Annotated in this window: 74 protein-coding genes, 5 tRNA genes and 2 pseudogenes; 43 read left to right on the plus strand and 38 right to left on the minus strand. The window is 74.1% G+C overall.

Annotated elements, in window-relative coordinates; translation table 11 throughout:
- Nucleotides 1–41: 41 nt before the first annotated feature.
- The 3 genes from ABT093_RS02060 to ABT093_RS02070 all read left to right on the plus strand — a co-directional run bounded on the left by ABT093_RS02060 (nt 42) and on the right by ABT093_RS02070 (nt 2,534).
- Nucleotides 42–335, plus strand: coding sequence for a Dabb family protein (locus ABT093_RS02060; protein ID WP_350558948.1), 294 nt, complete (start codon nt 42–44; stop codon nt 333–335).
- Nucleotides 336–634: 299 nt separating this feature from the next.
- Complete coding sequence (locus ABT093_RS02065; protein ID WP_350558951.1) at nt 635–1,504, plus strand: RNA polymerase sigma factor SigF; 870 nt, start codon at nt 635–637, stop codon at nt 1,502–1,504.
- Between the two features lie 175 nt (nt 1,505–1,679).
- Entirely contained in the window at nt 1,680–2,534 is an 855-nt protein-coding gene (locus ABT093_RS02070) for an RNA polymerase sigma factor SigF (protein WP_350558954.1), read from the plus strand.
- Between the two features lie 46 nt (nt 2,535–2,580).
- Here the strand turns inward: ABT093_RS02070 and ABT093_RS02075 are convergent, their stop codons facing one another.
- On the minus strand, nt 2,581–3,417 hold the full coding sequence (locus ABT093_RS02075; protein ID WP_350558957.1) for a tyrosine-protein phosphatase: 837 nt from the start codon (nt 3,415–3,417) through the stop codon (nt 2,581–2,583).
- A 412-nt stretch (nt 3,418–3,829) separates the two neighbouring features.
- Here ABT093_RS02075 and ABT093_RS02080 point away from each other — a divergent pair, with 412 nt between their 5' ends.
- From ABT093_RS02080 to ABT093_RS02115, 8 genes and pseudogenes are all read left to right on the plus strand, one after another.
- The gene (locus tag ABT093_RS02080) at nt 3,830–6,217 is read left to right on the plus strand and encodes a hypothetical protein (protein ID WP_350558960.1); all 2,388 of its coding nucleotides are present in this window, start codon (nt 3,830–3,832) and stop codon (nt 6,215–6,217) included.
- Nucleotides 6,218–6,321: 104 nt separating this feature from the next.
- Nucleotides 6,322–7,830: a GT4 family glycosyltransferase PelF gene (gene pelF / locus ABT093_RS02085; protein WP_350558963.1), complete on the plus strand. Its 1,509-nt coding sequence runs from the start codon at nt 6,322–6,324 to the stop codon at nt 7,828–7,830.
- Entirely contained in the window at nt 7,827–9,341 is a 1,515-nt protein-coding gene (locus ABT093_RS02090; protein WP_350558966.1) for a hypothetical protein, read from the plus strand. The genes pelF and ABT093_RS02090 overlap by 4 nt, the downstream gene beginning before the upstream one ends.
- A 175-nt stretch (nt 9,342–9,516) precedes the next feature.
- Entirely contained in the window at nt 9,517–10,509 is a 993-nt protein-coding gene (locus tag ABT093_RS02095) for an SDR family NAD(P)-dependent oxidoreductase (protein ID WP_350558969.1), read from the plus strand.
- A gap of 71 nt (nt 10,510–10,580) precedes the next feature.
- Nucleotides 10,581–11,288, plus strand: a pseudogene (locus tag ABT093_RS02100) (nucleotidyltransferase family protein); the annotation flags it as partial.
- 158 nt (nt 11,289–11,446) lie between these two features.
- Nucleotides 11,447–12,352, plus strand: coding sequence for an NAD-dependent epimerase/dehydratase family protein (locus ABT093_RS02105; RefSeq protein WP_350558972.1), 906 nt, complete (start codon nt 11,447–11,449; stop codon nt 12,350–12,352).
- Nucleotides 12,349–13,053 carry a spherulation-specific family 4 protein gene (locus ABT093_RS02110; protein ID WP_350558975.1) on the plus strand — a complete coding sequence of 235 codons (705 nt, stop codon included), beginning with the start codon at nt 12,349–12,351 and terminating at the stop codon, nt 13,051–13,053. The genes ABT093_RS02105 and ABT093_RS02110 overlap by 4 nt, the downstream gene beginning before the upstream one ends.
- Before the next feature lie 82 nt (nt 13,054–13,135).
- Nucleotides 13,136–14,185, plus strand: a complete 1,050-nt coding sequence (locus ABT093_RS02115; RefSeq protein WP_502884106.1) for an endo alpha-1,4 polygalactosaminidase — start codon at nt 13,136–13,138, stop codon at nt 14,183–14,185.
- A gap of 57 nt (nt 14,186–14,242) precedes the next feature.
- Here ABT093_RS02115 and ABT093_RS02120 read toward each other — a convergent pair whose 3' ends face one another.
- The gene (locus tag ABT093_RS02120) at nt 14,243–14,443 is read right to left on the minus strand and encodes a hypothetical protein (protein WP_350558981.1); all 201 of its coding nucleotides are present in this window, start codon (nt 14,441–14,443) and stop codon (nt 14,243–14,245) included.
- A 127-nt stretch (nt 14,444–14,570) separates the two neighbouring features.
- Here ABT093_RS02120 and ABT093_RS02125 point away from each other — a divergent pair, with 127 nt between their 5' ends.
- Nucleotides 14,571–15,536 carry an aldo/keto reductase gene (locus ABT093_RS02125; RefSeq protein WP_350558984.1) on the plus strand — a complete coding sequence of 322 codons (966 nt, stop codon included), beginning with the start codon at nt 14,571–14,573 and terminating at the stop codon, nt 15,534–15,536.
- Between the two features lie 94 nt (nt 15,537–15,630).
- Here the strand turns inward: ABT093_RS02125 and ABT093_RS02130 are convergent, their stop codons facing one another.
- The 6 genes from ABT093_RS02130 to ABT093_RS02155 all read right to left on the minus strand — a co-directional run bounded on the left by ABT093_RS02130 (nt 15,631) and on the right by ABT093_RS02155 (nt 21,708).
- Nucleotides 15,631–16,641 (minus strand): C40 family peptidase, encoded by a 1,011-nt coding sequence (locus ABT093_RS02130; protein ID WP_350558987.1) that lies wholly within the window; start codon nt 16,639–16,641, stop codon nt 15,631–15,633.
- Entirely contained in the window at nt 16,638–17,957 is a 1,320-nt protein-coding gene (locus tag ABT093_RS02135) for an SPFH domain-containing protein (RefSeq protein WP_350558990.1), read from the minus strand. The genes ABT093_RS02130 and ABT093_RS02135 overlap by 4 nt, the downstream gene beginning before the upstream one ends.
- Nucleotides 17,958–18,142: 185 nt before the next feature.
- A complete protein-coding gene (locus ABT093_RS02140; RefSeq protein ID WP_350558993.1) occupies nt 18,143–20,752 on the minus strand; it encodes an Ig-like domain-containing protein in 2,610 nt (869 codons plus the stop codon).
- 431 nt (nt 20,753–21,183) lie between these two features.
- Nucleotides 21,184–21,259: transfer RNA gene (locus tag ABT093_RS02145), tRNA-Arg, on the minus strand.
- 31 nt (nt 21,260–21,290) lie between these two features.
- Nucleotides 21,291–21,366, minus strand: a tRNA-Arg gene (locus ABT093_RS02150).
- A gap of 248 nt (nt 21,367–21,614) precedes the next feature.
- Nucleotides 21,615–21,708, minus strand: a tRNA-Ser gene (locus ABT093_RS02155).
- 179 nt (nt 21,709–21,887) lie between these two features.
- Here ABT093_RS02155 and ABT093_RS02160 point away from each other — a divergent pair.
- On the plus strand, nt 21,888–25,691 hold the full coding sequence (locus ABT093_RS02160; protein WP_350558995.1) for a PAS domain-containing protein: 3,804 nt from the start codon (nt 21,888–21,890) through the stop codon (nt 25,689–25,691).
- Between the two features lie 65 nt (nt 25,692–25,756).
- On the opposite strand, the gene ABT093_RS02165 is transcribed toward ABT093_RS02160, so the two are convergent.
- The gene (locus ABT093_RS02165) at nt 25,757–27,418 is read right to left on the minus strand and encodes a long-chain fatty acid--CoA ligase (protein ID WP_350558998.1); all 1,662 of its coding nucleotides are present in this window, start codon (nt 27,416–27,418) and stop codon (nt 25,757–25,759) included.
- A 584-nt stretch (nt 27,419–28,002) separates the two neighbouring features.
- On the minus strand, nt 28,003–28,881 hold the full coding sequence (locus ABT093_RS02170; RefSeq protein WP_350559001.1) for a DUF1906 domain-containing protein: 879 nt from the start codon (nt 28,879–28,881) through the stop codon (nt 28,003–28,005).
- A 152-nt stretch (nt 28,882–29,033) separates the two neighbouring features.
- Between ABT093_RS02170 and ABT093_RS02175 the strand changes: the two genes are divergently transcribed.
- Nucleotides 29,034–30,101: an EamA family transporter gene (locus ABT093_RS02175; protein WP_350559004.1), complete on the plus strand. Its 1,068-nt coding sequence runs from the start codon at nt 29,034–29,036 to the stop codon at nt 30,099–30,101.
- 117 nt (nt 30,102–30,218) lie between these two features.
- Here the strand turns inward: ABT093_RS02175 and ABT093_RS02180 are convergent, their stop codons facing one another.
- The 8 genes from ABT093_RS02180 to ABT093_RS02215 form a co-directional block, all read right to left on the minus strand.
- Nucleotides 30,219–30,980 carry a pyridoxine/pyridoxamine 5'-phosphate oxidase gene (locus ABT093_RS02180; RefSeq protein ID WP_350559007.1) on the minus strand — a complete coding sequence of 254 codons (762 nt, stop codon included), beginning with the start codon at nt 30,978–30,980 and terminating at the stop codon, nt 30,219–30,221.
- A gap of 424 nt (nt 30,981–31,404) precedes the next feature.
- Nucleotides 31,405–31,734 carry a hypothetical protein gene (locus ABT093_RS02185; RefSeq protein ID WP_350559010.1) on the minus strand — a complete coding sequence of 110 codons (330 nt, stop codon included), beginning with the start codon at nt 31,732–31,734 and terminating at the stop codon, nt 31,405–31,407.
- A 420-nt stretch (nt 31,735–32,154) separates the two neighbouring features.
- The gene (locus ABT093_RS02190; RefSeq protein ID WP_350559013.1) at nt 32,155–33,519 is read right to left on the minus strand and encodes an FAD-binding oxidoreductase; all 1,365 of its coding nucleotides are present in this window, start codon (nt 33,517–33,519) and stop codon (nt 32,155–32,157) included.
- The gene (locus ABT093_RS02195; protein WP_350559016.1) at nt 33,512–34,963 is read right to left on the minus strand and encodes an MFS transporter; all 1,452 of its coding nucleotides are present in this window, start codon (nt 34,961–34,963) and stop codon (nt 33,512–33,514) included. The genes ABT093_RS02190 and ABT093_RS02195 overlap by 8 nt, the downstream gene beginning before the upstream one ends.
- A 69-nt stretch (nt 34,964–35,032) precedes the next feature.
- Nucleotides 35,033–35,860 carry a MerR family transcriptional regulator gene (locus tag ABT093_RS02200; RefSeq protein ID WP_350559019.1) on the minus strand — a complete coding sequence of 276 codons (828 nt, stop codon included), beginning with the start codon at nt 35,858–35,860 and terminating at the stop codon, nt 35,033–35,035.
- A gap of 81 nt (nt 35,861–35,941) precedes the next feature.
- Nucleotides 35,942–37,051, minus strand: coding sequence for a peptidoglycan-binding protein (locus tag ABT093_RS02205; RefSeq protein WP_350559022.1), 1,110 nt, complete (start codon nt 37,049–37,051; stop codon nt 35,942–35,944).
- A 211-nt stretch (nt 37,052–37,262) separates the two neighbouring features.
- Nucleotides 37,263–37,350 (minus strand) — tRNA-Ser (locus tag ABT093_RS02210).
- 66 nt (nt 37,351–37,416) lie between these two features.
- Nucleotides 37,417–39,156 (minus strand): trypsin-like peptidase domain-containing protein, encoded by a 1,740-nt coding sequence (locus ABT093_RS02215; protein ID WP_350559025.1) that lies wholly within the window; start codon nt 39,154–39,156, stop codon nt 37,417–37,419.
- 324 nt (nt 39,157–39,480) lie between these two features.
- Between ABT093_RS02215 and ABT093_RS02220 the strand changes: the two genes are divergently transcribed.
- The 4 genes from ABT093_RS02220 (at nt 39,481) to ABT093_RS02235 (ending at nt 43,995) form a co-directional block, all read left to right on the plus strand.
- On the plus strand, nt 39,481–40,932 hold the full coding sequence (locus ABT093_RS02220; RefSeq protein WP_350559028.1) for a purine-cytosine permease family protein: 1,452 nt from the start codon (nt 39,481–39,483) through the stop codon (nt 40,930–40,932).
- A 93-nt stretch (nt 40,933–41,025) separates the two neighbouring features.
- Nucleotides 41,026–41,895: a glycerophosphodiester phosphodiesterase gene (locus ABT093_RS02225; protein WP_350559031.1), complete on the plus strand. Its 870-nt coding sequence runs from the start codon at nt 41,026–41,028 to the stop codon at nt 41,893–41,895.
- A gap of 462 nt (nt 41,896–42,357) precedes the next feature.
- Nucleotides 42,358–42,840: an ATP-binding protein gene (locus tag ABT093_RS02230; protein WP_502884103.1), complete on the plus strand. Its 483-nt coding sequence runs from the start codon at nt 42,358–42,360 to the stop codon at nt 42,838–42,840.
- Between the two features lie 168 nt (nt 42,841–43,008).
- On the plus strand, nt 43,009–43,995 hold the full coding sequence (locus tag ABT093_RS02235) for a DUF5926 family protein (RefSeq protein ID WP_350559034.1): 987 nt from the start codon (nt 43,009–43,011) through the stop codon (nt 43,993–43,995).
- A gap of 249 nt (nt 43,996–44,244) precedes the next feature.
- Here ABT093_RS02235 and ABT093_RS02240 read toward each other — a convergent pair whose 3' ends face one another.
- Nucleotides 44,245–44,910: a bifunctional DNA primase/polymerase gene (locus ABT093_RS02240; RefSeq protein ID WP_350559037.1), complete on the minus strand. Its 666-nt coding sequence runs from the start codon at nt 44,908–44,910 to the stop codon at nt 44,245–44,247.
- A gap of 732 nt (nt 44,911–45,642) precedes the next feature.
- Here ABT093_RS02240 and ABT093_RS02245 point away from each other — a divergent pair.
- A complete protein-coding gene (locus ABT093_RS02245) occupies nt 45,643–47,202 on the plus strand; it encodes a PP2C family protein-serine/threonine phosphatase (RefSeq protein ID WP_350559041.1) in 1,560 nt (519 codons plus the stop codon).
- Nucleotides 47,203–47,367: 165 nt separating this feature from the next.
- Entirely contained in the window at nt 47,368–48,867 is a 1,500-nt protein-coding gene (locus ABT093_RS02250) for an aminopeptidase P family protein (protein WP_502884104.1), read from the plus strand.
- A 99-nt stretch (nt 48,868–48,966) separates the two neighbouring features.
- Here ABT093_RS02250 and ABT093_RS02255 read toward each other — a convergent pair whose 3' ends face one another.
- The 9 genes from ABT093_RS02255 to ABT093_RS02295 all read right to left on the minus strand — a co-directional run bounded on the left by ABT093_RS02255 (nt 48,967) and on the right by ABT093_RS02295 (nt 58,921).
- On the minus strand, nt 48,967–50,424 hold the full coding sequence (locus ABT093_RS02255; protein ID WP_350559044.1) for a hypothetical protein: 1,458 nt from the start codon (nt 50,422–50,424) through the stop codon (nt 48,967–48,969).
- Complete coding sequence (locus ABT093_RS02260) at nt 50,421–51,110, minus strand: RNA polymerase sigma factor (RefSeq protein ID WP_350559047.1); 690 nt, start codon at nt 51,108–51,110, stop codon at nt 50,421–50,423. Before ABT093_RS02260 ends, ABT093_RS02255 begins: the two co-directional genes overlap by 4 nt.
- A 121-nt stretch (nt 51,111–51,231) precedes the next feature.
- Entirely contained in the window at nt 51,232–52,500 is a 1,269-nt protein-coding gene (locus ABT093_RS02265; RefSeq protein WP_350559050.1) for a hypothetical protein, read from the minus strand.
- Between the two features lie 208 nt (nt 52,501–52,708).
- Nucleotides 52,709–53,491, minus strand: coding sequence for a MerR family transcriptional regulator (locus ABT093_RS02270; RefSeq protein WP_350559053.1), 783 nt, complete (start codon nt 53,489–53,491; stop codon nt 52,709–52,711).
- A 54-nt stretch (nt 53,492–53,545) separates the two neighbouring features.
- On the minus strand, nt 53,546–54,706 hold the full coding sequence (locus ABT093_RS02275; protein WP_350559056.1) for a hypothetical protein: 1,161 nt from the start codon (nt 54,704–54,706) through the stop codon (nt 53,546–53,548).
- A 267-nt stretch (nt 54,707–54,973) separates the two neighbouring features.
- Nucleotides 54,974–56,296 carry an LPXTG cell wall anchor domain-containing protein gene (locus tag ABT093_RS02280; RefSeq protein ID WP_350559059.1) on the minus strand — a complete coding sequence of 441 codons (1,323 nt, stop codon included), beginning with the start codon at nt 56,294–56,296 and terminating at the stop codon, nt 54,974–54,976.
- Nucleotides 56,297–56,620: 324 nt separating this feature from the next.
- Nucleotides 56,621–57,505, minus strand: coding sequence for an NAD(P)-dependent oxidoreductase (locus ABT093_RS02285; protein ID WP_350797879.1), 885 nt, complete (start codon nt 57,503–57,505; stop codon nt 56,621–56,623).
- 168 nt (nt 57,506–57,673) lie between these two features.
- Nucleotides 57,674–58,087, minus strand: coding sequence for a YunG family protein (locus ABT093_RS02290; RefSeq protein WP_350559062.1), 414 nt, complete (start codon nt 58,085–58,087; stop codon nt 57,674–57,676).
- A 270-nt stretch (nt 58,088–58,357) separates the two neighbouring features.
- A complete protein-coding gene (locus ABT093_RS02295) occupies nt 58,358–58,921 on the minus strand; it encodes a GlcG/HbpS family heme-binding protein (protein WP_350559065.1) in 564 nt (187 codons plus the stop codon).
- A gap of 245 nt (nt 58,922–59,166) precedes the next feature.
- Here ABT093_RS02295 and ABT093_RS02300 point away from each other — a divergent pair, with 245 nt between their 5' ends.
- From ABT093_RS02300 to ABT093_RS02315, 4 genes are all read left to right on the plus strand, one after another.
- Nucleotides 59,167–60,450: a sensor histidine kinase gene (locus ABT093_RS02300; RefSeq protein WP_350559068.1), complete on the plus strand. Its 1,284-nt coding sequence runs from the start codon at nt 59,167–59,169 to the stop codon at nt 60,448–60,450.
- The gene (locus ABT093_RS02305; RefSeq protein ID WP_350559071.1) at nt 60,447–61,091 is read left to right on the plus strand and encodes a response regulator; all 645 of its coding nucleotides are present in this window, start codon (nt 60,447–60,449) and stop codon (nt 61,089–61,091) included. Before ABT093_RS02300 ends, ABT093_RS02305 begins: the two co-directional genes overlap by 4 nt.
- A 491-nt stretch (nt 61,092–61,582) precedes the next feature.
- Nucleotides 61,583–62,233, plus strand: a complete 651-nt coding sequence (locus ABT093_RS02310) for a TetR/AcrR family transcriptional regulator (RefSeq protein WP_350559074.1) — start codon at nt 61,583–61,585, stop codon at nt 62,231–62,233.
- 153 nt (nt 62,234–62,386) lie between these two features.
- Nucleotides 62,387–62,689 carry a hypothetical protein gene (locus ABT093_RS02315; RefSeq protein ID WP_350559077.1) on the plus strand — a complete coding sequence of 101 codons (303 nt, stop codon included), beginning with the start codon at nt 62,387–62,389 and terminating at the stop codon, nt 62,687–62,689.
- A gap of 64 nt (nt 62,690–62,753) precedes the next feature.
- Here the strand turns inward: ABT093_RS02315 and ABT093_RS02320 are convergent.
- Nucleotides 62,754–62,824 (minus strand) — tRNA-Gly (locus ABT093_RS02320).
- A gap of 261 nt (nt 62,825–63,085) precedes the next feature.
- Between ABT093_RS02320 and ABT093_RS02325 the strand changes: the two genes are divergently transcribed.
- Nucleotides 63,086–63,322, plus strand: a complete 237-nt coding sequence (locus ABT093_RS02325; RefSeq protein ID WP_045938839.1) for a hypothetical protein — start codon at nt 63,086–63,088, stop codon at nt 63,320–63,322.
- An 82-nt stretch (nt 63,323–63,404) separates the two neighbouring features.
- Nucleotides 63,405–63,980 carry a dCTP deaminase gene (gene dcd, locus ABT093_RS02330; RefSeq protein WP_350559081.1) on the plus strand — a complete coding sequence of 192 codons (576 nt, stop codon included), beginning with the start codon at nt 63,405–63,407 and terminating at the stop codon, nt 63,978–63,980.
- A gap of 73 nt (nt 63,981–64,053) precedes the next feature.
- On the opposite strand, the gene ABT093_RS02335 is transcribed toward dcd, so the two are convergent.
- The 4 genes and pseudogenes from ABT093_RS02335 to ABT093_RS02350 all read right to left on the minus strand — a co-directional run bounded on the left by ABT093_RS02335 (nt 64,054) and on the right by ABT093_RS02350 (nt 69,787).
- Complete coding sequence (locus tag ABT093_RS02335; RefSeq protein ID WP_350559084.1) at nt 64,054–64,944, minus strand: alanyl-tRNA editing protein; 891 nt, start codon at nt 64,942–64,944, stop codon at nt 64,054–64,056.
- Nucleotides 64,945–65,064: 120 nt separating this feature from the next.
- Nucleotides 65,065–66,021: a Yip1 family protein gene (locus tag ABT093_RS02340; RefSeq protein WP_350559087.1), complete on the minus strand. Its 957-nt coding sequence runs from the start codon at nt 66,019–66,021 to the stop codon at nt 65,065–65,067.
- A gap of 148 nt (nt 66,022–66,169) precedes the next feature.
- Nucleotides 66,170–67,243, minus strand: a pseudogene (gene manB, locus ABT093_RS02345) (mannose-1-phosphate guanylyltransferase); the annotation flags it as partial.
- Nucleotides 67,244–67,564: 321 nt separating this feature from the next.
- Nucleotides 67,565–69,787, minus strand: coding sequence for a (Fe-S)-binding protein (locus tag ABT093_RS02350; RefSeq protein WP_350559090.1), 2,223 nt, complete (start codon nt 69,785–69,787; stop codon nt 67,565–67,567).
- A 300-nt stretch (nt 69,788–70,087) separates the two neighbouring features.
- Here ABT093_RS02350 and dnaK point away from each other — a divergent pair, with 300 nt between their 5' ends.
- The 5 genes from dnaK (at nt 70,088) to ABT093_RS02375 (ending at nt 75,668) form a co-directional block, all read left to right on the plus strand.
- On the plus strand, nt 70,088–71,938 hold the full coding sequence (gene dnaK, locus ABT093_RS02355) for a molecular chaperone DnaK (RefSeq protein WP_350559093.1): 1,851 nt from the start codon (nt 70,088–70,090) through the stop codon (nt 71,936–71,938).
- On the plus strand, nt 71,935–72,573 hold the full coding sequence (gene grpE / locus ABT093_RS02360) for a nucleotide exchange factor GrpE (protein ID WP_350559096.1): 639 nt from the start codon (nt 71,935–71,937) through the stop codon (nt 72,571–72,573). Before dnaK ends, grpE begins: the two co-directional genes overlap by 4 nt.
- A 158-nt stretch (nt 72,574–72,731) precedes the next feature.
- Nucleotides 72,732–73,883, plus strand: coding sequence for a molecular chaperone DnaJ (gene dnaJ, locus ABT093_RS02365; protein WP_350559099.1), 1,152 nt, complete (start codon nt 72,732–72,734; stop codon nt 73,881–73,883).
- Between the two features lie 7 nt (nt 73,884–73,890).
- On the plus strand, nt 73,891–74,406 hold the full coding sequence (locus ABT093_RS02370; protein ID WP_350559102.1) for a heat shock protein transcriptional repressor HspR: 516 nt from the start codon (nt 73,891–73,893) through the stop codon (nt 74,404–74,406).
- A 203-nt stretch (nt 74,407–74,609) separates the two neighbouring features.
- On the plus strand, nt 74,610–75,668 hold the full coding sequence (locus ABT093_RS02375; RefSeq protein WP_350559105.1) for a helix-turn-helix domain-containing protein: 1,059 nt from the start codon (nt 74,610–74,612) through the stop codon (nt 75,666–75,668).
- Here ABT093_RS02375 and ABT093_RS02380 read toward each other — a convergent pair.
- On the minus strand, nt 75,659–75,805 hold the full coding sequence (locus ABT093_RS02380) for a hypothetical protein (RefSeq protein ID WP_350559108.1): 147 nt from the start codon (nt 75,803–75,805) through the stop codon (nt 75,659–75,661). The two genes, ABT093_RS02375 and ABT093_RS02380, sit on opposite strands and share 10 nt — an antisense overlap.
- A gap of 411 nt (nt 75,806–76,216) precedes the next feature.
- On the opposite strand from ABT093_RS02380, the gene ABT093_RS02385 reads away from it, so the two are divergent.
- Complete coding sequence (locus tag ABT093_RS02385) at nt 76,217–76,843, plus strand: hypothetical protein (RefSeq protein ID WP_350559111.1); 627 nt, start codon at nt 76,217–76,219, stop codon at nt 76,841–76,843.
- Between the two features lie 113 nt (nt 76,844–76,956).
- On the opposite strand, the gene ABT093_RS02390 is transcribed toward ABT093_RS02385, so the two are convergent.
- Both ABT093_RS02390 and ABT093_RS02395 read right to left on the minus strand, forming a co-directional pair.
- The gene (locus tag ABT093_RS02390; protein ID WP_350559114.1) at nt 76,957–77,979 is read right to left on the minus strand and encodes a LuxR C-terminal-related transcriptional regulator; all 1,023 of its coding nucleotides are present in this window, start codon (nt 77,977–77,979) and stop codon (nt 76,957–76,959) included.
- Between the two features lie 590 nt (nt 77,980–78,569).
- Complete coding sequence (locus ABT093_RS02395; protein ID WP_350559117.1) at nt 78,570–79,682, minus strand: TDT family transporter; 1,113 nt, start codon at nt 79,680–79,682, stop codon at nt 78,570–78,572.
- Nucleotides 79,683–79,753: 71 nt separating this feature from the next.
- On the opposite strand from ABT093_RS02395, the gene ABT093_RS02400 reads away from it, so the two are divergent.
- The 8 genes from ABT093_RS02400 to pyrE all read left to right on the plus strand — a co-directional run bounded on the left by ABT093_RS02400 (nt 79,754) and on the right by pyrE (nt 90,036).
- Nucleotides 79,754–80,782, plus strand: a complete 1,029-nt coding sequence (locus ABT093_RS02400; protein ID WP_350559120.1) for a LysR family transcriptional regulator — start codon at nt 79,754–79,756, stop codon at nt 80,780–80,782.
- Nucleotides 80,783–80,854: 72 nt separating this feature from the next.
- Nucleotides 80,855–83,461 (plus strand): ATP-dependent chaperone ClpB, encoded by a 2,607-nt coding sequence (clpB, locus tag ABT093_RS02405; protein ID WP_350559123.1) that lies wholly within the window; start codon nt 80,855–80,857, stop codon nt 83,459–83,461.
- A gap of 182 nt (nt 83,462–83,643) precedes the next feature.
- Entirely contained in the window at nt 83,644–84,207 is a 564-nt protein-coding gene (locus ABT093_RS02410) for a type III secretion system chaperone family protein (protein WP_350559126.1), read from the plus strand.
- Nucleotides 84,208–84,346: 139 nt separating this feature from the next.
- Nucleotides 84,347–85,516 (plus strand): pyridoxal phosphate-dependent aminotransferase, encoded by a 1,170-nt coding sequence (locus ABT093_RS02415; RefSeq protein ID WP_350559129.1) that lies wholly within the window; start codon nt 84,347–84,349, stop codon nt 85,514–85,516.
- Between the two features lie 466 nt (nt 85,517–85,982).
- Nucleotides 85,983–86,510 carry a DUF2617 family protein gene (locus tag ABT093_RS02420; protein ID WP_350559132.1) on the plus strand — a complete coding sequence of 176 codons (528 nt, stop codon included), beginning with the start codon at nt 85,983–85,985 and terminating at the stop codon, nt 86,508–86,510.
- 136 nt (nt 86,511–86,646) lie between these two features.
- Nucleotides 86,647–88,296, plus strand: a complete 1,650-nt coding sequence (locus ABT093_RS02425; RefSeq protein ID WP_350559135.1) for a polyamine aminopropyltransferase — start codon at nt 86,647–86,649, stop codon at nt 88,294–88,296.
- 105 nt (nt 88,297–88,401) lie between these two features.
- Nucleotides 88,402–89,469: an SRPBCC family protein gene (locus ABT093_RS02430; protein WP_350559138.1), complete on the plus strand. Its 1,068-nt coding sequence runs from the start codon at nt 88,402–88,404 to the stop codon at nt 89,467–89,469.
- A gap of 30 nt (nt 89,470–89,499) precedes the next feature.
- A complete protein-coding gene (gene pyrE / locus ABT093_RS02435) occupies nt 89,500–90,036 on the plus strand; it encodes an orotate phosphoribosyltransferase (RefSeq protein WP_030304482.1) in 537 nt (178 codons plus the stop codon).
- 98 nt (nt 90,037–90,134) lie between these two features.
- Here the strand turns inward: pyrE and ABT093_RS02440 are convergent, their stop codons facing one another.
- Nucleotides 90,135–90,857: a DedA family protein gene (locus ABT093_RS02440; protein WP_350559141.1), complete on the minus strand. Its 723-nt coding sequence runs from the start codon at nt 90,855–90,857 to the stop codon at nt 90,135–90,137.
- A 413-nt stretch (nt 90,858–91,270) separates the two neighbouring features.
- On the opposite strand from ABT093_RS02440, the gene fbaA reads away from it, so the two are divergent.
- The 3 genes from fbaA to ABT093_RS02455 all read left to right on the plus strand — a co-directional run bounded on the left by fbaA (nt 91,271) and on the right by ABT093_RS02455 (nt 93,909).
- A complete protein-coding gene (gene fbaA / locus ABT093_RS02445) occupies nt 91,271–92,293 on the plus strand; it encodes a class II fructose-bisphosphate aldolase (RefSeq protein ID WP_350559144.1) in 1,023 nt (340 codons plus the stop codon).
- Nucleotides 92,294–92,350: 57 nt separating this feature from the next.
- Entirely contained in the window at nt 92,351–92,764 is a 414-nt protein-coding gene (locus tag ABT093_RS02450; RefSeq protein WP_350559147.1) for a DUF3151 domain-containing protein, read from the plus strand.
- Between the two features lie 329 nt (nt 92,765–93,093).
- Complete coding sequence (locus ABT093_RS02455; protein ID WP_350559150.1) at nt 93,094–93,909, plus strand: DUF3152 domain-containing protein; 816 nt, start codon at nt 93,094–93,096, stop codon at nt 93,907–93,909.
- A gap of 114 nt (nt 93,910–94,023) precedes the next feature.
- Here the strand turns inward: ABT093_RS02455 and ABT093_RS02460 are convergent, their stop codons facing one another.
- Nucleotides 94,024–94,836, minus strand: coding sequence for a maleylpyruvate isomerase family mycothiol-dependent enzyme (locus ABT093_RS02460; RefSeq protein WP_350559153.1), 813 nt, complete (start codon nt 94,834–94,836; stop codon nt 94,024–94,026).
- Between the last annotated feature and the right edge of the window lie 125 nt (nt 94,837–94,961).

A 94,961-nucleotide genomic window follows, 5' to 3' on the forward strand; every position in this document is an offset into this window, starting at 1 on the left:
GGTGGGCCCGACATCCGACCCCGTCCGCGAGGAGCGGCACCGTGATCCGCCACCTGATCCTGTTCAAGCTCAACGAAGGCGTCAGCAAGGACGACGAGCGCGCGCTCGCCGGCGCCAAGGCCTTCGCCGAGCTCGGCCCGGTCATCCCCGAACTGCGCGAGTGGGAGTGCGGCTGGAACACCACCGACCGCGACATCGCCCACGACTACGCCATCAACAGCCTGGTCGAGGACCGCGAGGCCCTCCAGGCGTACCTCACCCACCCGGCCCACCAGGCCGCGGCGGCGCAGTGGCGCGCATTCGCCACCTGGGTGATCGCCGACATCGAGGTCTGAGCCCGGCGGCCCGTCCGCGCGGCGCGACCGGCCGGCCCGGCGCGTCCCCCGGACGGCCCGCGGCGCCCCGTCCGACTTCCGGGCGGGGCGCCTCGCTCTGTCCCGGAACGGCCTGCGCGCCGCACCGCCGCCCCGGCCCCCGGCCCGGACGGCGCACCAACACACCTCCGCTCGGTACTTGCCCGACACATGCCCGCCTTGTGATGCTATGACCGGTTTTGCCGGACATGGTGAGGTGGTGAACGAGACGCGACACCCGGTCCGCAGGTCCCACCGTTGTCGGCTTTGGGAGGGGTGACGTGTCCGTGCGGACACCAGGGAGCGCACCGGACGACGAGGTGCTGGCCGCCGTGATCAGCCCGGCCGGCGAGCTGCGCCCGGACCGCCTGCGCGGTCCCGGCGGCCGCCCCGCCGTCGACGTCCGCACCCTCACCCGGGTGCTCTTCGAGCGGCTCACCGAGCTGCCCCCCGACGCCCCCGAGCGCGAGCGGGTCCGGGCCGCGCTGATCGAGGTGAACATCCCCCTCGTGCGGTACGCCGCCACCCGCTTCCGCAGCCGCAGCGAGCCGATGGAGGACGTCGTCCAGGTCGGCACCATCGGTCTGATCAACGCCATCGACCGGTTCGACCCCGGCCGCGGCGTGCAGTTCCCCACCTACGCGCTGCCGACCATCCTCGGCGAGATCAAGCGCTACTTCCGGGACAACGTCCGCACCATGCACGTCCCGCGAAGGCTCCAGGAGCTCTGGGTGCAGGTCAGCGGCGCGATGGAGGAGCTGACCGTGGTGCACGGCCGGGCCCCCAAGGTGCCGGAGATCGCGGCCAGCCTGCGCATCCCCGAGGAGGACGTCCGGGCCTGCCTGGACGCCGGGCGGGCGTACAACGCGGCCTCGCTGGAGGCGGCCCAGGAGCACGAGGGCGGGCTGGCGCTGCTCGACCGGCTCGGCTACGAGGACTCCGCGCTGGCCGAGGTCGAGCACCGGGACATGGTCCGCCACCTGCTGGTGCAGCTGCCCGAGCGGGAGCGACGGATCGTCATGCTGCGGTTCTTCGCCAACCTGACGCAGTCGCAGATCAGCACCGAGCTGGGGATGTCCCAGATGCACGTCTCGCGGCTGCTGTCGCGGATCCTGACCAGGCTGCGGACCGGGAACTCCTGGGAGGAGTGAGCGCCGGCACCGTTACGGCCCGACAGCGCCGCGTCACCGGCGCGTGACATCTTGCGACCCTCGGGTTTGCCGGGGAGCGTGAGCCGGTATGGAGGGTGGGAGGGGGCCGGACGCGAGCGCGGGAACGTTCCGACGACGGCGCCCGTTGGATCGTCAGTCACGAGGGGGTGGGTGCATGTCCTCAGATGTGGGCACTGCGGAGATCCACGCTGCACCGGTCGGCGCCGCGGAGATCCCGCTCCAGCGTGCCGCGACCGCGCCGGACGCCGGGCTCGACACCCGGACGCTCTCCCGCTCCCTGTTCGGGCGGCTGGCCGCCCTCGAACCGGGCGGCGCCGAGCACACCTACGTCCGCGACACCCTCATCGAGCTCAACCTGCCGCTGGTCCGCTACGCCTCGGCGCGCTTCCGCAGCCGCAACGAGCCGATGGAGGACATCGTCCAGGTCGGCACCATCGGGCTGATCAAGGCGATCGACCGGTTCGACCCGGAGCGCGGGGTCGAGTTCCCGACCTTCGCGATGCCGACGGTGGTCGGCGAGATCAAGCGCTTCTTCCGGGACACCAGCTGGTCGGTGCGGGTGCCCCGGCGGCTCCAGGAGCTGCGGCTGGCGCTGACCAAGGCCGGCGACGAGCTCTCCCAGCGCCTCGACCGCTCCCCCACCGTGGCCGAGCTGGCCGCCTGCCTCGGCGTCAGCGAGGAGGACGTGGTGGAGGGCCTGGCGGTCGGCAACGCCTACACCGCCAGCTCGCTGGACTCCAGCCCGAGCGAGGAGGACGGCGAGGGCCCGCTGGCCGAGCGGCTCGGTTACGAGGACCTCGCGCTGGAGGGCGTGGAGTACCGGGAGTCGCTCAAGCCGCTGCTGGCCAAGCTGCCGCCGCGCGAGCGCCGGATCATCATGCTGCGGTTCTTCGGCAACCTGACCCAGTCGCAGATCGGCGAGGAGATCGGCATCTCGCAGATGCACGTCTCGCGGCTGCTGACCAGGACCCTCACCCAGCTGCGCGAGGGCCTGACCGCCGAGGGCTGAGCACGGCCGGCCCCGGGCCCGCCCCGGAACCGCTCCGGGGGCTGCCTCAGGGTGCCAGCAGATTGGCCCGCAGCCCGGCCAGCACGGCCTCGTCCAGCCCGAGGCCGTCGGCCCAGAACGCCCCGAAGTCCGGCCAGCCGGCCTCGACCTCCGCGAAGGCCGCTTCCAGGTAACGGCGTTCGGCCCGGAACACCGGAAGCAGCAGCTCCGGCTCGTGCATCAGACCACCGGCCCGGAAGCCCTCCAGGACCGCCTCGACGACGGCGGCGGAGCGCTCGTTGGTGAGCAGGTAGTCCGCGACCACCGTCTCCCGCTCCACCCCGAGGGCGGTCAGCAGCACGGCCGCCGTCCAGCCGGTGCGGTCCTTTCCGGCCGAGCAGTGGAACAGCAGCGGCGCGCCGCCCGGATCGGCCAGCAGGCGCAGCACGCCGGCGAACCGTTCGCGCGCGACCCGGTCGGTGACGAACCAACGGTAGAGGCCGGTCATCATCGCGTCCGCGCGGCCACCCCCGAGCAGGGCGCGCTGCTTGCGCGGATCACGGTCGGCCATCGCCTCGCGCAGCGTCGCGAAGATGTCGAAGTCGGCGGCGAACACCGGGAGCTGATGGAGCACCACACCGTCGGCGATGCGGTCCGCACCCGCCTCGCGGACCTCTTCCGGGCTGCGCAGGTCGACGATCCGCCGCAGACCCAGACCGGTCAGCCGTCCGAGATCCTCGTCGGTGAGCCGGCTGAGGCCGTCGCTGCGCAGGGCGACGCCGGCCCGGAGCGCCAGCCCGTCCGCCGTGCGATAGCCACCCAGGTCACGGGCGTTGACGGCACCGAGCAGACCCAGGCTGCGGGCGGCCGGAATTGCGGCGGTTTCGGTCTGCTGCTCGGTCACTCGACGGCCTCCATTGGATATTCGGACGGTGACGTTGCACAACCCTGAGCGATATTGCATGAACCTGCCCACCAAAACGGCAGGATGTGCAAGAGTGTCACGGGCAACGCCGCCAGTGTAGGGTCCGGTTCATCCATCGGATCGCACGATGGGTGAGCAGCGGTAACGCTAGGTTCCGGGTTTTAATTTTTAATTCATTATTTGCGCAGTCGACGCGGTTTCGGCCACAATCAGCGCCCTCATGGCCCGACCATGAACGTTGGTAACAGATTCGCTGCACTCCTGCCCATTCGGCCCCTCCTGCCACGGGAGTTCCATCAGGATGGGCGCCGGGCAGCCTGCTGCCCGCGAACAGCTACGGGGCAGGTGAACGCCGGCAGCGGAGCGCCCTGCCCAGGGGAGGAAAGACATCATGGGTCGAGCGACCCGGAGAGTTGCCGCGTGCGCGGCAGCCGTTCTGCTGGCCGGAGGCCTGCAGTCGTCCCTCGCACACGCCGACACCGCCACGCCCCGGATCGATCTCACCGTCCTGGTGATCAGCGACGGCGGGCCGGCCACGGCCGCGATCGCCGCCGAGCTCAAGAGCCAGGGCACGCCGTACAAGCTCGTCGACCTCAACGACGCCAACCGCCCGGTGATCGACGCCGCCTTCCTCAGCGACACGCTGAACGGGCAGCCGCGCGGCAAGTACCAGGGCATCGTGCTGCCGAACGACAACCCGTTCGCCGCAGGCTCCGCGGAGATGACCGCGATCGCCGCGTACGAGGCCGCGTTCGGCGTCCGCCAGGTCGACGCCTACACCTACGCCCGTCCCGACGTCGGCCTGAACTGGGCGGTCAACCCGGGCTACATGGGGACCCTGGACGGCTTCCAGGGCCAGGTCACCACGGCCGGCCTGAGCGGACCGTTCGACTACCTCAAGGGCAGCGTCCCGTTCGAGGACAACGACCCGACCGTCTCGGAGAGCTACGGCTACCTGGCCACCCCGCTGGCCACCCTGCCGGCCGGCTCCAGCTTCACCCCGCTGGTCGAGGTGCCGATCCCGAACAGCACCGCCAAGGGCTCGCTGGTCGGCGAGTACCAGCACGCCGGCCGCAAGGAACTGGTCGTCACCTTCGTCTACAACCAGTACCAGCAGCAGTACCGCCTGCTGGCCCGCGGCATAGTCGACTGGATAACCCAGGGCGTCCACCTGGGCTACGACCGCAACTACTTCGCGGCCCACGTCGACGACGTCTTCCTCGCCGACGACCGCTGGGACACGGTGCTCAAGTGCACCCCCGGCGACGTCACCTGCCCGCCCGGCACCCCGGAGACCGCCAACCCGATCCGGATGACGGTCGCCGACGCCGAGTACGCCAAGCAGTGGCAGCTCGACCACGACTTCACCATGGACATGGTGTTCAACGGCGGCGGCAGCGAGGACTGGAAGTCCGACCACGAGACCACCACCGACCCGGTGGTCGACCGGATGGTCGCCGACCAGACCAGCTACCGGTGGATCAACCACACCTACACCCACCCGTACCTGGGCTGCCTCCAGGACGTCTCGGTGGTCCCGTGGAAGTGCACCAAGACCACCTCGGGCAGCACGGTCTGGATCGACCAGGCCACCATCAACTCCCAGATCAAGACCAACCTGGACTGGGCGGCCGCCCGCGGCCTGCAGCTCGACAAGACCGAGCTGGTCACCGGCGAGCACTCCGGCCTGCTGACCGCCCCGCAGGAGACCAGCGACAACCCGTACCTGGCTCCCGCGCTGGCCGCCAACGGGGTCAAGTGGACCGCCAGCGACGCCTCCCGCGAGCCCGCCCAGCGGGCCGTCGGTTCCGCGCTGACCGTGCCGCGCTACCCGATGAACATCTTCTACAACGCCGCCACGGCGAAGGAGGAGACCGACGAGTACAACTGGATCTACACCAGCGTCGCCAACGGCGGCAGCGGCGTCTGCGAGGTCAACGCCAACTCCACCTGCCTGCCGGCCCCGCTGGACGTCAACACCGGCTACCAGTCGTACATCGTTCCGCTGGAGGCCAGGATCGACCTCGGCCACGTGCTGAGCAACGACCCCCGGCCGCACTTCATCCACCAGTCGAACCTGTCCGAGGACCGGATCGTCTACCCGGTGCTGGAGAAGATCCTCTCGACCTACCGGTCGCTGCACGCCGACAACACCCCGGTCGTGAACCTCGCGCAGAAGGAGATCGGCCAGGAGTTCCAGCGGCGGGCAGCCTGGAGCACGGCCGTCGCCTCCGGCCAGGTGACCGCCTACCGGATCGGCGACACCGTCCGGGTGAACGCCCCGGCCGGCGTCCAGGTCCAGGCCACCATGCCGACCGGCACCGTCCAGCAGCTCGCGATCGGCACCACCGCCTTCGGCACCGCCTACGCGGGCTCGCTCTCCGGCTGGGTCAAGCCCGGCCAGCTGCAGAGCGGCGTCCAGCTGACGCTGCCCGCCGCGGGCACCCCGGCCGCGCCGGCCGGCACCAGCCCGAGCGCCGCGGCCAAGTCCGTCCCGGCCCCGGCCCCGGCCGACACCAAGGTCGTCCCGCAGGGCACCGCGGACGCCGTCCCGGCCGGCCCGGGCGACACCGACCGCACCGACGCGCCGACCCTGGTCCCCGGCAGCGGGGCCCCGGTTGCGGGCAAGGACGCCGCTCCTGGTACGACTGCGGGTACGGCGAGCGGCACCGGCGGGAAGGCCGCCGGCCACGGCGGCACCCCGCAGCAGCACGGCAAGGCCTCCGGGGGGAAGGCCGAACCCGCCAGGAAGACCGCCGGCTCGCCCGGCAACCGCTAGACAGGTGAACCCGGTGGCGGACCGCTGCGGCGGCCGCCACCGGCACCACCCGAACCGGCCCGCCCGGCCGGGAGCTTGAGGCAAGAACAGGAGGGGGGACACAGATGCGCGTCACCCTGCTCACCGAGGGGACGTACCCGCACCAGCACGGTGGTGTCAGTGTCTGGTGCGACCAGCTCGTCCAAGGCATGCCGGACGTCGACTTCGACATCATCGCCGTCACCGGCACCGGCCACGAACCACTGGCCTGGGAACTGCCCGCCAACGTGCGGTCGGTCACCACCGCCCCGCTGTGGGGCCCGGCCTCGGAGGCGAAGGCACCGCGCGGCAAGGAGATGCGCCGCTTCCTCAACGCCTACGAACGGTTCCTGCACTCCCTCCTGGACCCGGTCTACACCACCCACTTCGGGACCGAGCTGTACGGCTTCGCCGACCTCGCCCGGCGCGGACTGCTCAGCCCGGCGCTGCGCAGCGAGCGCGCGCTGCGCACCCTCCAGCACGTCTGGACCCGCGACTACCTCTCCACGGCCGTCTCCCGGCCGACCATGCACGACGCGCTGAACGCCACCGACCTGCTGGAGCACGCGCTGCGCCCGCTCTCGGTCGAGCCGCCGCGCGACGGCGTGGCGCACGCCGCGAGCGGCGGTCTGGCCACCCTGCCGGGGCTGATATCCGCTCAGCAGTTCGGCGTACCGTTTCTCCTCACCGAGCACGGCATCTACCTGCGCGAGCGCTACCTCGGCTACCGCACCGGCCCCTACCGCTGGCCGGTCAAGGCGCTGCTGCTGGGCTTCTACCGGATGCTCGCCGAGGAGAGCTACCGGCGGGCCGCGCTGGTCACCCCCGGCAACCGGTACAACCGGCGCTGGGAGGAGCGCGGCGGCACCCCCTCCACGCACATCCGCACCGTCTACAACGGCGTCGACCCGGCGGCCTTCCCGCCCGCCGGCCCGGAGCCCGAGACCCCGACGCTCAGCTGGGCCGGCCGGGTCGACCCGATCAAGGACCTCGAAACGCTGATCCGCGCGTTCGCGATCGTGCGGCGCGAGATACCCGAGGCCCGGCTGCGGCTGTTCGGCGGCACCCCCAAGGGCGGCGAGGCCTACCGCGAGCGGTGCGAGGCCCTCGCCGCCGAACTCGGCACCGCCGACGCGGTGGTCTTCGAGGGCCGGGTCGCGGACATCACCGACGCCTACGCGGCCGGGAACGTGGTGATGCTCTCCTCGATCAGCGAGGGCTTCCCGTTCACCCTGATCGAGGCGATGTCCTGCGGCCGCGCCACCGTCTCGACCGACGTCGGCGGCGTGCGCGAGGCGGTCGGCGACACCGGCCTGGTCGTCCCGCCGCGCGAGCCCGAGCCGATGGCCGCGGCGGCGATCGAGCTGCTGCGCGACCCCGAGCGCCGGGCCCGGCTCGGCGAGCAGGCCCGGCTGCGGGTGATCGAGCAGTTCACGCTCCGCCAGAACATCGACGGCTTCCGCGGCATCTACACCGAGCTGCTGGGCACCTCCCGCTGGCTGCCCGAGGGCGTGGTCGCCGTCACCGACGGCCCGCCGGACCCGGACTGGCAGCAGGATCCCGGCTTCTCCGAGCGCAGCGAGGTGACGGCATGAGTGGGCCTCTGCGTCTCGTGCCCAACGAGGCCGACGAGACCGTCCAGCTGCGGGTGCTGCCGCTGAAGCGGCGCCGCCCGACGCTGCCCGCGCAGCGCTCCGGGCCGCAGACGGACCAGCTCGACCTCTCCCCCGACCCGCTGGACGAACTCGCCGAGCGGCTGCAGGACATCTGCGCCGACGCCGTCCACCCCTACGAGATCGCGGCCTTCCTGGAGTCCGACGGCCTCTCCGACGAACAGGCGGGCCTGCTCTACGGCCGCCCCGACGCCTTCACCGTCGCCGAGGAGCTGTTCGAACGGGTCGAGCGCCGCTACCCCGGGCCGAGCGCCGAGTTCGCCAACCCCTGGCGGGCCGACCCCTGGCGGTGCGTCGTCCGCGGCCTGGTGTTCGCCCTGCCCGGCCTCGGCTACCTGCTCGGCGCCAACCTGTTCGCCGCCGACCGGATGCGCTTCGGCCTGCCCTCGGGCATGCTCGCGCTGTCCGTCGCGACCCTGGTCAGCTGGTCGTGGAACCAGGCGCTGGCGCACCGCGCGTACGCCTGGCTCGGCCGCGGCCGGCGCCGCTCGGCCGGGACCTGCCTGGCGATCGGGGCACCGCTCGGCGCGCTGACCGCGGCCGCCGCCGGGTACGCGGTCGGCGGACCGCTGGGCGCGCTCTGCTTCGCCGCCGGTCAGTCCGCCTACCTGGCGGCGGCCACCGTGCTGCTGGTGCTCGGCCGGGAGAAGTTCCTGCTGCTGGCGCTGGCACCGTCGGCGCTCGGCGCGGGCGTGGTGCTCGCCGTCGACGTGCCGCAGGCCGTCCGCACCGGGGTGCTGCTGGCCTCGCTCGGCCTGGCCGTCGGGCTCGCCGCCCGGGAACTGCTGAGCTGCCGGCGCGCCGAGGCGGAGCCCGTCCCGCTGCGGCTGCCGCTGCACAAGGAGGTCCCGCACCTGCTGTTCGGACTCTCGGTCGGCACCCTGACCCTGATCGCCGGACTCGGGGTCACCGTCCACCAGGCGGTGCGCACCGGCAGCGCCGAGGGCGCCTCGGCCAGCCCGACCGGGCCGGCCATGATCGCCCTGACGCTGAGCCTCGGCCTCGCCGAGTGGCTGCTCTTCCGCTACCGGGCGATGGCCGTGGCCGCGCTGCGCACCAGCCACACCCCGGTCGAGTTCGCCCGCCGCACCGGCGGCGTGCTGCTCGGCTGCCTGTTCATCTACCTCACCACCGTGGCCGCCCTCGACGCCGCCGCCACCGTGCTCTGGCCCGGCGCACCCGCGCTGGGCGTCCCGGAGCTCGGCGCGCTGCTGCTGCTCGGCGGCTCGCTCTGGCTGGCGCTGCTGCTGAACGCCTTCGGGCTCAGCTGGAGCACCGCCCTCATCTGTCTGGCAGCCGCGGGCGCCGAGTGCGCCGGACTGCTGACCGGTGCGGACCCGACCGTCCTGCAGCTGTTCGGCTGCGGGGCCGCGGCCGCCGTCCTCACCGCCACCGCCGGGCCCGTGCTCGGCCGCACCACCAAGCACCGCTGAACCGGCACCGCCGTACAGCCCGACCGCTGAACAGCGCACCACCGAACCAGCGCACCACCGAATCAGCACCGACGGACAGCACCACCCGTACCGACCCGACCGGGTCACCACACCGTCGATCCACCCGGTCGGGCCCGTACGACCCGTCCCCCGAAAACACAGGAAGCGAATCACCATGAGCAGCGTCGCCGTCACCGGAGCCGAGGGGTTCATCGGCTCCCACCTCGTCGAGACCCTGGTGGCCGACGGCCACCAGGTCCGGGCGATGGTCCAGTACAACTCGTTCTCGTCGTTCGGCTGGCTGGAGACCCTCCCGAAGGAGGTGCTGGACTCGGTCGAGATCGTCCTCGGCGACGTCCGCGACCCCGGCTCCGTCAACGGCCTGGTCAAGGGCACCGAGGCGGTGTACCACCTGGCCGCCCTGATCGCGATCCCGTACTCCTACCGGGCCCCGCACTCGTACGTGGACACCAACGTCACCGGCACCCTGAACGTCCTGGAGGCCGTGCGCCACCTGGAGATCCCCCGCCTGGTGCACACCTCGACCAGTGAGACCTACGGCACCGCGCAGACCGTGCCGATCACCGAGGACCACCCGATCAACACCCAGTCCCCGTACGCCGCCTCCAAGGCCGGCGGGGACCGGCTGGCCGACAGCTACCACGCCAGCTTCGGGACCCCGGTCGTCACCCTGCGCCCGTTCAACACCTTCGGCCCGCGCCAGTCGATGCGCGCCGTCATCCCGACCGTGATCGCCCAGCTCGCCGCCGGCGAGACCGGGATCACCCTCGGCGACCTGCGCCCGACCCGCGACTTCATGTTCGTCAAGGACACCGCGCTGGCCTTCCGCACGGTCGGTACCGCCCCCGCCGAGACCGTGGTCGGCAGGACCTTCAACGCCGGCACCGGCGGCGAGATCTCGGTCGGCGACCTGGTCTCCCTGGTCGGCAAGCTGATGGGCGTCGACGTCACCGTCAAGGAGGACGAGCAGCGCATCCGCCCGGCCAACTCCGAGGTCATGCGCCTGGTCGCGGACGCCACCCGGCTGCGCACCGCCACCGGCTGGGCCCCGGCGTACTCGCTGGAGGAGGGCCTGGAGCAGACCATCGAGTTCTTCCGCGACCCGGCCAACCTGGCCCGCTACAAGACCGACATCTACAACGTCTGACCCGGCTCCGCCTTCCGTCCGCTCCCGGCACCGAAGGCCCCTGTCGTTCCGACTTTCGTGGGGGAACCACCATGCACGCAGTGATCCTCGCCGGCGGTAAGGGCGTACGCCTCCGCCCGTACACCACCGCGCTTCCCAAGCCACTCGTCCCGATCGGCGACCAGCACGCGATCCTGGAGATCGTGATGCGCCAGCTCGCCGCCGCGGGCTTCCAGACCGTCACCCTGGCCATCGGCCACCTCGGCCACATCATCCGCGCCTACGTCGGCAACGGCTCCCAGTGGGGGCTGCGGGTCGGCTACGCGGTCGAGGACAGCCCGCTCGGCACCCTCGGTCCGCTGCTCACCCTGCAGGACCGGCTGCCGGACAACTTCCTGGTGATGAACGGCGACGTCCTCACCGACCTGGACTTCGCCGGGGTGCTCAAGCACCACGAGGCGTCCGGGGCCCCGCTCACCATCGCGACCTACGCCCGCCAGGTGAAGATCGACTTCGGTGTGCTGACCACCGAGTCCGGCTCCATCACCGGCTTCCAGGAGAAGCCGAGCATCGACTACCGGGTCTCGATGGGCGTCTACGGCGTCTCCCGCGCCGCGCTCGCCAAGTACACCCCCGGTCTGCCGCTCGGCTTCGACGAGCTGGTGCTGGACCTGCTGGCGGCCCAGACCCCGCCGTCCGCCTACGAGTTCGACGGCTACTGGCTGGACATCGGCCGCCCGGACGACTACGACCGGGCCAACGCCGAGTTCGCGCTCAACCGTTCGCTGCTGCTCCCGGGCGAGCCGGCCGGCACCGTCCCCGCCGCCGCGGAGGGCCTGTACGCGGTTCCGAACGGCCAGGGGCTGCCGATCCCCGCCGCCAGGACCGCGCCCGAGGCCTCCGACGGGCAGCCGGCGGCCACGGTCCCCGCCGGCCCCGAGAACGACGGACGGGCCGCGTGAGAATCCTGCTGCTCGGCGCCGACGGCTTCCTCGGCCGGCACGCCGCCACCGCCCTGCGGGCCCTGCCCGGCACCACCGTGCTGACCGCCGGGCGGCGGCCCGACCACGACCTGCGGCTCGACCTGGCCACCGCCCAGGCCGGCCCGTTGGGCGAGGACCTGGCCGCGCTCGCCCCGCACGCGGTGGTCAACCTCGCCGGCGCCGTCTCCGGCAGCGCCGTCACGCTCGCCGAGGTCAACGCCCGCGGCCCGGCCGTGCTCTGCGAGGCGCTCGGCCAGGGCGCCCCGGCGGCCCGGCTGGTGCACGTCGGCTCGGCCGGCGAGTACGGCGTCTGCGCCCCCGGCAGCTCGCTCACCGAGGACGCCGACGCCCGCCCGGTCGGCGTCTACGGCGCCACCAAGCTGGCCGGCTCCCTCGCGGTGGCCGGCTCGCCGCTGGACGCCGTGGTGCTGCGGGTGTTCAACCCGGTCGGGCCCGGCGCCCCGGCCGGCTCGCTGCCCGGCCGGCTCGCCGCCGAGCTGCGCCGGGCCGCGCCCGAGGGCGCCGACGGAGTGGTGCGGGTCGGGGACCTCTCGGCCCACCGCGACTTCGTCGACGCCCGGGATGTCGCCCGCGCCGCCGCGCTCGCCGTCACCGCCCGGGGCCCGCTGCCCCGGGTGCTCAACCTGGCCTCCGGGCTGGCCCGGCCGGTCCGGGCGATCGCCGACGGCCTCGTCGCGGCGGCCGGCTTCGCCGGGCGGATCGACGAGAGCGGCGCCGGCTCCGAGCGCTCCGCGGCCGTCTCCTGGCAGCAGGCCGACGTGTCGGCCGCCGCCCGGGCGCTCGGCTGGCACCCGGAGACCGGACTCGACGAGACGCTGCGCGACCTGTGGCTCTCCACCGAACCGCTGGTCACCGCATGACCGGGGGCACCCACCCCGACGGCCGCCTGCTGGTGCCGCTGTACGTCCACCCCGCGGTGGACCCGGCGGCCTGGCAGGCGGTCGCCGCCGCCGACCCCAAGCGCGTCGCCGCCGTCGTCCTCAACCTCGCCGACGGCCCGGGCGAGCCCGACCAGGTCTTCACCGACGCCGCCGAGAAGCTCCGCAAGGCCGGTCTTCCGCTGCTCGGCTACGCCGACACGGACTACGGCCGGCGGCCGCACGCCGCCGTGGTGAACGACATCCTGACCTACCGTCAGCGCCACGGCATCTCCGGCGTCTACCTCGACCAGGTGTCGGCCGCGCCCGGCGCACTGCCGCACTACCGGCGCCTGGCCACCGCGGCCCGGGCCGCCGGCTGCGCCACCGTGGCGTTCGGCCACGGCGACCACCCGGACCCCGGGTACGCCGAGGTCGGCCTGGCCGACCTGCTGGTCACCTTCGAGGGCGACTGGGCGGCCTACCAGGCGCTCGCCCTGCCGCTGTGGACCGGCCGGCACGCCGCCGCCCGGTTCTGCCACCTGGTCTACGACGTACCGGCCGAACTGGCGGGAGAGGCGGCCGCGTTGATCGCCGCCCGCCGGGCCGGGGTCGGCTGCGCGGTGCCCGGTGCCGGGGAGAACCCCTGGAGCACCCTGCCGCACCAGCTCACCGGCGCCCCGCCGTTCACCGAATCCCCCTGACCCGATCCGGAGTCCGCGTACCGTGACCCGCCGTACCCGGCCCGCGTGGGCCGCCCTCGCCCTCGCCACCGCCACCGCGCTGCTGGCGACGTCGTGCAGCAGCTCAGGCCCGGACGACGAGGACGACCCCTCGGCCGACGCCACCGCGGCCCCGCCCCCGGCGGCCACCGCCGCGCCCGTCCCGGGTACCGCCACCGCACCGGCCTCCCCGGGGACACCGAGCACACCGGACTCGCCGGGCACCCCCGGCACACCGGACGCGCCGTCCGCTCCCACCGTCCCGGGCTCGCCGACCGCGTCCGGCCGCCCCCCGGCCCCGCCCGGCACCCCTGGCACCCCCGGCACACCCGCCGTCCCGGCCACCCCGGGCACGCCCAACACCCCCGGCGCGCCCGGCACTCCGGGCACCCCCGGTACGCCCGGCGCCACCGGCGCCCGCTGGCAGCCCACCCCCGGCCTCGCCTGGCAGTGGCAACTCGGCGGCGGCGTCGACCAGTCGGTCGACGTCCCGGTCTACGACATCGACGGCTTCGAGACCGACGCCTCCGTGGTCGCCGCCCTGCACGCCAAGGGCCGCAAGGTGATCTGCTACATCAACGCCGGTTCCTGGGAGGACTTCCGCCCCGACGCCGCCGCCTTCGCCCAGGCCCTCCAGGGCTCGGGCAACGGCTGGAAGGGCGAGAAGTGGTTCGACATCCGCAAGATCGACCAGCTGCGGCCCCTCATGGCGGCCCGCTTCGACATGTGCCGGCAGAAGGGCTTCGACGCGGTCGAACCCGACACCATCGAGGCCTACAACCAGAACAGCGGCTTCCCGCTGACCGCGGACGACCAGCTCCGCTACAACCGGATGCTCGCCGGGCTCGCCCACGAACGCGGCCTGGCGATCGGTCTGAAGAACGACCTGGAGCAGGTCCCGGCACTGCTGGACGACTTCGACTTCGCCGTGAACGAGGAGTGCGCGCAGTTCGACGAGTGCGCCCGCCTCTCCCCCTTCATCCAGGCGGGCAAGGCGGTCTTCCACGTCGAGTACAAGCTGGGCACCGAGAAGTTCTGCGCCCGCACCAAGGCACTGGGCTTCAGCTCGATGCAGAAGAAGCTGGAACTGGACGCCTGGCGCAAGCCCTGCTGAGGAGGCCGGGTCCGGCGCCCACGGGCCGCCGGACCGCCGGTCGTTCGGACGCGGAGGTTACTTGACGGCCAGCCAGACGACGGCACCCAGCACCGCGAGGGCGACCACGGCGATCACCGCGATCAGACCGGTGCGGCTGCTGCCGTTGTTGCCGCCGTAGGTGTTCACGGAGCCCGGGGCCTGGGGTGCCGGGGTCTCCTCGACGAAGGCCCGGAACATCTGGGTGCTGCCTGCGGGGTCGTACTCGTTGTCAGCCATGGCAGGGACTCTAACGAATCCGCGGACCACCCCGACACCCGGTCTCCGCACTACGGACGTGCGACGGGCGTGTGAAGTCCGCCTCGTTCACGGAATGCCCACCCGGTTGATCGGGTTGACTCGGACCATGACCGATTCCCGCAGCGACGCCCCCCGTTACGTGCAGCTCGGCAGCTCCGAGCTCTCGGTGTTCCCGCTCTCCCTCGGCGGCAACGTCTTCGGCTGGACCGCCGACGAGGCCGAGTCCTTCGCCGTCCTCGACGCCTACGCCGCGGCCGGCGGCAACTTCGTCGACACCGCCGACACCTACTCCTCCTGGGTGCCGGGCAACACCGGCGGCGAGTCCGAGGCCATCATCGGGAAGTGGCTGCGCGCCCGCGGCAACCGCGACTCCGTCGTCGTCGCGACCAAGGTCGGCCTGCACCCCGAGGCGCGCGGACTGAGCGCGGCCAACATCAAGGCCTCGGCCGAGGGCTCGCTGCGCCGCCTCGGCGTCGACCACATCGACCTCTACTACACCCACCAGGACGACGACACCCCGGTCGAGGAGTTCGTCACCGCCCTGGACGCACTGGTGCGCGAGGGCAAGGTGCGCGCCGTCGCCGCCTCCAACATCGGCGCCGACCGGCTCGCCGAGGCGCTCGCCTTCGCCGAGCGCGAGGGCCTGGCCGCGTACACCGCCGTCCAGCCGCACTACAACCTGGTCTCCCGCGGCACCTTCGAGGGACCACTGGCCGACGTGGTCGCCGCGCACGGCCTCGCCACCGTGCCGTACTACGCGCTGGCCTCCGGCTTCCTCACCGGCAAGTACCGCCCGGGCGGCGCCGCGGTGACCAGCGCCCGCGCCGAGGGCGCCGGCCGCTACCTGGACGACCCGCGCGGCCCCAAGGTGCTGGAGGCGCTCGACACCGTGGCCGCCGAGCACGACGTCGAACTCGCCACCGTCGCCCTGGCCTGGCTCGCCGCCCGGCCGACGGTCGCCGCCCCGATCGCCAGCGCCCGCACCGTCGACCAGCTCCCGCCGCTGCTGGCCGCCGCCGCGCTGGAGCTCACCCCGGCGCAGACCGCCCTGCTGGACGACGCCTCGGCCTGACCCCCGTCCGCGCGGAAGGGGTGCGCCGTCCACGGGCCGTGGACGGCGCACCCCTTCGTGTTCTCCCGCTGCGGCCTTCCGCTACGGCCCTCCGCTAGGGCCGGCCGAAGTGGGTCGGGTAGAAGCCGCTGCTGATCGTCGACACCCGGACCGTCTTGCCCGGCCGTGGTGCCTCGACGAACTTGCCGCCGCCCAGGTAGATCCCCACGTGGTGGATGCCCGAGGCCCGGCCGCTGTCCGACCAGAACAGCAGGTCGCCGCGGCGCAGCTGACCCGCGGTGATCGGCGTGGTCGCCGCGTACTGGTCGTCGGCCACCCGCGGCAGGTCGATGCCCGCCCGCCGGTAGGCCTGCTGCACCAGCCCCGAGCAGTCGTAGCCGGAGGGGCCGTTGCCGCCCCACACGTACGGCTTGCCCTGCTGGGCGAGCGCGTACTCGATCGCCGACTCCAGCCGGCCGGCCGAACGCGTCTCGGTCGGCGCGGGCGCGGGGCTCCCGGCCGACGGCGCCGAGCCGCCGCCGGACTGGCCGGACTGGCCGGACTGGCCGGACTGGCCGGACTGGCCGGTGCGGCTCAGGTAGACGTCGTAGTGGCTGGTGTAGCGCCACTCACCGCTGCCGTTCTTGAACCAGTACTTCGAACCGTCCCAGCCCTGCCGCATCCCGCCGGAGGAGGCCGAGCCGTTGGAGACGGCCGTCCGCGGGGCGGTGGAGCCGGAAGCGCCGCCCCCGACCGCGCTGGTGTACACGCTGTAGTGGCTGGTGTAGCGCCACTCACCGCTGCCGTTCTTGAACCAGTACTTGGAGCCGTCCCAGCCCTGCTTGCCCGGCGCGGCGTGCGCGGACCCGGCACCGGCGGTCAGTCCGACCACCCCGGCGCCGGCCAGCACCGTGGTGGCCAGGCAGGTATTTCGCACCGCCCGGTGTATTCGGCCCCCGCCGTGCGGCTCCGCCGGGCGGGCGGTGCGCGGCCGGGCCGCGCAGTTCGGGCAGGCGCAGCCCGTGATCGCCGGGATGCTGCCGAGGCTCTCCTCGAAACCGATCAGCGCCGTGTCGTCCGCGTCCGCGAACGCCGGGCCGGCGTCCGTGCCGGTGGCTATCCTCATGCCGGTCGTCCTTCCTTCCGCCCGGCCCGGGCGGCCGGGGGCGGTACCGAGGCGGCCACTCCGGCCGGGGCGACGAAGGCGACCAGCAACTGCTCCATCAGCGCGCTCCGGGCCGCTTCGTCCAGCTCGTGCGCGGTGGCGCGCTCCAGTCGGCGCACGGCGAGCGCCGCCGCCTCCACCGCGTCGTCCACCAGCACCGTGCGCAGTCCCGCGTCGAGGTCGGCCAGCCGGCGCCGGCGCATCGACTCGGCCACCTCCGGCGCGTAGTCCAGGGCCAGCGGCTGCACCGAGTAGACCTCCAGGCCGGCCGGCGCGACCTCGGCGGCCAGCGCCCGGGTCAGCTCGTCGGCGAACCACTGGCCGTCGCGCAGCGCGGGCCCGGGCGCCGCGTTGCTGTCGCAGGGCAGGGTGGAGGCGGTCCGGGTGAGCACCGCCTGGACCTGCTCCCGCAGGTAGCTCTCGTGGTCCTCGATCGCCAGCATCGCGCGGGCGGTGTCCTTGACCCGCCAGACGATCAGCAGCCGGACGACGATCGGCGTCCCGGTGCGGTCGACCACCTTGACCGGCTCGCTGCGCCAGTGCCGCAGCCGGACGTCCACCCGGCGGCGGCGCAGCAGCGGGTTGACCCAGACCAGGCCGGTGCGGCGGACGGTGCCCCGGTAACGGCCCCAGCGGGTGAGCACCCGGGTCTCGCCGCCCGCGTTGGCCAGCAGGCCGGCGAGCGAGAGGACGAGGAGCAGCCCGGCGGCACCGACCGCGGCCACCGAACGGGCGGTCACCTCGGCCTGGCCGCTGGCCCGGGCGGCGTCCGTGCGAAGGTCGGGCAGCGCGTCCCAGTACGGGATGACGCCGTCGCGCACCAGCACGAGCAGGACGGCGACCGTGCCGAGCAGCAGCCCGAACAGGGCGACCCAGCCGGGCAGCGCGGCTGCGGTGTGCTCGCGCAGCGTCTGGTCGGCGCGCGGGGGGCGGCGCGAGGTGCCGGCGGCCGCGCCGGCGGTCGCGGTGTCCGGCTCCTCGTCCGCCGTCGGGACCGTCGGGGCCAGCGACGGCAGCGGGGCGGTCGTGGTGGTGCGGTCCGCGGGGTCCGCCGTCTCCAGGGGATCGCGCAGGTCGACGGGCGTGCCGACGGACGGACCCGGGACCACCGCGATCGGGGTGGTGGCCGGGCTGTGGTCGGCCGGCATGGCGGGCCTGGGCGGCCGCGCCGCCCTGGCCAGCGGGCTGGAGCCGGAGGCGGAACGTTCCGGCAGCGCCGGCGGGAACGCCTTGGGCAGGTGGTCGGGTCGCTGCGAAGAATCGCGGGTGACGTCCATGCACGGATCCTCAGGTTCAGTGTGTCGCGCAACGGGCGGCCCGGATCTGACGGGCAGTGCCAGAGTCAGGCTAAGTTCATACGTCATCAAATGCGACATTTGAGCCAGTGCGTGTCGACATTTCCTGACGAATCATCCGAAGCCCGACCTGACGCGCAGGCACATGAGTGGACAAAGGGAACGGTTCAGCGCCGCCGGGGGCCGGATCCCCGGGTGACCACCCGGCGGGTGATCAGTCCGATCCCGGTGAGCATCAGCAGGACCCCGGCGAGCGCGCCGCGCCAGCCGTTCGACCGGTGCCGGTCGGTGGCCGTCGCCGCCGACGACGGCTGCTCCGCGTCGGCGGTGTCGGCTGCCTGGGCCGCCGGCGGCGGCGCGGCCGGCGTCCGGTCGGCCTGCTCCCGGTCCGGGGTGCCGGTGGGAAGGACGGCCGGGGTCGTGGTCGGGGTCGGTGACGCGGTCGGGATCGCGGTCGGACCCGGACTCGGGGACGTCGGGGCCGGGGACGTCGGGGCTGCGGAGGTGGGAGGCGGGGACGCGCTCCGGGTCGCGGTCGGGGTCGGGGACGAGGAGGGAGTCGGGCGCGCCGTCGTCGGACCGGCCCCCGCCGCCGTGGGCGTCGGCGCCGCCGGCCTGGCCACCACCACGGTGACCGGTGGCACGACGATCGGCAGCAGCCCCGGCGGAACGGGATCCGGCCCGGCATCCGGCACGGGGACGGACGGGGTGGGAACGGACGGAACGGGAACGGACGGGGTCGGGACGGCGGCGGTCGGGGACGGGACCGCCGGGACGGACGCAACGGGCGCCGGCGCGGGCGCGGCCCCGGTCACGGTCATGGTCGGGACGGCGGCGGTCGGGGACGGGGCCGCCGGGGCGGCGACCGCCGGGGACGGGACGGCGGCCGAGGCAGCGGGCGCCGAGGGGGTGGGCACGGCCGTGGGCCTGGCCGAGGGGACGGCCGAGGGGACGGCCGAGGTCGGCACCGCCGCCGAGGGCGCGGACATCGCCGGCCCCGTGGGCGTCGCGGCCGGGGGCGGCGTGACCACCGCCGACGGCGTCGCGGCGGACGATCCGGACGGCGCGGCCGACGCGGACGGCGCCGCCGATACGGACGGTGCCGCCGACGCGGACGGTGCCGCCGATACGGAGGGCACGGGAGCCGGGCCGACCGGCGCCGGCGTGGGGGCCGTCGCCGGTGCCGCCGCCTGACCGTCCGCCTCGACCCGGACCGCCACCGCCTCCGCCGCCGTCCCGTTCCCCGCCCGGTCGGTCGCCGTGACGGTCAGCCACTGCTCCCCGTCCGTCAGGTCCCGGTTGGCCGCGCACGTCCAGCTGCCGTCGATGGCCGCCGTCGCGCCGCAGGCGACGATCCGCGCGTCCTCGGCGCCGTGGGCCGGACCGGCGGTGACCAGGACCAGCGCCCCCGGTTCGGCCTTCCCGGCCAGCCGGGGCCGGGCGGCCCTGACGGTCTCCCCGGCGGCCGGCACGGTGAGCACCGGGCGGTCCGGCGCCACGGTGTCGACGACCAGCTCGGCCGACTGCCCGGCGGTCCGGTTCCCGGCGAGGTCGGCGGCGGCCGCGGTGAGCCGGTGCCGCCCGTCCGCCAGGTTCTCCACCGGCAGGCAGGACCAGCCGCCGTCGGCCCGGGCGGCCGTGCTGCACAGGTCGGTCTCCTGACCGTCGGTCGGCCGGTCGACGACGACCACGGTGCCGCCCGGCTCACCGGTGCCGGTCAGCCGGAGGGCGGGGTCGTTGGTGAACTCCGGCAGGGTGAGCGCGGGCGCGCCCGGCGCCGCGGTCCGCACGGTGATCCGGACCGGCTCGCCGGGCAGCGCCGCGCCGGCGCCGCCGGTCAGCACCGGGGTGAGGGTGTGCGGGCCCTCGGCCAGCGCGGCGTCCGGGCGGCAGGACCAGTCGCCGCTCCGGGCGACCCGGGAGCGGCAGAGCGCGGTCGCGCCCTCGCGGACCTCGACGGTGGCGCCGGCCGTCGCCCGCGCGCCGGAGATCCGGGGGCGGGTGTCGGCGAGGGTGGCGCCGTCGGCCGGCCGGGAGATCTCCGGGCGGGCGGCCCCGACGGTCAGCCGGATCCGCTGGTCCAGGACCTGCCCGGAGTCGGCGGAACCCTCGGCCGGCACCAGCCGGGCGGCGTCCCGGCCGATCCGCAGCCGGACCGAGGTCTCGCCGGAGGAGGCGTTGGCGGGGACGGTCCACTCCAGGGTGGCGCTGCGCCCGCCGGGGGCGATCTCGGTCTGCACCCGCTCGGGCGGGTCGAAACGGCCGTTGCGGTCGAAGTCGACCCAGCCGGCCAGGGTGGCGGGCGCGTCGCCGACCGCGACCGGCACGGTGAGCCGGTAGTCGTGGCCGACCGCCGCCTCCTCGGGGTAGCCGAGGGCGGGATCGGTGCCCTCGTCCCGGGTGACCGGTTCCGGGGCGGGGGCGAGCGCGTTGCCGCCGGAATTCCCGGAGGCGATTCCGGCCGTTTCACCGAGGAGGTGCGGCCCGGGATTCGGGACCGTCCGGGAGAATTCCGGCCGGAGCGTTCCGGCAGCCCGCGAGGAAACGTCCGGCCGCGCCCGCTCCGCGGAGATTTCCGGCGTCCGCGCGGGGTCCCCGGGAGCCGCGGGGAGAGCCGCCTCGACGAGGGGGCCGGAGGGCGGGACCGCGTGCCGTTCGGCGGTCCGGGTGCCCGGGGCCTGCCGGGCGACCGAGGGCGGCGGGTTCCAGCCGATCAGCAGCCCGGCGGCGGCCAGGACCGCGGCGGCACCGGCCGCGGCCGGGAACTGTCGGCTCATCCGGCTCTCCTTCGCATCGGCTGCCGGAACGGCCTGGATGGCCGGGCAGTCTGGACACACGATCAGACAAAACGGAATCACGATCCTGAGCCGGTCCTACCGCGACACTTGCACGCTTGGCCGCATGACACCCGATTGGCGGCCCTCCGACCGGCAGGACGGGATGTACCCGAAAGGACTGCATTTCACCCATTAGGCGAGGTATCACGGGGTACGCGCGAGGAATCCCGGCGGAAGGGCCGTGTACCGACGTCCGGGATCCGACCACGCACCGGTCGCATCCGTTCGAATACCCGGAACCGTCGACGGACGGCGGGAGGGGGCGACGGGAGGGTCCGGATCCGGCCACCGGCCACCCGGCGCGGTCGCACCCGAGCCGCGGCGGCCCGGGGAACGCAGAAACCCCCGGCCGATGGCCGGGGGTTTCTCACTGGTGCGCTCAGCAGGATTCGAACCTGCAACCTCTTGATCCGTAGTCAAGTGCTCTATCCGTTGAGCTATGAGCGCAAGTTCCGGGCGGACCCGGTCTTGCGGGGTTTGGTGCGCTCAGCAGGATTCGAACCTGCAACCTCTTGATCCGTAGTCAAGTGCTCTATCCGTTGAGCTATGAGCGCTCGCCCTGGCGAACGTTCCTCCGGGGCGGTGCGGGGACAACATTACATGACCTGCGGCGCGGGACGAAATCGATTGATCCGGGCACCTCGGACCCCTCGCTCGAACAGGCCGGAGACCCCTCCCCGCCGGCCCCGCGCCCGGTCCCGTCCGCCCCTGCCCGGCCCCACCCGGTCCCGGAGATCGCCGCCCGACCGCCCCCGGAGATGCGAAGAGCCCCGCCGACAAGATCGTCGACGGGGCTCCCGGCTGGCGGAGGCTGAGGGATTTGAACCCTCGATCAGGAATAACCCCGAAACCGCATTAGCAGTGCGGCGCCATAGACCGGACTAGGCGAAGCCTCCTCCACATGGAGCAAGCCCGCGTGCGCGGACCCGTTCCCTGTGCCTGTGATGATGCCACAACCCGGGGGCCCGGCACCAACCGCCGACCACGTTACTAGGCGGGTCGTCCCCACCGCAAAGAAGAATGAGATACTGCCCTCTCCGGAGAGAGCTGCCCTGAGCCGAGGAGACCTGTCGACGTGAGCAGCAGGCCGATCCGAGGCGCTGCTCGCCTCGCCGCCATACTCGACGCCCTGCCCGACGCGCTGTTGCTGGTCAACAGCAACGGCACCGTCGTCGATGCCAACACCGCGGCCGTGCACGCGCTCCAGGCGCCCGGCACCTCGCTGGTCGGCATGGGCGTGCTCGACCTGCTCCCGGAGTTCGACCCCAGCCGGATCCCCGGCTCGATGCGGCCCGCCGCCCGCGAGGACGAGGCGCTCGACCGCCCGGTCCGGATGACCGCCCGGCGCACCGACGGCACCACCTTCCCCGTCGAGGTGTCCGGCAACGACTTCGACGACGACGGCTCCGGCTCGGGCTCCGGCTACGCGCCCCCGGCGCCCTACGACCCGTACCGCGAGGGCTCCCGCTCCTCCGACCTGCTCCTGCTGCTGGTCCGCGACCTGACCGGCCGGCTCGGCGTCGAGGCGGAGCTGCGCCGCCAGCACAAGCAGACCGAGATGATCCTGCGGGCCGCCGCCGAGGGCGTGCTCGGCGTCGACCTCGAAGGCCGCTGCGTGCTGGTCAACCCGGCCGCCGCGCACATCCTGGAGTACCGGGCCAGCGAGCTGGGCGGCCGCGAGCTGCACCCGCTGATCCAGCACTCCCGGGCCGACGGCACCCCGCTGGCGCTGGAGGAGTCGGCGCTGCTGGACACCCTGACCTCCGGGCGCAAGCACCGGGTGCGCGGCACCGTGCTGTGGCGCAAGGACGGCCGGCCGGTCACCGTCGACCTCACCACCGCCCCGGTCCGGGACGGCGACCAGCTGGTCGGCGCCGTGATGACCTTCACCGACCGCAGCCGCGAGCTGGCGCTGGTCGCCCGCAACGAGCACCTCACCGCCGTCCTGGAGAGCGAGCTGGGCGGTGCGCTGACCGCGCTGCACCGGCGGATCGACGCGCTCGCCGCCGACCCGGCCGGACAGCTGTGGCCGGAGGCCAACTGGACGCTGCGCCGGCTGGCCGACGAATGCCGCCGGTACGGCAAGCTGATCGAGGGTGTGCTGGCCCACCAGCGCTGCGAGGCCGGCGAGGGCGCCGGGGCCGGCACGGACGGCAAAGGTGGAGCGGACGGCAAGGCCGGTACGGACGGCAAGGCCGGCCGGAAGGCCGCCGAGCGGGTGCCCGTCGCGCTGGACAAGGTGGTCCGCCGGGCCGTCGAGCAGGCGGGCGAGCTGGTCGGCCCGGGCCGGGTGCGGTTCTCGGTGCACGCCGCCGCCGTCGAGGTGATCGCCGACGAGCAGCGGCTCGCCCAGGCGCTGGCCCACCTGGTCGCCGACGTCAGCGGCATCGGCCTCGCGCTGGACGACGCCGCCCCCGAACTCCCCTCCCCCGGACTCGCCGCCCCCGGCACGCCCGCCCTGCCACCGGCCGGCGGCGAGGCGCCGGCCGTGGTGCTCGCGGCCGCCCAGCGCGGCGAGGTCGCCCGGGTGGAGATCCGCGGACCCGGACGCGGCGGCAGCCCCGTCCACCTGCCGATAGCCCGGGCGGTGGTCGAGCGCCACGGCGGGGTGCTCCAGCCGCACGAGCTGCCGGGACGCGCCGGCACCACGTACGTCGTCGAGCTCCCGCTGGACCCGGCCGCCGCCAAGGCCGCCGCCGAACGGGCCTCCGCCGAGGGCCGCTCGGACCGGCCGAAGGAGAGCGACAGCGCCGTCCTGCCCGACCTGCCGGGCATCCCGCAGCTGCCGACCGCGGCCCAGGACGAGGAGCCGGCCGCCGCCGAGGGCTCCGCGCCGGGCGGCCCGGGCGCCGGTGATCCGGCGGAGGGCGCCTCCGAGGGCACGCCGGGTGGTGCCGCGGGCGCCGAGCGCGGCGGGGCCCCGGAGGCCCGCACCGCCGAGGCCCCGGCCGGCCCGGCGACGGCCGGCGGTGCGCCGGGCGAGACCCCGGCCGTCGAGCAGCGGCGCGGACGCCGCGGCCGGCCGGCCGTCGAGCCGCCGCCCGCCGCCCCGGAGCAGCCGGGCCACGACGGCGGCGCGGACGCCCCCGGCGGCATCGCCCCGCACCTCCCCGCCGACCAGTGGCCCAACGCCCCCGCCCGGATCGAGCGGGCCGTCCCCGAGCAGTGGAACGGCACCGGCAACGACCCCGCGTACGGACGCCAGGGCCTGGGCGGTCCGCGCGGGCCGCAGACCGACCCCTGGGGCAAGGACGACGGCCGCTCCGGCACCGCCTACGCCGTCCCGGTCGACGGCGGGCGCCCGGACGAGGGCCCCGGAGACGGGAACGGCGGCCCCGGTGGCCCCGGTGGCCCCATGGCTTCCGGCACTTCCGGTGCTTCCGGATCCGACGAACGCCGGCCCGCCGGTGTCGAGGGCGGTGCGCGCGGGCCGATCGCGCTCGGCCCGGGCGGCGGGTCCGCCCCGGAGGCGCCGTCCGACCGTGACGGGAGCGACACCGAGCCCCGGCCGTCCCGGCGCCGCCGCGCGCTGCCCGGCGCGGAGGACTCCTCCGGCGGGTTCGCCCTGCCCGGCGGCACCGACACCCCCGTCTACCCGGGGCTGGAGCACGCCCTGCCGGCCGGTCCGGCACCCGCCGCACCCGAGCCCGCGGCGCCCACGCCGACCGGGCGGCGGCGCCGGCTGGCCGTGCCGCCCGGTCCCGGCGGCGAGGCCGGCTCCGCGCCCGAGGGCACCCCGGCGGGCGGCTCCGCGCTGCCCGCGCTGCCGGCCGCCGTCCCGGCGCTGCCCGGCCCCCCCGGCACCGCGGCTCCTTCCGGCTCCCCCGACGGCGACGGACGGGAGGGCGGCCCGCGTCCGGTCGGCAGCGGCCTCGCCGAGCTGGCCCCGCCGCGCCCGCTCGGCGCGCCCGGTTTCCCCGGCCAGGCCGGTCCGGCCGGTGCCGTCGTGCCCGTGACCCCGGTGGCGCCCGGTGCCGACGCCCGGCCCGCGCCGCGCGCGATGGCCGAGCTGCCCGCCGCGTCCGGCGCGCCCGTTCCCGTCCCGGCCGTCCCGGGTGCCCCGCAGGGCACCGCCCCGGTGGCCCTGCCGAGCGGCCGCGGGGGGACCGGCGAGCACGGTTCGCTGCCCTCCCCGGCCCCCGACGGCGGCCCGCGCCGGCTGCTGGTCTGGCCCGAGCCCGACCCGGCCACCCGCCAGGCGCTCCAGGACCGCGGCTACCGCCCGGTGATCGTCCGCTCCCGCGAGGAGGTGGACGCGCAGGTCGCCGGTTTCCCCGCCGCGCTCTTCGTCGACCCGCTGACCGGGCCGATCACCCGCACCGCGCTGCAGTCGCTGCGCACGGCGGCACTGAACAGCCGGGTCCCGGTGCTGGTCACCGCCGGCCTGGGGCAGGCCACCCGGGACGCCGCGTACGGCGCCGACCCGGCCGTCCTGCTGCGCGCCCTCGCCCCGCGCGACGGCGAGAACCACGCCCCGCGGGTCCTGCTGGTCGAGGGCGACCCGGACATCGCCGCCGCGATGATCGGCAGCCTGGAGCGGCGCGGGATGCACGTCGAGCACGCGGTGGACGAGAACGACGCCGTCGCCCGGGCCAGCAGCGTGCAGCCCAACCTGGTGGTGATGGACCTGCTCCAGATCCGCCGCCGGCGGGTCGGCCTGCTGGACTGGCTGCGCGCCAACGACCGGCTGCACCGCACCCCGCTCGTCGTCTACACCTCGGTGGACCTCGACCCGCGCGAACTGCCCCGGCTGCGCACCGGCGAGACGGTGCTCTTCCTCGCCGAGCGCTCGACCAGCGACGACGTGCAGTCCCGGATCGTCGACCTGCTCGGGCGGATCGGCGCCATGGGCGAGGCGGGCGTCGCCGCCGCGGGCTGAGCCCCGGGCACGACGAGGGCCGGCCACCCCTTTCCCGGGGTGACCGGCCCCCGCCCGTCTCGGACCTACTCCTTGCCGAGGCGGGTGACGTCCAGCTTCTGCGCCGCGTAGTCGGCGCGGATCACCTTCTTGTCGAACTTGCCGACCGAGGTCTTCGGCACCGACTCGACGATCGCCCAGCGCTCCGGCAGCTGCCAGGAGGCGATCCGCCCGGCGAGGAACGCCCGCAGCTCCGGCAGCCCCGCGGTGGCGCCCGGCCGCAGCACGACGGTGGCCAGCGGCCGCTCGCCCCACTTCTCGTCCGGGACGGCCACCACGGCGGCCTCGGCGACCTCCGGGTGGGCCATCAGGTGGTTCTCCAGGTCCACCGAGGAGATCCACTCGCCGCCGGACTTGATCACGTCCTTGGCCCGGTCGGTCAGCGTCAGGTAGCCGTCCGCGGTGATCGTGCCGACATCGCCGGTGCGCAGCCAGCCGTCCTCGGAGAACTTGTCGTCCGGGCGCTGCGGGTCCTGGCCCGCGCCCCCGTAGTACGCCCCCGCGATCCACGGGCCGCGCACCTCCAGCTCGCCGGCCGAGACCCCGTCGTGCGGCATCCGCTCGCCGCCCGGGCCGATCAGCCGGGCCTCGACGGAGGCCGGGAAGATGCCCTGGGTGACCCGGTAGGGCCACTCCTCCTCCGGGGTCAGGCCGCCCGGCGGCTGGGCGAAGGAGCCGAGCGGCGAGGTCTCGGTCATGCCCCAGGCGTGGATGACGCGGATGCCGTGGCGCTCCTCGTAGCCCTGCATCAGCGACGGCGGACAGGCCGAGCCGCCGATCACCACCATGCGCAGGCTGGAGGTGTCGTAGTCGCCGGCGTCCAGCTCGTCCAGCAGGCCGCTCCAGATCGTCGGCACGGCGGCGCTGACCGTGGGCCGCACGGCGGCGATCATCTCGGCCATCGGCCTGGGCTGGAGGAAGCGGTCCGGCATCAGCAGGTTGGCGCCGGACATGAAGGCGGCGTGCGGGATGCCCCAGGCGTTGACGTGGAACATCGGCACGACCGGCAGCGCGGTGTCGCGCGGGGTGAAGGCGAAGTTGTCGCCGGTGTTGACCTGGAGGCAGTGCAGGTAGACCGAACGGTGGCTGTAGAGCACGCCCTTCGGGTCGCCGGTGGTGCCGGAGGTGTAGCAGAGCACGGCGGCCTGGCGCTCGTCGATGTCGGACTGCCAGGGGTAGGCGGTCGGCCGGTCCGCGATCAGCTCCTCGTAGTCGTGCACGCCGCCCGCGAAGCCGGCCAGCACCGACCGGTCACCGGGGCCGCTGACCACGATGTGCCTGAGGGTCGGGGCCAGCTCGGGCAGCACCGCCGCCAGCAGTGGCAGGACGGTGCCGTTGACGATGATCACGCGGTCGGCGGCGTGGTTCACGATGAAGGACAGCTGGTTCGCCGGGAGCCGCAGGTTGAGGGTGTGCAGCACCGCGCCCATCGCCGGCACCGCGAGGTAGGCCTCCAGGTGCTCGGCGTTGTTCCACATCAGGGTGGCGACGCGGTCGTCCGCCGTCACGCCGAGCTCGTCGCGCAGGGCCCAGGCGAGCTGCGCCGCCCGCGCCCCGACCTCCGCGTACGTCCGGACCACCGGGCCGGTGCCGTCCCAGGTGGTGACCGTCGACCTGCCGTGGATGGTGGACCCGTGCTCCAGGATCCTGGCGACGGTGAGCGGTACGTCCTGCATCGTGCTGAACACGGGTCCTCCTCGACCTGGGCGGCACTGCGGCGGCTCCTGCCCCGGCCCGGCCGGCTGACGGCTACTGGGCGGTAATACGGGCAGTAGGCCCCGATTCTGCCGCGCCGCTTCCCCGGTGTCAGTATCCCGGCGGCGTTGCCCCGATCACGACCCGGCCACGGTCCGGCCACGTTCTCCCCGGTGGACGGGGTGGTCCGGGCCGCCGGGGCGGCGGCCGGAATACTGGGGGCATGGGCGACGGACGCGGCGAACGGCGGGTGGGGCGGGGTCTGGCCGGGTTCCGGGTACCGTGCCCGTGCTGTTCCGGCGGGGTGCGGACGCAGCCGCGGATGGGTCTGCGGACGGGGCGCACCGGCACCGGATACGTCCCGGAGACCTGCCGCTACTGCCAGGGCCGGGGCTGGCGGGGGCTCGGGCCTGGCGCGTGACCGGCCCGCGCGAGCGACCGGCCCGCGCCGCGTTCGGTGGGCCGCCGCGTCGACCGGTGGGGCGCCCCGATGGGTGGGCCGCCCTGTTTCGGTGGGCCGCCGCCCTGATCGGTGGGCCGCCACGTCAACCGGTGGGGGCCCTGATTCGGTGGGCCGTCAGCCGGCCAGCGGGGCGTCGACCTGGTTGCGGTCGACGGTGAGCGTCGCCCCGCCGTAGGTCTCCTCCACGTTGCCGCGGTACTGGTGGATCCGCTGGTGCTCGGACCACAGCTCCGCGGTGAGCGGCCCGCCCCCGGCGGTGTCGGCGTGGCCGTCCCAGCGGGCGTACCAGAGGGTGTCGGGCAGCGGCGAGCTGCCGGCCCGGGCGGCCGCGGCGAGGTCGGCGATGCCGGAGTCGAGGCTGGAGTAGAAGCCGGAGCGGTACCCGGCGGCGTGCAGCGCCTGGGTCCAGCCGACGGTGAAGTCGACGACCGCCTGACCGCAGGCGGGGTCGCGCAGCGGGTAGGCCTCGATGTCCAGGAAGACGGGGCTGCCGGGGCCGAGCCCGACCGTCCGCAGGCCCTCGACCGCCTCGGCCGCCTCCTCGCGCCCCTGCTGGGCGGCCCGGGCGGGGTCGATCCGCTTCGGCTTGCGCTTCAGGTCGCTGCACGGGGCCTGCAGGCCGACGTGGACGGGCATGAACCGCCACCCCATCGCCCGGGCCCGCCGCACCCAGTCGGCGGTGAGCAGCGGCTGGGTACAGCCGCGCTGACTGCCGCTGGTGTAGATGCCGAGCGCCCCGTACGGCGAGGTGTCGCTCCAGGCCCGCAGGGTCTCCAGCGGGGGCGCGGTGCAGGCGTCGAAGGCCGCGCCGGCGTAGAGGTCGCGGAGACGGGCGGCGGGCGGCCCGAGCCGGTCGGGCAGGACGGCGGCCCGGATGCGCGGCACGGCGGCGGCCACCGGAACGGCGTCGTCGGCGCCCGCGCCCGGACCGCCGGCGGCCAGCAGGAGGACGAGGGAGGCGGCGGCGAGGGCCGCGAGGCGGAGATGGCGCACGCCGCCTTGATACTGACGGACCGTCGGCCCATGGCCGCAGCCGCGCCGTGAGCGCCGCCGAAGCTCACCCTTTCAGACGCACCCGTCCGCATCCGTCCCGATTCTGGTAACGAGCTTGCTGCCCAGTGGCTCCTTACGGCAAACTCACCACCATGCCCACCTCCCATCCCAGCGAAACCTCCGCCCCGACGCCGGCCGCCGCCGTCGCCGAGGCGCTTGCCATGCCGCCCGCCCCCAAGGGCGAGCCCGCCGGCGAGCGGGGCAGCTGGCGACGAGGCGGGGCGCCCGGCGAGGGACTGCCACCGGACGCACGACCCGGCCGACCGACCGGCCGACGGTTCCCGAACTTCCTGCGGCGCCCGGAGACGATCCCGGCGCCGTTGCTCTGTCTGGCGGCGATGTTCCTGGTGCAGACCGGGATCGCGTTCTCCAAGCCGCTCTTCGGACCGCTCGGGGTGAGCGGCACCACCTTCCTGCGGCTGGGCTTCGCGGCGGTCGTCCTGCTCGCCGTCACCCGGCCGCGGCTGCGCGGGCGCCGGCCGCGCGACCTGGCCGCCGCCGCCCTGCTCGGCATGGCCTCGGCCGGTATGACCCTGCTGTTCGCCGGGGCGATCGACCGGCTGCCGATGGGCACCGCCGCCACCATCGAGTTCCTCGGCCCGCTCGCGGTGGCCCTGGTCTTCGCGCGCCGCGCCAGCCATCTGCTCTGGGCGCTGCTCGCGGCCGGCGGCGTGGCGCTGCTCACCCTGCTCGGCGAGGGCGGGGAGGGCGGCGGGCTCGACCCGGTCGGCCTGCTGTACGCCTTCGGGGCGGCCGCCTGCTACGCCGCGTACATCCTGTTCACGGACAAGGTCGGGGCGGCGTTCCAGGGCTTCCAGGGGCTGGCCGTGTCGATGACGGTCGGCGCACTGACGGTGGCGCCGTTCGGGCTCGGCCAGGCCTGGGACGGGCTGACCGCGCCCGGCGCCTCGCCGCTGATGCTGCTGCTCGCGGTGGCCGGGGTGTCGCTGCTGCTGCCGGTGATCCCGTACGCGCTGGAGATGACGGCGCTGCGGCGGATGCCGCAGCGGGTGTTCAGCGTGCTGGTCAGCCTGGAGCCGGCGGTCAGCGCGCTGGTCGGCCTGGTGGTGCTGGGCCAGTTGCTGGGCGCCGCTCAGCTGGCGGGCATCGGCTGCGTGGTGGCGGCGAGCGTCGGGGCCACGCTGACCGGGCGGCGCTGAGGCACGAGGCCGGTCGGGGTGAGCCGGGGGCGCGCATCGGGTCGATGCGCGCCCCCGGGCGTTCGGGGGCTGCGGTGCTGTGGCTCTGTGGCGCTACGAGGGTTCGGCGCAACGGCACTACGGCCAGAGCAGGGTGCGCGACCACTCCGGGGTGCGGACCGGGCCGGTCCGGGTGTAGCGGAGCCGGACGTGGTGGCGCTCCGCGTCGCCCTGCCAGAACTCCACCTCGTTGGCCCAGAGCGTGTAGACGGCGTGCCCGGCGGCGACCGCGTCCGGGGTGGCCTCCAGCCGGCGGCGGGCCACCGCCACCGCCTCCTCGTACTCGGCCGGCGAGGCCAGCGGCTCGCTCTGCCGCCCGACCAGCGCGCCGATCCGGGCGGCCGGGGAACGGGTGGCGAACTCGGCCCCCGCCACCTGGTCGGCGGCCCGTTCGACGGTGCCGCGCACCCGCACCTGGCGGCCGAGCTGCGGCCAGTAGACGGTCAGCGCGGCGGCCGGATGGTCGGCGAGCTGGCGGCCCTTGGGGCTGTCGGCGGCGGTCGAGAAGACCCAGCCGGTGCCGGAGGCGTCCACGTCGCGCAGCACCAGGACGCGGGCGTCCGGCGTGCCGTCGGCGTCGACCGTGGAGAGGGTGAACACCTGCGGGTCCAGCACGCCGGCGTGCAGGGCGGTGGCGAGCCAGTCCACGAAGAGCGGGCCGGGCTCGGCCGGGGCCGCCTCGGCGTCGAAGGTCGGCAACGGGCGGGCCATCGGCGGACGGCCGAGCATCAGCTCGGGCACGGACCGGGGCGCGGCCGGAGCCGGCTCCCCGCCGGGCCCGGGGCCCGGTGCAGGCCTGGTCTCGCCGGGGCCGGTCAGGCCCTCCTCCTCCGCTGCCATCGAGCCCTTCCTTCCGGTTGCCGCGGCCGCAGCCCCGCGGCGAGCCGGCCGCCGGGGGCGGGCCGGGCACGGGGGTGCGCTGTCGGAGCGCAACCGTACCGCCGTACGGTGACGGCGCCGGGCGCGGGCCCTGGACTGGACCTGTTCCCGGCCCCGGACGCGCCCGTGGGCGGCACCGACGTGCGGTGCCGCCCACGGGTCCGGTGCGCGGTGACCCTTTCCGCTGCCCGGTGACGCGTTGTGCGATCTGTGACCCATTCCGATCGCTCGGTTCCGAATGCCTGTCTTCCGATCCACTTCACTGACTGCTTCTGACCTGTCGCGGGTGCTCAGCTCACCCGCGGTCCTCCGGTCCGGCCCGGTCTCCGTCGACGGCGCCCCCGCCGTCGACGGCACCCGGTCGGTGCCCGGGTGTCCGGTCGCTTCAGGAGGAGGCCGGCACGAAGACGATGTTGTAGTTCTCGTTGGACTGGCCGGCCAGGACGGAACCCGCGTTGTCCTTCACCCCGAGGGTGTTGGCCTGGTTCGAGGCGCCGGCTCCGGTGGCCGTCTGCTGGGTGGAGAGGTAGTTGCCGTCGACCGAGCCGAAGACGTTGCCCGTGCCGACGTTCGACACCACACCGCTGCTGGACCCGCCGTTGGCGAGTGCGCCGTTGTCGGCGGCGGCGGAGCCGGCACCGGCGATCAGCAGACCGGCCACGAGCGGGGCCGCCAACGACAGGCCGACCGCCCTTCGGGTTCGGATGCGGGCCATGAGAGCCTCCAAAAGAAACGGTAATCGTGCCATGCGTATGCCATGCGCGTGCCATGCATGCGGGAGTTCGCCGGCCAGACGAACACCTGCTGACTGCGACGTCGGGAGACAGACTTCCGCAACAAATCGACAAAGCACCACCTCCCGGCAGCCTTTTCGCCCTTTAGCGTGATATCCAGCGACCCCGCGCATAATCGCCGGCGCCCCCGACATCACGCCGGCGCACCACCGCTCACCTGCGGCGCAGCATGTCAGCCGACTGCGACGGAGCGCACGGAAGCGGCGCGAGGAGAGTGCGTGGACAACCCCACGCACCACCATGGCGCGCGATGATGACAAACGCGCCCCTTGCCGGGTCGGGTCGCCTTACCCTGTCGACAATTCACGCCATTCTGCGACCGTATGAAAATCAGCAGAACGCTAGACCGCCTTGCCGGGATTGAGAATGCCGAGCGGGTCGAAGACCGCCTTCAGCTGCCGCTGCAGGTCCATCGCCACCGGCCCGAGTTCCCGCGCCAGCCACTCGCGCTTGAGCAGCCCCACCCCGTGCTCACCGGTGATCGTGCCGCCCAGCTCCAGCCCCAGCGCCATGATCTCGTCGAAGGAGCGCTGCGCCCGCGCCGACTGCTCGGCGTCCGCCGCGTCGAAGATGACGATCGGGTGGGTGTTGCCGTCACCCGCGTGGCTCACCACCCCGATGGTCAGCCCGTGCCGCTCGGCGATCGCCGCGACGCCCTCCAGCATCTCGGCCAGCCGCGAGCGCGGCACCGCCACGTCGTCGATCATCGTGGTGCCCAGCCGGTCCAGCGCGGGCAGCGCCAGGCGGCGCGCCTCCAGCAGCAGCTCGGACTCCGCCTGGTCGTCCGCGGGCACCACCTCGGTCGCCCCGGCCGCCCGGCACAGCTCCCCGACGGCGGCCAGTTCGGCCACCCGGTCCGGGCCGTCGAAGGCGACCAGCAGCAGCGCCTGGGTGGACTCCGGCAGCCCCATCCGCCCCAGCTCGTTGACCGCGCGCACGCTCACCCGGTCCATCAGCTCCATCAGCGACGGGGTGAAGCCGCGCGCCATCACCTCGCAGACCGCCGTGCCCGCCGCGGCCGCGCTCGGGAACTCCGCCGCCAGCGCCAGCTGCGGCGCGGGCGCCGGCCGCAGCGCCAGCACCGCGCGGACCACCACGCCCAGGGTCCCCTCGGAGCCCACCAGCAGCCGGGTCAGGTCGTAGCCGGCGACGCCCTTGGCCGTCCGGCGGCCGGTGGACAGCAGCCGCCCGTCCGCCAGCACCACGTCCAGGCCGAGCACGTACTCGCTGGTCACGCCGTACTTGACGCAGCACAGGCCGCCCGCGCCGGTGCCGATGTTGCCGCCGATGGTGCAGGACTCCCAGCTCGACGGGTCGGGCGGGTAGGCCAGCCCCGAGGCGGCGGCGGCCCGGGACAGCTCGGCGTTGACCACGCCCGGCTCGACCACCGCGATCCGGTTCACCGGGTCGAGCTCCAGGATCCGGTTCATCCTCACCATCGACAGCACGATGCAGCCGTCGACGGCGTTGGCCGCGCCGGACAGCCCGGTCCGGGCGCCCTGCGGGACCACCGGCACCCGCAGCGCGGTGGCGGTCCGCATGACGTGCTGCACCTGCTCGACCGTCTCCGGGAAGACCACCACCGCGGGGGTGCCGGCCGGGCAGAAGTCCGCCTTGTCGTGCCGGTAGGCGGCCGTCACGTCCGGGTCCACCGCCAGGGCGCCGGGCGGGAGGCCCTCCGCCAGCCGGTCCGTCAGATCACTCATCGCCGCCTCCGCTCGCACCGCCGTCCCGGGGCGTGTCCGCACCCGTCCGGCCACTCCAGGCTCTCGCACTCTGCCCGCCGCCCGGCCGCCCGGCAAGTACGCCGCCGCTCCGCCGCAGGACGGGCGAGGCCAACGCGAGCAGCCCGGCGGCGCCGGTGGCCGCCGCGCAGAGCGCGGTGGGCACCCGGGGGCCGACCGCGTCGGCGAGCAGGCCGAGCAGCCCGGTCGCGAGCACCAGCGCCGCGCTCTGCGCCAGGGTCAGCAGGGCCTGCACCCGGGAGAGGTGGCCCTCCGGAGCCGACCCCAGCACCAGCGGACCGAGCCGCCCGGCGAACAGCCCCGAGCCGGCCCCCGTCACCACCCCGGCGGCCACCGCCGCCCCCGGCCCCGGCGCCACGGCCAGCAGCGCGGTTCCCGCCGCGGCCACGCAGAGCCCGAACGCCGCGCCGATGCCGGCCCCGGCACCCGCTGCGGCGCCCGCCGCGGCCCTCGTCCACCACCGCTCGCCGTCCTTCCCTCCGCTCCCCGTCCCCCCGCTCCCCTGGCCGCCCCGCCGCGCGAGCAGGCCCGCCACCACCAGCACGCCCGCCGCCTGGCCGCCCGCCACCAGGCCGGCCGCCCCCGCGCCCCACCCGTCCGCCCGGGCCAGCAGCGGAGCGAGGAGCGACACCACCGGCAGCAGGGCCCCGGCCGCCGCCCCGGTCAGCAGCAGCGCCGTCCGCAGCAGCCGGTCCCGCGCCGCCAGCCGGACCCCGGCCGCCGCCTCCGCCAGCAGCCCGGGTGGGCGGTGCGTCCCATACGGCACATGCTGCCGACCGTGCGGCCTCGGCACCGGCACCCGCAGCAGCACCAGCAGGACGACGGTGAAGCTCGCCGCGTCCACCAGCGCCACCCCTGGCAGTCCGCCCGCCGCGACCAGCGCCCCGCCGAGCGGCGCCCCGAGCAGGGCGGCGAGCTGCCCGCCCGCCTGCCGCAGCGCCAGGGCGCGCGGCAGCTGCCCGGTGCCCACGAGCAGGCGCGGCATCGACCCGCTCGCGGGCAGGTAGAACGCGTCCACCACCCCGATCACCACCGCCGCGAGGACCAGCAGCCGCAGCGGGGTGCCCCAGCCGCCGGCCACCGCCGCCAGGGCGAGCGTCGCGGCCAGCATCACCGCGTCCCCGGCGAGCATCACCCGCCGGGCGCCCAGCCGGTCCGCCAGCGCGCCGCCGACCAGCACCAGCGCCGTCCGCGACACCGTGATCGCGGTCAGCACCAAGCCGGCGGCGCCCCCGCCGTGCGCGGCGGCGGCCCAGCCGAGGGCGAAGGCGAGGGCGGCATCGCCCAGCGCCCCGAGCTGTGCCCCGGCGAGCCAGAACAGGTAGGGCGCGGGCAGCGCCTCCCGTGCCGGGTTCGCCGGGCGGGCCCTGCCGTCGGGCGCGCGGGCCCCGGTGGTGGTCGTCATGCCGGCCGACGCTAGGACCCTCGACCGGCTCCAGGGCAAGCCCCGGACGCCCACGCTCCCGACGGTGGACTAGGCCCGCACCACCGGTTCCTGCAGCTCCGTCACCCAGTCCGCCACCTCCTCCGGGCACTCCAGGTACAGCTCCCGCGCGTAGCCGGTCGAGCGGTAGCCGTTCTCCTCGATGAACCGCGCCAGGGCCTGCACGGAGCCCAGCGAATCGTCCATGGAGCCGCGGTGCACCAGGGTCGCCGCCTCGACGGCCGGCAGGTCCACCACCGCGAGGCCGTGCTCCCCGGCCGGGTCGACCGAGGTGGCGACCGGCACGGCCACTCGGATCAGCACCGAACCGTCCCCGTCCCCGGTGTCCTCGTAGCGGGCGACGGACGGCCCGGTGTGCGCGATGCCGGCCGCCGCCAGCCGGCCGCAGAGCTCCTCGAACAGCGGGCCGATCACCGGCCCGATGTCCTGCGGCTCGTAGCTCGCCGCGACCGCCGTCAGCTCGGCCACCCGCACCGGCGGCACCCGCTTCACCACGACATCCTGCGTGGACATGGTCCCCTCGCTCTCGATCGTCCGGAGTCTCGCCTCGACCCGGGCCAGCCGCTCGGCGTCCGCCGCCATCGCCGCGGCGAGCTCGGCCCGCCGCAGCCGCAGCATCCCGCGCAGCTCGGCCGTGTCCACCGCCTCGTCCAGGACGGCCCGCACCTGTTGCAGTGTGAAGCCGAGGTCCTTGAGGGCGATGACCCGGTTGAGCCGGGCCAGTTGGGCCGCCTCGTAGCAGCGGTAGCCGCTGACCGGGTCGACCCGGGCCGGCCGGAGCAGTCCGATGGCGTCGTAGTGACGCAGCATGCGGACCGACACCCGGCCGTGCTTGGCGAAGTCTCCGATGTTCAACATGGTTCCTCCAGTGCAGACCCTCACACGGTGTCACGGTCAAGCACCGGCCTCGCCGTCCGCCCGCCGCCCCGGGCGGCCCGCTCAGTCCGTCACGTCGAACCCCCTCCGCTGGCCCAGCACCTGGAGGCTGCGCTGGCCGGGGATGCCGTTGGCGTCCTCGCCCGCGTAGCCGAGGCTGCGCTGGAACGCGGCGTACGCCTGCACGGAGCGCGTACCGAGCGAGCCGTCCACCCAGCGCTGCTCCAGGAAGCCCTCGTCCGCCAGCGCCTGCTCGACGATCCGCACCTCGCCGCCGTAGGTCTGGTGACCCTGCTCGGCCGCCGGGTCGGTGCGCGCCGCCGAGACGACGTGGGCGAGCGAGACCCGCCGCGGCGAGGGCAGCCGGCCCAGCAGCTGGCGCAGCGACCCCTCGCCCGGCACACCGTCGGCGTCCGGCCCCGAGTACCCCAGACTCCGCTGGAAGTCCTGGTAGTTGAGGGTGTCGGCGTCCCGCCAGTCCTCGTCCGGCCCGGACTGGTAGTGCCGGCCGAAGCCCTGCCGGACGAGTGCCTCGCCCACCTCCCTGACCTGCGGCCCGTGCGCGCCGTAGCCGTACTCCAGCCCGTTGATCGTCACCCGGTACCGGGCGGGCCCGGACCCGCCGCCGGGCGGGGGCAGCGGCGCGCCGCCGGCCACCGCGACGATGCCGGGCATCACGACCTCGCGGAACTGCCGGGCGCGCACGTCCCCCGGGCAGGCCGTCCCGCCGTCCGACCACTCCGGGAACATCCGGTGCACGCCGAAGCCCGGCTGGTCCCACTCCGGGCAGATCCGCAAGGGGACGCCGTGCCGCTGGTGCAGCCACACCCCGAGCGCGACGAGCGCGTTGACCTGGGCGTCCGTCCACGGGTCGGTGCTCTGGTCGTTGCTCGCCGACTCCACACTCACCGCGCCGGTGCCGTCGGCCCGGCGGTTGGCCCGCATGTTGGCGTCGGCGCGGGTCTGGGTGCCGATGAACTGCCCCACACCGCCGTCGTACCCGACCCCGAAGTGGGACTCCAGGTTGGTGGAGTCCCTCCAGTACTCGTACATCCGCCGCGGCGACCACGGCGCCGCCACACTGTGGAAGATCACCTGCGTCGGCGTGATCGCCGGCTGCTCGTCCGACTCGGGTTCGAGCTCCATCTTCTCCGCACCGGGGTACCAGGCCATCCGTCTCTCCTTGCCGGGCCCAGGGCAGTTCGCCCCTTACGCCCGGATAGACGGACCCCGGCCCCCCACGCGCTGACACCCCCGCCCCAAACCCCCCGTTCAGGTGAATACAGGACACCACCCGCCACCCCCGGCCCACCCCGAACAGCACAAAGGCGGGTGCCGAGTCATCTCGGCACCCGCCTTGAGCAGGTGGTTCTTCTCCTACCGGCGGAGAGCGTGGGATTCGAACCCACGGTACGGGGTCACCGCACGACAGTTTTCAAGACTGTTCCCTTAGGCCGCTCGGGCAGCTCTCCAGGCGGAGGTCAGCCTAACGGGTCCGGCGGGGTTCGGTGCACAGGGTTTCCGGGGAGGGGCGGCGGTCAGTTGTCGCCGACGCGGGTGCCGAGGGTGACCTTGGTGGTGGCGGTCTGGCCGTTGCGGGTGTACTCGACGTCGACGGTCTCGCCGGGCTTGTGCGTCCAGATCTTGCTGACCAGGGCGGGGCCGTTCTCGATCGGGCTGCCGCCGAGCTTGGTGATGACGTCGCCGGGCTTCAGACCGGCCTGGTCGGCGGCGCCGCCGGGGGTGACGGCCGGCTGGCCCTGGATGTCGCGGGTCTGGATCTGCGCGCCGTCGCCCTTGTAGTCGTCGTTGCGCAGCACGTCGAGCTTGGCGTAGACGGGCTTGCCGGTCTTGATCAGGGTGTCGGCGACCCACTTGGCCTGGTTGATCGGGATCGCGAAGCCGAGGCCGATGGAGCCGGCCCGGCCGTTGCTGGAGGCGTTGGACTGGATCGCCGAGTTGATGCCGATCACCGCGCCGCCGGAGTCGAGCAGCGGGCCGCCGGAGTTGCCGGGGTTGATGGAGGCGTCGGTCTGCAGGGCGTTCATGTACGAGGCCTGCGCGCCGGTCTCGTCGCCGGAGGCGACCGGGCGGTCCTTGGCGCTGATGATGCCGGTGGTGACGGTGGACTCCAGGCCGTACGGGGCACCGATGGCGATCGTGGAGTCGCCGACGTTGACCTTGTCGGAGTCGGCCAGCGGCAGCGGCGTCAGCTTGCCCTTGGGCGGGGTGTCGAGCTTGATGACGGCGACGTCGTACCCCTCGGCGCGGCCCAGCACGGAGGCGCCGTAGGAGGAGCCGTCGGCGAACTTGACGGTCAGTTTGCCGCCGCTGGAGGCGGGCGCGACCACGTGGTTGTTGGTGAGGATGTGGCCCTCGGTGTCGAAGACGAAGCCGGTGCCGGTGCCCGACTCGCCGTTGCCCTGGGCCTTGATGGTGACGACGCTGGGCAGCGCCTTCTGGGCGATGCCGGCGACCGAGCCCGGGGCGGCCTCGTTCTTCTGGGAGTTGTTGGCCTGGACCGTGGTGGAGGAGCGGTCGGCCTTGGCGCTGACGGTGGTGTCGTCGCGGTCCGCGATGGCCACGCCGACCGCGCCGCCGGCCACACCGGCCACCAGGGCGACGGCGGTGACCAGGGCGATCAGGCCGCCGCGCTTCTTGCGCGGGCCGCCGGGCACGGGCGCGCCGGGGTACTCGCCCGGGTAGCCGAGCGGACCGCCGGGACCGCCGGGGGCCCCGGGCGCACCGGGGGTGACGTCGTGCGGGGCGCCCCAGCCGCCGAGCGGCTGGCCTGCGCCGAACGGGTGATGGTGCTGGCCGGTCGCACCCGGGCCCTGCGGGGCGCCCGGGGCGGCGAACGGGTCGTGCGCGGCGAGCGCCGGGGGCACCGGCGTGCCCGGGGCCGGGGTGGCGTACGGGTTGCCGACCTGCGGGGGGGCGGGCACGGCGGGCGCCGCCGGGGCCACCGGCGCGGGCGGCAGGACCGGCGGCGGGGCGTCGAGGTAGCCGGTCCCCGCGGCCGGAGCGGGCTCCGGGGCGGCGGCCGGCTCCGGGGCCGGGACCTTGCCGAACGCCAGCGTGGGCGTGAACCCGCCGGAGCCCCCCTCGGCGGCCGGGGCCGGCGGGGTCGGCCGGTCGGCGGCGGACGTCGTTGCGGGGGCGGGGCCGGCCGCAGACTGCTGCGCCGGACCGTCAGAAGCGGAACCCACCACCCCCTGGCCGCCGGAGGGCTGCTCCCCCTGCGGCCCGGTGGACCCAACCTCGCGCTCGGTGCTCACGGACGACCTCCATAGCTGACAGGACCAACAACCATAGTTTTTCGCACACCCGATTCGATTGCCGTAAGGACCCTTCTGAAGAACTCATAAGAATCCTTAGCCGAGCCCGACAGCCGCCGCAGCACCGCGCGGCAAACCCTCCGGCCTTGGCGTTCTCCCCCACGGCGACTAGCCTGTCGCTCCGAACTGACACGCGGGAGCTTGGACCCACCAGGCTGAGAGTGCGCCGGTCGACCGTACGCCACGGACCCCGTGGACGGCCGTCGAGGGGGCGCAGACCGCCGGAACCTGTCCGGGTAATGCCGGCGTAGGGAGAAATCGGCCATGCCGCCTGCTTCGCCATCCTCGTCCTCCGGCGCGCCCGCGTCCCGGAACGGCGTCCCCCCGCTCCAGGACGCCGCGGGCGCCGCCCCCGGTTCCCGCACCGCCACCGCCGTCCTGGAGCCCCCGGGCCGGACCGAGGCGCCGCTGGTGCTGGACACCGAGCCGCCCCGCACCCTGCGCTTCCGCGACCACTTCGCGCTCTGGATGAACCTCGGCGTCTCGCTGATCGGCTTCACCACCGCCGCGACCGTGCTCGGCGCCACCGGCAGCGAGCTGTCGCTGGCCGCCGCCGTGACCGCGATCGTGGCCGGCACCGTGGTCGGCACCGCGATGCTCGGCGTGGCCGCGCTGATCGGCGCGCGGACCGGCGCGCCCGCCATGGCGAACCTGCGCGGACTGTTCGGCACCCGGCTGTCCTACGTGCCGACCGTGCTCAACATCGTCCAGTGCATCGGCTGGGGCGTCTACGAACTGCTGACCATCGCGCTCGGCGCGCAGACCGTGGTCGGCACCGAGGGCTTCCGCTGGGTCTTCGTGGTGCTGGCCGGCGCGCTGACCACCGCGCTGACCATCTGGCCGCTCGGCGCGATCGCGGTGCTGCGCCGCTTCGTCGCCGCCGCGGTGGCGGTCGCGATGGTGTACTTCACCGTCCAGCTCGGCCGGCACGGCGTCCCTGACCCGGGCGCGGGCAACTGGCACGGCTTCCTGCGGGCGACCGACTCGATGATCGCGGTGTCGATCTCCTTCGTGCCGCTCGCCGCCGACTACACCCGGCACTCGCGCACCCCGCGCTCGGCGTTCTGGGGCAGCTTCTCCGGCTACACGCTGGCGCAGGTCTGGTGCTACGTGCTCGGGCTGATGGCACTGCTCCAGGCGGACGGGGACCCCGGCCGGATCTTCGACTCCTTCCTGGGCGTCTGGGCCGGCTGGCTGTTCCTGCTGGTGCTGGTGCTGCGCGAGACCGACCAGTCCTTCGCCAACGTCTACTCGACCGCGATGTCGATCCACAACCTGCTGCCGAAGGTGGACCGCCGGGTGCTGACCGGCGGCACCGGCGTGCTGATCACCGTGCTGGCGCTGCAGATCACCGAGTTCACCGACTCCTACTACGCCTTCCTGGGACTGATCGGCTCGGTCTTCGTGCCGATGTTCGCGGTGCTGGCGGTGGACTACTTCCTCGGCGCCGGGCGGCGCGGCTGGAACCTCTCGGCCGACGCGCCGTCCCGCCGGCTGATGCTGCTGCCGTGGGCGCTGGGCTTCGCCACCTACCAGCTGATCGCGCCGACCGCGGTGGCCGGCTGGTGGACGGACCTCTGGACCTCCGCGCAGGAGGCGCTGCACTTCACCCCGCAGGAGTGGACCTCGGCCTCGCTGTTCGGCTTCCTGGTGCCCGCCCTGGCCACCTGGGCGCTGACCCCGCTCACCCGGGACCGGGCCGCCGCCGCGCGCTGACCCACCGCGCAGCCGCGCACGGAGGCGAAGACGGCTCCCCGGGTTGGGACCGTCTTCGCCTCCGCGTCACTTGCGCGGCCTATCGTGTAGGGCGTGACCAGCCCTGATGTCTCGCCCGTGACGGCCCGCACCGCGCCGCCCGTCCAGGTGATCGCCCACCGCGGTTCCTCGTTCGCCCTGCCCGAGCACACCCTCGCCGCCTACCGCCGGGCGCTCACCGAGGGGGCGGACGCCCTGGAGTGCGACGTGCGGGTGACCGCCGACGGGCAGCTGGTCTGCGTGCACGACCGGCGGATCGGCCGGGTCTCGGACGGCCGGGGAACGGTGTCCGCGATGACGCTGGCGGAGCTGGAGGCGCACGACTTCGGCGCCTGGAAGACCGGCCGGCCGAGCGTGGACCCGGAGCTGCGCGGGGTGCTGCGGCTGGAGAGCCTGCTGGAGCTGGTGGTGGACTGCGGGCGCCCGGTGGACCTCGCGATCGAGACCAAGCACCCGGTGCGGTTCCGCGGCCGGGTGGAGTCCGAGCTGCTGCGGATGCTGGACCGGTTCGGGATCGGCGGCGCGGGCGGCGCAACGGCCGGCGCCGGGACGGACGGCGCGGGGACGGGCGCCCGGGAGCACGGCGTCAACGCCCGGATCATGAGCTTCTCCTCCCTGGCACTGGCCAGGGTGGCGGCGGCCGCGCCGCAGTACCAGCGGGTGTTCCTGTTCGAGCGCGGCCTGGTGCTGCGCGGACGGCTGCGCCCGGGCGCGCCGCTGCCGGGCGGGGCGCGGATCGCCGGTCCCGGCATCGAACTGGTCCGGGCCCGGCCGGGGCTGGTGACCAGGCTGCGCGAACTGGGCCACCAGGTGCACGTGTGGACGGTGGACGAGCCGGCCGACGTCGAGCTCTGCCTGGAGCTCGGGGTGTCGGCGATCATCACCAACCGCCCGGCGGAGGTGCTGGCCCAGCTCGGCCGCTGAACCCCGTCGGCGGGCCCCGGGACGGGGCCGGGTGGTGATCGCGTGATGCGTGGTACCGCTGTGGTGAACCGTTCAACCACCATCGGCCGTTGACCGTCTTGGTAGGGACTCAAACCTTTCGACGACGATTTCTGCCGCAATTTATACAGTTTCACGACGGAGTGTGAGCACCGAATCACCTGTCGCGCACCGACGGTGGACAGGCCTCAAATGTCCGCGCGGGATCGCCGTGCGGTCGTTTCCGACGTATTGCCAAGGGGCATCCATCCCTCGGCATACGCTGAAGGAGGTCCGGGGGTGGCGTTGATGGTGGCGCGTGAAGTGCCGACTTCATCGACCATGGCAGTGCCGCACGGCCCAGCGAGTGTCGGGGTCGCACGGCGCCGACTGCGTCGAGATCTGGGAGACCGCGAGATACCGGAACCGGTCATTGATGATGCTGTTCTGATCCTTTCCGAACTTTTGAGCAACGCTTGTCGTTACGCCCGGCCGCTCGGGCCACTGCCCGCACTCGGCCGGGGCGCCCGCGCCGGGGCCGCCGAACCGCTGCTGGTCGGCGGGCCGTCACGAACCGCCGGCAGCCAGAGCGCACCGAGCGCACCGAGCGCACAAGGCTCGCGGAGCCCACAGGGCGGCCAGGGCGGCCAGAGCACGCCGGGCGGCCAGAACGGACCGGCCGCCGCTCCGGGCGGCGCCGCCGAGGACACCGGCGGTGTCCTGGTCCGCTGGCAGATGCACGCCGACGGCGTGCTCACCCTGGAGGTCACCGACGGCGGGGCGCAGACCCGGCCGTCACCGTCCAGCCCCTCGCTGACCTCGCACGGCGGCCGGGGGCTGAGCATCGTGGACCAGCTGGCCAGCGACTGGGGCGTGCGCGACGCCCCGGGCGAGGTGACCGTCTGGGCGGCCCTGCCGGCCCGGGCCCGGCACGCCCGCAGGAGCTGAACGACCGGGCGGCCGGACCGCGGGAACGGCAGGCGGGCGGGTCACCCCGCCCCGCCCGGCAGCGGGCGCCCGGCGGCCCCGCCCGCGCCCCGGCACCCGCCCACGTGCCCGGGGAACGTCAGTAGGCTGCCGGGAGCACAACACCACCGTTCCCGGGAGAGCCGCACCATGGGCAAGAAGGCCGCCAAGAAGGCGCCGCAGCGCAGCCAGTCCACCCCCGTCGCCACGGGCGAGATCCCCGTGGTCGGGGCCCGCGAGAACTGCCCCTGCGGATCGGGCCGCCGCTACAAGGCCTGCCACGGCCGCGAGGCCTCGCACGCCGTCCAGGAACTGGTGCACCGCCCGTTCGAGGGCCTGCAGGGCGAGGCGGACTGGGTCGCGCTGCGCGAGCTGGTGCCCGCCGCCACCGTGCCGCTGACGCTGGCCGCCGGGGTCGTCGAGGCCGCCGCCGGCGAGGTTCCGTCGGTCACCCTGGCCACCGTGCTGCCGCTGGCCTGGCCCGCGCTGCGCCGCCAGGACGGTTCGATCCTGCTGGGCCTGCAGACCCAGTCGTCCTCCGGCGACCTGAGCCGTGACCTCGCGGACGCCCTCGAGCTGGCCCTGGCCACCGAGCCGGGCACCCCGGTGCCGGCCCGCCGGACCGTGCCGGGCGGCCGCCGCCTGCAGGACCTGCTGGACACCACCGCCGCCTTCGAGCCGGCCGTGCACACCGGCTTCGAGTTCTGGCTGGAGGACGCCGAGACCGCGACCGGCGAGGTGGCTGCCTCGCTGGAGCGCGCCAACGCCTCGGCGATCCCCACCGAGAAGCTCGCCGGCGTCGACGCCGCCTACTGGTGCGGCACCCCGGACAAGAACCACCTGCGCTGGGTGATGACCGTGCCCGAGGAGCAGCTGCTGGACGCGCTGGCCCGGCTGACCGCCGCCGAGCAGTCCGCGCTCGGCCCGGACACCCGCCTGGTCGGCTCGTTCCGCGCGCACGGCCTGACCGTGCCGGTCTGGGACCTGCCGCTCGCCATGACCGCCGCCGACTGCGAGAAGCCGGCCGCGGAGTTCGCCGAGCGGCTCGCCGCCACGCTCGCCGACCCGGCTCCGCTCACCGCCGACGAGCGACGGGCCCGCGCGAACCTGGTGAACCGTCAGGTCACCCTGAACTAAAGGCGGGTCGGAACGCCGGGGCCACGCCCGGCGGATCGACGTGATACGCGTCACATTGTCGCCCGCAACCCGCAATTTCCGGGCTGCGAGGGCGTCTTGGAAATTGGCGCGGGCGCGGATCCTTGTTACTGTCTAAAGAGTCCGGTCGCTGGTGCATCCCCCGTCGCCAGCGGCCGGATCTTTTGTTTTCCGAACATCCCACGCCGGGACCGGTCGGGCGTGCCCGATCAGTGCGCCGACGACGGATCGTCAGTACGCCGAGCGGCCGCTGTCCAGCTGGACCGCCGCCGCCACCAACTCGCCCAGCAGCGGCTCGACCTGCGGCAGCCAGACGCCGCCGTCGGCCCCCTGACCGGGCGGCAGCACCCAGCGCACCCGGTCGCCGTCCCCGCCGCCGGGCGGCAGCGGCAGGAAGCCGCCGGCCCCGTGGTAGCGCAACGATCCGGGCACCCAGGGGAGTTGGACGAGCATCTCGCCGAGTGCGTCGAGCGAGTAGGGGGCGACCAGCATCGCGTAGCGGCCGGGCATCGCCAGCACCGGGCCGAGCCGCAGCCGCTGGGCGGCCAGGTAGGCGAGCGCGCGGGCGCCGGCCGCCGCCGGGAGGCTGACCGCGCAGACCGTCCGGCCGGTCGCCACCAGCAACGGGGCGTCCGGACAGCGCCGCTCCCACCACCAGCGCACCATCCGGGCGTCGGTGGTGGCCGCGAGCAGCGGCGGGTCGTGCGGGTGGGCACCCGGAACCCGGCAGTCCGGGTCGCCGCAGGAGCAGAGTCCGCCGTCGAGCAGGACGGCGCCGGGGACGACCGGCCAGCGGTACCCGGTGGCCGCCGTCAGGGCCCCGGCCAGCCGGGCCGCCCGGGCCGCCCCGAGTGCCGGCCGGCTCCTCGGGTCGTCGCGCAGTGGGTTGTCACGCATTGGCACCCGTTCCTTTCCGTGACCGCTCGGTGGCTCCGCCCGCGGTCGCCGGACCGGCCGCCGCCGCGCGTCCGGGGACGCCGGACCGGCCCGCGAACCGGACGGAGGGAACCGCCCGGGAGCCGGGTCGGAACGGACCGGGGGCCGGGCCGGAGCGGCCGGCGGGCGGGGCGGGCGGCGGTACGGACGGCGGTGCGGACAACGGCGCGGGCCTGGAGCACGCGGTGGAGCACGATGTGAAAGGGCTGCGGAATAGAACAGCCCTTGGAACGAGAATCCCGTATGCGACCGGATGGACGCCGCCCGGCCGCGGTTGGTTCCACCGTACGAGTGAGTCGCTTCCGGCCGACCCGGCCGGCCGGCGCCAGGGGCATACGATCCGGACGGCCGCCGGAGCCGTCCCCCCGGTTCTGCCCGCTCACCGGCCGCTCCATGCCCGACGGGCCCGGACGCGGCGTCCCGCCGGACCACGGCGCGACCGACCGGCGCGCGTGGAACGGAACGCGCCCCGCGGCCGGGCCCGCCACGGCGCGGAACCGGCCACCAGCCTTGTCATGGCTCTGGACATGCCCCGAATGGCCTGTGTAGAAGTGGTGGCATTGCTGTCGATCAATGACGAGTAGTAGCGAATCGAGGCGAAACGCGCCCTTTGGCCGTGCTCGCTCCTCACGGCCGTACCTGGGGGTTCCGCATGATCCGCGTGACACGCACCACCGCGTCAGGAGTGGCGGCATGACCGAGTCCCACCCACCGTCGACGTCCTCCGAGCCGGCCGAGGCCGGCGGCACCAGCGGGCTCTCCGTGCTCGACCCGCCGGGCTTCCCCGATCCGGCCGTGCCCACCGGGCAGCCGGACGGCCGAGCGCCCGGAGAGCTGCCGGGCGGCGGCGAGGGCGCGGGCCGGTCCGCGGGCGCCCCCGGCGCACCCGACGGCGCGAGCCCGGCGGCCTCCGCCGGTGGAGTGCAGGACCGTTTGGCCGGACGCCTGTCCGATTTCACCAGCCTGCACGAGCACACCGAACGGCTGGCCCGCGCCCGCGGCCTGTCCGCCACCCTGGACGCCGTGCTCGCCTCCGGCACCGCCCTGCTCGGCGCCGACCGCGCCCTGCTGGTCACCGCGCTGCCCGGCGGCGGCCCCAGCCAGCCGATCGGCCTCGGCCTGGACCGCGCCAGCCTCGGCTCGCTGGAGACCGTCCCGCCCGACCAGAGCCTGCTCGCCCGGCTGCTGCGCGCGCACGACCGGCCCGCCGAGCTGCAGTCGCACGACCTCACCGGCGACCCCGCGATCGGCGCCCGGCTGCGCGAACTGGCCGGCCACCTCGGCCTCGGCGGCTGCTACGGCCTGCCGCTCGCCACCGAGGAGGACGGCCCGCTGGCCGCCGCGCTCTGGTTCTGGGACGGCCCCGCCGTCCCGACCGAGCGCCAGCGCGAGCTGGCCCGCCGCTACAGCGAGGTGGCCGCCCCGCTGCTGGCCAAGCAGCTCGACGCGGAGCGGGTCCGGCGCACCACCGAGGCGCTGCGCCGGGGCCTGCTGCCCGACCACCTCCCCCAGCCCGCCGGACTGCGGCTGGCCGCCCGGCTCGTGCCGGCCGGTCTGGACCGCTCCTGCGGCAGCGACTGGTACGACGCCATCCTGCTGCCGGACGGCACGGTCGGCCTCACCGTCGGCTCGGTCTCCGGCGACGGGCCGGGCGCCGGTCCGGCCTCCGCCCCGGGCGCGGCCGCCGCGATGGGCCGGGTGCGGGCCGCGCTGCGGGCGTACGCGGTGCTGGAGGGCGAGGACCCGGTGTCCGTCCTGGGCGACCTCGAACTGCTGCTGAAGACCACCGAGCCGGCCCGCACCGCGACCGCCGTCTACGCCTGGGTGGAGCCGGAGGGACGGCGGATCACCCTGGCCGGGGCCGGGCACTGCCCGCCGGTGCTGGTCACCCGGTACGGCGCCGAGTTCGTGGAGACCTCGCTCTCCGCGCCGCTCGGCGTGCTCTCCTGCTGGGAGGCGCCCGGGGTCGAGTTCACCGCCGAGCGCGGCGACACGCTGGTCCTCTACACCGAGGGGCTGGCCCACCGCTTCGGCCCGACCCTGCACGCCGGGCAGGCCAACCTGCGCCGGGCCGCCGCCGACGCCCCGCGCGACGTGCGGATCGACCCCGACCGGCTCTGCGCCCACCTGGTGGCGGTCGCGGCGGAGCACGACGCGGGCGGACCGGGCCCGGCGGCCGTCCTCGGCCGCGACACCCCCGGCACCGGTCCGGCCACCGACGACCTGACACTGCTCGCCGCACGCTTCGAGTAGCCCGGGCGAACGGGCCCCGGGCGCGCGGCCCGCGTGCTTCGAACGGTCCGCACGAAGGTCCGAACGGATGAGCGGCCGGGCGTCCGTACCATGGACGCACGGCCGCCCACCTGTGTCGCGATCCGACGCGCCCCGGGCGGCACCACGCGCAAGGAGGCGACGTACGTGACCGAGGACCGCACCCCCGCGGTGGCCGAGAACCCCGAGGCCGCCGGCGGCGACGAGGAGCCGCAGCAGTTCAAGGGCCGCAAGAACGGCCTCTACTCCGAGGTCTCCGACGAGCTGGCCGCCTCGATGAAGTCCGGCTGGGCGGACACCGAGCTGCACGGCCTGACCCCGGTCCCGCAGGCCCCGTACGCCGCCGAGCGCCGCGCCAAGCTGTCCGCCGCCTACCCCGGCGAGCGCCTGGTCGTCCCGGCCGGCACCCTCAAGGTCCGCTCCAACGACTGCGACTACAGCTTCCGCGCCGCCAGCGAGTACGTGCACCTCACCGGCGACCAGACCGAGGACGCCGTCCTGGTCGCCGAGCCCGACGGCGCCGCCGGCCACACCTTCCACCTCTACCTGCTGCCCCGCTCCGACCGGGAGAACGGCGAGTTCTGGCTGGACGGCTACGGCGAGCTGTGGGTCGGCCGCCGGCACAGCCTCACCGAGCAGGAGCAGCTGCTCGGCCTGCCGGTCCGCGACGTCCGCAAGGCCGCCGAGGAGCTGGCCGAGCGCGCCGGGGACGGCGTGCCGACCCGGATCGTGCGCGGCTACGACGCCGGTCTGGAGACCGCGCTCGCCGGCGTGCTGGACGCCGACAAGGACGCCGGGCTCAAGGAGTTCCTGAGCGGCCTGCGGCTGGTCAAGGACGAGTGGGAGATCGGCGAGCTGCGCGCCGCCTGCGAGGCCACGGTCAAGGGCTTCACCGACTGCGTGCGCGAGCTCGGCCAGGCCGTCGCCACCTCCGAGCGCTGGATCGAGGGCACCTTCTGGCGCCGCGCCCGGGTCGAGGGCAACGACGTCGGCTACGGCTCGATCTGCGCCGCCGGCCCGCACGCCACCACCCTGCACTGGGTGCGCAACGACGGCGAGGTCCGCCCCGGCGAGCTGCTGCTGCTGGACGCCGGCGTGGAGACCAGCACCCTCTACACCGCCGACGTCACCCGCACCCTGCCGATCAACGGCCGCTTCGACGCGCTCCAGCGGAAGATCTACGACGCCGTCCACGACGCGCAGGAGGCCGGCATCGCGGCCGTGAAGCCCGGCGCCCGGTTCCGCGACTTCCACGACGCCTCGCAGCGGGTGCTCGCCGAGCGACTGCTCGCCTGGGGCCTGCTGGACGCCTCGGTGTACGACGTCGAGAAGGTCCTGGAGCTGGGCCTGCAGCGCCGCTGGACCCTGCACGGCACCGGCCACATGCTCGGCCTGGACGTCCACGACTGCGCCCACTCGCGCACCGAGGAGCACGTCGACGCGCTGCTGGTGCCGGGCATGGTGCTCACCGTCGAGCCCGGCCTCTACTTCCAGCAGGACGACCTGACCGTGCCCGAGGAGTACCGCGGCATCGGCGTCCGGATCGAGGACGACATCCTGGTCACCGCCGACGGCAACGAGAACCTCTCGGCCGGCCTGCCGCGCCGGGCCGAGGACGTCGAGGCGTGGATGGCCTCGCTGGCCTGAGCCACCGGGCGGCCGTACCGCCCGAGCCGCCGGCGGTCCGGCCCCCGAGCAGTGGGGGCCGGACCGCCGGCGGCGTTTTCGGGGTGGCCCGGGCGGCCCTCAGCGGCCGGCGATGGCCATGCTCGGGTAGATGACGACCGGTGCGGCCTCCTGCCCGTCCCCCGTGGCCCCCACGACCGCGGCGAAGCTCTCGGGGTCGGAGTTCCAGCCCTCCGGCACGCTGAGCCAGAACGAGAAGGTCGTCGACTCGTGCGGCCGGACCAGCCGTTCCAGCAGGGAGGTGTCGACCACCCCCCGCCCCGCCTGGTTCCGGGTGACCGGCAGGCTGCGCCGCCCCTCGGTGCCGTACCCGGCCTGGACCATGATCTGGCTGCCCGCCTCCGTGCCGCTCAGCAGGACGGTCGGGAACACCGAGGCCAGCGGCGCCGCACCGGGATTGCGGACGGTCAGCGTGAAGGTGGCGGCCCGTCTGCCGGGCTCGGTGAAGTCCTCGAGGAGTTTGACCGTGAACTCGGGCGCCATCCGGGCGGCGGCGGGAGCCTTGGACAGCCGCAGGGCGGTCAGCACCGACGCCTCCACCAGGCGCTGCGGCGTGGCCGGTGTCAGGGCCAGGGCCTCGATCAACAGCGTCCCCTCCCCGCTGTCGATCGAGGGGTCCAGCCGGTAGCGGACCGTCCGGGAGGCCCCGGGGGCCAGGGGGAACGCCGCCTCGTCGCCCGATGCCAGGTAGTTGCCCGAGGCCTCGGTCAGCGGGACGTCCGTCCAGGCGCCGCCCTCGTCCTCGCGCTGCAGCCGGCCGCGCAGCGACCGGCCGTCGCCGTCCGCGTCGGCGAGCGAGCGGACCGCCACCACGGGGGCCACCTTCCCGTACGTGATCTCGGTGGTGTTGTGCCAGGTCACCGTGAAGGTCACCGGGCCGGCGCCCACCATCGCCTCCCTCCCGGCCAGGCCGTCGAAGCTCAGCTCGATGCCCTGGGGGGAACGGACCACGCCCCCGTTGCCCGCGGCCGGGTCGCCCGCCGCCCGCGTCGCGGCCGCCGTCCCGTCCGGCTGCGGGGAGGCCGCGCCGGTACCCGGCCGGGTACTGCCCGGACCTTGGCCGCCGGAGGAACCGGAGGTGCCGGGGGCGGGCGTTCCGGAGGCGTCGTCCGGGCCCTGCGAGGCGCCCTGGGCCGGGGCCCCGGCCGGGCGGCCGAGCACGTCGGTGGGCCCGTCGGTCGGGGACCTCGGGTTCGGGTCCCGGCTCGGGTCGGCGCTGGTGCTCATCGTGGCCGCCGGTGCGTCGTCGCCCTTGTCGGCGAGGGTGTCGCCGGGGACGGTGAGCACGCCGATGACCGTCGCCGCGGCCAGCCCCATCAGCGGCAGGCTCACCAGGTAGGCGGGCCGGCGGCGGATCCGGGGGCCGCTCGGCGGGTCGGCCGGGCGCAGGTCCTGGGCGGTGATCCGGACGGCGCGGGCCGCCATGGCCTCCCGGAGCAGGCGCTCCACCGGTGACTCGCCGCCGGGGCCCGTGCCGCGGCCCGCCCCGTCGGACGTGGGGCGCCGCTCCTCGCTCATCGGGCGTCCTCCAGCTTCTTCTCGAGGGCGTCCAGAGCCCGGCTGGCAGTGGACTTCACGGTGCCGCGGGACACCGAGAGGATCTCCGCGATCTGCGACTCCGACAGGTCCGACCAGTAGCGCAGCACCAGCACCTCCCGCTGGCGCGCGGTCAGCTCCTGCAGGGCCACCAGCACCCGGCGGTGCTCGTCGTGGAGCACCGCGTGGTCCTCCGCCGACGGCGCGTCCGCCTCGTGGGGCGGCACGTACTCGCGGGCCGTGCGGCGGCGGCGCAGCACCGACCGGGCGCCGTTGACCACGGCGGTGCGCAGATAGGCCAGCGCGTTGTCCAGGTCGTCCAGTTGCTCGCCGTGCCGTTGGTAGAGCTTGGCGAAAGCTTCCTGCACGACGTCCTCCGCCTGGTCCTGGTGGTCGACCAGCAGCACCGCGAGGCGGACCAGGCTGAGCCGGTGGGTGAGGTAGAGGTCGGTCAGCGACGGCCGGCCCTCGTGCGTCCGGCCGCCGCCGGGCAGCAGCCGGAACCCGGCGCGGCGCCGGCCGGCCGACTGCGCGGCGACGGGGATGTCGAGCACCTCGCCCCCGCCCTGCGGCGCCTCCTGGGCGCCGAACAGCAGCGTCACCAGTCCGCGCAGGGTCGCCCCCCACCCCCGGCCGGACCCGGCGGCCGGCCCGATGGCCATGGACATCCGTCTTCGCTCTCCCCCCGACGGCGTTCCGGTTCCACGGCGGCGCGTCAGGACATCGTCTTCGGGTGGCCGGAGCGGTCGTGCTGAACGGCCCGGCCCTGCTCTCTCGGTTCTCCGCCCGCTACCAGCCGGCCCTGAGCAGCGGAACGATCGCCGCCCGGTCGGGCAGTGCCCGGCCGTCGACGCCGGCACCCGCCGTCATCAGGACGACCGCCTCGGGCATCCACCCCGACGGCACGTTGAGCCGGAACTCGTAGACCACGCTCTCCCCCGGCCCGAGCACCCGGGTGAGCCCCGTGGTGTCCAGCCGGACCCGGCCCTGCTCGTCGACGGATCCCTGGAGGCGGAGCCACTCGCCGTCGGCCAGCACCTCGGCGATCAGGTCGGCCGGCGACAGGTCGTGCTTGCCGTTCCAGGTCCCCCGGTCGGTCACCGTCAGCGCGGGGGTGACGGTGTGCTGGGCGAAGCCGTCCAGGTTGGCCAGCTCCACCTGTACCTCGGAGGGGAGCCGGCCCCTGGTCCCGTCGCTGGGCTTCGTCATCGAGAACTGGACCGGCTGGTCCACCTTCACGTTCACCTGGGCCTTCGCGCCGCCGGCCCGCACCGCCTTGGCGCTGCGGCCGATCCATCCCTCGGCCTGGACCGGCAGCCGGCCCGACGGGCTGCCGACGGACAGGGTCAGCCGGTAGCGGACCGTCCGGCTCTCTCCGGGGTCGAGCGCGAACGCGCCCGGCTGGGAGCCGCTGCCCACGCCCGGCTGGTCCAGCTTGACCTCGCGCCACTCGTCGAGGTCCTTGCGGTCCAGCATCCCCATGGCCGTCCTGCCGGGGCGGGCGAGCACGGCCGGGTAGTCGTACGGGAGCACCCGCACCACCGGGACGACCTCGTCGTAGCGCTGCCGGGTGGTGTTCCTCCAGGTCACCTCGAAGTCGAGGTAGCTGCCGCCGGCGTGGATCTCCCAGGCCCCGGAGAGCGGGAGCATGGAGACGTCGACGGCCTCGGCGACCGCGCCGGGCATCTCCTCGGGCCAGGACGGGGAGATGCCGCGCGCCGTGCCGGACCCCGGCGTCGGCCCGGGCGCCGGCGTCCGGTCGGCCGCGGCGACCGGGGCGAACACCGGCGCGCCCCCCTCGGCCACCGGCGCGGTCAGCGCCGACCGCATCCGTGCCGGCCCGGCCGGTGCCGGCTCCCCCGGCACCGCCTCCACCAGTGCCGCACCGACCGGTGCCGTGCCTATGGACCCCGTCCCGGTGGACGCCGCCCCGACCGCCCGTGCCGGGCGGAGCTCCGCGCCGTCCTCGGCGGGGAGCAGCGCGTAGCCGGCCGCACCGGCGACAACGGCCGCCAGCGGAACGGTCCTGACGAGACGCCGGACAGTGGACGGGCGCATGGTGGTTTCCCCGTGGTAGTCGGACTCTGCCTGTGCGGCGAGGCCCGGAACCGGCGCGGTCGGACCCGCGCCGAATCGGCCCTCACCCTTTCAGACGCCCAAGTACCCGCGGGGTTGTGGGGTGTTCGAAGAAAATTTCGTCGTGGCCGGAACGACCCGCCTCCGACGGCGGTGCGGCCCGCCCCCTGGGGGGCCGGGCCGCCGTCCGCTACTCCTGCCCGCCGGTGCGCAGCTCCGCGTTGGCGAGCATGGCGTCGTGCAGCCACTGGGCGAGGCCGGGGGCGAGATCCTCGTAGACCTTCGTGAAGCGGGGGTCGGCGAGGTACATCCCGGCGATGCCGCGGTGGATCTCGAAGGTGCAGTCGTAGAAGTTCTCGCGGATGTGCCGGCGGTGCTCCTCGGCGAGGTCCACGGCCCGGCCGCCGTCGGCGGGTTCGCCGGCGGTGAAGGCCTCCACCAGGCGGGCGTTGAGCGCGTCCGTCTCGGCCTTGATCCGCTCCCAGTCGGCCTTCTCGTAGCCGCCGGTGCGACGCTGGGACTCCGCCCAGGCCGCGGTGTCGCCCCAGCGCTGCTCGGCCTCGGTCTCCCACTCCTCGCGGTAGTGCTCGCCGAAGAGCTCGAACTTCTCCTCCGGGGTCAGCTGGATACCCATCTTCTCTGCCTCCATGGCGTGTTCGACGGCCGCGGCCAGTTTCTGGAGATGGGCGATGCGGTCGGTCAGCAACCGGTGCTGGCGCCGCAGGTGCTCCCTCGGACTCACCGAGTCGTCGTCCAGGACGGCCGCGATCTCCTCCAGGGGGAACCCGAGTTCGCGGTAGAACAGGATCCGCTGCAACCGGCCGAGGTCGGCCTCGTCGTACCGGCGGTAGCCGGCCGGCGTGCGTCCCCGGGGGGACAGCAGGCCGATCTCGTCGTAGTGGTGCAGGGTGCGGACGGTCACCTTGGCGATCCTCGCCACCGTGCCGACCGTGTACCCGTCGTCGGTGTTCATCCGGGTTCTCCCTCCGTGCTGACCACGACCCTCCCTCCTCCCGTTGCGTGAGGGTCAAGCCGGTTCCGGTACGGGTCGGTCGGCGGCCGGCCCGCGTTCGGCGCGCCGCCGCGCGCCGTCCTGACCGGCGACCCGTCGCGAGCCGCCGCCGCGCCCGCCGCGCCGCGGCCGGGTGGGCCAGAGCAGCACGTAACCCGCCGAGAGCACCACGAAGGCGAGCCGGACGAACCCGCGCGCCGGGTCGGACGGGAGGAACAGCGTGCCGCCGTACAGGGCGGCCAGCGCTGTCCAGCTCCACCACGGCACCAGCCGCCGCTGGCCGACCGTGTCCCAGAGCAGCGTGCCGAGCAGGATCGACGCCGAGTAGTACGTGTAGACGCTCGGGTCGAGCAGGATCCGGGCGTCCGCCCCCAGCAGGACGACGGCCGGCCAGCGGCCTCGCCACACCGCCAGGCAGCCGAGGGACAGGCCGAGGGCGAACTGCGCCGGGCGGTCCCACCACGGCGTCGCCGGATCGGTCACCCCGAACCAGCGCAGCGCCGAGGCGGGCTGGTTGGGGATGGTGAACTTCGCGGCCGCCATGGTGTCCAGGTCGCCCAGGTAGAACGGCAGCCAGGCGACGGCCACCAGCCCGGCGAACCAGAGCGCCGCCCGCGGCCATCCGGCCCTGGGCAGCGCGAGGACCAGCGGCGCGAAGGCCAGCGCCCAGGGTTTGGCATCCACCGCCAGCGCCAGGTGCACGCCGACCAGGGCGGCCCGGCCCCGGCTGAGCTCGTACGCGGCGAGGGTGGTGAAGAACAGCGCCAGCACGTCGTCCAGGTGCGCGAAGCGCACGGACACCTCGACCCACATCGGGATGAACGCCAGCCCGGCGATCAGCAGCCGCTGCTGGAGCCGGCGGTGGTTGGTGCCGGTGCCCAGGTAGTACCGGGCGGCGGTGCGGCCGACCAGGACCAGCATCGCCAGGCCCAGTGCGGACATCACCGCCTCGGCGAGCACTTCGCCGGTCCCCGGCGGGAACGGGGCGAAGAGCCGGGCCACCGCCAGGCTGACCGGGCCGATCTGCAGCTCGGGGTGGTGGGCGTAGAGCCCGAGGCCGCCGTCCGGCCGGCCGCTGAAGAGCAGGTCCTCGCCCTGGCGCAGGTAGTGCCAGGAGAACCCGCCGTTCGGCGCGACCAGCAGGAACCAGAGGAGCGTCCAGGCGGACAGCACCACGTGGTGTCCGCGGACCGGCAGGCCCGCGATCCGGCCGGTGGTGGCCGCGTGGTCGGTGCCGGCCCGCGCCGCGTGCCGCGACCGTGCCGGCCCTGCCGAGCGCCCCGCGCCCCTTCCCCGCACCCCGGTACCTCGCCTGCCCCCGTGTCGGCCCCCTCGGACGGTCATCCTAGGCACGGCCCGGGCGGCCCTTCGCAACCGCCCGTGCCCCCGGTGGACCGGGGACACGGGCGGTTGGTGCGCGTCGTGTGGCGCGCCGTCGGCGGATCAGCCGTGCTGCGCGGCGCGACGGCGGCGGAGCACCACCAGGGTGCCGACACCGGCCGCGAGGACGGCGCCGCCGGCGATGGCGATGCCGGTGGTGTCGTCACCGCCACCGGTGGTGGCCAGGGCCTTGTCGGCGTTGGACCGCGCCTGGACGACGGCCTCCGGGGTGATCGGCAGCGGCGCGATGGCCGGCACCTTCACCGGGAAGTCGATCGGCTGCCGGGCACCGGTCTCCTCGTCGTCGCCCGGCGTGCCCGCCGGGGCCGAGGTGACCGGGCCGGAGGCGCTCGGCGACACGCTCGCGCCGGAGGTCGTCGACGCGCTCGGCGACGCGCTGGGGGAAGCGCTCGGCGAAGCGCTGCCCGACGGCGTCGCGCTCGCGCTCGGCGTGGCGGTCGCGGACGGCGTCGTGCTCGACGTGGCGCTCGGCGTCGCGGTGGCGGACGGGGTGCCGGTCGCCGACGGGCTGGTGCTCGCGCTCGGCGTGACCGTGGCGCTCGGGCTGCCGGTCGGCGTCCCGGTCGGCGTCCCGGTGGCGGACGGCGTGGTGGTCGGCGAGGTGGTCGCCGACGGCGAGGTGGTGGCCGAGGGGCTGCCGGTCGGGCTCGCGCTCGGGCTGGTCGTCTTGGTGGGCGTCGGCGTGGCGGTGGGGCTCGGCTTGCCGCCCGCCACGATCCTGAACCGCTCGGCGCACTCGCCGTCACCGGCGAACTCACCCGGTCCGACCGGCTTGTTGGCCTCCACCTTGGAGGCGAAGACCACCGGCACCACGCCGGCCGTGCCGAGCGGCGCGTCCTTGGTGACCGAGACGCGGACGGTGACGGTGACGCTGTTGCCCTTGTTCACGGCGAGCAGCGAGCTCTTGTAGTCCGGCACCGCGTTGTCGATGAGCTTGGCCAGCAGGAACAGCACGCCCTCGTCGTCGCTCTCGCCGCCGCCCGGCGCGGGCTTGGCAGGCAGCCAGCTCTTGGTCCGGTCCAGCGACTCGGGCAGCTGGTACTCGACCTTGAGGTGCTCCCCGCGCAGGTTGCCCTTGGCGTTCTTGAACTTGAGCAGCGGGTAGTAGACGAAGTCGTGCTTGGTGTTGTTGTCGACCGTGAAGTTGAACAGCTTGGTGTCGCCGCCGGCGACGAAGGTCCGCGGCACCCCGTCCAGGGACAGGTCGAGCGCGCGGGCGGCGGCCTTGTCGGCCTGCGCCGCGGCGGCGGGCGACGATCCGGTGGTGGCGGCTGCCACCGCGCCCTGGGCGCCGGTCAGGGCCATCGAGGCGGCGAGCGCTGCGGCGCCGGCCAGGGCGAGACTGCGAGGTATGGAGATGGACAAGGGAGACCTCACGAGAGTGTCCGGGCGCGGCCCGGGAGCGCGGAAGGACCGAGCGGCCGTCCGAGCCGCGATCCCCCCGCGAAGCTGAAAGTCCGACGGAGACTACCGAAGGCCGCGACGGCGCCGGAAGGCGGGTGCCGGTTTCCGGCGGCGGTCGGAGAAATTCTGTCCGGTTGGCCCAACTCTGCCCCGGCACAGGGCTTTTGCTCCCGACCGCCAGGTGGCGCCGGGGTGACCGGTACACGTCCGCAGGACGGTACCGCACGGCCCCTCGCCCGCGCCGCTCCGTTCCGCCCTCCGCCCGCGCCGTTCCGTCCTCGCGCGCTACTCCGGCAGCCCGGCCCGCCGGCGCGCGACGGCCGCGACCGCCGCCCAGTCCTTCTCGCCGTCCCCGTGCGCCAGCGCGTCCAGGAACGCGTCCCGCAGCACGCTGCCGAACGGCAGCGGCACGTGCTTCGCCTCGCCGGCGGAGAGCGCGAGGCCGACGTCCTTGAGTCCGAGCGGCAGCTTGAACCCGGCGGGCTCGTAACGGCGTTCGGCGACCATCGCGCCGTAGCCGGAGTAGATCGGCCCCGGGAAGAGCGTCCCGCTGAGCATCTCGATCAGGTCGGTCGGCCGGACGCCGTTGGCCTCGGCCAGGCTGCACGCCTCGGCCATCGACTCGATCGCGCAGGCGAGCAGGAAGTTGGCGCTGATCTTGGCGGTGTTGGCCTGGCCCGGGCGCTCGCCGAAGTGCCAGACCCGCCGGCCCATCGCCGCGAACAGCGGCTCGACCGCCGCCAGCGACTCCGCGCTCCCGGCGGCCAGGATGTTGAGCTCACCGGCCTCCGCGACCGGCGGGCGGCCGAGCACCGGCGCGGCGACGTAGCCGATGCCGTACTCGGCGTGCAGGGCCTCGGCGCGCTCGGCCAGGGCGACCGAGACGGAGGCCATGTTGACGTGCACGCCCGCCGTGGCGGCCTCCAGCAGGGCCGGGTCGAGCAGCAGCCGCTCCACGGCGTCGTCGTTGGCGAGCATCGAGACGACCACGTCGGCCGCGAAGACGTCGGCCAGACCGTCGGCGGCCAGGGCGCCCCGGGCGACCATGGCGGCCACCGGCGCGGGCGAGCGGTTCCAGACCCGGACGGTGTGCCCGGCCTTCACCAGGTTGCCGGCCATGCCCTGCCCCATCGCGCCCAGTCCGACGAAGCCGACCGTCATCCCGCTCATCGCGCACTCCCGCTGTCGCCCGGCGGCCGGAGCGGTCCTCCGACCACGATCAACCGACTGTACGTCAGACGCCGGACACCGGCGGCCGGGCGCCGTACGCCGGAGGCCGGACGGTCGTGCGATCGGCCAGGTCGCGCCACCGGGGGCGGGTGCCGGGTGAGCGCCGCGTCAGGCCGCCGCGGCGTGCCGCCCGTCCGCCGAGCCGGCCTCCAGGTGCGCGACGACCCGGTGGCGCAGCAGCTGGTACTGCGCCTGCAGGCGGCCGGGGCGCAGCGGGCGGGCGACCGGCCGGCCGGGGCCGACCCGCTCGTCCGGGCCGAACCGCGAGCGGGTCATGTCGATCTCGGCGCCGGCCGCGGACCGGTTCCACCAGTGCAGGTCCGTGCGGACCCCGTCGGTGGACACCTCGCCCATCATCAGCTCGCCGCCGAGCAGGTCGTGCACCACCAGGGCGGTCGCCCGGCACTGGCCGTGGGCGGGATTGTCGGGACGCCACTGGGCCTGGTCCTCGGGCGCGCAGGTGTCGACACCCCAGGAGGAGCGGATCGCACGTTCGATGTCGTTGAGGGTCCACGCCGTCATAGCGGGAAGCCTGCCACGCGCCACCGACAGCGGCAGCGGCTTTTCGGCGGACGGCCCCGTGTTCTGCGGCGACCGGCGCGACCTTCACCCGTACGGGGAGCCCACCGGGGCGGTGGCGTGCGCCGGGGCGGTCGGGGGTCCGCCCCGGCGCGCGCGGGCCGGCCGCGCGCCCTCGGCGGCGGCCGGTGCTCTCGGCGGGTGCTGCTCGGCGGGCGCTGCTCGGCGGGCGCTGCTCGGCGGGCGCTCTCGGTGGGTGCTGCTCGGTGGGTGCTACTTGGCGAGCGCCTCGACGCCCGCCTGCGCGAACTGCTCGTCGAGGTCGCCGCTGGGCGCGCCCGCGACACCGATGGCCGCCACCGGCGCGCCCTTGGACTGCACCGGGGCACCGCCGGCCAGGAACAGGGTGTTCGGGATGTCCTTGAGGTTCGGGGCCTGGGCGAGGCGCTTGGCCAGCTCGGAGGTGGGCGCGTTCCAGGAGACCGCCGTGAACGCCTTGCGCACCGCCGACTCCGGCGACTGCGGGCCGGCGCCGTCGCCCTTGAGCAGCACCCGGGTGACGCCGTCGCGGTCGACGACGGCCACCGAGACCCGCTGGCCGGCCTTGGCGGCCGCGTCCAGGGTGGCCTGGGCGGCCTTGGTGGCGGCCTCGATGGTCAGGCCGGTGGTCTGGGCCAGGTTCTTGTTCTGGGCGTCGGCCTTGACCGCGGCGGCGGCGACGGCCGGGGTGTCGGTGGCCTCGGCGCTGGCCGAGACGGCACCGACGGTCGCGGCGGCCAGCGCGGCGGCGGCGACGGTGCCGGTCAGCACCTTGGTGCGAACGGAGGTCTTCTTCATGGTCCGGCTCCTCGTCGGATGGCGGTGGTGGGGACGGGTTCGATCCTGCGTGGACGGCCCCCCGCGCCACATCGGCGGTCCGGACACCGCGGCCGGGCATGATGGACGACGGGCCCGTCAGCCGATCGGTTGATGCGTCCCCGGACCGGACGGGCCACCATCGGAGGATCGCCGCAGCCCGGACCGGCGGCCACCGGCGGCCACCGACGACCGCGACGGCGAGCGGACAGAGCGAGGAGCGGCCCGTGCACCACCCCGGCCCCCCGCCCGCCTCCCCCGGATCCGCCGTCGCCCCCGTCGGCCCCTCCTCCCCCGACCCGGACGCCGGCCGGCTGGCCGTGCTGCTCGACTCGGCGTTCCTCCTCCTGCTCGCCGCCTCGCTCAGCCGCTTCCTCACCCACCACCCCGGCAACCCGCGCATCCCCTGGGTGCTCGGCCTGAGCATCGCCCTGGCCGTCGTCCAGCCGGTCGGCTCCTGGCTCGCCCACCACCGTCCGCCCGCCCCTGGGCAGCGCCGCCGCGCCTGGCCGCTGGCCGTGGTGACCGTGCTCTGGGTGGTCCTGGTGCTGCTCGCGCCGAGCTTCTCCTGGTGCGCCGTCCCGCTGGTCTACACCGCCCTGCGGACGCTGCCCACCCCGGCGGCGATCCCGCTGGTCGCGGCGCTCACCCTGCTGGTGGTCGTCGGCGAGGTCCGGCTGCCGGGCCCGCCGGACGCCAACCTCGTGCTGCTGCCGCCCGCCGTCGCCGCGCTGGCCACCGGCGTCTTCCTCTACATGGAGCGGCAGGCCGAACGCCAGCGCGCGCTGATCGCCGACCTGGTCCGCACCCGGCGCGAACTCGCCGCCACCGAACGGCGGGAGGGCACGCTGGCCGAGCGCGAACGGCTGGCGATGGAGATCCACGACACCCTCGCCCAGGGCCTGTCCAGCCAGCAGATGCTGCTCCAGGCCGCCGACCGCACCTGGGACGGCGACCCGGCGACCGCCCGGGGCCACGTCCGCACCGCCGCCGAGGTGGCCGCCCGCAACCTCGCCGAGGCCCGCCGCTTCGTCCACGACCTCGCGCCCGCCGAGCTGGCCGACGGCCGCACCCTGGACCAGGCGCTGCGCTCGCTCGCCGAGCGGGAGTCCGCCGAGAGCGGGTTGCCGGTCCGCTTCCACCTGGACGGCACGCCGGTGCCGCTGCCGGCGGCCGCGCAGTCGGCGCTGCTGCGGATCGCCCAGGGGGCGCTGGCCAACGTCCGCGAGCACGCCGGGGCCTCGGCCGCCGGGCTGACCCTCTCCTTCCTCGGCGACCAGGCCGTCCTGGACATCGCCGACGACGGCCGAGGCTTCTCCCCCGCCGCCGCGCCCTCACCCGCCCCCGCCCCCTCGGGCCGCGGCCACGGCCTGCCGGCCATGCGCGCCCGGCTGCGCCAGCTCGGTGGCACCCTGACCGTGGAGAGCGCCCCCGGCGAGGGCACCGTGGTCTCCGCCGCCGTCCCGCTCACCCCCGACCGCCCGTCCCCGGGCCCTGGAGCCGTCCGATGAACCCCACCCCCGCCCCGTCCCCGGTCCGGCTGCTGGTCTGCGACGACCACGCCGTGGTCCGGGCCGGCCTGCTCGCCCTGCTGGCCAGCGCCGGCGACATCGAGGTGGTCGGCGAGGCGAGCAGCGGCGAGGAGGCGGTCGACCTGGCGGCCCGGCTGGCCCCGCAGGTGGTGCTGATGGACCTCCAGCTCGGTGACGGCATCGACGGCGTGGAGGCCACCCGCCGGATCACCGCGGCCCCGCACGCCCCGCACGTCCTGGTCCTGACCACGTACGACACCGACGCCGACATCACCCGGGCGATCGGCGCGGGCGCGACCGGCTACCTGCTGAAGGCCGAACGGCCGGAGGAGCTGTTCGCCGCGGTGCACTCGGCCGCGCGGGGGCGGACGGTGCTCTCGCCGCCGGTCGCCTCCCGGGTCATGGCGCAGATGCGGGCCCCGGCACCGCAGCTCACCGAGCGCGAGACGGACATCCTCGCCCAGCTCGCCCAGGGGCTCGGCAACCGGGAGATCGCCCGCGCGCTGTTCATCAGCGAGGCGACCGTGAAGACCCACCTGGGCCGGATCTACGACAAGCTGGGGGTCGACACCCGGGCGGGCGCGGTGGCCGTCGCCAAGGAACGCCGCCTGCTCCGCTGACACCGACATGCCGCTCGATACCGACAGGCCGTTCGGAATGTCGGACTCCGAACAAGCGCCCCCACCGCACCGCGCCCCCGCCCGGTGGCCTTCGAACGACCGGCCTCCACCAGCCCGTTTCCCCGTGGCCGCGCTTCCCCCTTGCCCTCCGGCTCCCCATCCCCGATGGTGGATGCCGCACGGATTCACCATTGACAAACCAACCATGCGGTTTGTTACCGTAATGATCAACGACGCCCCACCTCAAGGGGGCTTGCCGGGCCTGTGCGGAGCGCTCTCGCCGGAGAGCGGCGCCAGGGGGGACGGCGGGAGTCCGGGGCGATCGGGGGGAGCGGCGAAGAGCCGCGCGTCGACGCGGCGCGGAGCGAGTCCGGGGGGACTCGCTCCGCGCCTCCCTGCTTTTCCCTCCGGTCCTCCTCACCCGGTGCCATCGCGACCCCCACGGGTAAACTGCACCGGGTAGTGCAACACCCCGAGGAGGGACCCGCCCGATGAGCACAGTGGACCCGGCACCGACCACCGCCTCACGCCGCATGCCGGAGAAGCGCCGTGCCATCGCCCGCGCGGCGAGCACGGTGTTCGGCCGCGAGGGCTACACCCGGGCCAGTGTCGACGCCATCGCCACCGAGGCCGGCGTCTCCAAGCGCACCATCTACAACCACTTCGGCGACAAGGAGAAGCTCTTCCTCTCCGTCGCCCTGGAGACCGCGGGCGAACTCACCGAGATCGTCGCCGGCCTGGCCGACCGTCACCTGCACAAGATCGTCGACCTGGAGGCCGACCTGACCGCCTTCGCCGTCGACCGCGCCAGGGCCGTCCTGGCCGCCGGCGAGCACTACGCCCTCGGCCGCACCATCCGCGCCGAGGCCGGCAACATCCCGCCCGACGTCCTCGCCGCCTGGCTGGCCGCCGGCCCCCTCGCCTCCCAGCGCGACCTCGCCGACCACCTCGCCCGCCTCGCCGCCCAGGGCCTGCTCACCCTCGACGACCCCGACCTCGCCGCCACCCACTTCACCCTCCTCACCTTCAGCGGCGCGGCCGACCAGTCCTTCTACGGCGCCGTCCCGATCTCCGACGCCGCCCTCCACACCACCGTCACCACCGGCGTCCAGGCCTTCCTCCGCCTCTACCCCCACCCCTGACCAGGGCCCCAACCCTCCACTCCGGCAAGCGAAACGGGTACAGATCCCCCGAACCGGCGACCCCGGCTCTAAACGCGGAACGTCGCGGGCATCCCACCCTCGGTTGCTTCGCAGACGAAGCGACACCCGTGTGACGAGCGAAAGGCCGAAGCCATGAGCCTGCTCCAGACCGGCAAGCTGCAGCTCAACTCCACCCACGCCACGGAGACCACCGGCGGGGACATCTCGACCTTCACCCAGGTCGCCTTCCCCACGCCCTTCCCCGAGAACACCAACGTGATCGTCGTTCCGTTCGTCCAGACCTTCAACGGCCCCGACACCCCGGGCCTGCGCATCGCCGACGTCACCACCACCGGCTTCAAGATCCGCTTCAACGAACTCGTCGGCACCGGCAGAGCACTGTCCGACGGCCCGCACACCACCGAGACCATCGGCTGGATCGCCACCACCGTCTGACCCGCCCCACCCCGCACAACACGAAAGCCGCAGGTCCAATGACCTGCGGCTTTCGCACTACCGGAGCGGGCGACGAGAATCGAACTCGCGCTCTAAGCTTGGGAAGCTCATGTTCTACCATTAAACTACGCCCGCCTGATGAGCCGTCAGAGACCGCTCGATCTGTCCCTCACTGTACCCCATCCGTGACGCCAGCCGCACAGGTGGGTGGTGGTTGTGGCGCGGCGGCGGGGGTGGGGGCGGGGGCGTACTGTGTGGGCCGCGTGAGAGTGCCCCGGCGGGTGGGCGCGGGCGGCGAGCCTTGGTGTGGAATGTCCGGTACATCCCCTAATGTGACGCTGGTCCCGGGGGCTCCGCCGTTCGGGGCGACGAGTACGGGTGAGTACTGGGGTAAGGATGGGAAGGGGATCGATGGAGCAGCGCGCCGTCGTTCGTTGTGCCGAGGGGCACCTGTTCAGCACCACCACGTTCCCGATGCAGAACCTCGGACCCGGTCGGCTGGGGCCCGGCCGGCTGATCAGGTGTCCGCAGTGCGGACGGCTGCGGAGTTCGGTGCTGGCCGACGTACGGGAGCTGTCCGAGCCGCAACTGGCCCGGGCGCTGCGGCTGGAGGCCGCGGAGTTCCTCGCCTGACGAGGGCGGACACGGGAGAGAAGTGACAGGTGCGGCCCCGGGCGATTCGTCCGGGGCCGCGTCGTGCACGTAACCTCGAAGCGTGCTGCTCTCTGACAAGGACATCCGGACCGAGATCGACAACGGCCGGGTGGTGATCGATCCGTTCGACCCCGCGATGATCCAGCCGTCGAGCATCGACGTGCGACTGGACCGCTTCTTCCGGGTCTTCGAGAACCACCGCTACCCGCACATCGACCCCTCCGAGGAGCAGCCGGACCTGACCCGGCTGGTCGAGCCGGAGGGCGACGAGGCGTTCATCCTGCACCCGGGCGAGTTCGTGCTGGCGTCGACCTACGAGGTCATCACGCTGCCGGATGACGTCGCCTCGCGGCTGGAGGGCAAGTCGAGCCTGGGCCGGCTCGGGCTGCTGACGCACTCCACGGCCGGCTTCATCGACCCGGGTTTCAGCGGGCACGTCACGCTGGAGCTGTCGAACGTCGCGACGCTGCCGATCAAGCTCTACCCGGGGATGAAGATCGGGCAGCTCTGCCTGTTCCGGCTCTCCTCGCCGTCGGAGCACCCGTACGGCTCGGAGCGGTACGGCTCGCGGTACCAGGGGCAGCGCGGTCCGACGCCGTCGCGCTCCTACCTGAACTTCCACCGTACGGACGTCTGAGCAGGACGAGGACGGGACGAAGAGCGCACGGTGCGGGCGGTCACCCTTCCGGGGGTGACCGCCCGCCGGCGTCTCAGGCGCGCTTCGGGCGGGTGACCGCGACCAGCTCGCTGCCGTCCTCGGAGAGGCTCAGCTCGGTGCGGAGCCCGGCCAGCTCGCCCAGGTGGTGCAGGTGGGTGCCGCCGCAGAAGATCTGCGCCGCGCCCTCGGGCAGCTCGCAGTGCCACTGGCGGCGGGCGGTCAGCTCCGGGCCGGGGACGTCGATGCGCACCGGGGCGTCGGCGGCGACCCAGGAGGCCAGCCGGCTGTTGACGGCCTCGGTGAGCCCGGGCAGGGCGTCGGCGAGCGCCGGGAGGTCCTCGGTGGCCTCGGTGGTGAAGCCCTTCTTGCGCAGCGACTTGCCGAGCCGGTAGGTGTCGGTGCTCGCCTCGGTGTCCATCACCGAGCTCGCCATGGCGAGGCTGTCGAAGTCCGGGTGGCCGAAGGCGTCGGAGCGGCCCGGGTCCTTGCGCCAGCGCGGCGCGAGCGCCTCGTTGAGGGCGAGGGCGAGCAGGTGGCAGCCGCTGTGCGAGGCGCTCAGCGCGGCGCGGCGCCCGGCGTCCACGGCGAGGACGGCGGTGCGGCCGACGAGGTCGCCCGGGTCGGCCGCGAGGACGTGCAGGACCAGCCAGGACCACTCCTCGTCGCCGCGCCGGACCGGGATGTCGGCGCCGACCAGCGGCGCGCCGCCGTCCGGGCCCACCGCGCCGGTGAGGCAGTCGACGACGGCCAGCTCGACGCCGTCCACGGTGAGGGTGCCGAGGTCGGCGGGCTGGTCGGGCCAGGTGTGGTCGAGCGGGTGGAACGGGGTCGCCCCGGTGACCACGGCGTAGCGGCCGTCGCCCATCGGGTGCACCGCGAGCACCGTCGACTCGCCGGTCACCGCCCCGGCCGGGAAGCTGACGTGGGTGGTGGGGAGGGTCATGCCTGGCTCCGTGCGGGTGAGGGTGAACAGGTGGAAGAGGTGGAAGAGGTGGAAAAACGGAACGGGCCCCGCGAGGCGAGGCCCGTCCCCATTGTCGCCGAGAGTCGGCCGCCGCCGAGGTCAGCCGAGGGTCGGCAGCTTGATCAGCACCAGCAGGGCCAGCAGCTGCAGCGCGGCCGCGCCGGCCGCCTTGCCCCAGGGCAGGTCGTGCACCCGGCGGACCATCGCGGCCAGCAGGTAGCCGCAGAGCAGCCAGGTCGCCCAGCCGACGACCTGGACGAGCAGGTTGTCGGCGGGCAGCACCAGCGCCAGCAGCAGCCGGGGCGCGTCGGTGACCCAGCCGATCAGCACGGCGAGGCCGACGGTGGACTGCCAGGGGCCGTCGCCGCCGAACTGCCGGGCCAGCCCGTACGTCACGGCTCCGAGCATCGCGCCGGCCAGGGTGAAGCCGATCGCGGCGGCGAGCATCGCGGTGAGCGCCACCGTGAAGGTCGAGTTGACCACGTCGTCGCGGGTCAGGCCGATGCCGAGCACGGCGAGGGCGCCGTAGAGCAGGGAGACGGTGACGGCGGGCAGCCAGACCTGGTGGTCGCGGGTGCGGTCGAAGATCGCGGTGGGGGTGCGGAACAGGCCGGTCAGCAGCTCGCGCCAGGTCGGCCGGGGGCCGGTGACCTGCGGCGCGGACTGCCCGCCGGCCCGGTAGACGGCGACGTTGTCCTGGCCGTAGGCGTCCGGGTGCGAGGGCTGCTCGTACCCGTACGGCGCCTGGCCGTAGGAGGACGGCTCGCCCGCGTAGGGGTCGCCGCCGGCCGGGAAGGCCCGGGTGTGGCCCGGGTTGTCGGCCGCGTAGGGGTCCTGGTGCGGGGCCTGGTGCGGGGCACGCGGACCGTACGGGTCGTACGGCGCTCCGTACGGCTCCTGGTGCGCCCCCGGGTGCGGCCCCTGCTGCGGCCCGGTGAAGTACTCCGGCCCGTCCGTCGGCCCGTACCCCCCGGGCGCCGCCTGCTGCTGCGGGGGCGCCGACCACCCGCCACGGGGGTCGGCGCCCTGACCGCTGTCGTATCGATTGCCAGCCACGTTCCGAAGGTACCCGCCCGGCGGGCACCGCGGCGGGCGGGCACCGGACCGGGGCCGGTTTGCAGCGAGCCTGTTACCGCCGCGCGCCGACCTTCGGCCCGTGCACCGCGGCGGCGGCGCTGGTGCCGGCCGGGCATCCGCCCGGACCGGCCGAGGTGCGCACCGCGCCGACCGGCAGCAGGGTGCCGCAGGCGATCCGCACGCCGTTCGGCAGCTCGTTGTCGGACTCGACGATCGCACCGTCGCCGATCACCGCGCCGTCCAGCGCGGTGCGGTCGCCGATGGTCGCGAAGGCGCCCACGATGGAGTCCTTGACCAGGGTGTCCGGGCCGATGACGGCGCCGGGCAGGATCACGCTGCCCTCGACGATCGCGCCGGCCTCGACGACCGCGCCCTCGGAGACCACCGTGCCGCCGCTGAGCACCGCCCCGTGCCGCACGGTCGAGCCGGGCAGCAGCAGCGCGTCGCCGGTCGGGCCGGGGACGGCGGGCGAGTCGACCTTGCCGAGCACCAGGTCGGCCGAGCCGCGCACGAAGGCGGCCGGGGTGCCGAGGTCGAGCCAGTACGAGGTGTCGACCACACCGCGCAGCAGCGCGCCGGTGGCCAGCAGCTCGGGGAAGGTCTCGCGCTCGACGGAGACCTCGCGGCCGGCCGGGATGCGGTCGATGACCGAGCGGGTGAAGACGTAGCAGCCGGCGTTGATCTGGTCGGTGACGATCTGCTCGGGCGTCTCCGGCTTCTCCAGGAACTCCAGCACCCGCCCGTCGGCGTCGGTGGGCACGAGCCCGAAGGCGCGCGGGTCCTCGACCCGGGTGAGGTGCAGGGTGACGTCGGCCCCGGCGGCCACGTGGCCGTCGCGCAGGGCGGCGATGTCGACGCCGGAGAGGATGTCGCCGTTGAACACCAGGACCGGCTCGTCGGGGCCGCAGGTGAGCCCGGTGGCCGCGTTGCGGATGGCGCCGCCGGTGCCGAGCGGCTCGCGCTCGGTCAGGTAGACCAGCTCGATGCCGTAGGGCGTGCCGTCCTGGAAGTGGTCCTCGAAGACCTCGGCGAGGTAGGAGGTGGCGAGCACCACGCGGGTGACCCCGGCCGCCGCCGCGCGGGCCAGCTGGTGCGCGATGAACGGGACGCCTGCCACCGGCAGCATGGGCTTGGGGGTGTGGGTGGTCAGCGGACGCAGTCGCGTGCCCTTACCACCGACCAGCATGATCGCCTCGGTCATGGTCTGCGCTGTTCCCCTTGTGGTCTCTGCGGCCCGGCCCGCGGGCCGATACCTCCGTCGGTGTGCTGGACGCCGTTCCGGGGGCCGGAACGGATCGACCGGCTCGCGGCCGGTCCGGCGCCTACTGTATTTCCTTCCGACCGAGCGACCCCCCGGCGGCCCGGTGGTCGGCGCCCCGGCCGGTGCCCGCGCCGCGGCCGCCGGAGCGGAAAAGCCCGGCCCGGGCGGGCGCTGGCGGCGCCCCCCGGGCCGGGGTGGTTGTTGCAGAACTGTCGAACAACCGGGCCGGTTCCACGGCCCCGTCGGTGTGTCGGGCGCGCCTCAGGCGTCGACGGTCTGCGGCTCCTCGGCCCCGGCCGGCGGGATCGCCTTGACCGAGTCGAGCAGCAGCTGGGCGACGTCGACGACCTTCAGGTGCTCCTTGGCCGCGCCCTCGTTCTTCTTGCCGTTGACCGAGTCGGAGAGCATGACGAGGCAGAACGGGCAGGCGGTGGAGACGATGTCCGGGTTGAGGGACAGCGCCTCGTCGACGCGCTCGGTGTTGATCCGCTTGCCGATGCGCTCCTCCATCCACATCCGCGCGCCGCCGGCGCCGCAGCAGAAGCCGCGCTCCTTGTGGCGGTGCATCTCCTGCTGGCGCAGCCCCGGGACCTTGTCCATGATCTCGCGCGGCGGGCTGTAGACCTTGTTGTGGCGGCCCAGGTAGCAGGGGTCGTGGTAGGTGATGAGGCCCTCGACCGGGTTGACCGGCACCAGCTTGCCCTCGTCGATGAGGTGCTGCAGCAGCTGGGTGTGGTGGATGACCTCGAAGTGGCCGCCGAGCTGCGGGTACTCGTTGGCGATGGTGTTGAAGCAGTGCGGGCAGGTCGCCACGATCCGCTTGACCGGGGCGTCCTCGAGCGCCGCGTTCAGGGTCTCGACGTTCTGCGCGCCGAGCATCTGGAAGAGGAACTCGTTGCCCAGGCGGCGGGCGGAGTCACCGGTGCAGGACTCCTCCTTGCCGAGGATCGCGAACTTCACGCCGGCGGTGTGCAGCAGCTCGGCGAAGGCCTTGGTGGTCTTCTTCGCGCGGTCCTCCAGGGCGCCGGCGCAGCCCACCCAGTACAGGTACTCGACCTCGGCGGGGTCGATGTCCTCGCCGATCACCGGCACCTCGATGCCGGTCTCCTTCTTGAGCTCCTTGACCCAGTCCAGACGGGCCTTGGTGGCCATGCCCCAGGGGTTGCCCTTGTTCTCCAGGTTCTTGAGCATGGTGCCGGCCTCGGTGGGGAACGAGGACTCGATCATCACCTGGTAGCGGCGCATGTCGACGATGTGGTCGATGTGCTCGATGTCGACGGGGCACTGCTCGACGCAGGCGCCGCAGGTGGTGCAGGACCACAGCACGTCGGGGTCGATGACGCCGTTCTCCTCGGCGGTGCCGACCAGCGGGCGCTCGGCCTCGGCCAGGGCGGCCGCGGGGACGTCCTTGAGCTGCTCGGCGGTGGCCTTCTCGGTGCCCTCCATGTCCTTGCCGCCGCCGGCGAGCAGGTAGGGGGCCTTGCCGAAGGCGTGCTCGCGCAGGCTCATGATCAGCAGCTTGGGCGACAGCGGCTTGCCGGTGTTCCAGGCCGGGCACTGCGACTGGCAGCGGCCGCACTCGGTGCAGGTGGAGAAGTCGAGGATGCCCTTCCAGGAGAAGTGCTCGACCTGGGAGACGCCGAAGACGGCGTCGTCGGCCGGGTCCTCGAAGTCGATCGGCTGCCCGCCGCTGGTCATCGGGCGCAGTTCGCCGAGCGCGGTGGAGCCGTCCTCCTCGCGCTTGAAGTAGATGTTGAAGAAGCCCAGGAAGCGGTGCCAGGCGACGCCCATGGAGGGGTTGATGCCGATGGTGATCGCCCAGGCGAAGGAGATGCTGATCTTCAGCATCGCGAAGAGGTAGACCAGGTTCTCCAGGGTGCCGTGGGACAGGCCGCGGAAGGCCACCACCAGCGGGTAGGAGATCAGGTACGTGGCCTCGTAGGAGCCGACGTTCTCCAGCGCGCCCTCCAGGCCGCGCAGGATCATGATGCACAGGCCGATGCCGAGGATCGTGTACTCGACGTAGAAGGCCTGCCAGGCGATCGAGCCGGCGAAGCGGGACTTGCGGCCCGCCCGGCCGGGCAGGCTCAGCAGGCGGATCACGATCAGCGTCGCGATGCCCAGCGTGGTGAGGGTGCCGACCAGCTCGGTGAACAGCTCGTACGGAAGCCAGCCGCCGAGCACCGGCAGCACGAACTCGGCGTCGAACAGCTGGAAGAAGGCGGTCAGCAGGGTCAGGCCCAGGGTGAAGAAGCCGACCGCGACGAACCAGTGGGCGATGCCGACGATCCCCCAGCGGTTCATCCGGGTGTGGCCGACGAACTCCACCGCCACGGTCTTCACCCGCTGCGCGGGCTGCCCGAAGCGGGTGGCGTCCGGCTGGCCGGTGCGCACCACCCGGTAGATGTACAGCGCCGCACGAGCGGCGAGCGCGGTGCCGACCACGAATGTGACCAGCGAGATGACGATCGCTGCTAGCTGCATCGGCTCTCCGTCTCCTGCGGCTTGCGTGTTACGGGTGTGCGGTGTCCCCGAGGGGCAGTGTACTCGTCGGTAACTTCCAGGGCCGACGGCCCGGACATTACCGTTCGCCAACACTTCTCCTGAAGATGCTCAAGGTATGGCGGCAGTCACGCGCGCGCACGCGCGGCCCGGCCGGCCCGTCGCATCCGGAGGAACGGCTCAGCAAAGTTGAGCGAACCGGACTCATCCCTGTTGACGGCACCTACTTGGTCAGGCATCCTTGAGCCCGTAAAGCTCAACTCTTCCGTGGAGGTATCTACGATGGCACGCGCGGTCGGCATCGACCTCGGCACGACGAACTCGGTCGTCAGCGTTCTGGAGGGTGGCGAGCCCACCGTCATCACGAACGCCGAGGGCGCGCGGACCACGCCGTCCGTCGTCGCCTTCGCGAAGAACGGCGAGGTGCTCGTCGGCGAGGTGGCCAAGCGCCAGGCGGTCACCAACGTCGACCGCACCATCCGCTCGGTCAAGCGCCACATGGGCACCAGCTGGAAGATCGGGCTGGACGGCAAGGACTTCAACCCGCAGCAGATCAGCGCCTTCGTGCTGCAGAAGCTGAAGCGGGACGCCGAGGCCTACCTGGGCGAGCAGGTCACCGACGCCGTCATCACCGTTCCGGCGTACTTCTCCGACTCCGAGCGCCAGGCCACCAAGGAGGCCGGTGAGATCGCGGGCCTCAACGTCCTGCGCATCGTCAACGAGCCGACCGCGGCCGCCCTGGCCTACGGCCTGGACAAGGACGACCAGACCATCCTGGTCTTCGACCTCGGCGGCGGCACCTTCGACGTCTCCCTGCTGGAGATCGGCGACGGGGTCGTCGAGGTGAAGGCCACCAACGGTGACAACCACCTCGGTGGTGACGACTGGGACCAGAAGATCGTCGACCACCTGGTCAAGGTCTTCCAGGCCGGCCACGGCGTGGACCTGTCCAAGGACAAGATGGCCCTGCAGCGTCTGCGCGAGGCCGCCGAGAAGGCCAAGATCGAGCTGTCCTCGTCCTCCGAGACCTCGATCAACCTGCCCTACATCACGGCCTCCGCCGAGGGCCCGCTGCACCTGGACGAGAAGCTCACCCGGGCCCAGTTCCAGCAGCTGACCTCCGACCTGCTGGAGCGCTGCAAGATCCCGTTCCACAACGTGATCAAGGACGCCGGCATCTCGCTCTCCGAGATCGACCACGTCGTCCTCGTCGGCGGCTCCACCCGCATGCCGGCCGTCGCCGAGCTCGTCCGCGAGCTGACCGGCGGCAAGGACGCCAACAAGGGCGTCAACCCGGACGAGGTCGTCGCCATCGGCGCCGCGCTCCAGGCCGGTGTCCTCAAGGGCGAGGTCAAGGACGTCCTGCTGCTCGACGTCACCCCGCTGTCCCTCGGCATCGAGACCAAGGGCGGCATCATGACCAAGCTGATCGAGCGCAACACCACGATCCCGACCAAGCGCTCGGAGATCTTCACCACGGCCGAGGACAACCAGCCGTCCGTGCAGATCCAGGTCTACCAGGGCGAGCGCGAGATCGCCGCGTACAACAAGAAGCTCGGCATGTTCGAGCTGACCGGCCTGCCGCCGGCCCCGCGCGGCCTGCCCCAGATCGAGGTCACCTTCGACATCGACGCCAACGGCATCATGCACGTCGGCGCGAAGGACCTCGGCACCGGCAAGGAGCAGAAGATGACCGTCACCGGCGGCTCCGCGCTGCCGAAGGACGACATCGAGCGCATGATGCGCGAGGCCGAGCAGTACGCGGAGGAGGACCACAAGCGCCGCGAGGCCGTGGAGACCCGCAACCAGGCCGAGCAGCTCGTCTACTCCACCGAGAAGTTCATCGCCGACAACGCCGACAAGCTGCCGGCCGACGTCAAGACCGAGGTCGAGACCGCCATCGGCGAGCTCAAGGAGGCCCTGAAGGGCGAGGACATCGCGAAGATCCGCGAGGCCTCGGAGAAGGTCTCCACCACCGCCCAGAAGCTCGGCCAGGCGCTGTACGCCAACGCCGACGCCGCCGGTGCGGCCGGTGCGGGCGCGGGTGCCCCCGGTGACGCCGGTGCCAAGGACGACGACGTCGTCGACGCCGAGATCGTGGACGACGAGAAGCCCAAGGGCGGTGCGGCATGACGGAGAAGCCGCAGGGTGCCCAGCCCGGCGACGACTCCGCCGCCGAGGAGGCCGTGATCAAGGCGGCCGAGGAGGCCGCCGCGGCCGGGGCCGAGGGCTCCGCCGCCTCCGGCACGGAGGCGCTGGCCGCGGCCAAGCGCGAGCTGGCCGAGCGCACCGGCGACCTCCAGCGCCTCCAGGCCGAGTACCAGAACTACCGCAAGCGGGTCGAGCGCGACCGGCTGACGGTCCGCGAGATCGCCGTCTCCAACATCCTGGAGTCGCTGATCCCGGTGCTGGACGACATCGGCCGCGCCCGCGACCACGGCGAGGTGACGGGCGGCTTCAAGTCCGTCGCGGAGTCGCTGGAGACGGTCGTCGCCAAGCTGGGCCTGCAGCAGTTCGGCAAGGAGGGCGAGCCCTTCGACCCGACCATGCACGAGGCACTGATGCACAGTTACTCCTCGGAGGTCACCGAGGACACCTGCGTCCAGATCCTCCAGCCCGGCTACCGGATCGGCGAGCGGATCATCCGCCCGGCGATGGTCGCGGTCGCGGAGCCCCAGCCGGGCACCCAGAGCACGTCCGGCCCGGACGCCGACCCGGCCAAGGGCGGGGACGGGAAGGACCAGGCCGACGGTGGCTCGGACAGCTGACCGGCGGTGACAGCTGACAACCCCCGCGCTGCGGAGTCGTACGCCGGCCAGTACGGCGGCCGGCTCCGCAGCGCGTTGTCGATCTGCCCGGGCACGGACCACCGTGTCCGGCGCGTTGACAGCACAGTGACGATGGACCTCGGGAGGTGGCGCCGGCCATGAGCGGCAAGGACTACGTGGAGAAGGACTACTACAAGGTCCTCGGCGTGCCCAAGGACGCCAGCGCCACGGAGATCAAGAAGACCTACCGCAAGCTGGCGCGCGAGTTCCACCCCGACGCCAACAAGGGCGACACCAAGGCCGAGGAACGCTTCAAGGACATCTCCGAGGCGTACGACGTCCTCTCCGACGAGAAGCGCCGCAAGGAGTACGACGAGGCCCGCAGCCTGTTCGCCAACGGCGGCTTCCGCCCGGGCGGCCCCGGCGGCACCGGCAGCTACAGCTTCGACTTCGGCGACCTCTTCAGCGGCAGCCAGGGCGGCGCCGGCGGCGGGATCGGCGACGTCTTCGGCGGCCTGTTCAACCGCGGCGGCCGGCAGGCCCAGCCGCGCCGCGGCGCCGACGTCGAGACCGAGGTGACGCTCTCCTTCGAGGAGGCCGTCGACGGTGCCACCGTCCCGCTGCGGATGACCAGTCAGGCCCCCTGCCGGCTCTGCAACGGCACCGGCGCCAAGTCCGGCACCACCCCGCGGGTCTGTCCGACCTGCGTCGGCTCCGGCACGGTCAGCCGCGGCCAGGGCGCCTTCGCGCTCTCCGAGCCCTGCCGGGACTGCCGCGGCCGCGGCATGATCGTCGACGACCCGTGCCCGGACTGCCACGGCAGCGGCCGCGCCAGCTCCGCCCGCACCATGCAGGTCCGGATCCCGGCCGGCGTCCAGGACGCCCAGCGGATCCGCCTCAAGGGCAAGGGCGCCCAGGGCGAGCGCGGCGGCCAGCCCGGCGACCTGTACGTCACCGTCCACGTCGACCCGCACCCGGTCTTCGGGCGCAAGGGCGACAACCTGACCGTGACCGTCCCGGTCACCTTCCCCGAGGCCGCGCTCGGCGGCACCATCGAGGTGCCGACCCTGAACGGACCGTCGGTGAAGCTCAAGCTGCCCCCGGGCAGTGCCAACGGCCTCACCCTGCGGGCCCGCGGCAAGGGCGCCACCCGCAAGGACGGCACCCGTGGCGACCTCCTGGTCACCATGGAGGTCGTGGTCCCCCAGCAGGTCACCGGCGACGCCCTGACCGCTCTGGAGCAGTACCGCGAGGCGACCGCCTCCGACGACCCGCGAGCCGCTCTCTTCCGGGCGGCGAAGGGAGCGTGACGACCAGATGACCCCCGACGACCCCATCGGCCCCGGCCTCGGCGACGGCCTCCCCGGTGGCGGCGGCCCCCGCCGCACCACCCGGCGGACCGCCCCGCAGCCCCAGTACGTGCTCACCGAGGAGACCCCGGTCTACGTGATCTCGGTGGCCGCCGAGCTCTCCGGCCTGCACCCGCAGACCCTCCGTCAGTACGACCGGCTCGGCCTGGTCAGCCCGGACCGCACCGCCGGCCGCGGCCGCCGCTACTCCGCGCGCGACATCCAGCAGCTGCGCGAGGTCCAGCGGCTCTCCCAGGACGAGGGCATCAACCTGGCCGGCATCAAGCGGATCATCGAGCTGGAGAACCAGGTCACCGCCCTCCAGTCGCGGATCGCCGAACTGGTCGACTCGCTGGAGGGCGCCGCCACCGCCCTGCAGCAGCGCGAGGCCACCATCCACGCCTCCTACCGCCGCGACCTCGTCCCCTACCAGCCGCCCACCCCGCACTCCAGCGCCCTCGTCGTCTGGCGCCCCAAGCGCTGACGGCCGGCCCGCCGCCGCGCACCGCTGCCGGTACCCGCCGTACAGCGGGTACCGGCAGTATCGTTCCAATGCGAAGGTTCAGCGAGCACGGAACCGGCCGAACACCGCGCGCCGGCCGGTACGGGGGCCGCGGCGCCTAGGATGCCCACGGCGGACCCGGTCCGCGCAGTTCACCCGGTCCAGCCAACGGCGAGGAGCCGCAGATGAGTGCCGGACAGAGGTCTGGAGCCGCCCCCGAGGAGGTACTGTCTCCCGAGGCCCGCGGCCTGTACCAGAAGGCCCTGCGCCACGACGGGCCGCTGTCGGACGAGCGGGGCTGCCCGCTGTCCCCGGAATCCGACCACGAACCGCTCCAGGAACTGCTGCGGCTCGGACTCCTCAATCCCGAGGTCGGCCCTCCGGGGACATTTGCCGTGAAAGACCCCCGGCAGCTCGCGGAATCGGCGTCGAACAACCTCCAGATGCAGGCCGCCGACCTTCTCCGCCGCTCCATTTCGCTGCACGCGACGCTTCAGGAACTCGGCCTCGAATACCAGGCCCACACCACCGGACCGGAACCCGGCGGATCAATTGAGTACGTCCAGGGCCGCGGCACGATAAACCAGCTCCTGGAAACGCTGTTGGAGAACGCCTCGCGCGAGATGCTGACCGCGCAGCCCGGCGGCGGACGGGCGGCCGACGCATTGCGGATCGCCATCGACCGGGACATGAGATTCGTTCAGCGCGGCGGCACCATCCGGACCCTTTACCAACCGGGTGCGCGCTATTCCAATCCGACGGTCGACTACGTCCGGGAAATCACCCAGGCCGGCTGCCAGGTGAGAACCATCGACGAGGCGTTTGCCAAGCTCATCGTGCTGGACCGCAAGGTCGCCGTGGTGACCGTGGGCGGCGAGGAGAATCGCGACCGGGCGGCCTTCATCCGGGACGAGGCCGTGATCAGCTACATCGTGCACGTGTTCAGCAGCCAGTGGGAGCGGGCCATCCCCTTCACCGGGAGCCACGAAATCCCCCGCCAGGTCGTTTCGAGCATGCGTCAGCAGATCATCCGCATGATGCTCCAGGGAGCCGGCCACAGAACGATCGCCCGCCGTCTCGGACTGAGCGAGCGCACGCTGGCCCGCCATATAGCCGAACTCCGCGAGGAACACGAAGTGGAGACGCTCTTCCAGTTGGGCTGGAAACTCGCGCAACTGGAAGAAGGACCGATGCTGCCCGATGCATCGGTCCTTCCTCTTGACGGCCCAAACTCCTACCAGTGACTGTCCATGTCGAGCATGGCAACCTGCCGCTGTTCGGCCCCCCAATGGGAGTCTTCAGCGGTGGCCGAGCCCACTCCAATGAGCATGGCGATGCCCAGGAGGAATGCAGAGACAGCAATACGGCGCGCCTTCAGCACAACATCACTCCTTTCAAGACAACTTACTGCGAGCATCGACTCATCGGGCGACGGTCGCACTAATGCGACCATATGATGACCCATGGAGGGCCTGCGTGTCACGCCCCAGTACACCCGCAGAAGCGCTGGAGAGGGCTGGCAGGAGCACGCCGTCGGCGTCTAGTCTCGCCCCGAACAAGCCCACCTGATGTGAGCACATCCAACGTACCGGCCCGTACGCTCAGAAGCGTGTCATCTGACTGCCTGGCAGTCAGATGCCAGCACGACGCTGTGGACGCCAAGACCCGTCTCATTGGACGATCAACCCGCCCGTCGCAATAACCTACGTTGATTGTTCAGGCAGGACGGAACAGCACCTCGGAGCAGCGGTGCCATGTCTTCTCGCCTGACCACCACTTCCCCGGAGTCGTCATGAGCGAGCCCTATCTGCGCGACCTCCCCACGCAGGCCCATGAGGGCCGGCGTGCACGCGTGTTCCTGGCCGCGCCGCTGATGCGGTTGACCGGGCCGGCGGACAGTGTGGTGACCCTCGCCAGCCGGACGCGGCTGACGACCCTGCGCACCACCCTCCTCCGCAGCGGCGCCGCCGTCTACAGCGCCCATCACAGTGACGCCTGGACCGTCGCCGGGCGCGCCCCCGAGCCCCGTGTGCCGTCCGACTTCCGCGCGCTCCAGTCCGCGGACCTGGTCTTCGCCTACGTCGGCGCGCCGCTCTCCGCCGGCGTGAGCCTGGAGCTCGGCTGGGCGTCGGCACTGCGCAAGCCGATCGTCCTGCTGGTCGACGAGGCCATCACCCACAACCCGCTGATCGCCACCATCGAGCAGGTCGCCCCCGTCCTGCCGCTGGTCTTCGACGACACCTGGTCCCAGGAGGCCCTCCACCACACCGTGGAGACCGCCCTCGACTGGGCCGGCATGGCGCTCTCCCTTCGCGAGGGCTTCTGGACCGCCCCCGGCGAGCAGTTCACCGTCCCCCGCCAGCAGCCCCCCGCCGTCGGCCCGTCCGGCTACTGGCCCACCGGAGCCGCGACCGGCTGACCCCCGTTCAGCCACGCCGCGGGACCCCGCGTCCACCGGTTCCCGGGTGACGGCCCAGCGCGGTCCCGGCCGGGCCGTCAGGAGCCCTTCCCGGGCCTCCCGGACCGGCCGGGTCATCCGCCGTCACGGCCGCCCCGCATCAGCCAGCCGAGCTGGAAGAGGGTCTGGGCGCCGTAGCGGTCCCGCAGCCGCGAGATGTGGGCGGCGACGGTGCGCTCGCTCAGGCCCAGGCGGGTGGCGACGGCGCGCTGGGTGAGGCCCCGGGCCAGCAGCCGGCCGACGCGTTCGGGGGCGCTGTGGGCGGGTCCCTGGCTGAGGACGGCGGACCAGTCGGTGGCGTCGGCGCGGGACCAGTCACGGTCGAAGGCGTTGACGATGAAGGCGATCGCGGCCGGGTCGGTGATGAACGCGGCGGTGCTGTGGTCGTCGCTGGCGGAAATGACCGCGACCGCGCGGTCGAAGACCATCAGCCGCTGGAAGGGCTCGTCCAGGATCCGGATCAGCGAACCGCGCCGGGTGACCTCCTCGGCGTAGGCGAGCGCGGGGGGCTCGGAGAACGCGACGGGCTGGTAGACGGTGCGCAGCGAGCAGCCGCGCTGGAGGAGCTGGACGTCCTGCTGGATGGCGATCTTGAGCGCGTCCGCCGGACGGGCGCCGGGCTGGGCGGTGAGGACCTCGGTACGGCAGTCGGCGACCAGCTGGGAGATCCGGTGCCGGATGTGGATGTGGCCCTCGATGTAGACCGCGCCGCCGGAGCGCTCCGGCGGGCGGGGCATCGCGTCGTAGGCGCGGGTGAGGGAGTCCAGGGCGCCGGGCAGGTTCTCGGCGCGGACCAGCAGACGGGTGGCCTCGCTGCGCAGTTCCGCGCCCAGGCGGTCGCTGACCGAGCGGGGGCTGACGGCCGTGTAGCAGGCGTCCATCGGATTGGGCATCAGCAGGCCGATGGAGACGAGCTGGCGGACGCCGTCGCGGTCGGACTCGGGGACGTCGGCGAACCGGACGCGGCCGCCGTCGGCGAGGATCGCGAGGTAGACGCGGCGGGCGGCCTCGTCGGGCTCGCCGGCCGCCGCGGCACCGGCCGCGCCGTCGCCGGCGCCCTGGGTGGTGCTCGGGTCGGCCGTCGCCTCGAAGCTCACGTCGAACCGCTCCCTGCCGGATGCTCTCGGGTGGTGGTGCTCCGCGCGCCGCGCGGGGCGGCCGGCGGTGATCACGGTACTGGGGACCGACGGTCCCCCGGACCTCGGGTGCCGTCGCACGCGGGTCCGGGGGCCGCCGGTGTACGCCATGTCCCAGCGCTTCCGGCGAGGCGGAGCAGCAACGCCTCGCCGGCTCCGGTCCCGGGGGCCATCACCACACATGGCGTCCCGGCCGGCGCTCTTCCCCCCGATATGCAGGCACGTGCGGACGTGCCGGTCGCATCCAGCAATGAAGAGCAAGTCGCCGTCATCGGGCTGCGGTGGCCCGGACGACCTGGCGTGACTCCACCCTCACAGCGTGACGGCCGGTGAACAAGTGCCACCCTGCTGCATGTTCTCGCAATTGCATGAACCTGCACCGCCGGCCCGGCGCGGCCTCGCGCGGCTTGCTTCCGGTTTCTGCTAACCCGCAGGTCAGCGCGGTGCAGCGGGGCTTTTCCGACCGTCCGTCCGGTCGGTCGCGGAGTCGCGTGTTCCGGAACCCGGCCGGTTCCCGGGAGCAGCGGCAGCCCCCATCGGGCGAACGGACCTCAGCGGGCGAGCAGCCGGCCGCCGACCAGTGCGGTCACCGTGCCGCCCGCCGCGAGCGCCCAGCCGGCCAGCAGCAGGACGAACAGGCCGGCGGCGAGCCCGGTGAAGCCGGCGAACCCGGTGTGCCGGGCGAGCGCCGCCGCCCCGGTGACGCAGGTGCCGACCGGGAAGGTGAAGGCCCACCAGGTCATCGCGAACCCCATCCCGGCCCGCCGGGCGCGCAGGTTGGCGGCGACGGCGAGCAGCAGCCAGAGCATCGCGACGCCGAGCGCCGCCACCCCGAACAGCTCGGCGAGGGCGAGCGCCACGGGCGCCAGGCCGGGCAGGACCGTTCCTGCCGCGTCGGCGAGCTGGTGGACGGCGGTGGTGGACTGGCCGAGCGGGCCGAGCACCAGGAAGAGCGTCGGGGTGAGCGCCAAGGCCGGCAGCTTGCTGTGCACCAGGCCGGTGAACACCACCGGCAGCAGCGCCAGGGTGCCCAGCAGGCCGATCCCGAACAGCGCCGCGCAGCCGTACAGCAGCGCCTCGCGGGCGGCGCCGGCCGGCAGGTGCGGGACGAGCGCCGGACCGGTGGCGGAGGCGACCAGCGGGGCGACCACCGGCAGCAGCCAGGTCGGGTTGGCGGCGAGCGGGGAGACGGCGTGCCGGGTGATCATCAGGTACGGGATGCCGGCCGCGACGGCGAGCGCGTACAGCGTGCCGGCCGTCCAGAGCACGAGGTCGAGCGCGACGGCCGGGCCGGTGCCGATGACCCGGGAGCCGACGGTCAGGGTGCCGAGGCCGACCGAGAGCAGCGCCATCGGCGGGCAGCCGTAGAAGACCGCAGTGGCCGGGTTGTCCAGCAGCTGCTCGCGGGCGGCCGCGCGGTGCCGGGTGAGGTGGACGGCCCGGCCGGCGCCGACCACCAGCAGGCCGGCCAGCCCGAGTGCCCACATCACCTCGGCGAAGCCGATCAGCCCGGGCCACCGGACGGGCAGGGCGGCCGCGCCGTTGGCCGTGATCGCGGTGCCCATGACCGCCGCGTACCAGTTGGGGCCGAGCTGGCCGGGGTCGAGGCGGCGGACGCGGGTGGACGGGCGTGGGCGGGGCGCGGTGCTGAGCAGGGTGGCCATGGCACCCACCGTCGCCCGGGGCGGCGGGCGCCGGTAGCGCCGCCCGCTCTATGAGGGCATAGCCTGAGCCTATGGCCCTCTCTCCGCGCGTCCCCGAACTCGGTGCGCTGGAACTGCTGCTCGCGGTGGCCCGGCTCGGCAGCGTCGGCCGGGCGGCCGCCGAACTGGGGGTGAGCCAGCCGACCGCGAGTGCCCGGATCAAGGGCATGGAGCGGCAGATCGGCGTCTCGCTGCTGGAGCGCTCCCCGCGCGGCTCGCGGCCCACCGAGGCGGGCCGGCTGGTGGTCGAGTGGGCGCGGCAGGTGGTGGAGGCGGCGCAGGCGCTGGACGCCGGGATCGACGCGCTGCGCGAGCGCCGGGACGCCCGGCTGACCGTGGTGGCCAGCCTGACCGTCGCCGAGTACCTGATGCCGGGCTGGCTGCTGGCCCTGCACGCGGTCAGCCCGGGCACGGCGGTGACGCTGCGCACCGCCAACTCGGCGGACGTGGCCGGTCACGTGCTGGCCGGGGACGCCGACCTCGGCTTCGTCGAGGGGCCGCTGCCCCCGGCCGGGCTGGCGGGCGCGGTGGTGGCGGCCGACCGGCTGGTGGTCGTGGTGGCGCCGGACCATCCGTGGGCGCGGCGCCGCTCGCCGCTGTCCGGGCGGGAGCTGGCGGCGACCCCGCTGGTGCTGCGCGAGCCGGGCTCGGGCACCCGGGAGGTGCTGGAGATGGCGCTGGCGCCGTACGGGGGCACCGCGCCGCCGCGGCTGGAGCTGGCCTCGTCGACGGCGCTGAAGGCGGCCGCGATGACCGGCGCCGGGCCGGTCTGCCTGAGCGAGCTGGCGGTGGTGGAGGAACTGGCCACCCGGCGGCTGGTGGCGGTGCGGCTGGTACCGGAGCTGGACCTGCGGCGGCCGCTGCGGGCGGTCTGGCCGGCCGGGCAGCGGCCGACCGGCCCGGCCCGGGAGCTGCTGGCGCTGACCCGGCGGACGGCCGGCACCCACCAGGCGCGGATGGCGCAGGCGCGGACCCTGCCGCCGAAGGCGGCCCGCAAGCCCGCCGGCCCGCCGGAGCGCCCCGCGCTGCGGGTCCGCCCCGACCGTTCATCCAAAAGTTGAGCGGAATAGACTCAAGTTAGTGCATGCTGTAGACAGCAGACATCACGCACGACGAGGGAGGACCCCCCAGCAGTGGACGCCAGCAAGTTCACCACCAAGACGCAGGACGCCCTGTCCGCCGCGATCCGGCAGGCCGGTGCCGTCGGCAACCCGGACGTCAAGCCGGTGCACATCCTGATCGCCCTGCTGGAACAGCCCGAGGGCATCGCCAGGCCGCTGCTGGAGGCGGTCGGCGCGGACGTGTCCCGGCTCGACGCCGAGGCCCGCCGCCAGCTCACCGCGCTGCCCAGCGCCTCGGGCGCCACCGTCGCCGCGCCGCAGCTGGCCCGCGACACCCTGGCCGTGCTGACCGAGGCCGGCAAGCGCGCCGACGACCTCGACGACCAGTACGTCTCCACCGAGCACCTGCTGGTCGGCCTGGCCGCCGAGGGCGGGACGGTCGCCGAGCTGCTGGTGCGCCAGGGCGCCACCCCGAAGGCGCTGCTCTCCGCGTTCAAGGACGTCCGGGGCAGCGGCCGGGTCACCTCGCCGGACCCGGAGGGCACCTACAAGGCGCTGGAGAAGTACGGCACCGACCTCACCCAGGCCGCCCGGGACGGCAAGCTCGACCCGGTGATCGGCCGGGACCAGGAGATCCGCCGGGTGGTCCAGGTGCTCTCCCGCCGGACCAAGAACAACCCGGTGCTGATCGGCGAGCCCGGCGTCGGCAAGACGGCCGTGGTCGAGGGCCTGGCCCAGCGGATCGTGGCCGGCGACGTGCCGGAGTCGCTGCGCGGCAAGCGGCTGGTCGCCCTGGACCTCGGCGCGATGGTCGCCGGCGCCAAGTACCGCGGCGAGTTTGAGGAGCGGCTGAAGGCCGTCCTCAACGACATCAAGCAGAGCGACGGCCAGGTCGTCACCTTCATCGACGAGCTGCACACCATGGTCGGCGCGGGCGCCGGCGGCGACTCCGCGATGGACGCCGGCAACATGCTCAAGCCGATGCTGGCCCGCGGCGAGCTGCGGATGGTCGGCGCCACCACGCTGGACGAGTACCGCGAGCGGATCGAGAAGGACCCGGCCCTGGAGCGCCGCTTCCAGCAGGTGCTGGTCGGCGAGCCCAGCGTCGAGGACTCCATCGCCATCCTGCGCGGCCTCAAGGGCCGCTACGAGGCGCACCACAAGGTGCAGATCGCGGACGCCGCGCTGGTCGCCGCGGCCACCCTCTCGAACCGGTACATCACCTCCCGCTTCCTTCCCGACAAGGCGATCGACCTGGTCGACGAGGCGGCCTCCCGGCTGCGGATGGAGATCGACTCCTCCCCGGTCGAGATCGACGAACTCCAGCGCGCCGTCGACCGGCTGCGGATGGAGGAGCTGGCCCTGGAGAAGGAGTCGGACCCGGCCTCGGTCGACCGGCTGGCCCGGCTGCGCCGCGACCTCGCCGACAAGAACGAGCAGTTGAGCGTGCTCACGGCCCGCTGGGAGCAGGAGAAGAAGAGCCTGAACCGGGTCGGCGAGCTCAAGGAGCGGCTGGACGACCTCCACGGCGCGCTCGAACGCGCCCAGCGGGACGGCGACTTCGAGCGCGCGTCCAAGCTGATGTACGCCGAGGTCCCGGCCGCCGAGAAGGAGCTCGCCGACGCCCAGGAGCGCGCCGCCGGCGAGGACGCCTCCGCCTCGATGGTCAAGGAGGAGGTCGGCCCGGACGACGTGGCCGACGTGGTGGCCTCCTGGACGGGCATCCCGGCCGGCCGGCTGATGGAGGGCGAGAGCGCCAAACTCCTGCGCATGGAGGAGGAGTTGGGCCGCCGCCTGATCGGCCAGGCGGAGGCCGTGCAGGCCGTCTCGGACGCCGTGCGGCGCACCCGCTCGGGCATCGCCGACCCGGACCGCCCGACCGGCTCGTTCCTCTTCCTCGGCCCCACCGGCGTCGGCAAGACCGAACTCGCCAAGGCCCTGGCCGACTTCCTCTTCGACGACGAGCGGGCGATGGTCCGCATCGACATGAGCGAGTACGGCGAGAAGCACTCGGTCTCCCGCCTGGTCGGCGCCCCGCCCGGGTACGTCGGCTACGAGGAGGGCGGCCAGCTCACCGAGGCGGTCCGCCGCCGCCCGTACAGCGTGGTGCTGCTGGACGAGGTGGAGAAGGCCCACCCCGAGGTCTTCGACGTGCTCCTGCAGGTGCTCGACGACGGCCGGCTCACCGACGGCCAGGGCCGCACGGTGGACTTCCGCAACGCGATCCTGATCCTCACCTCCAACCTGGGCAGTCAGTTCCTGGTGGACCCGACCACCCCGGAGGAGCGGAAGAAGGACCTCGTACTGGAGTCGGTGCGGGCCGCCTTCAAGCCGGAGTTCCTCAACCGGCTCGACGACATCGTGGTCTTCGAGCCGCTGGGCACCGCCGAGCTGACCCGGATCGTCGACCTCCAGGTGGCCCGGCTGGGCGACCGGCTGCGCGAGCGCCGGCTCACCCTGGAGGTCTCCGGAGCCGCCCGTGACTGGCTGGCGCTCACCGGCTACGACCCGGCGTACGGTGCCCGGCCGCTGCGCCGGCTGGTGCAGTCCGCGATCGGCGACCAGCTGGCCCGGGCGATCCTGGCGGGCCAGGTGCACGACGGCGACACCGTGCTGGTCGAGCGGGACGAGGACGGCGACCGGCTCACCGTCCGTGCCCGCGGACCGCTGGAGAAGTAGCCGCCCGTCACACCCGGACGATCATGGTCCACTCCCGGGGTTCACCGGGGGTGGACCGCGCTCCGGCCGTGCCCCGCCCGGTGGCTGCCACCCCTGTGAGGCGAGCCCCGGATGAGGCAGGATGGACTCGGAAGGGCGGCCTCTCATTGCCGACCACCACGTGCACTGAGGAAGAGGACCCCATGAGCATCGACCCGTCGTCCATCCCGTCGTTCGGCATGCCCCAGGGCGGTCAGCCCGGAGGCCAGGGCGGGCGTCCGGCCGGCCCGCCGCCGATCATCGTCCCGGACCAGAACCTGGTGGGCCAGCTCCTCGACCAGATGCAGCTCAAGCACGGCGTCGACGAGGAGGGCGACCTCACCGCGCCCTGGGAGGGCTTCCGCGTCTACTACATGTTCCGCGGCGAGCAGAAGGAGCTCTTCGCGGTCCGGGCGTTCTACGACCGCCCCTACCCGCTGGAGAAGAAGGGCGAGATCCTCGACCTGATCGACGAGTGGAACCGGGAGACCCTCTGGCCCAAGGTCTACACCCACACCCACGAGGACGGCGTGGTCCGCCTGATCGGCGAGGTCCAGATGATCGTCGGCACCGGCGTGAACCTGGACTACTTCGTCACCACCACCGCCAACTGGACCCAGGCCGCCGTGGGCTTCGAGCAGTGGATCGTCGAGCGCCTCGGCCTGCAGGACGACATCGAGGGCGAGGACGGCGAGGGCAAGCCGTCCGACGGCTCCGACGAGGGCTGACCGCTCCCCGGGGGGCGTCCCCGCACGGCCCCGAACGGCCCGCCACCGGCACCCGGTGGCGGGCCGTCCTTGTCCCCGGCCGCCCCCTGGCCCCAGGATGGGCCCGACCGCCGCCGACACCGAGGTGCGAGGAGCCGTGATGGGTACGAGGCCACTGTTGAACCGCCGGCTGGCCGGCCTGGGGACGACGATCTTCGCGGAGATGTCGGCCCTCGCCACGGCCACCGGTTCGATCAACCTCGGCCAGGGCTTCCCGGACACCGACGGCCCCGAGGAGGTCCGTGAGGCCGCCGTCCGGGCCCTGCGCGAGGGGCGCGGCAACCAGTACCCGCCGGGGCCCGGCGTCCCCGAGCTGCGCACCGCGATCGCCGCGCACCAGCAGCGCCGCTACGGCCTGGCGTACGACCCGGACACCGAGGTGCTGGTCACCGCCGGCGCCACCGAGGCCATCGCCGCCGCCCTGCTCGCCCTGCTGGAGCCCGGCGACGAGGTGATCGCCCTCGAACCCTTCTACGACTCCTACGCGGCCTGCATCGCCATGGCCGGCGCCGTCCGCGTCCCGCTCACCCTGCGCGCACCGGACTTCCGCCCCGACCTCGACGAGCTGCGCGCGCTGGTCACCCCGCGCACCCGGCTGCTGCTGCTCAATTCGCCGCACAACCCGACCGGCCTCGTCCTCACCCCCGACGAGCTCGCCGCCGTCGCCGAACTCGCCGTCGAGCGCGATCTGCTGGTGGTCACCGACGAGGTCTACGAGCACCTCGTCTTCACCGGCGCCCACCACCCGATCGCCGCCCTGCCCGGGATGCGCGAGCGCACCGTCTCCATCTCCTCGGCCGGCAAGACCTTCTCCTTCACCGGCTGGAAGGTCGGCTGGGTGACCGGCACCCCCGAACTGGTCGCCGCCGTCCGCACCGCCAAGCAGTACCTCACCTACGTCAGCGCCGGCCCCTTCCAGTACGCGGTCGCCGAGGCCCTGCGGCTGCCCGACGCCTACTTCGACGGCCTGCGCGCCGACCTGCTGCGCAAGCGCGACCTGCTCGCCGCCGGCCTCGCCGACGCCGGCTTCCGGGTCTTCCGGCCCGAGGGCACCTACTTCATCACCACCGACATCACCCCCCTGGGCGAGAAGGACGGCATCGTCTTCTGCCGCACCCTCCCCCAGCGCTGCGGCGTCGTCGCCATCCCCAACGCCGTCTTCTACGACGACGCCGAGGCCGGCCGGAGCCTGGTCCGCTTCACCTTCTGCAAGCAGACCGCCGTCCTGGAGGAAGCGGTCGAGCGGCTGTCCCGGCTGGCCCGCACCTGACCCGTCGACGGAACCTCTCGCACGTTCCGACGATTCGTCAATTGCCCTGACAGATCCCATGGTTGCCGCCTGCCGGGCCGTTCCTTCGGCCTGCCCGGCAGCGGCGCCCGGGGTGGTGCGCCCGGGGCAGGAGGGACAGGGGCGCAGGGAGGTACGGACGGCGCGTGGACGGCGCACACGGCGCGCGGGCCGGGGTGAGGGGCGCGCGCTGTGCAGAGTCGTACACCGGGTCGATCAGAGCAGGGAAGCAGGTGTGCTCGAAACGGTGAATGCTTGACAAAGTTGGGTAAATCACCGACGGACCCGGCGTATTCGTGCTTCTCTGCTGCTGAATCTCCAGCCGGAATCCCTCCTTCCACGGTCGGCCGCGCCCTGGACCGTACAGCCACGAACAGCCTCGCCCAGTGCCCAGGCCTACTCGCTGCTGCTCGGCGGGCGCGCACGGAGCTGAAACGCGGAGCCGAGCATGCTCACCACTTTGCAGACCTCCTACACGGACACCCGCGCGGGTGACCTGGCCTGGTGCCTGGGCGGCGAACCGCTGCCCGCCCTCGCGGTCCGCGACCTGAGACTCGACGGCCCCGGCCACCCCGGACCGTCCGGCACCCTCCAGCTGCGCCTGCTGGGCGCCTCCCACCAGGTACTGATCGCCGCCGGGCCGGGCCAGTGCCTGGAGACCGTCGCCTGCCTGCCCGGCCGCCGCACGCCGCTGCCCGCCCGGGTGGCCAAGCAGGTGGACGGCTGGGAGTACGAGTTCGCGGCCCGGATCGAGGCGCTGCCGCCGCACGACTTCGCGGCCCGCGCACAGGAGTTGCTGGCCCTGGTCGAGGGGCACCCGCGCGGGCTGGCCGGCGTCTTCCCCGGCGACCCCAGCGCCTTCACCGCGCTGGTCACCCAGGGCGGCACGGACCGGCTGCTCTGGCGCACCTGGCACGCCTACCCGCAGGAGGGGCAGCTGGTCTGCACCCGGTCCTCGCTGGTGCTGTCCCGGTGACCGGCGCCGAGGAGCTGTCCATAGGCCGGCCCAGCGGATTCCATTCGTACGCAGGAACGATTCGTCAACCTGCCATATCGCACTGTCCGTCGAATGGGCGCAGCCGTCCGTCCCGCACGTCGCCTAGCGTTTGTTCGTGATCAATCATCCGGCCGGTCCGCCGCCCGCACAGCCGAGCCCCGACCTCGACGACGGCAGCCCGCCCCGGCCCGCACGTAGCCCGACCCCGCTGCCCGCCCGCCGCCGCTCCCGGCTGCGCGCCCACCCCGAACTCGCCCGGCTGGCCGTCCTGCTGGCCGCGTTCGTCTGCGCGGCCTGCGGACTCGTCTACGAGCTGGAACTCGTGGCCCTCGGCGACTATCTGCTCGGGGACTCGGTCACCCAAACCTCGGTCGTGCTCTCCGTCATGGTGTTCGCGATGGGCCTCGGCTCGCTGCTCGCCAAACGGTTCACCCGCCGCCCCGCCACCGCCTTCGCCCTGGTCGAGTGCGCCCTCGCGCTCACCGGCGGCCTGTCCGTCCTGGCGATCTACGCCTGCTGGGCCTGGGTCGGCCACCACCAGGCCGTGATGGTCGGGCTGACCTGCCTCATCGGCATCCTCATCGGCGCCGAGATCCCACTGCTGATGACCCTCATCCAGCGGATCCGCCGCGAGGACGCCGGACACGCCGCCGCCGACCTGTTCGCCGCGGACTACGTCGGCGCGCTGATCGGCGGGCTCGCCTTCCCGTTCCTCATCCTGCCCGTGCTGGGCCCCGGCAGCGGCGCGCTGGTCACCGGCGCGGTCAACACCGTCGCCGGTGCCGCCGTGGTGCTCTGGCTCTTCCGCGAGGAACCGGCGCCCCGGGCACGGCTGCTGCTCTGGGGCGGCTGCGGGCTCGTGCTGGCGCTGCTCGCCGCGGCCGCCGCCTGGTCCGACGCGGTGGAACGCGCCGCCCGGCAGGCGCTGTACGGCGGGCAGGTCCGCTCGGTCAGCCAGGGCCGCTACCAGGAGATCGTGCTCACCGGCCCCGCCGAGGGCCCGCTGCGGCTCTACCTCGACGGCCGGCTGGCGGTCTGCGGACCCGACGAGTACCGGGGCAGCGAGGGCCTGGTCCACCCCGCGATGGCCGCCGGTCCGGACGCCCGGGTGCTGCTGCTCGGCGGCGGGGACGGGCTGGCCCTGCGGGAGGTGCTGCGGCACCGCGGGGTGCGCTCCGTGCTGGTGGTCGACCGCGACCCGGCGCTCCCCCGGCTCGCCCGCACCGACCCCGGCCTCGCCGCGCTCTCCGGCCGCTCGCTGGACGACCCCAGGGTGCGCACCGCCCAGGCCGACCCGCTGGAGTGGCTGCGCACCGTGCGCCCCGCGCCCGGGGAGTCCTTCGACGTCGTCCTCGCCGACCTGCCCGCGCCCGCCGACGGCGGACCGGTGACCTTCCACTCCCAGGAGTTCTACGGCCTCACCACCCGGCTGCTGGCCCCCGGCGGGCGGCTCGCCGTCCGCGGCGGCGACGAGCAGCACGGGTGGCAGGGCCTGTGGCAGGCGGAGTCGGGGCTGCGGGCCGCCGGGCTGCGGACCGTTCCGTACGCGGTCGCCGGCAGCGCGACGGCCAGCTGCCGCCCCGGGCCGGAGGGCAGCCAGAGCTTCCTGCTCGCCGCCGCCGCCCAGCCGCCGCTCACCCTCGCCCCGGACGCGCCGCCGCCGCGCGCCCTCACCCCGGACAGCCTGCGCGGCTCCGCCGCCCGCCTCACCGCGCTGCGCCCGCTCCACCCGCCCGCCGCCCTCACCCTCCTCGGCCCGCACTGAGGGCGGACCGGGGCGAGTCCCGGGGCGGGACCGCTCCGGGACCCGCGGCGACAGGTGGGGGACAGGGCGGGGCCGGGAGGGGGTTCGGTCGGTAGGCTCCGTGGCATGGAGCATGAGGTTGTCGTCCCGATGCCGGCCGGGCAGGTCCGGCAGGCCCTGCAGGATCCCGCGCTGCTGGCGCGTTCCGTGCCGGGGCTGAGCACCGAACCCGCCGCCGTCGGCAGTCGCGGGGCGGAGGAGATCGGCGGGCGGTTGAAGCTGCGGATCGGCACCTCCACCATCACGTACAAGGGCGTGCTGTCACTGATCGAGGGCCGCGAGGGCGTGCTGACCGCGTTCGCCGAGGGCCAGGAGGCGCGCGGCAGCGGCGAGGCCACCGTGACCGTCCGGATCAGCGTCGCCGAGGGCGCCGAGGGAACCGCGGTGGTCCGCTTCACCGGTGACCTGAGCGCCACCGGGCGGCTCACCGAGTTCGACGGCGAGACGCTCGACGCGGCCGGCCGCCGGCTGCTGGACCGTTTCACCGCCGCCCTGACCTCCCAGGGGGACCAGGCCGAGGCCGACGAGGACGAGGCCGGGGGCGAGGACGGCACCGGGGCCGAGGACGCCGGCGAGGCCGGCCAGGACGCCGCGGCGGAGGAGAACACCGCCGGGGAGGGCACCGTGGTGTTCCTGGAGAACCGCCAGGAGGACCGCGAGGACGAGCCCGGCGACGACCTCGACGACGACCTCTCCGACCTCATCGCCTTCTCCGACGCCGACGCCGAGCGCTTCGGCCTCCCGCTCGGGAACGCCGACGCGGACGCCGACGACGTCGAGGAGCCCGCCGGCGCGGAGGAGACCGCCGCGGCCGAGGAGGAGGTCTCCGCCGAACTCCCCGCCGAGCTGCCGTTCGGTTACGAGCAGGAGCCGGCGCTCGGCGGCCCGGTCCGCCGCAGCATCGTCGGCCGCTCCGCCGAGGAGGTCGACCACGCCCCGCCGCGCGGCCCGTACGCGCCCGCCCTGCCGGCCCGCAGCGCCCGGGCCCGGGCGGCCTCCCGCTGGGGCGGCGACGCCGGCGGCATCGTGGTGCCGGGCGTCGGCGGCCGCAGCACGGTGCCGTGGATGATCGGCGGCGGGGTGGCCCTGCTCGGCGGCGCGGTGGTGCTGGTCAGGGCCCTGCGGCGGCGCTAGCGGGCTCCGGAGGACCTAGACTGGACGCTCATGAGCAACGACCGCGACGCCCTGCTGGCACAGATCAAGGACAAGGCCGTCGTCCACGGCAAGGTCACCCTTTCCTCCGGCAAGGAGGCCGACTACTACGTCGACCTGCGCCGGATCACGCTGGACGGCCAGGCCGCCCCGCTGGTCGGCCGGGTGATGCTGGACGCCACCGCCCACCTGGAGTACGACGCCGTCGGCGGGCTGACCCTGGGCGCCGACCCGGTCGCCGCCGCGATGCTGCACGCCGCCGCCGCGCGCGGCCGTGAGCTGGACGCGTTCGTGGTCCGCAAGGCCGGCAAGGCGCACGGCCTGCAGCGCCGGATCGAGGGCCCGGAGGTCAAGGGCCGCCGGGTGCTGGCCGTCGAGGACACCTCCACCACCGGCGGCTCGGTGCTGACCGCCGTCGAGGCGCTGCGCGAGGCGGGCGCCGAGGTGGTCGGCGTCGCGGTGATCGTCGAGCGCGGCGGCGCCGCCGCGGTCGAGGCCGAGGGCCTGCCGTACGTCACCGCGTACACCCTGGAGGACCTGGGCCTCTGAGCCCGGCCCGCACACCCCCGAACACGGCGAACGGCCGGGGCCCGGTGTTTCACGTGAAACACCGGGCCCCGGCCGTTGTGGCGGAACGGGAACGGGGATCAGTCGCGCCGGTGCCGGCCGCCGCCGGCCTGGACGGCCTCGCCGCTCTCGGCGGCCTGCACGCCGCCGGCCTTCTTCTTCTTGCGCTCGCGCAGCACCTCGAAGATCATCGGCGAGATCGAGAGCAGCACGATCAGCAGCACCGCCGGGATCAGGTACTTGTCGATCACCGGGGCGAGCGCGTCGCCGAAGAAGTAGCCGATCAGCAGCATCGACTCGGTCCACAGGACGCCGCCGACCACGTTCCAGAGGAAGAAGGTCTTGGCCGGCATCTCCAGGGTGCCCGCGACCGGGTTCAGGAAGGTCCGGACGATCGGCATGAAGCGGGCGAGCACGACGGCCTTGCCGGGGCCGAAGCGGTTGAAGTACTCCTCGGCCTTCAGCACGTACTCGCGCTTGAAGATCTTCGATTCGGGCTTGTCGAACATCCTCGGTCCGACCTTCACGCCGATCTGGTGCCCGAGCTGGGCGCCGGCGATGGCCGCGAGCGGGGCCCCGATCAGCAGGGTCGCGAGCGGCAGCCGCGCACCGTCGCCGAGGACCGACGAAGCGGCGCTGGAGGAGGCCACTCCGGCGATGATGAGCAGCGAGTCACCCGGGAAGAAGAACCCGACCAGGAGGCCGGTCTCCGCGAAGATGATCGCGATCAGCCCGATGGCACCGAGGGACGAGATCAGTGATTTGGCGTCGAGCAGATTGACGGCCAGCTGGTTGTAGTCCACACGGCGCAGGATAGCGGGCCCGTCTTTACCAGGGCTTCGCACCGGGGGGCGAGCGGGCCCTCATCCTTTCGTCGCACCCCGCTCCGCCCCGCGGGGAGCACCGCGCAGAACACCGCGCGGAACACCGCGGGGACCCCCGGCGGGAGCACCGCGGGGAGCTCTCCGGGCCCGCCGTCCCGACTGGCGGGCCGCATGGTGGAGCCGGTGGGCATTCTGGGAAGATGGCACCGGCGTCCGGCCCGCAGTGGCGAACACCCTCATCGCCGCACCGCGGCCGCTGCCTCGAACCTTGGTACCGGTCCGCCGCACCGCAGAGCCGCGCACCGGCCCCGGTACCCCGGAGTCGTCACAAGGCGTACACAGCGTCGGACAGCACCGTCCGTACGCCGCAAACCCGACAGGAGCGGATTCGCATGCCCATCGCAACTCCCGAGGTCTACAACGAGATGCTGGACCGGGCCAAGGCGGGCAAGTTCGCCTACCCGGCGATCAACGTGACCTCGTCGCAGACCCTGCACGCCGCGCTCCGCGGCTTCGCCGAGGCCGAGAGTGACGGCATCATCCAGATCTCGACCGGCGGCGCGGAGTTCCTGGGCGGCCAGCACAACAAGGACATGGTGACCGGCGCCGTCGCGCTCGCCGAGTTCGCGCACATCGTCGCCGCCAAGTACGACATCACCGTCGCGCTGCACACCGACCACTGCCCGAAGGACAAGCTGGACGGCTACGTCCGCCCGCTGCTGGCGGTCTCCGCCGAGCGCGTGGCCAAGGGCCAGAACCCGCTCTTCCAGTCGCACATGTGGGACGGCTCCGCCGAGACCCTGAGCGACAACCTGGCCATCGCCCAGGAGCTGCTCGCCCAGGCCGCCGCCGCCAAGATCATCCTTGAGGTCGAGATCACCCCGACCGGCGGCGAGGAGGACGGTGTCACGCACGAGATCAACGACGAGCTGTACACCACCGTCAACGACGCCGTCCGCACCGCCGAGGCGCTGGGCCTGGGCGAGAAGGGCCGCTACCTGCTGGCCGCCTCCTTCGGCAACGTGCACGGCGTCTACAAGCCGGGCAACGTCGTGCTGAAGCCGGAGCTGCTGCGCGAGCTGCAGGACGCGATCGGCAAGCAGTACGGCAAGGCCGACCCGTTCGACTTCGTCTTCCACGGCGGCTCCGGCTCGACCGCCGAGGAGATCGCCACCGCGCTGGAGAACGGCGTCGTGAAGATGAACCTGGACACCGACACCCAGTACGCCTTCACCCGCCCGGTCGCCGGCCACATGTTCGCCAACTACGACGGCGTGCTGAAGGTCGACGGCGAGGTCGGCAAGAAGAACACCTACGACCCGCGCACCTGGGGCAAGCTCGCCGAGGCGGGCATGGCCGCCCGCGTGCTCGAGGCCGCCCAGCAGCTGCGCTCGGCCGGCAACCGCCTGAAGTAAGGCCCGCGTCCCGTACGAGGTCCTGCGTCCGTGCCCCCCGGTGGTTCACTGGGGGGCATGACCATTCACGAGAACCTCCTCGGGGGTCCGCCCCCCACGCACCTGCCCGCCGAGCCCGCTCCGCTGGAGCTGCTGGCCGGCGGCGCCTCCCCGGCCGAGGTCGCGGCGAAGTTCCCGACCTCCTCGTTGGCCTGGGCCCAGCTCGCCGACGACGCCTTCGCGGCCGGCCGGGTCGTGGAGTCCTACGCCTACGCCCGCACCGGCTACCACCGCGGACTGGACGCGCTGCGGCGCAGCGGCTGGAAGGGCCACGGCCCGGTGCCGTGGGAGCACGAGCCGAACCGCGGCTTCCTGCGGGCGCTGCACGCGCTCGGCCGGGCCGCCGCCGCGATCGAGGAGAAGGAGGAGGCGGAGCGCTGCACGCAGTTCCTGCGGGACAGCTCGCCGACCGCCGCCGCCACCCTGGGCTGACCGCCGGACCCCGCTGACCGACGAACGGTGACCGGTGACCGGACCGACCGCCGACGCCGCCCCTGGTGCCCGAATCGGGCAGCGGGGGCGGTTCTCGTCCGTTCCGTGCGCACCCGGGTCCGTGGACATTCACCACTCCGCCGTGTCAGGGTGGGCCCGCGAAGGGGGAGCGCACGTCAGTTCGAGGGTTCGCGGCCCCACCGGTCGACAGAGAGCCCAGCGTGCCCGCACCCAGTCCCGCCCGCCGACGATCCCGTGGCGCGGCACGTCCCCGGCCCCGCACGGTCTCCCGCCGCCGGCGCCCGCCGCGCCGCCGGCTCGGGCCCGGCATGCTCGCCGCCCTGATCACCTCGGTGGCGATCCTCGGCGGCACGCTGTTCGTGCTGAACCGCCCCGACGCGCTGCCCGGCGCGGACCGGACCGCCCAGGCCCGGGTCACCCCCTCCGAGGCCGGCACCACGCCGCCCGCCGCGGCTCCGGCGCCGTCCTCCGCGGCTCCGCTCCCGACCGCCACCGCCGTCACCTCCTCCCCCGCTCCCACCGCCACCGCCACCGCGCAACCGAGCGGTCCGGAGAGCACCTCCACCAAGGGCACCGGCACCTTCACCGTCGCCCAGGGCTCCGCCGACCCGGTCGGCCAGGGCAGGATCCGCCGCTACCGGGTCGAGGTCGAGGACGGCATCGGCGTCGACGCGGCCGCCTCCGCCGCGCAGATCCAGGCCGTCCTGGCCGACCGGCGCGGCTGGACCAACGACCGGAAGAACGGCTTCCAGCTGGTCGCCGGCGGCGGCTACGACTTCACCGTGAAGATCGCCTCCCCCGCCACCGTCGACCGGATCTGCGGCGCCGCCGGGCTCGACACCCGCGGCGAGGTGAACTGCAACGTCGGCAACCAGGTGCTGGTCAACGTCAAGCGCTGGACCACCGGCTCGCCCCAGTTCGACGGCCCGATCGAGGAGTACCGGGCGCTGGTGATCAACCACGAGGTCGGCCACCGGATCGGCCACGGCCACGAGACCTGCCCGGGGCCCGGCAAACCGGCGCCGGCGATGATGCAGCAGATCTACGGGCTCAAGGGCTGCAAGCCCAACGCCTGGCCGTACGGCAGCGACGGCCGCTACCTGAGCGGACCCTCGGTCGCCTGAACCGGTCCTTCCCCGGCCGGAGTCGAGACCGTCCGGCGCCCCCGGAACACCGGGCGGACCCGGATCGCCCCCGGGCACGGGGCCGATGGGCCTCGCCCGGCTGCGGCCGTGGGCTCAGCCGAGCAGCGGCAGGTACGTCCGCAGGTCGCTGCGCTCGCCGCTGGCGGACACCGCGGCGGTGTCGACCGCGTCCGCCCAGCCGGTGCGGCCGGTGGCCAGCCGGATCCAGGTCAGCGGGTCGGTCTCGACCACGTTCGGCGGGGTGCCCCGGGTGTGCCGAGGCCCCTCGACGGCCTGCACCACCGCGTACGGCGGCACCCGCAGCTCGACCGCGCCGCCGGGCACCCGGTCGGCGAAGGCGTCGGCGAGCATCCGGGTGACGGCGGCCACCGCCTGCCGGTCGTGCGGGAACGGCTCCGGGCCGAGCGCGTCGGCCAGGTCGTCGGCGTGCACCACCGTCTCGACCAGCCGGGTCACCAGGAACTCGGTGAGCGCCATCGGGCCGAACCGCATGGCGACCGGGCGTCCCGGCGCGTCCCCCGCCGTGCCGTCCAGCGCGGCCCGCGCGACGTCCACCGACCGGCCGAAGCGGGCGGCCGCCTCCTCGGGCGGGCCGGCGAACGCGGCCGCCGCGTGCTCGGTCACCGCGGTGTCGACCACCTCGGCGACCGTCGCGGGCAGCTCGGTGAAGCGGCTCAGCGAGAGCGGCGGCCCGTCCGGCGCCGGATCGGCCAGCTGGGACGGCAGCAGGTCCAGCAGCAGGCTCAGATGGGCCACCAGCTCGCGCACCCGCCACTCCCCCAGCCGGGTCGGCCGGTCCAGGTCGGCGGCGGTCAGCCGGTGGACGGCCGCGCGCAGGGCCTCGGTCTGCGCCGACAGCGCGGCGCGCACCCTGGCGGGCTGGTAGGTACGGGACTTGGCAGGCATGGCCCCCAACATACGCCCGGGGGCGGGGGGGGGGGCGGCCCCCGCCCCCCCCCCCGGGGGGGGCGGGGGGCCCCCCCCCCGCCCGGCCCGGAGTGGCCCGGGGGGGGGGGCGGGAGGCGCCCCCC

It is taken from the genome of Kitasatospora sp. NPDC002551 (assembly GCF_040296005.1).
Lineage (GTDB): Bacteria > Actinomycetota > Actinomycetes > Streptomycetales > Streptomycetaceae > Kitasatospora.

Coding starts and splice junctions, on each gene's coding strand:
- ABT093_RS02070 (WP_350558954.1), top strand. CDS start 1,680: ATGTCCTCAGATGTGGGCACTGCGGAGATCCACGCTGCACCGGTCGGC.
- ABT093_RS02080 (WP_350558960.1), top strand. CDS start 3,830: ATGGGTCGAGCGACCCGGAGAGTTGCCGCGTGCGCGGCAGCCGTTCTG.
- pelF (WP_350558963.1), top strand. CDS start 6,322: ATGCGCGTCACCCTGCTCACCGAGGGGACGTACCCGCACCAGCACGGT.
- ABT093_RS02090 (WP_350558966.1), top strand. CDS start 7,827: ATGAGTGGGCCTCTGCGTCTCGTGCCCAACGAGGCCGACGAGACCGTC.
- ABT093_RS02095 (WP_350558969.1), top strand. CDS start 9,517: ATGAGCAGCGTCGCCGTCACCGGAGCCGAGGGGTTCATCGGCTCCCAC.
- ABT093_RS02110 (WP_350558975.1), top strand. CDS start 12,349: ATGACCGGGGGCACCCACCCCGACGGCCGCCTGCTGGTGCCGCTGTAC.
- ABT093_RS02120 (WP_350558981.1), bottom strand. CDS start 14,443: ATGGCTGACAACGAGTACGACCCCGCAGGCAGCACCCAGATGTTCCGG.
- ABT093_RS02125 (WP_350558984.1), top strand. CDS start 14,571: ATGACCGATTCCCGCAGCGACGCCCCCCGTTACGTGCAGCTCGGCAGC.
- ABT093_RS02130 (WP_350558987.1), bottom strand. CDS start 16,641: ATGAGGATAGCCACCGGCACGGACGCCGGCCCGGCGTTCGCGGACGCG.
- ABT093_RS02135 (WP_350558990.1), bottom strand. CDS start 17,957: ATGGACGTCACCCGCGATTCTTCGCAGCGACCCGACCACCTGCCCAAG.
- ABT093_RS02140 (WP_350558993.1), bottom strand. CDS start 20,752: ATGAGCCGACAGTTCCCGGCCGCGGCCGGTGCCGCCGCGGTCCTGGCC.
- ABT093_RS02175 (WP_350559004.1), top strand. CDS start 29,034: ATGCCCACCTCCCATCCCAGCGAAACCTCCGCCCCGACGCCGGCCGCC.
- ABT093_RS02180 (WP_350559007.1), bottom strand. CDS start 30,980: ATGGCAGCGGAGGAGGAGGGCCTGACCGGCCCCGGCGAGACCAGGCCT.
- ABT093_RS02185 (WP_350559010.1), bottom strand. CDS start 31,734: ATGGCCCGCATCCGAACCCGAAGGGCGGTCGGCCTGTCGTTGGCGGCC.
- ABT093_RS02190 (WP_350559013.1), bottom strand. CDS start 33,519: ATGAGTGATCTGACGGACCGGCTGGCGGAGGGCCTCCCGCCCGGCGCC.
- ABT093_RS02195 (WP_350559016.1), bottom strand. CDS start 34,963: ATGACGACCACCACCGGGGCCCGCGCGCCCGACGGCAGGGCCCGCCCG.
- ABT093_RS02200 (WP_350559019.1), bottom strand. CDS start 35,860: ATGTTGAACATCGGAGACTTCGCCAAGCACGGCCGGGTGTCGGTCCGC.
- ABT093_RS02205 (WP_350559022.1), bottom strand. CDS start 37,051: ATGGCCTGGTACCCCGGTGCGGAGAAGATGGAGCTCGAACCCGAGTCG.
- ABT093_RS02220 (WP_350559028.1), top strand. CDS start 39,481: ATGCCGCCTGCTTCGCCATCCTCGTCCTCCGGCGCGCCCGCGTCCCGG.
- ABT093_RS02235 (WP_350559034.1), top strand. CDS start 43,009: ATGGGCAAGAAGGCCGCCAAGAAGGCGCCGCAGCGCAGCCAGTCCACC.
- ABT093_RS02240 (WP_350559037.1), bottom strand. CDS start 44,910: ATGCGTGACAACCCACTGCGCGACGACCCGAGGAGCCGGCCGGCACTC.
- ABT093_RS02245 (WP_350559041.1), top strand. CDS start 45,643: ATGACCGAGTCCCACCCACCGTCGACGTCCTCCGAGCCGGCCGAGGCC.
- ABT093_RS02255 (WP_350559044.1), bottom strand. CDS start 50,424: ATGAGCGAGGAGCGGCGCCCCACGTCCGACGGGGCGGGCCGCGGCACG.
- ABT093_RS02260 (WP_350559047.1), bottom strand. CDS start 51,110: ATGTCCATGGCCATCGGGCCGGCCGCCGGGTCCGGCCGGGGGTGGGGG.
- ABT093_RS02265 (WP_350559050.1), bottom strand. CDS start 52,500: ATGCGCCCGTCCACTGTCCGGCGTCTCGTCAGGACCGTTCCGCTGGCG.
- ABT093_RS02270 (WP_350559053.1), bottom strand. CDS start 53,491: ATGAACACCGACGACGGGTACACGGTCGGCACGGTGGCGAGGATCGCC.
- ABT093_RS02285 (WP_350797879.1), bottom strand. CDS start 57,505: ATGAGCGGGATGACGGTCGGCTTCGTCGGACTGGGCGCGATGGGGCAG.
- ABT093_RS02290 (WP_350559062.1), bottom strand. CDS start 58,087: ATGACGGCGTGGACCCTCAACGACATCGAACGTGCGATCCGCTCCTCC.
- ABT093_RS02295 (WP_350559065.1), bottom strand. CDS start 58,921: ATGAAGAAGACCTCCGTTCGCACCAAGGTGCTGACCGGCACCGTCGCC.
- ABT093_RS02305 (WP_350559071.1), top strand. CDS start 60,447: ATGAACCCCACCCCCGCCCCGTCCCCGGTCCGGCTGCTGGTCTGCGAC.
- ABT093_RS02310 (WP_350559074.1), top strand. CDS start 61,583: ATGAGCACAGTGGACCCGGCACCGACCACCGCCTCACGCCGCATGCCG.
- ABT093_RS02315 (WP_350559077.1), top strand. CDS start 62,387: ATGAGCCTGCTCCAGACCGGCAAGCTGCAGCTCAACTCCACCCACGCC.
- ABT093_RS02325 (WP_045938839.1), top strand. CDS start 63,086: ATGGGAAGGGGATCGATGGAGCAGCGCGCCGTCGTTCGTTGTGCCGAG.
- ABT093_RS02335 (WP_350559084.1), bottom strand. CDS start 64,944: ATGACCCTCCCCACCACCCACGTCAGCTTCCCGGCCGGGGCGGTGACC.
- ABT093_RS02350 (WP_350559090.1), bottom strand. CDS start 69,787: ATGCAGCTAGCAGCGATCGTCATCTCGCTGGTCACATTCGTGGTCGGC.
- dnaK (WP_350559093.1), top strand. CDS start 70,088: ATGGCACGCGCGGTCGGCATCGACCTCGGCACGACGAACTCGGTCGTC.
- grpE (WP_350559096.1), top strand. CDS start 71,935: ATGACGGAGAAGCCGCAGGGTGCCCAGCCCGGCGACGACTCCGCCGCC.
- dnaJ (WP_350559099.1), top strand. CDS start 72,732: ATGAGCGGCAAGGACTACGTGGAGAAGGACTACTACAAGGTCCTCGGC.
- ABT093_RS02370 (WP_350559102.1), top strand. CDS start 73,891: ATGACCCCCGACGACCCCATCGGCCCCGGCCTCGGCGACGGCCTCCCC.
- ABT093_RS02375 (WP_350559105.1), top strand. CDS start 74,610: ATGAGTGCCGGACAGAGGTCTGGAGCCGCCCCCGAGGAGGTACTGTCT.
- ABT093_RS02385 (WP_350559111.1), top strand. CDS start 76,217: ATGAGCGAGCCCTATCTGCGCGACCTCCCCACGCAGGCCCATGAGGGC.
- ABT093_RS02395 (WP_350559117.1), bottom strand. CDS start 79,682: ATGGCCACCCTGCTCAGCACCGCGCCCCGCCCACGCCCGTCCACCCGC.
- ABT093_RS02400 (WP_350559120.1), top strand. CDS start 79,754: ATGGCCCTCTCTCCGCGCGTCCCCGAACTCGGTGCGCTGGAACTGCTG.
- ABT093_RS02410 (WP_350559126.1), top strand. CDS start 83,644: ATGAGCATCGACCCGTCGTCCATCCCGTCGTTCGGCATGCCCCAGGGC.
- ABT093_RS02415 (WP_350559129.1), top strand. CDS start 84,347: ATGGGTACGAGGCCACTGTTGAACCGCCGGCTGGCCGGCCTGGGGACG.
- ABT093_RS02420 (WP_350559132.1), top strand. CDS start 85,983: ATGCTCACCACTTTGCAGACCTCCTACACGGACACCCGCGCGGGTGAC.
- ABT093_RS02430 (WP_350559138.1), top strand. CDS start 88,402: ATGGAGCATGAGGTTGTCGTCCCGATGCCGGCCGGGCAGGTCCGGCAG.
- pyrE (WP_030304482.1), top strand. CDS start 89,500: ATGAGCAACGACCGCGACGCCCTGCTGGCACAGATCAAGGACAAGGCC.
- fbaA (WP_350559144.1), top strand. CDS start 91,271: ATGCCCATCGCAACTCCCGAGGTCTACAACGAGATGCTGGACCGGGCC.
- ABT093_RS02450 (WP_350559147.1), top strand. CDS start 92,351: ATGACCATTCACGAGAACCTCCTCGGGGGTCCGCCCCCCACGCACCTG.
- ABT093_RS02455 (WP_350559150.1), top strand. CDS start 93,094: ATGCTCGCCGCCCTGATCACCTCGGTGGCGATCCTCGGCGGCACGCTG.
- ABT093_RS02460 (WP_350559153.1), bottom strand. CDS start 94,836: ATGCCTGCCAAGTCCCGTACCTACCAGCCCGCCAGGGTGCGCGCCGCG.